The following is a 113,449-nucleotide window of genomic DNA, read 5'->3' as shown; positions in this document are numbered from 1 at the left end:
GTGGCGGCTTTCGCGCCGCGCCTGACGCTGCGGCGCTCACTGCGCGACCTGGTGCGCCTGCACGGGCTGGACTGGAATGAACTGGCGCATCTGCTGGCGCGCATGCGCATCGCCGATACCTTGCTGGATCGCCGTCCGGGCGAGGTCTCGGGTGGCGAGTTGCAACGCATCGCACTGGCGCGCGCGCTGCTGCTCAAGCCGGCCTTGCTGTTTGCCGACGAACCCACGTCACGGCTCGACCCGGTGAGCCAGCAAGAGGTGATGCAATTGATGCTGGAGCAATGCCGCCAGCATCACTGCGCTGTATTGCTGGTCACGCACGACCCGCATCTGGCGGCCCGGGCGACCAGCCGCAGCATCGCGCTGCGCTAGCGGCTCAAGGCGCAACGGACCCGCTGGCGCACTTGCCCTGCTCGACCGATATCGTCAGCGGCACGCCGTTCTTGGCCGCCAGGATCTCGGCCATGACGCTGACCGCAATCTCGGGCGGCGTCTTGCTGCCGATGTACAGGCCGATGGGTCCGTGCAACCGGGCCAGGTCGCTGCCGGTGGCGCCGAAATGCGTCATCAGGCGTTCGCGCCGGGCGGCGCTGTTGCGGCGCGAACCGATGGCGCCGATATAGAAGGCAGGGCTATGCAGGGATTCCAGCAGCGCCAGGTCGTCCAGCTTGGGATCGTGGCTGAGCGCCACGATGCAGGTGCGGCGATCGGGAGCAAAGGCGATCACGGCGTCATCCGGCATGTCGGTGACGATCTGCACGCCGGCCACCGACCAGCCCTGGCGATATTCGCCACGCGGATCACAGACGGTGACCTCGAAGCCGTTGAACAATGCCATCGTCGCCAGGTACTCGGCCAGCGCGCCGGCGCCAATGAGCAGCATGCGCCAGCCCGGCCCCAGCGTGCTGGACAATCGATGGCCATCGAATGATAGGGCGGTCGGCACGGTGGCGCGCGTCAGCGCGACCGAGCCGGTGGCGCAATCGACCTGCCGCGTCACCAGCACGCCACTGTCGAGCATGGCCAGCAGCTCGGCCAGGCGGGCGCCATCCGGATCGAATTCGAGCAGCAGTTCCAGCGTGCCGCCGCAAGGCAGGCCGAAGCGATGCGCTTCATCGGCAGACACGCCATAACGCACCAACTGCGGCGTAGCACCCGCATGCCCGCCCAGCGCATCACGCGCATAGTGATGCAACAGATCGTCTTCGATGCATCCGCCCGAGACCGAGCCGACGATGCGCCCGTCGTCACGCAAGGCCAGCATCGACCCCGGTGGGCGGGGCGACGAACCCCAGGTGCGCACCACCGTCGCCAGCAGAGCGTGGCGGCCTTCGTGGCGCCAGCCGGACAGGGCGCGCAATACGCTCAGGTCGATGCTTTCCATGGTGGCCCTTTCCTATACCGGCGGCAGCTTGTCGAGCAATTTGTCGAGCGTCACCGGATAGTCGCGCACGCGCACCCCGGTGGCGTGATAGACCGCATTGGCGATGGCCGCGCTGACGCCACACAAACCCAGCTCGCCGACGCCCTTGGCCTTCATGGGCGAAGAGATCGGGTCGGTCTCGTCGAGGAAGATCACTTCCTGATGCGGGATGTCGGCATGCACCGGGACCTCGTAGCCGGCCAGGTCATGGTTGACGAAGAAACCAACCTGGCGGTCGACCGCCAGCTCTTCCATCAGGGCCGCGCCGACGCCCATGGTCATCGCGCCGATCACCTGGCTGCGCGCCGACTTGGGATTGAGGATGCGACCGGCGGCGCAGACGGCCAGCATCCGGCGCACGCGGATTTCGCCGGTGGCGGCATCCACCGCGACCTCGACGAAGTGCGCACCGAAGGTCGATTGCTGGTAACGCTTGCCAAGGTCGCCGAACTCGATGCTGTCTTCCACCACCAGTTCACCGGCGCTGGCCGCCTGGCCCAGCGGAAATGTCTTGCCCTGGCCACGCACGGTGCCATCGACGAATTCGGCGCTGGCGGCATCCAGCCCCAGGCGCTGCGCCACCGCTTCACGCAACTTCATGGCGGCGGCATAGACGCCGGCGGTAGAACTGTTGGCGCCCCACTGGCCGCCGGATCCGGCCGACACCGGAAAGCGGGAGTCGCCCAGGCGCACCGTGACACGCTCCAGCGGCAGGCCCAGCATCTCGGCGGCGGTCTGGGCAATGATGGTGTAGCTGCCGGTGCCGATGTCGGTCATGTCGGTCTCGACCGTGACCACGCCGGCCGGCGACAGACGCAGCCGCGCGCCGGACTTCATCGTCAGGTTGTTGCGAAAGGCCGCCGCCACGCCGGTGCCGATCAGCCACTGCCCTTCGCGGGTGCTGGCCGGTCGCGCAGCGCGGTGCTGCCAGCCGAAGCGCTCGGCGCCGGTGCGCAGGCATTCGATCAGGCGGCGCTGCGAGAACGGACGATCCGGGTTCTCGGGATCGACCCGGGTGTCGTTGCGGACTCGAAACAGGATCGGGTCGATATCGAGCTTCTCGGCCATTTCATCGATCGCGATTTCCAGCGCCATCAGCCCCGGGGCTTCACCGGGGGCGCGCATGGCGTTGCCTTCGGGCAGATCCAGCACCGCCAGGCGGGTGCCGGTCAGGCGATGCGGCGCGGCGTATAGCAGGCGGGTCTGCTGGATCGCGTCTTCGGGCCCGCCGCCGGGCAAATCGCCAGACCAGCTTTCGTGGCCGATGGCGGTGATCTTGCCGTCACGCCCGGCGCCGATGCGAATGCGCTGGATGGTGGCCGGACGGTGGGTAGTGTTATTGAAGATGAACGGTCGCGGCAACGCCACCTTGACGGCGCGCCCGGCCGCCCGCGCTGCCAGCGCCGCCAGCAATGCCTCGGACCGCAGGAACAGTTTTCCGCCAAACCCGCCGCCTATGTAGGGCGAGATCAGGCGCACGTTTTCCTTGGGCAGGCCGAGCGTCCTGGACAGGTCGCTGCGACCCCAGTCGATCATCTGGTTGGACGTCCACACGGTCAACTTGCCGCCTTCCCACAGGGCGATGGAGGCATGCGGTTCCATCATCGCGTGCGACTGGTCGGGGGTGCTGTAGGTCGCATCGAGACGAACCGCGGCGGCCGAAAAGGCCTTCTCGAAGTCGCCTACCCGCTTGTCGTCCTTGGCGCCGGTGACGGCATTGCTGGCCTTGGCGTGGGCCAGGTCATAAGCGCCCGGCTGTGCCGAATAACGCACTTGCACCAGTTGCGCGGCGGCCCGTGCCTGCTCGAAGCTCTCGGCGACCACGATGGCGATGGCCTGATGATAGTGCTGGATCTCGGGGCCGCCGAACAACGCCGCCGTATTGCGGCCGGCCTTGGCCAGCTTGCCGGCATCGGCAGCGGTGACCACCGTCAATACGCCCGGCGCGCCACGGGCGGCGGATGTGTCGAGCGATTCGATGCGACCCTTGGCAATGGCCGAACCGACCACATAACCATAGGCCGCATTGGGCACGGCCAGGTGCTGCTCATACGCGTAGGGAGCAGCACCGGTGGTCTTGAGACGGCCATCGATTCGATCAACGGCCTGGCCGATGATCTTTTTCTGGTCGATGGGATTGGTAGTGGCGGGGGTATCGAAGCGCATGACTCAACCTTTCCTGGGTTCGGCCAGCACGGCGGCCAGGGTGCGCCGGGCCAGCGTGATCTTGAAGGCATTCTCGGCCGTCGCCGTGGCATCTGCCAGCAGCCGCTGGCCCACCGCGGCAGCGCCCTGGGGCAGGATCGCCTCGGCCGCTTCAAGACGCCAGGGCTTGTGCGCCACGCCACCCAGCGCCACGCGCCCGGAACCATCGGCCTGCAGCACCGCCGCTACTGACACGAGCGCGAAGGCATACGAACTGCGGTCGCGTACCTTGCGATAGATGTGCGTGCCGCCCAATGGACGCGGCAGCACCACCGCCGTGATCAGCTCGCCCGGCGCCAGCGCATTCTCGATATGCGGAGTGTTGCCGGGCAGGCGATGGAAGTCGGCCATCGGAATCACGCGCGCACTGCCATCGGGGCGCACCGTTTCGACGGCGGCATCGAGCAGGCGCATCGCCACCGCCATGTCGCTGGGGTGGGTGGCGATGCAGTCGGCGCTGGTGCCGATCACCGCATGCTGGCGACTGAAGCCCGAGCGCGCCGCGCAGCCACTGCCGGGCTGGCGCTTGTTGCAGGCTTGATTGGTGTCGTAGAAATAAGGGCAACGGGTACGCTGCAGCAGGTTGCCGGCGGTGGTGGCCTTGTTGCGTAACTGGGCGGAGGCGCCGGCCAGCAGCGCCCGCGACAGCACCGCATAGTCGCGTCGCACGCGCATGTCGGCCGCCAGGTCGGTATTGCGCACCAGGGCGCCGATGCGCAAGCCACCTTCGGGCGTGGCGTCGATCTGGTCCAGCGCCAGGCCGTTGACGTCGACCAGATGCAGCGGCGTTTCGACCTCGAGCTTCATCAGGTCGAGCAGGTTGGTGCCGCCGGCGATGAAGCGCGCGCCCGGCGTGCGCGCCACGGCGGCGGCAGCTTGCGCGGGCGATTGGGCGCGTTCGTAGGTAAAGGCCTTCATGGCTGGCTCCCGGCGACTTCGTTGATGGCGTCGAGGATGTTGGAGTACGCGCCGCAGCGGCAGATGTTGCCACTCATGCGTTCACGGATCTCGGCATCGCTCAGCAGGGGCGCCGTGCTCAGGTCGCCGCTGACGTGACTGGGAATGCCCTCCTTGATTTCGCGCAGCACCGACACCGCCGAACAGATCTGCCCCGGCGTGCAGTAACCGCACTGGAAACCGTCGTGCTTGATGAAGGCTGCCTGCATCGGATGCAGTCGCTCGGCTTGGCCCAGGCCTTCGATGGTGGTGACTTCATTGCCATCGTGCATCACCGCCAGCGACAGGCAGGAATTGATGCGGCGGCCATCGACGATCACCGTACAGGCGCCGCACTGGCCATGGTCGCAGCCCTTCTTGGTGCCGTTCAGGTGCAGGTGCTCGCGCAAGGCGTCGAGCAGCGTGGTGCGGGTATCGAGTTGCAGCGTCTGCTGGCGGCCGTTGACGTGCAGCGTGACGCTGGCGGTGACCGGCGCCGGCGTTTGCGGCGCTGCTGCGGGGGTAGGCGTATCGGCCTGAGTCCGGGCGGCGACCGGGGCGTGGGCGGCCGTGGCCGAGAGGGCGCTGACGATCAGCATGTCGCGGCGGGAAATCCGCACATTGGAGAGCTCATCCATGTTTCGCATCCTGGGGCTGGTTTGGTTCGGCAGTCGCCGGATTGCGCCGGCGACAACGTTTTAACTGGCTAAGTGCGGCCACAGGCATGGAGGAATGCGGCCGGCGAAAATCGGACTGACAACTGAAGAGGCGAGAACCGCTGACAGACAACGTCGCACGGCCCCGCGCCCCGAATTGCGCGTTACTAGGACCGGCACATCGCCCGGCGCGTTCCCTGGTTGATGCAAGGGGTGCGCAAGCAGGCTTGCATCACTGCGTGCCTTCAGTCGAAAGCTCTAGCAGCAGAAAGTGCAAGGCATCCAACGGTAGAGCGAAGTTAAGCGCCCCTCGCGCAGCATTACTTGAGATCAGTCTGGACGACAGCAATCCGGCCAGCAGCGATCTTCCCGTGCGCTCTTCAAGCCCGCCGCCAGGTTGCCGCAAGAATGGCTAAAAACGAAGCGAGGAATCTTATATTTTTACCGGTTTATTTTTCCATTTGATTTTTATCATAACCTTTTGATTTTAAATGGAAAATAAAGCTCTAAAAGGTGAATGAAGAGACTTGCTTTGCCGGTTCATTTTCCGGTCTTGTACCGGTCTCTTCACACCATGCTGACCAAGCCCGCCGACGATGGCCTTCAATCTGCTCGTCCCGACAGTTCCGACAGGTTGAAGCCGGAGAGCACACTCAAGCCACCTTCAATTCCACGCACTCGCGCCGCACGAACGGCAGCACATTTTCCTGCGGCAGCGGACGGCTGTAGAAATAGCCCTGGATCTCGTCGCAGTCCAGACGACGCAGCCATTCGCGCTGGTCGATGGTTTCCACGCCCTCGGCAATCACGTCGATGCCCAGCGTATGGCCCAGGCCGATGATGGCCTGCACGATGGCGGCGTCCTGCGAGTTGGGCTTCAACTGGCGCACGAAGGATTGGTCGATCTTGAGCTTGTCGATCGCAAACCGCTTCAGGTAGGCCAGGCTCGAATAACCGGTGCCGAAATCGTCGATCGACAGTTTCAGGCCCAGCGCACGCAACTGGCGCAGCAGCGCAATGGCGGCCTCGGTGCGTTCCATCACGGCGCCTTCGGTGATCTCGAGTTCGAGACAGGCAGGGTCGATGCCGGTACGTGCCAGCAGCGCCTGGATGTCGCCCAGGAAGTCAGGGTGGCCGAAGTGACGCGGCGAAATGTTGACCGCCACCACAAAGCTGCGACCGGTATGCTGCTGCAACAGCTTGATCTGCTCGCAGGCACGCTCGAGCACCCAGTTGCCGATGGCGATGACCAGCCCCGATTCTTCGGCCACCGGGATGAAATCCGCCGGCGACACCAGCTCGCCGCGACGACGCCAGCGCACCAGCGCCTCGAATCCGATCAGTTCGCCATCGCGCAGGCGCTGCTGCGGCTGGAAATGCAGTTCCAGTTCGTCGCGCTCCAGCGCATGCACCAGTTGCGCTTCGAGATCGACACGACGCGCCGATTGGGCATTGAGTTCTTCCGAATACGCGACCCACTGGTTGCCGCCCAGCGCGCGCGCCGACTGCAGCGCCGCATCGGCATTGCGCAGCAGCGCCACCGGATCGCTGCCGTGACGCGGGTATTGCGCCGCGCCCAGGCTGAGATTGGAGAACACTTCGTGCTTGGGACTGCTGAATGGCTGCGCCATGCTGGCCTGCAACGCTTGCAGGGCACGCGCAAGACCGGGCGAGTCCACCGTGTGGCGATACAGCATCACGAAGTTGGCGCCCTCCAGGCGAAACACTTCACCCTGATGGGCCGCCGCCACCGCCCGCAACCGTGCCGACAGGTCGAGCGTCATCTGGTCGGCGAACTCGTGACCATAGGCGCCCACTACCCGTTCGAAACGATCCACGCTGCCCAGCACCACGACATGATCATCGCCCTTGAGTCGCTGCAGGCGTCGCTGCAAGGAACGACGATGGCCGAGGCCGGTCAGGGGGTCGTGGGCAGCCTGATGCGCCAGCGCGTCCTCGGAACGAAAACGGGCCCAGATGTGATACATCATGAACAGCGCCGTCAGCAGCGCCAGCAGGTTGAACCAGTGCACCAGGCGGGCAATGCGATTGATATTGACATCGACCATGCCGCCCTCGCGCAGCAGCGCGGCGACGTCCTGCATGCCCTGCTGCGACAAGCCCAGGCGCAGCAGCGGTTCAGCCGCGGCGCGGATGTTTTCCAGCGTGTGCTGCATCACCACCGACAAGCCGATGCCGCAGGCCACCACGATGGTCAGCAGCAGATAGATGGGCCAGCGCATGTGGCGTCCCAGCTGCAGCCGGGCGCGCTCGCGCCAGTCGTCGGGAAGCGGGGCGGCAGCGCGTGGGCGCAGGGGATTCTGGATCAGGTTTTCCATGCTCGTCCTTCCTTCAGGGATGCCGGCGTGGCGACGGCAGTCAGTGGCCCAGGGCCTGTTCGATCCGCGCCACCATGTCGTTGCCGTCGAACGGCTTGCCCATGAAACTGGCATTGCCGGCCGCCGTGACGCGCGCCTGCAGCGGCGCCGACGGGTAAGCGGTGACAACGATCACGGGCAGGTTCACTTGCTGGCGCCGGAGCAGCTCCAGCAGCTCGATGCCGCTCATGCCCGGCATCTGTACATCGGTGATCACGCAATCGGCCTGCTCGAAGCCGCGCGCAGCCACGAAATCGTCGGCCGAGGGGTAGGTCAATCCGCTCATCCCTATCGAGCGCACCAGCGCCGACAAGGCGTCCCGCATCGAACCGTCATCGTCCACTATGGCTATCTTGCTTGTCTTTTTCACTGCTCATCCTTGTCTCGGCTGCTCTGGCATGGCGTGCCGGCAGCCTTGGCTATCAGGATTGCAGGTTAATGGGGACCGGCCGCGGCGGGAATCATACATTGGTATGAGAGAAAGACCGGCGCCACCGAAAACGCCGCCAGGCCAGGCTGGGTGCGGCCTGCAAGATGATGTCCGGATGGCAATGACAGCCCCGGCAGGCCGCTGGCGCATCGCATCTCAGGACCGCGATGGCTCCAGCGCCTGGGCCATGCGCACCAGGTCGGCGAAGGTGCGGGCTTGCATCTTCTTCATGGCGTTGCCACGATGAATCTTGACGGTGACCTCGCTGGTGCCCAACTGGCCGGCGATCTGCTTGTTGAGCAAGCCGCTGGCGGCCAGCCACATGACTTCGGTCTCGCGCGGGGTCAGGCTGGCATAACGCGCCTGCAGGCTGGAATTGGCCTGGCGCTGGGCCAGCTGGCGCCGGTCCTTCTCGTGCGCGGCGGCAACCGCGTCGAGCAGGTCCTGGTCGCGGAAGGGCTTGGTCAGGAAGTCGACCGCGCCGGCCTTCATGGCCCGCACGCTCATCGGAATGTCGCCGTGACCGGTCATCAGGATCACCGGCATGGTCACCCCCGAACGCGCCAGTTCGGCCTGGAAATCGAGCCCGCTGATGCCTTGCAGGCGCACATCAAGCAACAGGCAGCTAGGCAGGTCGAGCAATGGCCGCTGCAGGAACTCGGCGGCCGAGGCGAAGCAGCGCACCTGCAACCCGACCGAGCGCAACAGGCTGTCGAGCGCGCCGCGCAGGGATTCGTCGTCGTCGACGATATAGACCATGGTGTCGGCGGTGCTCATGCGGCCTCCGGGGCGCCAGCGGTCGGAATGTGGATGCGCATGACGGCCCCCTGCGGCTTGCCGTTCCAGGCGCGGATGACGCCGCCATGGGCTTCGATGATGGAGCGGCAGATCGGCAGCCCCATCCCCATGCCGTCGGGCTTGGTGGTGAAGAAGGCATCGAACAGGCGCTTGAGATGGTCGGGCGCAAAGCCCGGGCCGCTATCGACCACTTCGATGGCCACCCCGTCGCCCTGACCGTCCTCGCCACGCGCGGCCAGCGAGCGGACCAGGATGTTGCGTTCACGCACGCCGGCGTCGGCCATGGCCTGGGCCGCATTCATGACCAGGTTGATCAATACCTGCTGCAATTGCACCTTGTCGGCCCGCAATATCGGCAAGCCCGGTTGCAGCTCCAGCTGCAACTGCGCGCCATGGCGTTGCAGCTCGCGGCGCAGCAGGTCGCAGCTGTCGCTGATCATCTCGTTGAGATCGAGCGCAACGAATTCGGTATCGGACTTGCGCGCCATGCCGCGAATGCGACGGATCACGTCGCTGGCGCGGCGCGCATCGCGCTGCATCGCCTGCACCGCCGAGCGCGCTTCGCCCAGGTCGGGTTCGGGCCGGTTCATCCAGCGCAGGCAGGCTTCGCCATGGGTTTCGATGGCCGCCAGCGGCTGGTTGACCTCATGCGCGATCGAGGCCGCCATCTCGCCCAGCGTGCTCACACGGCTGGCGTGGGCCAGCTGGCTTTGTGCGGTATGCAACGCCTCTTCGCGCTGGATCAGGGCGAAGGCGGCGGCCTGTCCCTTCAGCGCCAGGAAGGCGGTGATGGCGATGGCGGCCAGGCTCACCAGGCAGCGCGCCAGGGCGCCATCGTTCTGGTCCAAGCCATGCGACATACCGTAGGCCACTAGCGTCAGCACGATGCACAGCGTGGTCATGGCGATGACGCCCCGGCGCGGCCAGGCGGCCACCGACAACAGCACCACGGCGACATAAAGCACTGCGATGGCCACGTCCAGCGGGGTCAGCGCATCGATGGCGAAGATCAGTGCGGCAAGCGCGATGGCGCATACCGGCACCAACGGTGAACGGGCAGAAATGTACATGCGGATCCCAGCGTGGGCGGAGCCTGTTAATAGAATTATTTCGCTTCCAGCGGAACACGAGTATAAATGCCTGACACATGTAAAGACATGCGTATTACACCAAAGTATAAGTATCGGCAGGCAACGCAATTGTTCACATTAGCGAGTCGGCATGCCGAAACAGCAGGCCCGGGCGGCGTTTATCCCGGATTGCGGGAATCGAAATAAACAACAACATGGCGGCCCGCGCTTAGTCGGGCGCCCGCTTCATACTCTCGTATGATTGGCGGGCTTGACGGGTAGACCTACGATGCGATCCAGGAAATGATCCTATAAGACACCCAGCAGGGAGGCACTGTGAAGCTCTACGAACAACTGGCCGACACGATCCGGCAGCAGATCGACGACGGCATCATGCTCCAGGGTGAAAAGATCCCCTCGGTGCGCCGGTCCAGCCAGCAGTACCAGCTGAGCATTTCCACGGTGATCCGTGCCTACCTGTTACTGGAAAGCCGCGGCCTGATCGAAAGCCGGCCGCAATCCGGCTACTTCGTGCGGCCCCGGCAGGACCAGCCGGCACCCACCGCGCTGGCCCCGCAACTGCCGCCGGCCACGCCGCTGCTGCCGATCAACCTGGCCCCGGTCGCGCTGGCGCTGTCGAACATGCGCTCGATCAACTGCGAGCAACGCATTCCGCTGGGCTCGCCCTACCCCGATCCATCGCTGTTTCCATCAGCCCGCATCAGTCAGTTGGCGCATGGCATGTACAAGCGACGCGACCGCCAGGAACTGATGGGCTCATTGCCGCCCGGCAACCAGGAACTGATTCGCCAGATAGCGCGACGCCATCTGGAAACTGGACTGGCCGTCAATGTCGCCGAGATCATCATCACCGAAGGCGCCACCGAAGCCATCAACCTGGCGCTGCAGGCCATCGCCCGCCCGGGCGACGGCATCGCCGTCGAAGCCCCGACCTACTATGCGCTGCTGCATGCGATCGAACGCATGGGCATGCGCGCAGTGCCGATCCCGACCGATCCGCAACGCGGCATCGACCTGCCGGCGCTCAATGCGGTGATCGAAGCGGGCCAGGTGGCGGCCTGCATCGTGATGCCCAATTTCCAGAATCCGCTCGGCTTCGAGATGCCGGAAGAACGCAAGCGCGCGCTGGTCGAACTGATGGCATCGCACCAGTTGCCCATCATCGAGAACGATGTCTATGGCGAACTGCATTACGCCGAGCAACGCCCGCGACCGCTGAAGACCTTTGATCGCCAGGGGCTGGTGCTGTACTGCAGTTCCTTTTCGAAGAGCCTGACCACCGAGCATCGCATCGGCTGGATCCTGCCGGGACGCTATCGCCAGGCGGTCGAGCAACTCAAGTTTCTCAATACCGTCACCACGCCGTCGCACCCGCAGCGGGCGATTGCCGAATACCTGCACAACGAAGGATATGACTTCCACCTGCGGCGCTTGCGCAAGACGCTGTCGCAACACGGGCGCATCATGCGCGCGGCAGTGCTGCGATTTTTTCCGCAAGGCACCGTCGCCTCGGAACCCGAAGGCGGCTACCTGCTGTGGGTTACCCTGCCGCGCGGCGTCAATGCGCTCGAATTGCATGTGCGGGCGCAGGCCGCCGGCATCAGCGTGGCGCCCGGCAACATGTTCTGCATCGGGCCCGGCTTCGACCATTGCATCCGCCTCAACTACAGCTTCGCCTGGAACCGCGAACTCGAACAGGCCGTGCGACTGCTGGGCGACATCGCGCAGGAACTGGCGCAACGCGCCGCCACGCTGCCGGAGCCGGACATCGCCCCGGCTCCGATGCATCCGGCGGCCACGGTGGGCGCTCAACTGCCCGCCAGCGGATTGACCAGGGCCAACTGAGGCGTGCGCATCGGCTGGGGCGCAATACCGCCGGCGGCGAAGCGCTCCATGACTTCATCGAGCGGCGTCGGCTTGCCGAACAGGTAACCCTGGAATGCGCCGCAACCGATCTTGCGCAAGGCCGCCCATTGTTCGGCGCTCTCCACCCCTTCGGCCACCACCTGCAAACCCATCGCCTGGGCCAGGCTGACGATGGTGCGCACGATCGATGAAGCGTGCGGCGTCAGCAACATGTCCTGCACGAAGGAACGGTCGATCTTCAACTGGTCCAGCGGCAGTCGCTTGAGGTAGCTCAGGGACGAATAACCGGTGCCGAAATCGTCCAGCGAGAAGCCGACGCCGATCTCCTTGAGCAGGCCCATCTTGCGGATCAGGTCATCGACATCGGTCAGCAGCATGCTCTCGGTCAACTCAAGCTTGAGCCTGCGTGGATTGGCGCCGGTGCGCTCCAGCGCATGCAATACCCGTTGCGTGAATTCGGGCTGGCGGAACTGGCTGGCGCTGACGTTGACCGAGATCGTCAGGTGCGCCGTGGCGGCATCAATCGACCAGGCCAGCAATTGCTCGCAGGCCTGCTCCAGCGCCCACTCGCCGAACTCCACGATCAGGCCGGTCTTTTCGGCCTGGCCGATGAATGCCCCCGGATAGACCAGGCCGCGCCGCGGATGCTGCCAGCGCATCAGGGCCTCGACCCCGCACAGGCTGCCGTGCTCGTCGACGATGGGCTGGTAGTGCAACAACAACTCGCGACGCACCAGCGCATGGCGCAGATCGTTTTCGAGCATGGCGATCTGGTCCAGCACATCCTGCATGTCGGGACTGAAGAAACGGTAAGTATTGCGCCCGGCGGCCTTGGCCTCGTACATCGCCATGTCAGCCTGGCGCAGCAGGTCGTTGACGCTATGGCGCCCGCTGCCGAACAACGCCACGCCGAGGCTCGGGGTACTGCGCACTTCGTAGCCGTCCATGGCGTAACCGGCATTGAGCGACGTTAGTATCTTGCGGCACACGAACTCGGCATTGGCGGCGGTCTCCTCGGCGTCGGCGCCCAGGTCTTCGAGCAGGATCACGAATTCGTCGCCGCCCAGGCGCGCCACCGTATCGACCTCGCGCGTGACTTGGACCAGTCGCAATGCGACCAGCTTGAGCAGGCGGTCGCCCATGTCATGGCCCATGGTGTCGTTAAGCGACTTGAAGTTATCGAGATCGACGAAGATCACCGCGCCCTGGCTGGCGCCGCGCCCGCTGCGGGCCAGCGCACGGCCCAGGCGGTCGAGCAGCATGCGCCGGTTGGGCAGGTCGGTGAGACCGTCGTAGTAGGCCAGGCGCGCGATTTCTTCTTCGGCCTTCTTGCGCGCGCTGATGTCCATGCGGGTGCCGACCATGCGCAACGGACGTCCCGGCTTGTCGCGCTGGACCACCTTGCCGCGACACTGGATCCAGACCCAGTGACCGTCCTTGTGCCGCAACTGGTATTCGGCCTCGAAGAAGCTGGTGCTGTCGGCCAGGTGCAGGCGCAACGCATGGTCCAGCGACTCCATGTGATCGGGATGCACCAGCGAACGCCATTCGCCCACGCCATCGTGCTGGCAATCGGGGGCATAGCCCAGCATGGCGTTGGCGCGAGCGTCGACGGTGCGACGGTCGCTGGGGATATGCCAATCCCACAACCCCAGGTTGGCGCCGCCCAGGGCCAGCTCCATGCGTTCGACCATTTCGGCATGCTGCACATCGCGCAGCCAGGCCTGTTCTTGCGCCTGGCGTCGACGCCGCTGGATGGCCGCCAATGCCAAGGCGCCGATGGCGGCGAATGCGCACCACATCAGCAGGTAGGAACGGGCCAGATCATGCCAGCCGGCATTGATGCGTTCGACGCTGCGCGAAAGACCGATCACCAGGGTCTTGTCCAGTCCGAGCTCGCCCTGCAGCACGGTGCGCTGCACCACCATGCGTTGCTCACCGTCGGCCCCGGCGCCGGTCATCACGCTGGCCACCGCGCCACCCCGCAGATGACGCTGCAGGAAATCGTCGACGTCGCTTTCGGGGCGACGCATCTCGGTGGCGTTGGCCGGCACGAACAGCAGGCGCCGGCCATCCTCGCTGGTGATGGCGATATTCATGTCGTCGGCGTACATCGCCGAGCGCATCACGGCGTCGAAATACTCGGGGTTGAGGATGGCGCTGACCGCGCCTTCGTTGCGACCATCGGGCCCGGTCAGGGGCATCGACAACTTGATGTTGAATACCCCCGGCGTGTTCTCGTAGGGTTGCGACATGTACATCAGCTTGCGCGAGAGCATGCGCGAAATCTGGGCCAGGAAGTCGCGATCATCGAGCTGACGATCATCCATGTCGTCGGCCGACATGCTGATGCGTCCCTGGGCGTCGAGCAGCACCATGGCGCGCACCCCGGGCATGGCGCGCTTGAGCGACTGCAGCAGCAATTGGCGGCATTCGGGATTGCAGTGGCGATCAGGGGCGGTGGCGCCGCGCGCACTCTCCAGCGCGTTGCGCACGCCCTGGAACTGGTGCCCCATGCTCTCCTCGATGATGCGCGCCTGCAATTGCATGCGAGAGGTCTCGGAAGCCTTGATCAGGCGGCGTTCGGACCAGATGAAGTTGACGATCAGCAGCGCCGTGAAGACCAGCACCGCCAGCAAGGTGCACCATTCGATGACGCTGCGACTAACAGCCCGGGGGTGCGGATGCGACGCATCGTCGCTGTTCATGCGGGAGCGCTTCATGAAAGCCCCAGCGACCGTGGCACGCCCGCGTAGGGGAGCGTGGCAATGCGGATGGCAAGGCGGGCAGGACGGATCATGAATCACCTCTAATCTTTCAAGACAAAGCGTCCCCACCGCGCTTCGATGCGAGCACGGTCCGGTGCGTTTTTTACGTGGGGCCAGTCTACGAGCCAGGCGTCAGGCGCGACGCGCACACTGCACGACATGCACAGGGAACACAGTTCTTCTTGCCATGGTGCAAGCCGATACAGTTCACACCTAGGTATAAGAGGCACAGACCAAGGTGCAATGGCCTCGCCCGCACCGGCTGCGTAAGCTTGCGCACTCAGTCAATTGAGCGTGAGGACATCGTGCATATCGAAGTGATCGGCCAGTACGAAATCGTGCTGGAAGCCCATCGCAATCTGAGCAACACGGCGTGGATGCCATTCGTGACCATCTATCGCGGACACGCGGCGTCCTACCGCAGCACTTGCGTCTTCACGCGACGGGCGGTCGACACCCGGCTGCCCGCGCTCAATCGCGAACAGGCGATCGATGCAGGACGGGATTTTGCGATGCAGAGGATCGCCCGAAGCGAACTTTGAATACAGCTGGCCGATAGACTGATGACGATTGGAGAGCCCTGCTGCAGGCCGAGCAGCCTGAGATTGCCGAAGGACCCGGCGACAGTCGGGACACAGCGCCTGTACTGTCGATATGGTGAAGGAAGGTCTTCAGTCCGGCATGCCGATCTCCCGCAGTCACCAACACATCCCAACCATGTAGGTTACAAAAACGCGCGATGCGAGCAGGCCGTTTCAATCAACGCCTTACTTGCCAGAAGGGAAGCCTTTCTTGGTGGCGGTCGATGCCGTATTGGGACTGTTGAGCGGAGTGGATTCCGCCTCATTCGGCTTCTTATGGTATCTCAACGGATTAACGTCGCCCTTGTTGATAGCGGCAGCGACGAGGGTGAGCGCTTCAGCGGGGGTTTTGTTCAATCTTTGGCGCGTGCCCTCATAGCCAGCAATACTACCCGACGAACCATAGGCCCTACCCACATTGATCGCAGATGATTTCGGCGTAAATGTGGGTCGGACACCTTTGCGGGCAGCAATAGCCAGGGCCCTCTTCTCGCTTACGAGCGGCTGTTCAGTTGAAGCGGATTCAATAAGTTCTGCCTTGCCGGCAATGACGAAAGCGTGCGCGCAATCCGTACAGGGCCGCCGCTGGCCAGCGACTTTTATCAATTCGTATTGCTTGGGCAATTGACCCCGCTGGCGCAGAATATCGTCCGCCTCTAGGAAAAGCGTTTCGGCATGCATATTATCGGCCGCGCCGTTCTTGGGCTTGCCAGGAAAGCTGGCGATGGCATCGGCCGTACTGGCGTCGATAAACTTCACGCGTTTTTCGAGAAGCGCCTTGTACACTTCGTCTTCACGGGAAGAATTGTCCCGCCCCTTCTGGAGCTTCTTTACTAACTTATTAAGCGCATCCCCGATCTGGTCCCGATTCTTGTTGGAGGAAAGGATATAGTGCGGCGGATCCGTAGGCTTGGATAAATTGATGGCGACCGCACACTGGACTTCGATCAGTTTGTCACCGGCAATCTGGAAGAGACTCTTGGCAATGTGTTGCGCCGCCCTTTTTCCAACATCGGGTTCCTCATGCGGGATAGAAAGCCGACGAAATACGCTAAGGGGACCGATTCCCATGATCTGGCTGCGGCCGCCGTACACCGCCTGGGGATTCCCTTTGATTTTGGCGAAGGCAACTTCCAGTGGAACCGATTTTTGCATCAATTCATAGCGCTGTTTGGCATGCGTCTGTTCACTGGCGGCGTGTGGCAGGGCTCCTTGCGTCACGGTCGATACATTGCTGCCTGCTCCGAAGACCTCTACCTGGCGTTTCTTGCGCGGTGGCACGATGGCACCCTCCCTATCTTCTATGCAGACATCGCATGCGATGTGCGGACCGGGCAATTTTCAGCGCTGGCCCACTCGATGTCAGTTTCCGATGGCGACGGCGCGAAGCGAATAGCCGGCACTGGAACCGGACGCCGATACACCGATGACGATCACGTTGAGCCCTGGTTGCAGATAGTCGTGATAATCGATGGTGTCGTAGAAAGTGTTGCGCAGATTGAGCACCAGAAGGTTGTTGTCTCCACTGGCGCCTTCGGTCGTGTTGAGCGTGACCGTCAGATCGGGGGGCAGCGTTTGTTTGGTGAGCGGCGCGCTCGGCGCGCCGGTCGACGTTGCCGTGTAGCCCGGCGGATTGAACCAGATCGAGAGGACGCAGCCTTGCTGCGACGTTTCGGCCCAGTGCTTCAGGTATAAATTGAGATCCCCGTCGAATCCGGACATCTTAAAGCAGACATTGAGCTGCGCCGAGAAGGCGGCATCGGTCAGCGCGGCCGTGAGCACCATGTTGCTGCCCGGGCGTGTTTCGACCGAAGCGGCAAAGCCCTGTGTGAGCACCATCAGGTTATTGGCCGACGATATCGAGCGTGACAGGGCGCCGACACTGACGGGCACCAGGAACTTGCTGGGCAGGAAACCGATTACCGCGCCGTTGGAGCCTGAATTGTCGGTGATCGGGTCGAGCGCCAGCAGCGAAAGGTCTAGTGGCGCCGGGGGTTGGAACGTGACGGTCTGGCCCGGATTGAGCTGCCCGACGATGACGACTTCCCCGGGCTCGGCATTGCTGGCCGTGAAGTGGCTGGCGAAGATTGCATCCACAACGTGCATCGGCGAGAGCTCCGGCGCAACTGACTGCGGATAATCGACGTCGATCTGCCAGGATGAGGTCTGAACGAAATCGGTCCCGAGCACAGCAAGTTCGGTAGGCGGCGCGATCTGGTAGCAGGGCGTGCCGCTGCTGTAGTTGCGCGGAAAAACATCGGCCATTTCAGCGGCAGACAGTTCCAGGTTGTAAGGGAAGGTCGGCGCACTGGCGGTGACGTTGGTGGTGGCATTGTTCGCCATGAAGTTATAGGGAAACTCCTGCGACATGAACCAGGTGCATGAAGGCAGCCCGCCAGCGCCGCCCGCTGCGTTGAGACAGGAATATATGCCCCAATCCTTGATCGTCATTCCCGTGTTATAGGCATTCTGACGGCTGCGTCCCGCCAGCGATGAACGATCACTGCCCTGTGAATTCGACTGCGAATAGTCCTGCGTCTGCGACACGGCCAATCCGGCCGAGGCGGTGGCTCCGTACATGGCTCCGGCCGACAGCGACACGTCGTAGCTCTGGGTGGTGGTGTTGGAAGCGCCGGTGGTCTTCTGCGACATGTTGGAAAAACTGTTGCCCTGGTTCGCCGAAGATGCGTTGCCCGAAGAGCTGGAGACATTGACAGTGCTGTTGAGCGTGCGTGGCTGGTAATTCAACAGCCACGACTGCGACACGACGCCCTGCCTCACCGTCATCGAGACGGAGTTCATGGCCCAGACCGGATAAAAATAATATCCGGTCGTGGCCGCCTGATCGTTTGTCGACACGCCCGACAGGCCAGCATACAGATTGACCACGTTAGGATTGCTGATCATGCCGGGACCGCCTGCCTCCAGGCTTTGTACCAGCGACGTCGCCGGCTTGGTGGGATTATTCAGAATCAACCGCTGGCTGCTGGTGACGACATAGCTTTTGGTGTACGACGAATTGGCCACGTTGCTGACGGCGGTCACGGTGTACTCGCAATACAGCACGCCGATGTTGGCCGCCGCTGGCACGACCGTGTTGGCGCCGACGTAGTCATCGGCGGCGGGCGCATAGTTCAATGCAAACTGGACGACCGTAGCATATGGAGAAAGTTGGTCGTTCATGGCCGGTCAGCCCCTTCGATGTGCGCAGCAGCCGTGCTGGCCTGCGCCGCATTGGTGTTGAGAGTCCAGATGCCAGCGCCGCCGCCGATCGGGAATCCATAGGCATCGGTCTGAGCATTGGAATTCGACGCAATCCCGCTGTGGCTTTCGTCGCACCATTGCGGCACCGTCGTTCCCTCGCCATTGATGGAGAGTTGTCCAAAGCCTTGCAGGAAGATATCCGCACCCGCCGACGAGCCCGGCGAACTCGCGCTGTTGCCGTTGAAGGTCACTCTCTCAAGAGTGAGCGTGGGCGCCAGCGAAGGATTGCCTTGCCATTGGTCCTCCGTGCCGCCCATCACGAAGATGGCACCGCCAAAGCCGGCGCCGACGCCGTTATCGCCCGCCCCACACGCCGCGCCGCCGGCGCCGCCCGGTCGATTGCTGCCGCCGCTCCCGGAGTTACCCCATTGGCCCGGATTGCCGCGGCCGCTGGCGCCGGCGGACCCGCCAAATCCGGGGCTGCCGCCGACACCGAAGGAGCCCTGGGCTCCGCCCTGGCCACCGCCGGATCCGCAGTCCCAAAAACCGTTGGTGCCACCGGCCCCGCCACCACCACCACCACCGCCTGATCCACCGCCACCGCCGCCACTGCCAAAGCCGCCCTGTCCGCCGTTGGCGCCGGCGCCACCTTGCGCCCCGCCGCATCCGGAATTGCCGCAGTCGTCGCCGATGCCATTGGTGCAGGCGCCACAGCCTCCGCCGCCGCCTCCACCGCCACAGCCACCGGTGCCACCGGCGCCACCGAACAGGCCCGGGCCGCCGGACGTCCCGGGCGTGCCCGGTGAATTGGGCAGCAGACCGCCGTTGTAATAACCGCCGACGCCACCTTGTCCACCGTTTCCGGACATGCCTGCCGGGGCGAACTGGCTGCCGTTGATGACCGGCGCCACCGGCGAAGCCTGGTAGGCGTTGACTCCCTGCGAGCCATAGTTAGGACCGAAACCGAAGCTTTCATCACCGCCCCCCTTGCCGCCCGTGCCACTGATGGCCGATATCTCGGTAGGCGCTTCGGCCTTGGCGCGACAACTCTGGATCAGCGACTGATAGAACGATAGGCTGGTCGACTTCGTGACGGCGGAACCGTCGCCATGAGTCCATGGCGGCGCCGATAGCGCGGTGCCATACGGATTGAGAGCTAACACAGCGCCCCCCGCACCCATGTTGCCGTTGATTCCCCGTGCCAGGCAGTTCTGGATGGTGAGGTATTTGAAAGCCACCGTTCCACTGAGCACGATGAAACCGCGCGCAATGTGAGCCCCATCGATCACGGCGTTAGCGGTGTTGGGGCCCTGAATGATAACGTTGGCTGCCGAATTGAGCATCTGGATGACATCCCCCGAGGCCAGGGTAATGGACGCCGCCGTGCCGTTGTCGATCAGGTTGATGATCACCGTCGAGCCGGCCGCCGCCTGATTGGCCTGTTGGATAGCGATGTTGAGTTCGCCTAATGTGGATGCGGAGAAAGTGCTGGTGTTGCTCGTCTGCATGGCGCTACCTATAGAAGAGATGTGATATCGACCAGCCTGCGCTGTGAATCCCCACGCACCAATTGCTGGCCACCCCATGGCCTCCCTGGCGGAAGGCCCCCTGCCACTACGGTTAGTAAATTCTGCAAGACTGCGCGACAGCGGTTCGATACATCGCCACCTCCGTGACGTACTCATGGCGACCGCACCTGCGCGCATCAACCCTGTATCCCCCTGCCAGGCCCGACCAATCTCTTCGACAAGCCGAATCCCTGCCGACCAGGCGGGCTTCGTGAGTTTTTCTATGTTACGGATGAGTTTTGAAATACTTTAGGAGGATGCGAGCTTGCGGCCCGCATTCGGGCGACGTGATAGGTGCTGCGCGCGTTTCCGCAAGGAGGGAACACCCGATGGTTTCCTCTCCGCAGAGATGCCTTAAAGCAACATCATGAATTTCGTACCGGCCCCGCGCCACTGCCGGATCAGGTGGTACGGCGGCGCACGGCGAACTGGCAGGAGGCTGCCGGCTGAAGCGATCAGGCCGGCGTGCCGCTACGGTCGAAACGACGATCTGGCAACAGCCATAACACGGCCAGCGCCACGTAGATGGCCGAGGACCATAACGGCCACCACGGCGCCAGCAGGATCGACAGCGCATAGAGCAGGATCGAGCCGGCATTCTTGCGGCCGTTGCCCAGCACCGCCGCCAGCGCCGGGTGCGCGGCTTCGGTGGCGCGCAGGGCGCGCTTGAGCACCAGGAACGAGATCGAACACATCAGCAGCACCACGCCGTAGCAGGCCACTGGTGCGGTATCGCGATGATGGCCGGCGATCCAGTCGGTGACGAACGGAATCAGCGAGACCCAGAACAGCAGATGCAGGTTGGCCCACAGCACGCGGCGGTCGACCTGGTTGGCCAGTTGCAGGAGGTGATGGTGATTGACCCAGTAAATACCCACGTAGACAAAGCTGAGCACGTAGCTCAGCAGTCGCGGCAGCAGCGGCAGCAGTTCGGACACGCTGGCGCTGCGCGGCGTCTGCAGGCCCAGCACCATGATGGTCAGGGCAATCGACATGACGCCGTCGCTGAAGGCTTCCAGCCGTGACTTGTTCACGCCGCCGCCACGCCCGCCCGCGCACGGGACAGCTCACCCACCACCATCACCGCCAGGATCGCGATCGGCAGCGCCAGCGCCCAGAAACCGAAGGCGTGATAACCGAAGGCGGCGACGATGGCGCCGACACCGAACGACAGCACCGGCCACAGGAACTTCATGCAGCGCTCGCTGGTGGCGCCATCGGCGCCGCCGCGCAACACGTCGACGGTATCGATCACCACCTGGGTCACATTGCCGGTCATCAGCGACGTCGGCGCCAGGTGCGACAACAGCAGGCGGCTGATGGCGCTATGCACGCCCATGCCAACGGTGCCCAGCAGGCCGGCCGCCATGCCCCAGCTGGAACTGGGTGATTGCACCGGGGTGGCGATGATGCCGCACACCATGAAACCCACCAGGAACACCAGTTGCAGCAACAGGGTCCAGGGCAGCGCCGCGCCATTGCGCTTCTGGATGGCGGCGATGAACAGGCGCGCACCGGCGACGCCGATGACGAACGCCGGGAACGCCAGGAACTTCAGCAGGATGGACATCTGCGAACTGTCGGCCAGGGCCGAGCCGATCAGGATGAAGTTGCCCGTGACGTGGGCGGTGAACAGGCCGAACAGGGCAATGAAGCCCAGCGTGTCGACGTAGCCGGCGAGAAAGGCCAGGCTGGCTGCCTGATTGCGATTGTGTTGTGCTGCAGTCATGAACATCTCCAAAGAGCCGTGGAGCGCAAGGTGAAAGGCCCGGCGCGAGTGTGGCGTCAACATAGCACCGGGCTGGCGCGCGCGAAATTATCCATGGGGATAGTCCGAGGGCATTTTTGTTAATTAATTAGCAATTATTGTTATCCGAAGGCGAGCGCGTTTTGTACAAAAAACAGCATCTTCATACAATCAAAAAAAGTCACGGATGCACATCATGTGGGTTGACCGCTGAGCCTGGCCAGGAATGTCTGCGCCCTGCCCTCAAGGAGCATCAGCGGCCCCCCTTCCAAGCACGCATGATGGAGTCCGCTGACATGGAAAACATAGTATTTGTGGTCGATGATGACGACATGGTCCGCCAATCGGTGCTGCGCCTGCTGGAGTCTGCCGGGCGCACCGCGCAGGGTTTCTCATCGGCCGCCCAGTTCCTTGCGCATCCGTTGCCTGATGTGCCGTGCTGCCTGATCCTCGACATGAAGATGCCGGGCTCCGATGGCCTGGAGGTGGTCAGGCAGCTGGAGCGACGCGGCGCGGCCATCCCGGTGATCTTCATCTCGGGCTACGGCACCATCCCCATCACGGTGCAGGCCATGCGCGCCGGCGCCCACGAGTTCCTGACCAAGCCGATCCACGCCGAGACCTTGCTGGCCTCGGTGACCCAGGCCATGCTCATTGCCGGGCGCGAACTGGGGCAACGCACCGAACAAACTGCCAGTACACTACGGCTCGATACCCTCACGCCGCGCGAACGCGAAGTGCTTGAGCTGGCCATCTGCGGCTTGCTCAACAAGCAGATCGCGACGCAGATGGGCATCAGCGAAATCACCGTCAAGGTCCACAAGCGACGCGTGATGGACAAGATGCAGACCCGAACCCTGGCCGACCTGGTGCGCACGGCGGAACGATTGCAGATCGCCGGCGTGCGCCGACAGGATCGCCTCAGCCACGAAAGATAAGAGATGAACGACAACGACAATCGCAGCGCGCTGCGCCAGCTGGCTTCCGAACTGCGCAAGTCGCACAAGCTGTTGCTGGAATGCCAGTCGACCCTGTCCGGCGCGACCGGCACCGCCTTCGACCGGCTGCAGATGGTGACCAATCACCCGGACTTCGCATGGCTACGCATGCTGTCCGAATTCATGGTCGAGATCGATGAAAGACTGGATGAAGAAGCGCCGCTGGAGCCGACCGAACTGGCCGCGCTGCGCGCGACGCTGGAACGCCTGATCGGCCCGGCCGAGCCAAGCTCGGCGCTGTTCCGCGAAAAATACCTGGCCGCCCTGCACAGCTCGCCCGACCTGACCATCCAGCATGGCGCATTGCGCCTGGCGTTGGGCAGGTTGCCGGCCATCGGCTGACCTCCCCATACGATTCAAGACTCAAGACGCTGTGCCCTGACTTGCGTCAGGGCGACGGTGGCTAACTGTTATAGATAACCCGTAGCGCCGGCGCAGGCCGGCGCCCAGCGTCTTTCCACCCGATCAGCCGCCGGTGCGACCCGATTCGAACAGGAACCACGCGCGCTGCTCTGCCTCGTCGATCCAGTTCTCCAGCAGGCTGGCGGTGGCCACATCGCCGTGTTCGCCGCACAACTCATGGGTGGCCAGCATGAAGCCGACCAACCGCAGGTTGTCCTCGCGCAGCTCGGCCAGCATGTCCGACGGCGTGACGAAGTCGCTGTCGTTGTCGGCCAGGCGTTGCAAGCGACCGATATGGCCGGTCGAGCGCAAGGTGGTGCCACCGATCTTGCGCACCCGCTCGGCCACCGCATCGGTGATCGCGATGATCTGCTGCGACTGGTCATCCAGCAGCAGGTGATAGTCGCGAAAGTGCGGCCCCGACATGTGCCAGTGGAAGTTCTTGGTCTTGAGGTACAAGGCAAAGACATCCGCCAGCAAGGTGTTGAGACCACCGCTGATGTCGCGGCTGGCTTCGGCGCTGAGCAGGGTCGGCGTATTGAGCGCCGACATGCGGCGCTGCTGCAGGTCTTGCCGTTTGTTGGCGTCCATGGCGCTCATCCTCAACCCTTGATGAAGGCCAGCAGGTCTTCGTTGAGCAGGTCCTTGTGCGTGAAGCACAGCGCGTGCGGCGCGCCGCCATAGATCTTCAGGCGTGCATCCGGCGCCAGCTGCGCCGACAGCTTGCCGGTGACTTCGAACGGCACCACCTGGTCGTCGTCGCCGTGGATCACCAGGGTCGGCAGGTCGAACTTCTTGAGGTCGTCGCGGAAGTCGGTCTGCGAAAAGGCGATCACGCAATCCAGCGTACCCTTGAGCGAGGCCAGCATGGCGATGTTGAAGGTCTGTGCCAGCACGCCCGGGGTGACCTTGTGGTTGGGACGGTTGGTGCCGAAGAAGACCGTCGCGAAACCGTTCAGGAATTCGGCGCGGTCATTGCGCAAGCCTGCCAGGATGCCATCGAACACCGACTTGTCGACGCCTTGCGGATGGTCCGGCGCCTTGCCGAAGATCGGGGTCACCGCGCCGATCAGGACGGCCTTGGACAAGCGCTTGGTGCCGTGACGACCGATGTAGCGCGCCACATCGCCGCCACCCATCGAGAAGCCGGCCAGCACCACGTCGTTCAGGTCCAGCGTGTCGAGCAGCTGGGCCAGGTCGTCGGCGAAGGTGTCGTAGTCGTAGCCGGTCCATGGCTGGCTGGAACGACCGAAGCCGCGGCGATCATAGGCGATGACGCGGTAGCCGTTCTCGGCCAGGAAGTTCATCTGGTATTCCCACATGTCGCCGTCCAGTGGCCAGCCATGGCTGAACACGACCGGTTGGCCACTGCCCCAGTCCTTGTAATAGATTTCGGTACCGTCGCGGGTGGTGATGGTGCTCATGCTTGCTCCTTGGTGATGACAGATGGTGGGTTGTACTACAGCCGGCCGGCGCGGGTGGCGCCGGCCGGTGGGGTCAGTCCCGGTCGCGGGGCAGGCCCAGGCGCCAGTTGCCCGGACCGCATAGCGCGATCGAGGTGAAGATTACCAGCAAAAGCCAGCCGAACTGGCCTTCGGCAATGCTCCAGTCGGGATGCACCGCCAGCATGGCGATGAGCAGCACGCCAATGATGGGCAGGCAGGCCAGGCGGGTGAAGACGCCGGCGGCGATCAGCAGCGGGCACAGCGCCTCGGCGAAGATCGCGCTCCACAGCGACAGCGTCGGCCCGAAACCGAACGGGTCTTCGATGGCCGTCAGTTCATGCGAGTAATGCAGCAGCTTGGGCAAGCCGTGCACATAGAACAGCATGAAGCTGCCGGCAATGCGCAAGAACAACAGGCCGAGATCGAGCGGCGGCGTCGGCAAGCGTTTGGGGGGCATGTGGAGCATGGCTCAGAACGCGAAGCAGCTGCAACCCAGCGCGCCCCAGAAGCCGGCGAAGTTGGACACCGGCACATCGGACTTGCGGGCCACGTCGTGCGCGTGGGCATGCACGCCGCAGGCGCCGGCGCAGGCATGCGGCAATGCCGCCTTCTTCTGCGCCACCGGACGGTAATGACCCGGCACCTTGGCCACCGGCGACCAGTCGGGCAGCACCGGGATCTCGCCCGGGCCATGCGCCGAGAACTCAGCGGCACCATAGACGATCTTGCCGTCGACCACGGTCATGACCGATTCGATGGCCTTGATGTCGTCTTCATGCACGCTGAAGAAATCGGCCGACAGCACCGCCAGATCGGCCAGTTGGCCGATCTTGATGCGGCCCTTCTTGTCCTGCTCGCTGGAGAACCAGGCGCTGCCGGCGGTCCACAACTCGAGCGCGGTCTCGCGCGGCAGACGGCCCGCCGCGCCGTACAGCTTGGCGCCGCCGACGGTGCGGCCCGACACCAGCCAGTACAGGGCGGTCCAGGGGTTGTAGCTGGCCACGCGGGTGGCGTCGGTGCCGGCGCCGACCGGCACGCCCATCTCGAGCATCTTGGCAATCGGCGGCGTGTGCTCGGCCGCTTCGCTGCCGTAGCGGTCGATGAAGTATTCGCCCTGGAACGCCATGCGATGCTGGATCGCAATGCCGCCGCCGAGCGCGCGCACGCGTTCGATGTTGCGTTCGGTGATGGTCTCGGCGTGGTCGAACATCCAGTGCAGGCCGTCGAACGGGATCTCGCGGTTGACCTTCTCGAACACGTCCAGCATGCGGCTGATCGATTCGTCATAGGTGGCGTGCAGGCGGAACGGCCAGCGATTGGCGACCAGATGGCGGACCACGCGCTCCAGTTCGTCTTCCATGCCTGCGGCCAGGTCGGGACGCGGCTCGAGGAAGTCCTCGAAGTCGGCCGCCGAGAACACCAGCATCTCGCCGGCGCCGTTGTGGCGGAAGAAGTCGCTGCCATCGCCCGGCTTGACCATCTCGGTCCACTTCTGGAAGTCGGCCAGTTCGCCGCCCTTGTTCTGGGTGAACAGGTTGTAGGCGATGCGGATGGTGAGCTGGCCGTCGGCGGCTAGCCGGTTGATGATCTGGTAATCGTCGGGATAGTTCTGGAAACCGCCGCCGGCATCGATGGCGCTGGTCAGGCCCAGGCGGTTCAGCTCGCGCATGAACTGGCGGGTGGAGTTGACCTGGTATTCCAGCGGCAGGCTGGGGCCCTTGGCCAGCGTGGCGTACAGGATCATCGCATTGGGACGGGCAATCAGCATGCCGGTCGGGTTGCCCGAGGCATCGCGCACGATCTCGCCGCCGGGCGGGTTGGGCGTGTCGCGGGTGTAGCCGACGGCCTGCAGCGCGGCGCGGTTGAGCAGCGCACGATCGTACAGGTGCAGCACGAACACCGGGGTGTCGGGCGCGGCAGTATTCAATTCTTCCAGCGTCGGCATGCGCTTTTCGGCGAACTGGAATTCGGTCCAGCCGCCCACCACCCGCACCCATTGCGGATGCGGCGTGCGATCGGCCTGCTGCTTGAGCATGCGCAGCGCATCGGCCAGCGAAGGCACGCCTTCCCAGCGCAGTTCGAGGTTGTAGTTGAGGCCGCCACGGATCAGGTGGATGTGCGAATCGTTCAGGCCCGGCACCACGGTGCGGCCCTTCAGATCGATCACTTGCGTGCCCGGCTGCGCCAGGCGCATCACCGATGCAGCGTCGCCCACTTCAAGGAACTTGCCGCCGCCGATGGCGACGGCATCGGCCACCGGGTTCTGGCGGTCTACGGTATGGAATTTGCCGTTGACCAGGATCAGGTCGGGCGTGTTGCTGGGCGTTGCGAGGCTCATGTCAGGCTCCGTGCAAAAGGAAAGGCGGTGGTCCACGCGCCGACGCCCGATGCGGCCGGACATGTCGTGTGCGGATCGGTGGATGGATGCAGTGTGCAAAATCGCGGCGGCAGCGTCTAGCTATACGAAAAGATAATGGCGGCGCCCCCGGCTGCGGCCTATGCTCCGCTCCGATGGCGTCGCTCACCCTTTCGGCCAGCGAAATACCCCATCCCCACGCTGCCTCCGGATGGCGGCGCGTCCCCTCCCTTACTCCACGGAAAAACCATGACCACCAATACCAAGCTCGACGTACTGACCCCTGACAACTGCCAGTTGATCTTCATCGACCACCAGCCACAAATGGCCTTCGGCGTGCAGTCGATCGACCGCCAGGTGCTCAAGAACAATACCGTGGCCCTGGCCAAGTCGGCCAAGGTCTTCAACATCCCGACCGTGATCACCACGGTCGAGACCGAAGGCTTTTCGGGCTACACCTATCCTGAACTGCTGTCGGTGTTCCCCGAGCACGACATCCTGGAACGGACCTCGATGAACTCGTGGGACGACCAGAAGGTGCGTGATGCGCTGGCCGCCAACGGTCGCAAGAAGATCGTCGTCGCGGGCCTGTGGACCGAAGTCTGCAACAACAGCTTCTCGCTGTGCGCCATGGCCGAAGGCGACTACGAGATCTACATGGTGGCCGACGCCTCGGGCGGCACCTCCAAGGAAGCCCACGACTACGCCATGCAACGCATGATCCAGGCCGGCGTGATCCCGGTGACCTGGCAGCAGGTGCTGCTGGAATGGCAACGTGACTGGGCGCGCAAGGGCACCTACAACGCCGTCATGGACATCGTGCGCGAACACTCGGGCGCCTATGGCATGGGCGTGGACTACGCCTACACCATGGTGCACAAGGCCGAGCAGCGCCCGCACGGCAACCAGAAGACCCTGGCACCTGTGGCGGCCGGCAAGTAATCCATCGCAGCGCATGCGCATGGGCATTGCCTCAGTGGCAATGCCTGTTCGCATTGCTTGGACGACATCTGATTATTCGAGACCATGAATAGCTATCTTCTTTCGCTGGGTGGCGGCGTGCTGATCGGCATTTTCTATGCCCTGTTCAGGGTGCGCTCACCGGCGCCGCCGGGCATTGCCCTGATCGGCTTGCTGGGCATGGTGCTGGGCGAGCGCGCCATTTCCACGCTGACCCGGTTTCTCGGTTGACCCGACAGGACATGCCATGAAGCCATATCTGATTTCACTATTGATGGGCGCCATCGCCGGCGTCCTGTATTACGCCTTGCAGATCCAGTCGCCGGCGCCGCCGATCATCGCGCTGCTGGGCTTATTGGGCATGCTGATCGGCGAACAGGTAGTGCCCGCCGTGCGCCGCAAGATGGCCGGAGAGCCACTGACGGCGGCCTGGTTCCATACCGAATGCGTGCCCAAGATCACCGGCGCGCCACCGGCACCGGAGAAGACGTCCGAGCGCTAGCGCGCCGGACATCCCGATAATAAAAAATGGGGGGGAACAATGATCGCCATCATCGACGACGACCAGGGCGTGCGCAGCGCCTTGTGCAATCTGCTCGATTCGGCCGGCTATCTCAGTTGCGGCTTTGCCTCGGCCGAGGATTTCCTGGCCGATGAAGCCCGCCTGCAACCGACCTGCGCACTGATCGATGTGGAGCTGCCGCAGATGAGCGGCTTCACGCTGGTGGCGCAACTGGCCACGCGCGCGCCGCGCTTGCCGGTGATCCTGATGTCGGCCCATGGCAGCAGCGCCTATCACACGCGTGCGCTGCAACTGGGGGCGCTCGAACTGCTGGTCAAGCCGGTCCTGGCCGATACCTTGCTGGCGTGCATCGCGCGCGCCAGAGCCGCAGCCGGCCTTGCCTGAAAGGACCCGAAATGCGGCACAATGCGGATTCATATTCACCTCTGGAGCCGGCTTTGCCAACCGACCGCGACGACCCGACCCGGGTCGATCCCTTGCAGCAGGCTTTGCAGGCGCTGCACCGCACGCAAGAACTGCTGGCCCAGACCGAGCAGGCGCTGCGCGCCAGCCAGCAACTGCTGGACCAGGGCGAACTGTTCAACAATACCGGCAGCATGCGCTACCTGGTAGACCAGGACCTGATGGTGTGTTCGCAAGAGCTGTGCCGCATCTACGGGCTGGGCCCGGGCCAGAACCTGATCCGCTACGATGACTTTTCTTCGCTGATGCACCCGGACGACCGGCAGATGGTGCTCGATACGGTCGCCGCGGCCATCGCCATCGGCGGCACCATCCGGGTGGAGCATCGCATCTGCCGCCGCGACAATGGCGAGGTGCGCTACATCTCGGGAATCGGCAAGCCGGTGTGGGTCGACGGCAGCTTCAGCGAATACGTGGGCACCGCCACCGATATCACCGCGCAGCGTCGCACCGAATACGCCGTGCGTGCCGCCGAGGCTGACCTGGCCCGGGTGTCGCGCGCGACCACGGTGGGCCAGTTGACCGCTTCCATCGCCCACGAGATCAACCAGCCGCTGATGTCGATCATCGCCAACGCCGGCGCCAGCCTGCGCTGGCTCGACCGCGACCCGCCGCAACTGGCACAGGCCCGCGCCGGATTGCAGGACATCGTGGCCGAAGGCACCCGCGCCGGCGACATGATCTCCGGCCTGCAGGATCTCACCCGCAATACCGAACCGGTGCTGCAGCGCCTGAACATCGACGGCATCATTCGTCACATCCTGACCATTTCCCGCAGCGAGATCGAACGGCGCGAAGTGGCGCTGCAACTGTCGCTGGCCGGGCCCGACGCCTGGGTGTCGGGCGACCCGGTGCAATTGCAGCAGGTGCTGCTCAATCTGGTGGTCAATGCGATCGATGCGATGGCGGCGATGGAGATGACGACCGGTCAGCCGCGCGTGCTGTCGATCAGGACTGCCGTCGAAGACAGTGCCCGCCTGGTAGTAGCGGTGCAGGACAGCGGCATGGGCATTGCGCCCGAGGCGATGGAGCGGGTGTTCGACGCGTTCTACACCACCAAGGACGGTGGCATGGGCATGGGGCTGGCGATCTGCCGCTCCATCGTCGAGGCGCATGGCGGTAAATTGTCGGTGGCCGCTGCTGCCGGCGGCGGCGCCGTTTTCTGCTTTGCGCTGCCGCTGCAATAGAACATCGCCAGCGGCGATATCCTAACGCCCGCTGCGGCGTCGCCAGCTCCCCGGCGAACTCCCTACCAGTTGCGAGAAGACCCGGCTGAAATGGCTCTGGTCATAGAAGTTGCACGCCACCGCAATCTCGGCCAGCGGCAGTTCGGTATTGCTCAGGAACTCGCGCGCCCTTTCGACCCGCTGCGCCATTAGCCATTGATGGGGGGTCTGCCCGGTGGTCTCCTTGAAGGCGCGCAGGAAATAACTGGCCGACATGTTGCATTCGCGCGCAATCTCGGGGATCGAAACGTTACCCTTGACCTTGGACAGCAGCAGCTGCTTGGCACGCTCTTCATGCAGGCGCGACAAGGCAGCCGTGCGCGGCGGTGCCAGTTGGGCGCCGGCATAGCGTTGCAGCAGATGGGTGCCGATGACGATGCCAAGCTGGTCGACGAACAGCGAGCAAGCCTCTTCGGGACGCGCCAGCGCCGGCGCCAGTGCGTGGACCAGATGCTCCAGCACCGGGTCGTGTTGCGCCACTACCGTGGCCAGGCCGGTGACCGGCGCGCCGCGGACCTCTTCGGCGGCGCGCTCGAAGAACGCAGGCGGCAATTCGACCAGGGTGAAATCGAACGAGCCATGGATGTCGGCCCGGTAATCGTCGGCAAAATCGCGAATGTAGATGGCGCCGCGTCCGAAGTCGTGCGCCGCACCCTGGCGGCCGCGAAAGATGCTGCGCCGGTGGCGGGTCGACATCGAGACGCCCAGCAGGAAGCCGCGCCCCGACGCCGGTGTCATCACCTGCGACATGGCGCGGTCGTCGAGACGCTTGCGATAGAACGTCATTGCGCTGCCACGCAGCTCCTGGCTGGTGCTCAGCTTGCTCTGGTGACACCCCAGCGAATCGCTGGCGACGACCGCAGGCGGGCCTTTGGAATTAGTCTGTGCGGACATGAACAGGAACCTCTCTGAACCGAATGCTCGTCAGCCTGCCATCGGCGTCGCCAGCCCGGGTGGGCAGCACACGCATGCAGGAGGAATGTCCGTCGACATCCCGCCGCAAGACAATGATTCTACAGATGCCCGGGATTTTCGTGCAGTGCCGCAAAATGATGCCAATCGAACAACATCCTGTGCATCAAGGACGGCGGTAATCGCCGCTGGCCCAGCGCGTCGCGCTCTCTTCGGTGAGGCGGTAATTGGGCGCTACCTGTGCATGCGCCAGCAGCTCCCCCATGTCGTCCCAGGCCCGCAGGTCGGCATAGGGAAAATCATCGTCGGGCACGATGTCGAGCGTCACCCTGATGCTGCTTTCGGCGACGGTGATCATTACCGTCTTGTGCAACTGCGCGTGCAATTGCTGCTCGCTGCGGCGGCGAAACTCGTTGGCGGTCTTGACCAGGGTATGAAACGCCGGCCGTTCGATCGGCTTCGGATTCTTCTTGTCGCGGCCCATGGTCCAGGGCCCGACCAGCGTCGGCTCGGACTCGCCATCACGCGTCATCTCGACCGCCCAGCCATCGTCGTCGACGTTCTTGATGATGCGGGCCGTCCAGCCATCGTCACGCCACAGGCGCGGATCGTGGATGGCGTCATCGCCGTCGGCATCGGATAGGGTATCGGGATCGGTCATACAGGCCACGGAATCGGTTAAGGCCCGCCATGATAGTGGAAAGCGCGGCATCGGGCGCAGTTGCTGCGCCATCCGCATGCGCATTACCACCCTCAATCCAGCTTTTCGTGGAAATCCGCCGCGCCCGGCTTCCAGTAGGCCGATACCCGCATGGCGCCCTTGGGATGCTGCTTTTCGTCCAGCAACAAGGCGCGCAGGCGAGTCATGGTGGCCGCTTCGCCGCCGGCCCACACAAAGCCGTCACCGCGCGACAGGTCCAGCGCACGTACTGCATCGAGCAGTTCGCCGCCGTTGCTGACCCATTTCACGTCCAGCTCGGCACGCGTATCGAACTGACGCATGTCACCCAGGTGGGCGATCTCGATGACGGCCGAGACGCGCACGCCGGCAGGCAGTTCCTTGAGACGCCGGGTGATGGCCGGCAACGCCGACAGATCGCCCGCCAGCAGGTACCAGTCATAGTTGTCGGGGATGATCATCGAGCCGCGCGGCCCGGCAATGATGGCCGGCATGCCCTCGGTGGCGCGCCGGGCCCAGTCGGTGGCCGCGCCCTCGGCGTGCAGCGCGAATTCCAGCGTGAGCTCGCCGCGTTGTGGGTCATGCTCGGTTGGCGTATAGTCGCGCCGGATCGATTCGCCATTGCCGTCGGGGAAGACGAACTTGACGTGGTCGTCATACGACAGCGAGACGAAATCGCGCAGCGCGTCGCCCTTGAAGGTGATACTCAACATGTTGGTGCCGGTCTGGCGGATGCGGGCGACGGTGACCTCGCGCAACTTCAGTTCGTGACGTACCCGTTGCACTTCACGTGATGGCGATGTGTTTTCCATGATCTCAGTGTTTTAGTTGATAATGTCTACCATTATGAAAAAACAAGTTGATAAAGTCAACCAATCACCTACTGCCGACGCGGTCTTTGAGGCATTGCATTCGGTCATGCACCTCTACCGCTCTGCCCGCACCCAGGCTTTCCGCGATGAAGAGCAGGATGTGACGCACATGGAAACACGGGTGATCGCTTACTTCGACCACCATCCCGGCGCCACGCTGAGCGACCTGGTGCAGCATTCGGGACGCGACAAGGCACAGCTCACGCGCCTGATTCGTGGCCTGCGGGAAAAAGCTTATCTGGAAGCAACTGAAGATGCGCAGGACCGTCGCTCGACCCGGCTGCACCTGACGGCGGCGGGCAAGGCTTTGCAGCGCCAGCTCAAGAAGAGCGCGCACACGGTGCTGGAGCAAGCCGTCAGCGGCATGTCCGAGCAGCAGCGCGGCGAGCTGGTGTCGCTATTGACGCTGCTGCAGGAGAACCTCGAGCAGCAGCGCTAGGCGGCTAGACCTGGACGAACTTGTCGAGCGGATAGTGGTGCTTGATGAAGGGGGATTTGATGACGATGTAGCTGAAGTATTTCTCGATGCGCAGATTCTGCTCGAGCAGCGACTCGATCACGCTCTGGTAATGCACCACGCTGCGCGTCATGAACTTCAGCAGGTAGTCGTAGCCGCCACTGACCAGATGGCATTCGACGATCTCATCGACGTTGCGTACCGTCGACTCGAACTTGGCAAAGTCTTCGCGGCGATGGTCCGACAGCGTCACTTCGGTAAAGACCACCTGCACATCGGCCAGTTTATCGAGTTGGATGTGCGCCCCGTAGCCACTGATATAGCCCGCCTTTTCCAGGCGCTTGACGCGGATCAGGCAAGGGCTGGGCGACAGGCCCACGGCGTCGGCCAGCACCACGTTGGTAATACGGCTGTTCTGTTGCAGATGGCACAGAATGCGTAAGTCGATTCGATCCAGTTTCAACGCGCCACTTGCAATCATCTTGCCCTCGTCTGCCGCAGGTACCGCCGGTCGATTTATTGAAAAAGCTGCCGCACACCGGTTGGTGCGCACTCCCGCAGCATTTTATACCGTCGGCAGTACGCACCCCAAATTGCCGGAAGCCAACCCTTCAGGCAACCGCCTGGCGAACCTCTGGCTGCGCCAGCACTTCATCGAGAATGGCGCGCAGGCGCTGGAACAGAATGGCGAATTCGTCTTCGGTGTAGCAAAGCGCCGGGGCGAAGCCGAGGATGTTGTCGCCGAAGGCACGGAAGATCAAGCCATGGCGGTAGGCGCACTGGGCAATGCGTTCATGCAACTTCAGCTCGGGCGCGAAACGTTGCTTGCTGCCCTTGTCGGCCACCAGTTCCAGCGCGCCCAGCAGGCCGCGGCTGCGGGCGTCGCCTACCAGCGGATGCGACAGCAGGTCGCGCAGGCCGCCGGCAAAGTGCGGTTCCTGGCGCACGCCATTGTCCAGCAGGCCGCCTTCCTGATACAACCGCAGCACTTCCAGCCCGATCGCAGCCGACACCGGATGCGCCGAATAGGTCTGGCCGTGGCCCACCACCACCTGGGCTGCGGCGCCGTCGGCGATGGCGTCATAGACCTTGTCCGACATCATCACCGCGCCCATCGGCGCATAGCCGGCGGTCAGGCCCTTGGCCATGGTCATCAGGTCGGGTTGCACGTCTTCGGCCAGGCAGGCGAACATCGGGCCGGTACGACCGAAGCCGGTGATGACTTCATCCACCACGAACAGGATATCGAGCTCGTTACAGGCCAGTTGCATGGCCTTGAGCCAGCCCTTGGGTGGCACCACCACGCCGCCCGAACCCTGGATCGGTTCGCAGAAGAACGCCGCCACCTGGTCTGCGCCCAGTTCGGCCACCTTGGCCCGCAACGCGGCGACCGAGCCGGCGATGATGGCGTCGTCGCCCTGCAATTCACTACGGTAGGGATAAGGTGAAGCGATGTAGTGCTGGTTGGGCAGCGGCAGGTCGAAGTTGAAATGAAAATTGGGCAGCGCGGTCAGGCCTGCGCCCACCGAGGACGAGCCGTGATAGCCCCGCTGCAGCGAGATGAACTGCTTCTTGGCCGGCTTGCCGATGGAATTGTGATAGTGCGTGATGTAGCGGATGGCGGCATCGACCGCGTCCGAACCACCCAGCGTGAAATAGACGTGGTTGAGCGAGGCCGGCGCCACCTCGACCAGTTTTTGCGCCAGCAGGATGGCGGGTTCGGAACCGAAGTGGAAGTAGCCGGTGGCGTACGGCAGGCGGCTCATCTGTTCAGTGGCGACGCGCACGATGCTGTCCTGGCCGTAGCCGGTGTTGACGCACCACAGCCCTGAAAAGGCATCGAGCAACTCATTTCCCTGGTGGTCGGTCAGCCAGGCGCCACGCCCGGACTTGAGAATCGTGACGCCCACTTCTTCGTGCTCGCGAAAGCTGGCGACGGGGTGGATCAGGTGACGGCGGTCTAGGGTGACCAGATCGGAAGTTTGCATGTGGTTGAGCTCGATGACGTTGACGGGCCTGACGAGCAGGTCCAAGGGGATGCCTATATCGTATGCCGCGCTCGCCGTCGGCAATGCGCAAGATGGGTGCGCCAAAACGCAGGTTCATGTGATTTGCGCAGCGACGCAGCATTTTGTGCTGCGCCCCGGACTTGCGATTTCAGTAGCCGCGTTGCCGGTCTACCAAGCCTTGCAGCGGCTGACCGTCCAGATGGCGCCGCAGATTGGCGATGACCACCTCGCATGCAGTGTCGGGTTGGGTCATGCTGGCGATGTGGGGCGTGAGCGTAATGTCCGGGTGATCCCAGAAAGGATGTCCGGGCGGCGCCGGCTCCTGGTTCAGCACATCCACCACGGCGTGGGCCAGCTGGCCCGAAGCCAGCGCAGCCAGCAGATCGGGTTCGACCAGATGGCCGCCGCGCCCGACGTTGATGAGGGTGGCGCCACGCGGCAAGCGGGCCATCAGGTCGGCATCGAGGATGCCGCTGGTGCTCTCGGTCAGCGGCAACAGGCAGATCAGCATGTCGGTGCGCGCCAGGAAGCGTTGCAGGCCGTCGGCGCCGTGATGACAGGTGACGCCGTCGAGCACCTGCGGCGAACGACTCCAGCCAGCGCAATCGAAACCGAAATCACGCAACTTCTCCAGTACCGCACGCCCCAGCACGCCCATGCCGAGCACCCCGATACGGCGCTGGGCAGCCGGCATCACCGTGTGCTCGATCCATTGCCGCTGCTGTTGCTGACGGCGATAGCGATGCATGTCCCGATGCAGCGACAGCGCTGCGCCGCAGACGTATTGCACCATGCCCGCTTCCAGCCCGGGCTCGATCATTCGTACCACCGGGATGTGGCCGGGAATCGCCGCCAGGTCAAACTGGTCGACCCCGGCGCCCACCGAAAACACCACCTCTACATTGGGAAAGCGGCGGGCGATATCGTCCGGCGGCAACCACGCGGCAAGATAACGGATGCGGGTCGCATCATAGTCATCGGTCCAGTTATGGAATTGCACCTGCGGCGCCAGGCGCGCAAAGACCGCACGCCAGCGTTCACCGCGCGCGATGTCGCCCTTGTAGAGAAAATGCATGATCCGGATACGCTGGCCAGCGTCAGCCCAGCGCTTGATTGATGATGGAAAAAAGTTGCATGCCGTCGCCCTCGGCGACGCCGGTGTCGCCCTCGGCGCCGCCCCGGATCATGCGCGTGACGCTGTCGGCGCGGGTCAGTCCGACTTCACCCAGCCAGGGCACCAGCCCGCTGGACTCGAAGACGTCGATACGCACGAAGGAGTCTGAATAGGTGTTGATCCAATGGGCGATGAGCGCCTTGGCCCGCTGCGCGTCGGGTGCCACCACCGGGCCGATCACCCGGCCGTGGCCGAAACGCCGGATCAGCGCGAAGCCCAGCATATCGCCCTCGTGGTCCAGCGCCACGCCCTCGCATTGCTCCAGCAGCGCCGCCAATACATTGGACCGATCCATGCCGGTGGCTTGCGCGTCCAGCAGCGGTATGCGCGCAGCATCGCTCTTGCCCAGCGGGCGCACGCGCTCGCCCGGCGGCAACGGCACCAGCACCGGTTGCAGGTCCGAGCCCTGGAACTGGTGTAACTGATCGACTACGCGAAAGCCCATTTTTTCGTACAACCGCTGGCCGGCGGCAGTGGCGCTGACGAATTGATGCCGCTGTCCCAAGGTCTGCGCGACCTGTTGCATCAAGCGAGTGCCCAGGCCAAAACGTTGCAACGTGGGATGCACGATCAACATGCCGACCGCCGTGTGGTGTTCGCCATAACGGGTATGAACGACGGTGGCCACGATCGCGGGCGCCTTTCCGGGTTGCCGGTTTTCGACCACGATGCCCTGCCCCAGGCGCAGCAGGAATCGCCAATCATCCAGGCGGTGCGGCCACTTGTATTGCAGGGACAGGCGATGGCAGGCCGGCAGATCCGCCTCGGTCATGCTGCGCAGTGTGAAATTGCTGCCGGGTTCGGCCATCGTACGGGACTCACTATCGATTGACGCTGACATGGCGTTTCCTTCTGGTTACCCGGCGCATGGAAGCCGCCAGCATGGCTCATAATGCCGCCAGGTGCAGCGCGTGCGCGCCTGTTTTGCCGTGTCGCAACGCTAGCGAATTGCGAATTCACGGCAAAAACAGCAGCCTGGCGTGGTCACGCTACAACTGTCCCTGGCACACGTACTTGGTGTGCAGATAATCGTCCAGGCCGTGCACCGAACCTTCGCGACCGTAGCCGGACTCCTTGACCCCGCCAAAAGGCGCCGCTTCGGCTGCCAGCGCACCTTCGTTGACGCCGACGATGCCCGCTTCCAGCGCTTCGGAGACACGCCAGATGCGACGTGCATCGGTCGAGTAGAAATAAGCGGCCAAACCGAACGCCGTATCGTTGGCCGCCGCTACGGCTTCGGCTTCGGTGACAAAGCGCGTCACCGGCGCGACCGGGCCGAAGGTTTCCTCGATGCTGCATTCCATGTCGGCCGTGGCCGCCACCAGCACCGTGGGCGCAAAGTAATTGCCGCTGGCCAGGTCCGCGCCTTGCAGCCGCCTGCCGCCCACCACCACCCGCGCACCACGCGCCACCGCGTCCTGCACATGGCGCTCGATCTTGGACACGGCGCGTTCGTTGATCATCGGCCCGATCTGCGAAGCCGGATCAGTGGCCGGCCCCACCTTGAGGGCCCCGACCCGCGCCGCCAGCTTGTCGACAAAGGCGTCGTGCACGCTGTCCTGTACATAGATCCGGTTGGGACACACGCAAGTCTGGCCACCGTTACGGAACTTGGCCGCCATCACGCCTTCGACGGCGGCATCGAGGTCGGCATCGTCGAACACGATGAAGGGGGCATTGCCGCCCAGCTCCAGCGACAACTTCTTGAGCGTATCGGCCGAGCGCCGCGCCAGATGCTTGCCGACCGGGGTAGAACCGGTGAAGGTGATCTTGCGCACACGGCTGTCGCCGAGCCACACATCGACCACTTCGGGCGTGCGTTCACGCGATGCGGTGACGATGTTGATGACGCCGCCTGGCACGCCCGCTTCCTGCGCCAGGCGCACCAGCGCCAACGAGGTCAGCGGCGTATCTTCGGCAGGCTTGCAGACCACCGTGCATCCGGCGGCCAGGGCCGGAGCGATCTTGCGTGCGATCATCGCCGCCGGAAAATTCCAGGGCGTGATGGCGGCCACCACCCCCACCGGCTCCTTGAGGGCGAACATGCGGCGCCCGGGCACCGGCGCCGGGATCACATCGCCATTGGCGCGAGTGGCCTCCTCGGCGAACCATTCGACGTAGCTGGCGGCGTACAGCACTTCGCCTTTTCCCTCTGCCAGCGGCTTGCCCTGCTCGCGCGAGATCAGGCGGCCCAGGTCTTCCTGGTGCGCCACGATCAGGTCGTTCCAGCGCTTGAGGATGGCCGCGCGCTGCTTGGCCGGCGTGGCCCGCCACGATGCAAAAGCGGCACTGGCGGCATCGACTGCCGCCCGCGCATCGGCGGCGCTGCCGTCGGGTACGCTGGCAAAGACCCGGCCATCGGCCGGGTTGCTCACATCAAGACGGCGGCCGTCACTGGCCTGGCGCCACTGCTCACCGATCAGTTGAGCGCCGGGCAGCAGATCCGCGCGCCCCAATTCCAGGTTGTTCATTGGTGTTCCTTCATGAAAACTGGCAGGACAATCATGCCGCGCCAACGCGCTCGGCAATCGCCGCGCCCAATTCGGTGGTGGATGCAGTGCCACCCAGATCAGGGGTCAGCGGACCCGCCTTCAGGACCTCTTCGATGGCGCTCACGATGGCGTCGTGCGCAGCGCGACCGGCGCCTTCGCTGTGGGTCAGGAAGTCGAGCATCAACGCGCCGGACCAGATCATGGCGATCGGGTTGGCGATGTTCTTGCCATAGATGTCGGGGGCCGATCCGTGCACCGGCTCGAACAGCGACGGGAAGCTGCGCTCCGGATTCAGGTTGGCCGATGGCGCCAGGCCGATCGTGCCGGTGGTGGCAGGACCGAGGTCGGACAGGATGTCACCGAACAGGTTGGAGGCCACCACCACGTCGAAGCGGGTAGGCTGCAACACGAAGCGCGCCGACAGGATGTCGATGTGCTGCTTGTCGACCGTGACCTCCGGATAACCCTGCGCGACCGCATCGGCGCGACCATCCCACCAGGGCATGCTGATGGCGATGCCGTTGGACTTGGTGGCCACCGTGAGGTGCTTGCGGGCGCGGCTGTTGGCCAGCTCGAAGGCATACTTGAGCACGCGATCGGTGCCGTGGCGCGAGAACACCGATTCCTGGATCACGATTTCGCGCTCGGTGCCGGCGTACATGGTGCCGCCCAGGGAGGTGTATTCGCCCTCGGTATTCTCGCGCACCACGTAGTAGTCGATGTCACCTGCCTTGCGGTTGGCCAATGGGCAAGGCACGCCTTCGAACAGGCGCACCGGACGCAGGTTGATGTACTGGTCGAACTCGCGCCGGAACTTCAGCAGCGAACCCCACAGCGACACGTGGTCGGGCACGGTGGCCGGCCAGCCGACCGCACCGAAATAGATGGCATCGCAATCCGACAGCTGGTCCTTCCAGTCATCGGGCATCATCTGGCCGTGGGCCACGTAGTAGTCGCAACTGGCCCAGTCGACGACCTTCAGTTCCAGCCCGATGCCAAAACGCTTGGCCGCCGCCTGCACCACGCGCAAGCCTTCGGGCATGACTTCCTTACCGATGCCGTCACCGGCGATCAATGCGATTTTGTAGCTTGTCTTCATGTTTGTCTCTGGTTGGTTGATCGATGTGGTCGAGGCCGTCAGCCCTCTTATGCCGATGCCCGTTGCGGCTGGTCCATTTCTTCCAGCCAGCCACGGCGCAATTCGGGCACGGAGCGCGCCAGCAGTTCGTAGTATGGATGATGTGGGCCGCGGTCGTAGTCGGCGCGCGCCACCTGGTCGAGCTTGCGGCCGTGCTGCATCACCACGATTTCGTCGCACACCGCGCGCACCGTATGCAGGTCGTGCGAGATGAACAGATAGGACACCTTCAGCTCGCGCCGCAGCTCGGCCATCAGGTCCAGCACTGCGGCCCCCACCACCGTGTCCAGCGCCGATGTCACTTCGTCGCACAGCAACAGTTGCGGTTCGGCCGCCAGCGCCCGCGCCAGGTTCACCCGCTGCTTCTGGCCGCCCGACAATCCGCCCGGCAGGCGCTGCGCCAGCGACGACGGCAGTTGCACCAGATCCAGCAGTTCCCTGATGCGACGCTGCAGCGCCTCACCCTTCAGTTGCCTGTAGAACTGCAACGGCCGGGCCAGGATGCTTTCGATGGTCTGCGCCGGGTTGAGCGCGGTGTCGGCGATCTGGAACACCATCTGGACCTGCCGCAATTCTTCCTTGCTGCGCTGGGCCAGCGCCGGCTTCAACTGCCGCCCGTTGAATAGGATGGTGCCCTGGCACGGCGGCAGCAGCCCGGCGATGGCGCGCGCCAGCGTGCTCTTGCCCGAGCCCGACTCGCCGATCACGCCGATCGCCTGGCCCGGGTACAGCTTGAGATTGATATCGTCCAGCACCAGCTTGGCCGGGCGGCCATCGCGCCCGATCTCGCCATAGCCTGCGGCCAGCTGGTGCAGTTCCAGCAAGGGCCTGGCGCCTTCGGTCACGGGCGTGCCGGCTTCACGCTGGGCCGGGCGGGCCGCCGCCAGCAGGCTGCGGGTGTACTCGTGGCCGGGCGCCGCCAGGATCTGTTCGGTGCGCTCGATCTCTTGCATCCGGCCATGCCGCAACACCAGGATGTGGTCTGCCATCTGCGCCACCACCGCCAGGTCATGGCTGACATAGACTGCGGTGGCCTGGCGCTCGCGCACCACGCGCCGGAATGCCCGCAGCACTTCGATCTGGGTCGTCACATCGAGTGCGGTGGTGGGTTCGTCCAGGATCACCAGATCAGGGTCGGTGATGAGCGCCATGGCCGCCATCAGGCGCTGCAACTGCCCGCCCGAGACCTGGTGCGCATAACGCTGGCCGATGGTTTCCGGCTCGGGCAGGGCCAGCTCGCGAAACAGCGCAATCGCCTTTCGCTCGGCCTCGGCCCGGCTGCAGGTACGGTGGATGCGGGTCGGCTCGATGACCTGGTCGAGAATGGTGCGCGAGGGGTCGAACGAGGCCGCCGCGCTCTGCGCGATGTAGGCCACGGTGCGGCCTCGCAGGGCACGCTGACCAGCCGCATCAAGCGACAGCACGTCGGTGCCGCCCAGATGCACGCTGCCACCCGATATGGCGCAACCGCGCCGGGCGAATCCCATCAGCGCCAGGGCGGTAGTGGTCTTGCCCGAACCGGATTCGCCAATCAGCGCCAGCACCTCGCCGGGCTGGATGGAAAACGACAGCGACTCCACCAGCGTCTGGTCGCCGGCGGTGATGCACAGGTCCTTGACGACCACTGACGTACCCATTATTTGGCTCCTCGTTCGCGTCGGGCACGGCCCGGAAGATTGTCGATGACCAGGTTGACCGCGATGGTCAGGCTGGCAATGGCCAGGGCCGGTGCGATCACGGCCGGGCTGGCGCCGGCCAGGGCGCCGATGTTTTCGCGCACCAGCGAACCCCAGTCGGCCGCCGGCGGCTGTACCCCGAGGCCAAGAAAGGACAAGCCGGCCAGCAGCAGGACGATATAGACGAAACGCAAGCCGAGGTCGGCCAGCATCGGTCCGATGATATTGGGCAGGATCTCGCGCAGCATGATGTAGAGCGTGCCCTCGCCACGCGCCCGCGCCACCGTGACATAGTCGAGCGCATTGATGTTGACCGCCAGCGAGCGCGCAATGCGATAGGCGCCGGGGATGTAGATGACGGTGGCGGTGGCCACCAGCATCGGCACCGACGAGCCGAAGCCGGCCACCATGATCAGGGCAAACATCTTGCTCGGGATCGAGGTCAGGGTATCGAGCGCACGCGAGACCAGGGTATCGGTCCAGCGACCGCTGACGGCCGCCAGCAAGGCCAATACGGTGCCTGTACCACTGGCCAGCAGCGTCGCGATCAGTGCCACGCCCAGGGTGTAGGCGGTGCCATCGATGACCCGTGCCAGCATGTCGCGGCCCAGATAATCGGTACCCAGCCAGTGCGCCTGGCTGATCGGCCCGAAGATCTGGACGTTGCCGGCATCGGCTGCGGCCCGCAGGCCCGACAGTTGCGACCACAGCGCGGCGGCCAGCCAGAACAGCAGGATGAGCAGGCCGATCCAGCCGCTGACGCCGAAGCTGGCCAGCCAGCTCCGCCAGCGGTTGCGGGTGGGCGCCGTAGCGAGTTGGGAAGAAGTTGATTGCATGTTCATGTCAGCCGCCTTTTCAATCAACGATGCCGCAGGCGCGGGTTGGCCAGGATGCCGCAGACGTCGGCCACCGTCACCAGCACCAGGTAGCCGATGCAAAAAATCATGGCGCAGCTCTGCACCAGCGGCATGTCGCGCTGCGAGACGCCATCGACCATCAGCTTGGCGATGCCGGGATAGTTGAAAATGGTTTCGACGATGATCACGCCGCCCAGCAGGTACGACAGCGACAAGGCGATGGCATTGGCGATCGGCCCCACCGCATTGGGCAATGCGTGCCCCAGCACGATGCGCATGGCGGCAGCGCCCTTGAGGCGGACCATTTCAATGTAGGGCGCGTCAAGCTGGTCGATCACGGCCGCGCGCGTCATGCGCAACATCAGGGCGATGATCACGCAGCACAGCGACAATACCGGCATCGCGAAGGCCCGCAACATCTGTCCCAGCGATTCGATGTCGCTGGCATAGGACAGCGCCGGCAGCCAGCGTAACTTGACCGCAAACACCAGCACGGCCAGCGTGGCGACCAGAAATTCAGGCACCGACACCACCGCTACCGCCCCGCCGGACACCAGGCGATCGAACCATGAGCCGCGCCACATGGCCGAGGCGATCCCCAGGGCCAGCGCCAGCGGCACCGAAAACAAGGCGGTCGCCGCCGCCAGCAGCAGCGAATTGGGCAGCCGGCTGCCGATCAGCTCGGTCACCGGCAACTGGGTGGTGGCGGACACGCCCAAGTCGCCATGCACGATACCGCCCAGCCAGCGCAGGTAACGCGTCGGCGCCGGCACATCCAGCCCCATCTGGGCGCGCAGGGCCGACAGTGCTTCAGGGGTGGCGTCCTGGCCCAGTTGCTCTTGCGCGGCATCGCCCGGCAGCACCGCCGTGATGGAAAAGACGATGAGCGACACCGCAAGCAACGAGACCAGTGCCAGCGCCAGACGCTGCGCCAGCAATTTCACAATGACCAGGTTCATGAAATGACTTTCCTAGCGAGGGATCGCATCAGGCGTCGAGCCAGACGTTCTCGGCAAACGAATACCCCATCAGTCCACCCAGCGGGATCGGCGACAGGCCCTTGAGCTTGGTGCTGTGGCCATCGAGGCTGGCCAGGAACATCGGAATACCGATGCCGGCGTCGGCATTGACCATGGTTTGCATGTCGCCATACATCTGTTTGCGCTTGTTGAAGTCGACTTCGGCGCGGGCGCTGGTGAGCAGTTGGTCGAACTGCGCGCTCTTGTAGCGTGATTCGTTCCACGGCGCGCTGGACAGGAAGAACTGCGTGAACAGGACATCGGCGCTGGGGCGTGGATTGACGTTGCCGAACCCGACCGGGCTGTTGAGCCAGTGGTTGGACCAGTAACCTTCGGCCGGCATGCGCTTGATATCCAGCTCCAGGCCGACCCGCTGGGCGGTCTGCTGCATGACGGTGGCGATATCGACGGCATACATCGCCGCCGGCGAAGCCACCACCGGCACCTTGCCCGTCACGCCCGATTTCTGCAGGTGGAACTTGGCGCGGTCGAGATCCATCGTGCGCTGCGGCAGGCCTGCCAGGTAGAAGCGGTTGGTGGGATCGATCGGCTGGTCGTTGCCGATCACGGCATGGCCCAGGGCGATGGTCTTCTTCATCTGTTCACGATCGAGCAGGTACTTCATCGCCAGCACGAAATCGGGGTTGGCGCCGGGGCCGGTGTCCTTGCGCATGATGAGGTCGGTATAGGCGCCCGACTGGGTCTCGAAGACGGCATAGCCGGCAGCGCTCTTGACCCGGTCGATGGAGCGCGGGTTGAGCGTGGCCACCAGGTCCATGCCGCCCGACAGCAATGCATTGACGCGGGCGCTCTCGTCGCCGATGCCGACGAACTCGATCTCGTCGAGATAGGGCTTGCCGGGCTTCCAGTAGGCATCGTTGCGCACCACCAGCGAGCGCACGCCGGGCTTGAATTCCTTGAGCTTGTAAGGACCGGTGCCGATGCCGGCATTGAAGTCGGTGGTGCCGGCCTTGACGATATGGAAGTGGAAGGTGCCGACCACCACCGGCAAGTCGGCATTGGCCGAATTGAGGGTGATGGTGACTTCGTTGGGACCACTCTCCTTGACGCTGTCGATCTGGTCGGCCAGCGACTTGGCCTTGGACGCGGTGGCCGGGTCCTTGTGACGCATGATCGAGAACACCACGTCGGCCGGGGTGAGTGGCTTGCCGTCATGGAAGGTGACATCGCGACGCAGCTTGAACACCCATACCTTGGCGTCTTTGGTGGTGAACGACTCGGCCAGCGCCGGCTGTGGCGTCAGGGTTGCGTCCAGCGCGGTCAGGCCGTTGTAGAGCATGGTGCCACGGCAATAGTCGGTCTTGTTGGACTGCTTGGCCGGGTCCAGGGTGTCGGTCACGGCGGCGGTGTCACCGGCGACGCGGATGCGACCGCCACGGCGCGGCGTCTGCGCATAGGCCGACATGGCGGTACTCGCCAGGCCACCGGCCAGACCGGCCTGCATGCCGCCCGCCAGCAACATCTTGAGAATATCGCGACGCGAAGCGCCGCGCTTCATACAGTCCATCAGGCGCAGACTTTCGCTGGCGCCGACGATGTTGTCCAAGCTCTTCTTGCTGTTGTCGCTCATGCTCTGTTGCTCCTGAAGGGTTGAGGCCGTAGGTTGAAGGTCGTGCTGCAGTTGCACCTGATGTGGTCCAGCCGGCCATCAGGCCAGCTTGTCTTTCATGCGGTAATACAATCCGATCGCCGGCAAGAACCAGGGCGGCCCCACGTGACCGGGAATCGCCGGCCAGGCGCGTTCACGCCACGGGTTGGCGGTGGCATCGCCGGCCATCACGGCCGCCATCTGCTGGCCCATGTACACCGACATCTGGGTGCCATGCCCGCTATAGCCCATCGAGTAATACAAGCCGTCGCGCTGGCCGGCATGCGGCAGGCGATCTTGCGTCATGTCGACCAGCCCGCCCCAGCAATAGTCCAGCCGCACGCCCGCCAGTTGCGGGAAGGTCTCGACCAGGCCGGCGCGCAGGATCTCGCCACTGGCGGCGTCGGACTGCGGGCTGGAAATGGCAAAGCGGGCGCGACCGCCGAACACCAGCCGGTGATCGCTGGTCAGGCGGAAATAATGGTGAATGTTGGCGACCGTGACAAACGTACGGCGCACCGCCAGCAAGGCACGTGCCCGTTCTTCGCCGAGCGGTTCGGTGACCACGATGAAGCTGCCGATCGGCACGATGCGACGACGCAGCCAGCCAAAGCTGCCGTAGCTGCCATGGCGCGACGCGCCGGTGGCCAGCAATACCTGACGCGCGCTGACGTCGCCGCGCGCGGTATGCAGGCGATGCGCCTCGCCCCCGATGCGTTCGATGCGGCGCACTTCGGCGGCCAGGTGAATCTGTGCGCCGGCACGCTCGGCCGCGCCGGCCAGTCCATGGGCGAAGCGTCCCATGTGCATCTGCCCGCTGCGCTTGTAGAGCAAGCCACCGCAAAACCGGTCGCTTTGCACTTCCGCTGCCACCTGCGCAGCGTCGAAGATCTCGACATCGCTGTCGACGCCGTCGGCGACCAGGCGATCGGCCATGCGCTGCAGGCCTGCCATCTGACCGGGCTTGGTGGCCAGCTTGAGCTTGCCCTGGCGCAGGAAGTCGCAATCGATCTGTTCGCGCGCCACCAGTTGCTCGACCGCGTCGACGGCGCTATCGAAGGCGTGATACCAGTTGCGAGCGCGCTCGACGCCGACCTTGGCCGCCATCTCGGCATAGTCTGTCGCCAGTCCGTTGTTGACGTGTCCGCCATTGCGCCCGGATGCCTCGGCGGCCACCATGCCGCCCGCCTCGAACACGGCCACGCTGGCGCCACGACGCGCCATCTCGAGCGCTGCCGACAAGCCGGTAAAACCGCCACCGATGATGGCCACGTCAACCTGCGCGGGCAGGTTGGCGCCTTTTGGCATGAACTGCGGTGCCGAATCGGTCCAGTAGGATTCCAGTTTCATCGTCGTGTCTTGTGGGTAAGGGCAGCGTGATCTGACAGGACGATTACATCACGCCGATTGCCCAACCATGTACCGAATTACAATGCGAGCCATTCACATGCTGCGGTTTGGGGGACTGCCCACAGCATGTCGTGCTGAGCGCACGGGCGATGTGCGAATGCAGCAAGCCGTGCCACAAAACGATGCGTGACGCACGCTTTTGAGTCGTGGCGCGGACGGCCAGCGGGATCGCGATCAACTGACGAAAAAAAAACGCGCCGCATCTGAAAAAATGCCGGCGCGCTCCTGCTGTCTTTTGCTGCAGCGAACAAATGGGTTGCCCGATGTCAGTGCGGTGACGCCATCACGACATAGACCTTGCGGATGGTCTGGATGACATTCCACTGACCGAACGTATTGGCCGGAAAGAACAGGGTATCGCCGGCCTTGATCGACAATGCCTCGCCGCCCTGCGGGGTGAAGGTGCATTCACCGGTGAGGATATGCATCAGTTCGGCATTGGCCAGCTGGCGCTCGAAACTGCCGGGCTGGCACTCCCAGATACCGGTGCGGTTCTCGCCCGCGCCGGCCAGGTCGACCTCGATGCCGGACAGCTTGCAGGGCACCTCGGAGAGCGAGCGGGCCGGCGTGCCCCAGTCTTCCAGGCCACCCACCGTGGCCGATTGCGAGAGGATGGTAATGCTCATGCTGTGCGCCTCACTGACCGGCATCGACGGCATCGGCCAACTGCGCCAGGGTATGGAAATGATAGTCCGGCACGGTATGTTCAGAGGCAATCGTGCCGCCCGAACTGGTCTTGCCGTGGCGACGCTCGATCCAACAGGTGGTGATGCCGAGGCGCTTGGACACGCCGATATCGTGATACTGGCTTTGCGCCACGTGCAGGTTATCGTTGCGGCGCAGGCCCCAGGCGCCCTCGAAGCGGCCCAGCGCATAGGCGAAGTATTGCGGATCCGGCTTTTCGCACAGCGCGTCGTCACAGCTGAGCAGCATGTCGAAGGGCTCGCCGAGCGTGCGTGCGAAGTGTTCCAGCGCCCAGGTCTGGGCATTGGTCATGGTGACCAGCTTGAAATGCTTGCGCAAGCGCTTGAGCGCCTCGACCGAGTCGGGAAAAGCCGGCCAGTCTGCCACCGAGTCGCGCAAGCCGCGCGCCACCGCGTCGTTATCGGGCAAGCCCAGCCCGGGAGCAATCACATGCCAGCAGCGTTCCAGGTCGTCAGGGTACCAACCGGTGTTGCCGTCGCTGCGCGCTGCACGGTAGGCGGCCAGAAAATCCTCGTCGGTGATCTTGCTGTCGGGAACCGCGCGGCGCAGGTAGGCCAGCATGCCGCCTTCAAAGTCGATGAGGGTGCCCACGACATCGAACGTGAGAACCTTGAAGTCTTTCAACGCCATGTTTTTGCTCCAGTATGAAATGTGGATTGACGCCCGCCGACCGTGGATGGCCGATGGGTTGGATTCACTGGCAAGCATAAAGCGTACTGGCGCTATGGATGATGCAAACTGACGCGTATGAACCGCACAGAATATTGTTCTGCGCGGTGCATTCAGCATGCGAGACTTCCCGCAGTCCCGACGTCGCCGCCAATGATTTACAGGCGTCCGGCCGCGATATCGGCATCCAGCGCCTGGCGCGCCAGGACGATGGCGTGCTCTTCGGCTTCCACCTGGGTATTGCCGTGGAAGTCGTCGCACACCACGCGCCGGAACGGCACCGGGTTGTCATTGCGGTGGAATTGATAACTGCCCACCCAGCTGCCGTCGCGTTGCAGGTTGGCGCTGAGCTTGATGAAATAGCCGTGATACGCGACCGCATCGCCATCGAGTTCGGCATCGATCAGCGCGCGTGCAAAGCCGGCGCCGGTCACCTGGGCCGTGGCGGCTGCGCGGAACGGATTGCCGCGAAGGTCGGGATAATCCACGCCGTCGATGGTGACCACGCAGCGCACCAGGTCGCTGCGCGCATCGGTGGTGGTGACGACGGTGATGTTGCGGCCACGATAAGTGACGCCGTATTGCGCCATGGGGATGATTGCCTGTTCTGCTTGTTGATCGAATCAACGCATGCTAGCACAGGGTGTCGACCAAAGACGGCAGGCCAACGGCCTGCCATTCTCCTCGAGCTCATCCTTGGCGTCGCCAGGCGGCTCTGCCTAGCGGTTGACCAGCTTCTTGGGCAGGGTCAATGTCAATGCAGCACCGACGACGGCAATGCAGGCAATGAAGTACACGCCGTTGTCGGTGCTGCCGGTCATGTCCTTGACCAGGCCGACCATATAGGGGCTGACGAAGCCGCCCAGGCCGCCGATACAGTTGATGGCGGCAATCCCTGCGGCCATGCCGACGCCCGACAGGAACAGACCTGGAATGCTGAACAGCATTGCCGTGGTGCTGTAGGCGCCCACTGCCGCCACCGACAGGGCAAACAAGGCCCAAGCCATCGAATCATGTAACCAGATGCTGGAACACAGACCCAGGCAGACACAGGCGAAGGGGCCGACCAGATGCCAGCGACGCTCACGGGTCCGGTCCGAATTGCGGCCGATCAGATACATGCAGATGAAGGCGGCGGTGAAGGGCACTGCGGTATACAGACCGACGTGCATCACGTCGCCCACCTTCAATTGCGCCACCAGGGTCGGCAACCAGAATGACACCCCGTAGGAACAGATGGCCGAACAGAAGCAGATGGCGGTCATCTTCCACACCCGGCGATCTTGCAGCGTGGCGCGCAGCGAGCCGGTGGCGGCATCGCCCTTGGTGCGTTCACGTTCAGCCTGCAGGTCGGCCTCGACCAGCGCCTTTTCGTCCGCCTGGAGCCAGCCGGCGTCGGCCGGCCGGTCATCCAGGTACTTCAGGCACAACAAGCCCAGCAACAACGAAGGCACCGCCTCGATGATGAACATCCATTGCCAGCCCGACAGGCCGTGCAAGCCTTGCGCCATGGTGATGATGGAACCCGACAGCGGCGCCCCCAACATGCCCGAGAGCGGCACCGCACCCACGAAAAGCGCCACCATCTTGGCCCGTCGGGTGGAGGGGAACCAGTAGGTCAGGTACAGGATCACGCCCGGATAGAAGCCGGCTTCCGCCACGCCCAGGAGGAAGCGCAGCACATAGAATTGGGTCGGCGTTTCGACGAAGGCAAACGCGGCCGACACAAAGGCCCACAGGATCATGATGCGCGAGATAGTCTTGCGGGCGCCGATGCGCATCATCAACAAGTTGCTGGGTACCTCGAACAACAGGTAACCGATGAAGAACAGGCCAGCGCCCAGGCCATAGGCGGTTTCGCTGAAGCCCAGGTCATTGAGCATATGCAGCTTGGCGAAGCCGATGTTGATGCGGTCCAGATACGCCGCCACGTAGCACAACATGAGAAACGGCATGATGCGAAATGCGACCTTGCGATAGACCGCCGTCCTGGATGGCGTATCGAAATCGGTGGCCATGGTGAGTGTGCTCATGTTTCCCTTCCGGTTTGCTTTCTGTTTGGTTGATCGTCCGCCGCCATCGAGCGCCGGACACTTGTCATCAGCGTCGTCACGCGATCTCGAACACCGCTTCGATCTCCACTGCCATGTTCGACGGCAACGATGAAGCTCCCGTCGCCATGCGGACATGCAAACCCCGTTCCTGGAATAGCTGATGCATCAGGTCGGAGGCGCCATCGAGCACCTTGGCGTGATCGCTGAAGCCGATGGCCGCATTGACCACGCCGGCCAGGCGCACTACTTGCGTCACCCGCCCCAGGTCGCCCTGGCAGGCACTCCTGAGTTGCGCCACCAGGTTCAGCGCACAGAGGCGCGCCGCGTCGCGGGCCTGTTCGAGGTCGAGATCGATGCCGACCTGGCCGGCATGCAGCAGCCTGCCGTCCAGGCGCGGGCCCTGCCCGGCCACGAACACCAGGGCGCCGCTCCTGACCCAGGGCACATAGCTTCCCCGGGGCACGCTGGGCGTCGGCAATGCCAGCCCAAGTGTGGCCAGGCGCGTCTCGATCTGGGCCGCGGCAACCGACAGGATCGGGGGCACACTCATTTGAGTTGCCTCCAGTCGCCCTGGTCGCCCTTCCAGTTGATCGAATGCCCCATGGCGCGCAGCACGCTACCGCGCAGGCTGCGCACCATCCCCTCCCATTCCCTGACGTGAATGCCATCGTTGGCCGGTTCCGGCGCCATGAACATGCCATCCACCCCACCGTTGAATACACACTGTTCGGTGGCGCGCACCTCGAGTTCAGGCTCGTGGAAGACGTGTGGATTTTCCAGCAGGGCCGAAAGCGCTGCGATGATACCGGTGGCGCCCCAGTTGGAAACGTTGGAAACCACCAGCCAGTCGGCGGCAGTAGCCGCGCCGACGCCACCGCGACCGGGAATGCCGCAGTCCACCGCCTTGGGAGAGAACCCCGGCAGGTCTTCGGCGATCACCCCCATGCCCAATTCGTTGCCGCCGTCCCCGATGCCGATGGTAGGAATGCCTTGCGTCCTGGCCTGGCGAAACAGGTAGTCGAGGTCGCCCACCATGCCATCCAGCGGCCGCCCGCCCAGGCCGTGATACAAGCCGTTGCTGTTGCAACCCGGACGTTCGATCGACAGCAGCAGCGATGGTGCGGTCACACGCAGCAGCTCGTCACCGATGCGGTGACAGCCAACGGCATCCTTGGGCACGCTCTTGATGTACACCGGGCGCAGGAATTCGATGGGCGCCGCCTCGCCCGAGGCCGGCAACGGACGCGGCGACATGCCCGCGCCCATGCAGGTGGAAGTCATCATGTCGACCCAGTCTTCATCGACGACGATCACCGAAATCACACCCAATCCCATGAACAGCGCGCGCGCCAGCAGCGCAGCGCCCACCGGGCCATCGGTCTCGGGCACCCCGCCGCCTTCGGGAAAGCCGGTGGCGATCAGCATCGGCGCATTGGGGTTGGCGCGAGCGGTCTCGACCAGGCGCTCCGCGGCGCCCATGCAGCAATAGCCGGGTTGACGCTTCTGCAGCGCCTGGTAGAGCTTGCCGATGAGGCCCACGCCGGTGTAGTCGAGGCGCATGAAGTCGTCGATGGTGCGTGACACGTTGGTGTAGCGATTGGAGTTCTTGTCGAGCATGGTAGGTTCCGCAATAGATAACAGGAGACTTCAGGGATGAATCACGCCGGCGAACATGTCGGCGTCGACATTGCCGCCGCTCAACACGACTGCGATGGTCTTGCCGGCGAGATCGAACTTGCCGGCCAATACTGCCGCCAGGCCCACCGCGCCACCTGGCTCGACCACCAGCTTCAGGTGCTCGAAGGCGACGCGCATGGCGTGTCGTACCTCGTCATCCGTCACCGACAGGCTGCCTGCGAGCAAGGCGCGATTGACCGGAAAAGTCAGCTTGCCGGGACTGGCGACCTGCAGTGCATCGCAGATCGAGCGGGCATCAGGCGGGTTCTTTTCCGGTTGGCCACTGGCCAGCGAGCGTTGCAGCTCGTTGAACTCGGCCGGTTCCACCGCATACACCCGGGTGGCGGGCGACAGCGCACGCACCGCCGACGCCACGCCGGCGACCAGGCCGCCGCCGCTGCAGGCGGCCAGCACTGCGTCGAGGGTGACGCCGCCGGCGCGCGCGGCCTCGACCGTCTCCAGGCCCACGGTGGCCTGGCCGGTCATGATGAAAGGATCGTCGTAAGGTGGCACGATCACGGCCCCGCTGGCACCGGCGATCTCGGCGCCGATGGCCTCGCGGTCCTCGGTCTTGCGGTCATACAGGCGCACGGTGGCGCCGTTGCGCCGTGCGCCTTCGATCTTGGTGCGCGGCGCATCCGAGGGCATCAGGATGGTGGCGGCGATGTCCAGCATGCGCGCCACGGTCGAAATCGCCAGGGCATGATTGCCCGACGAAAAAGCCACCACGCCCGCCGCTTTCTGCGCTGCGCTCAATTGCAGCAAGCGGTTGCAAGCGCCACGAAACTTGAACGAACCTGCCTGTTGCAGCACCTCGGCCTTGAACAGTACGCGGGCGCCGGTCAGGGCATTGATGGCGGGGCTTTCCAGCAACGGCGTGTTGCTGGCATAAGGCGCGATCCGTTTGGCGGCGGCAGCGATGGCGTCGATGGAAGGCGCGCCGATCTCTTCGAAGTGCTGCGCAGTGAGCGCAACTTGCGGTGGCGATTGCAGCATGGTTCAGTCCTCGTTGATGTGTCCGGGAAGTGGGCGTCCAGATTGGCCGGACACACTGGTAATGCGCGTCGGCACTGGCTTGGCGAGGACTATAGAAAGTGATGGTCGTGGCGTCCATCAAGAAATAAACTACAAGGGTGTTCGATAAAAACGAACACCCAAAATGGTGCTGCGCAGTATTCGCCGCGCGGCCAGCGGCGAGGCTGCGATGCGACCGTGCTTGCGATCCGGCATCATCGACGGCACCTTGGCAGTACCATTTCCGGTGCAGAAAATTCCCGCATTTAGTGCATGCACGAAACCCTATGAACAGCAGATTCCTCGAAACCTTCATCGAACTGGCGCGCACGCCGCAACTCCGACGCGTGGCGGAAAGACTGCACGCCACGCCCAGCACCATCTCGGTCCGGATTCGCAGCCTGGAGGAAGAACTGGGGGTGGAGCTGTTCGAGAAAACGCAAAATGCCCTGACCCTGACCGACGCCGGTCGCCGCTTGCGCCCCTATGCCGAAACGGTGCTCAAGGCGGTCGCGGAATTACGCGAAGCAGCGCAACAATCGGAGGTCATTTCGGGACGGGTCCGGGTGGGCATCATCGAGACCGTGGTGCTGACGCTGCTGCCGGATTTCATGCGGCAGATGCGCGCCCTCTACCCCGGCATCGAGATCGACCTCACCGTGGACCTGACGTCCAACCTGATCCGCCGCCTGGCCGATGGCGAGCTGGACCTGATCATCTGCATCGGGCTCGATCCGATTGGCCCCCACATCGTCAGCGAGAACCTGCTGTCGCTGAAGAACCGTTGGGTATCGCGCAGCGGGCTGCTGGCGCCCGAGGCCGATGTCGCCGAAGTCTTCCGCCACCCGTTGATGACGCAGATGAGCAACTCGGCGCCCTACAACGTCACGGTCAACCTGATCCACAAGATGGCCGCCAGCCATGCCATCGCAGCGGCCGATGTCCGCATCGCCAGCACGCCATCGCTGGCCGCCCTGGTGTCGCTGGTCAAGGAGGGACTCGGCGTGGCGGTGGTGCCGGGACTGCTGGTCAAGGAAGAATTGCGCAGTGGCGAGCTGGTCCAGCTGGGGCTGCCCGAACCGAAGCCGATGGTGATCTCGCAGTGGCACCTGATCGATGCCCGGCCGGTAATCCGCTACACCGCCCAGGTGTTTCGTCGGGCCTGTATCGGCTATCACCGACGCAACATCGGTGACGACTCGGTCATGCTGGAAGTCGAAGGCCACGATGTGGATGAGGCCGACCAGGATCACTGAGCGCGAAGATATCAGGCGCCATGCGCGCCAGCATCGAATGCGAAGGCAATCCGGTGCTGTTCGGGAGACACCTCCAGCACCGCCCCCAGGCGTCGGGCCCTTGCCTGCATGCTGGCCATGCCGCGACCACCGGCGCAGTGCTCGCGCCAGCCATGACCGTTGTCGGTGACGCTGGCCGCCAGGCGCCCGTCGGCGTAGCGCATGACGATGTCGACCTGGTCGGCGCCGCTGTGCTTGAGCACATTGGTCAACGCTTCCTGCAGGATGCGCAGGATGTCGAGTCCGCGCGTGGCGCCCGGTTGCATCTGCTCCAGTCCTTCCAGCTGCCAGCGGCAGGCGATGCCGTTCTGTTCCAGCAGCGTGCCCAGGCGATGGCGCAGCGGCGCCACCAGTTGCGCCATCGTCTGGTCGCGATAGTCGTCGCCGGCGGCGCTGTCGATGATCAGGCGCAGGTCGTCGCGCAGGCTGTGCAGGACTTCCAGCGCGCGGCCAGTCGATGCTTGCGCGGGGCTGCGCTCAAGTACCGCGATGTTGCCCACCAGGGTGCCGCCCAGGCCGTCGTGCAGGTCACGCACCAGCTCCAGGCGTTCGTCGAGCTTGGCGTTGCGCAGCTCCAGCTGGTGCTGCTGACGCAGGTGTTGGGCCAGTTCGTCACGTGCCGTGCGGACATTGTGTTCAAGCTCGCGATTGAAGCCTTCGATGCGGCGCAGGTTGGACACGAAGCGCCACGCCAGCGTCAGCGCCATGTTGATCAACAACAGATAGGACATCAGGAAGGTGACGTAGATCTTGCTGTCGGTCAGTTCGAAATAGACCAGCAGGTCATGCGCGCCGGCGACCACCACGACCAGCAGGAAAAACAGCATCAGCCCTCGATACGGTGTTCTGCGCCGGCGACTGGCAAAAGCGAACACGGGCGCCGTGAGCCACACCAGCAAGGTGCCCGACAGCAGCAGCACGGCGCGCCAGGCAGCCGCCACCGGTATCGGCATGAACACCGAGGCGACGCAGGCCAGTACGAACAACACGCCCAGGCCACGCTCGGTACGCGGCAGGCGGCGTTCGCAGGCGCGCATGAAGAAGACGAAGAAGCTCAGGGCGAACAACAGGAAACACAGGCTGTTGAACGACTGCCAGCCGTCATTGGTGGAAAACGGCCAGGGCGAGGTGACCACGTGGTTCAGGCCGAACAGCATCCAGGCGCTGGTCATCAACGAAAACCAGCCGTAGGCCACTTCCTCACGGCGCAACAGCCACACTGCGAAGAAGAAGATACCGAGGATGGCCGTGGCGGCCAGGCCGACGATGGGCAACGTGCGACGCATCGTCAGCTCGCGATCATAGAGCGCTGCCACGGCATCGGGAGCGCCGCTGGTAATGTGCCCCAGTCCCGGCTGATACGCCGCCATGCCCGCCACCCGTATCAGTAACTCGTTCTGGCCGGGACGCAGCAGCGGTGACGCCAGCAGCCAGTAGCGCGGAATGTTCCAGGCCCGCGTGAGCGGTTCGACCTGGCGCGGGTCCTGGCTGATCACGGTGCCATTCAGATAGACCGAGCCCGCCATGTTGAGGTAAGTCATCATCAGTCCGATCGGGCGGGCGTCATCGGCTTGCCAGCGGATGCGGTACCACACCACGCCGTCGAAGCCAGGCCAGCGCTGGGCCCAGCTGTCCGGCAAGCTGACGCTGGTCCAGCCGGTCTCAGGGGCGGCGACGCTGTCCCAGCCGGCGCGCACCGCTTCGGCCCGGGGCCAGGCGTGCGTCATTGCCTGCGACTGCTGCGGCCAGGCCAGCCACAAGCACCACAGCAGGACGATCAGGACAACAGGCGATGCTGGCGTGCGCGATAGACGGCTTGCGTGCGAGAGCCTACCGATAGCTTGCGATAGATGCTTTTGGTGTGGCATTCGACGGTCTGGGTGGAGAGTTCGACGGATTCGGCAATCTCGCGATTGGTCAGGCCCTGTGCCACCAGCTGCAGTATCTGCAGCTCGCGCTTGCTGAGGGGATGCTTGATGGGCGGCGGCGCGTCCGGCACCGGGACGGCGGGCCGATTCACCAGCGCCAGGATATCGCGCGCGACAAACGGGTCGATCGGTGCGCCGCCGGCACGAATGGAGGCCAGCAGCAGCATCAGCTCGGCGTCGCTGCGCTCTTTCATCAGGTAGCCGATGGCGCCGGCCCGCAGCGCAGAGAACACCACGTCACGCGCGCCGAAACTTGAGATGACGACCGCTTGCACCGCCGGATGGCGTTCGCGCATCTGGTCGATCAGATCGATACCGCTGCCATCGGGCAAACCGACATCGATCAGTGCGCAACTGAAGCTGCGTTGCGCCAGCAGCGCGCCGGCTGCCTGCACGGTGGCGGCGCAGAAGATGTCTTGCGGCGAGCAGCCGAGCGCGCAAAGGATATCGCTTAGTCGCTGTTGCGAAGCCGGGTCGTCCTCCACCAGCAGCACCGGCGCCAATGACACCGGTTCCACCGCCTCGTCAGATTCAGACTGCTCCATTTCGCCCCTTGTGCATTTTCTAACACGCCCCGTCACAGTTTCCGTGCGGAATCATGTCGCCGCATCAGTGGCGTTCATTATACGAAGCTTGTTGCAGTGCGTGAGAAGGGCCCCGGTTTCGGCTTCAGTGCTGCGCCAGGATGGCGGCAAGCAAACCCGGGAAGCGACCATCCAACTCGGAACGTCGCAGCGTATTCATGTGGCTGGTGCCGGTACTTTCGGTAAACACCAGCCCCGCTTCGCGCAGCACCTTGAAGTGGTGGGAAACGGTCGACTTGGGGCGACCGCCATCGAGTTCGCCGCAGGTGGCGCATTCGACGCGCGCCAGGTGACGCACGATATCGAGGCGAATGGAATCGCTCAGCGCATACAGCACGCGCTCAAGCACCAGTTCGCCGGCCGCAGGATGTTTATAGGGACGCATGACGACATGATACACCGTTGGCTTGTGCGAATTCCATAGTTCGTATATATTCGAACTAACGAATATTTATGAATACTGATGCCGTCTGTCCCGTCACGAGACAGCGTCATGCCCATTGTCATTTTGCAAAAGGATCGTCATGGCCGCCCTGTTTGAACCGTTCACCCTCAAGGATGTCACCCTGCGCAACCGCATCGCGGTGCCGCCGATGTGCCAATACATGGCCGTCGATGGCGTGCCCAACGAGTGGCATCTGTCGCACTACGCCAGCATGGCCCGCGGCGGCGCCGGCCTGGTCATCGTCGAAGCCACCGGCGTGGCGCCGGAAGGCCGTATCACCCCGGGTTGCACGGGCCTGTGGAATGATCAGCAGGCACAGGCTTTCGTGCCGGTGGTGCAGGCCATCAAGGCCGCCGGCGCCGTGCCGGGAATCCAGATCGGCCACGCCGGACGCAAGGCCAGCGCCAACAAACCCTGGGAAGGCGACGATCACATTGCCGCCGACGACGCCCGCGCCTGGGAAACCATTGGACCGTCGGCGATTGCCTTCGGTCGCGGCCTGCCGCGCACGCCCCGCGCGATGAACACCGACGACATCGCCCGCGTGCGCCAGAACTTCGTGGATGCCACGGTGCGCGCCCGCGACGCCGGTTTCGAATGGCTGGAACTGCACTTTGCGCACGGTTACCTGGCGCAGAGCTTCTTCTCGGCGCACAGCAACCAGCGCGATGACATCTATGGCGGCAGCGTCGAGAACCGTGGCCGTTTCCTGCTCGAGACCTTGCGTGCGGTGCGTGAAGTGTGGCCCGAGAACCTGCCGCTGACGGTGCGTTTCGGCGTGATCGAATATGACGGCCGCGACGAAGAGACGCTGGCCGAATCGATCGGCCTGGTGCGCCAGTTCAAGGCGGCCGGCATGGACATGCTCAGCGTGAGCGTCAATTTCGTGATCCCCGACACCCATATTCCCTGGGGTCCGGCCTTCCTCGGCCCGATCGCCCAGCGGGTGCGCCGCGAAGCCGATGTGCCAGTGTCGTCGGCCTGGGGTTTCGGTACGCCCGAGATCGCCGAGCGGGTGGTCAAGGAGCAGCAACTCGACCTGGTGATGGTGGGCCGCGCCCACCTGGCCAATCCGCATTGGGCGTACTTCGCGGCCAAGGAAATCGGCATCGATCGCGCTTCGTGGACCTTGCCGGCGCCTTATGCGCATTGGCTGGAACGTTATTGATCCCAGCGTTATAAAAAGACACTGAAGAAGACACCGAAGAAGACACTGGGTACCGGCCTGCGCCGGTACGACGGGTTATCTGACACTCGCCCCCCCGTCGCCCTGACGAACGTCAGGGCCCAGTGTCTTGTTCAGCCCACGAGATAAATATTCAGACTGAAGGTGAAAGTAAATCACCTGATCATCCTCCTGATGCGGCCAGCATAAAATACGCAACCGCCCCGGCCCTCATCAAGGAGTCACCTGCATGTCCCCTGCTTCATCGCGTAGTGCCGGCCTGGTGGCCGAACTCGCTGCCATTGTCGGCCAGCCCCATGTGCTCACCGACGCCGCCCAGACCCGTCACTATCGCACCGGCTTTCGCTTTGGCAGCGGCCAGGCGCTGGCGGTGGTGCGCCCCGCTTCACTGGTCGAACAATGGCGGGTGCTCAAGGCCTGTATCGCCGCCGATGTGATCGTCATCGCCCAGGCCTCCAATACCGGCCTCACCGGTGGTTCCACCCCGGACGGCGATGACTACGACCGCGATATCGTCATCATCAGCACCACCCGCATGAACACCATCCACTTGATCGAAGATGCGCGCCAGGTGGTGTGCCTGCCGGGCGCCACGCTGGACCAGCTGGAACGCGCGCTGGCGCCGCTGGGCCGCGAGCCGCATTCGGTGATCGGCTCTTCCTGCATCGGCGCCTCGGTGTTCGGCGGCGTCTGCAACAACTCCGGCGGGGCGCTGGTACGCCGCGGTCCGGCCTATACCGAGATGTCGGTGTTTGCCCGCGTCGACGAGAGCGGGCAGCTGCATCTGGTCAATCACCTGGGCATCACCCTTGCGGGCGACGAGGAAGCCATCCTGGAGCAACTGCAACGCGGCCAGTTCGCCCCCGACGCGGTGGTGTCCGACTTCGCCGCCGGGCACGACCACGGTTATGTCGAGCATGTGCGCGAGATCGACGCCGCGACCCCGGCGCGCTTCAATGCCGATGCCTCGCGCCTGTTCGAGTCGTCCGGTTCGGCCGGCAAGGTGATGGTGTTCGCGGTGCGCCTGGATACCTTCCCCGCCGAGAAAGGTGCGGTGGTGTTCTACATCGGCAGCAACACCGCCGACGACCTGACCGAACTGCGGCGCGAGATGCTGGGCAACTTCGAACACCTGCCGATCTCGGGCGAATACCTGCACCGCGACGCCTTCACGGTGGCCGCCGACTATGGCAAGGACACCTTCCTGATGATCCATCACCTGGGCACCGCGCGGCTGCCCGGGCTGTTCGCGTTCAAGGCGCGCTGCGATGCCTTCTTCGAGCGCATCCCGCTGCTGCCCAGGAACCTGGCCGATCGGCTGTTGCAGGCAGGCAGCCGTCTTTTCCCCGACCATCTGCCGGCGCGGCTGCGCGACTACCAGCGTCGCTTCGAACACCATCTCATGCTCAAGGTCAGCGCCGCCGGCGCGGCCGAGGCGCGCAGTTTGCTGGCGCGCCATTTCGGCCAGGGCGGCGGTGGCGAATTCTTCGAATGCACGCCGGACGAAGGCAAGAAGGCCTTCCTGCATCGTTTTGCCGCAGCGGGCGCGGCCAACCGCTATCGGGCAGTCCATCATCGCGAGGTCGAGGACATCCTGGCGCTCGACATCGCCCTGCGCCGCAACGACCGCGACTGGATCGAGACCCTGCCGCCCGAGATCGAGGCGCCGCTCATCATGAAGCTCTACTATGGTCACTTCCTGTGCCACGTGTTCCATCAGGACTACATCGTCCGCAAGGGTCATGACTGCATGGCGCTGGAACACAAGATGTGGACCCTGCTCGACCAGCGCGGCGCCGAATACCCGGCCGAACACAATGTGGGCCATCTCTACTACGCCAAGCCGGCGCTGCGCGCGCACTACGAGGCGCTGGACCCTTGCAATTGTTTCAACCCCGGCATCGGTCACACCTCCAAACAGGCGTTTCATGGCAAGACGACAAGACAATGATGCAACGCCTCAGGTTTTACCTGAGGCGAATGAGGTGGGTTCTCAGGAAATGTACTAATGCCAGCCGCGGAGGCGACAACTAAGATGAACACATCGAAAACATCTCAGCGCCCCCAGGAGAAGATCATGCTCAGCACCTACTTGTTAGCAACCTTCGGCTGCACCTCTGTTGTCGTGATGGTCTTTTTGGGCATCGCCCACCGCGTGGCCGAGTCGCGCTGGAACCGCCATCCACTGGCCCGCGTGTCGCAAGAACGCGCCGCCAGCTTCGCCTCACAATTCTGAGCCTGGCGCCACGCGCTGCTCCCGTACCGAATTTCGCCGTTGATCTGATCGTTGTCGCGAAACCGTCGTCTCCTCTGAATCCTGTGGATTTGGATTTATTCCCCCGGCCCGCAAGGTCCGGGGGATTTTTTTTCAGCGCGCGGCGGGGTCGGACGAGGACCTGGCATCGGCTGCCGCCAGCATGGCCTGCCCCACCGCATCGGCGCCGCTTGCGCCACCGCGCGCCACCACCGCCTGGCCGGCGCCGCGCAGATCGCGTTCGTCCTTGTTCTGGCTGAGCTTGCGCTTGCCCTGCAGCCGGGTGATCTCGATCTCGATGCCGACGATGGCGCGCAACAAGGTGTCGACGAACTCGGCCGGCGCGTCCGACATCTTCCAGGGCGCCGGCAGCGTGGCCTCGTGGGTGCGCGTGAGGCGGGCCACCATGCCGCGTACATAACGCTCGTCGTCGCGGATGCGCACCCGGCCATGCGCATGCGCCACCATGTAGTTCCAGGTCGGCACCTGGCGGTGCAGCTCGGCCTTGCTGGGATACCAGCTGGGCGAGATGTAGGCGTCGCCGGCCCTGAAGATCACCAGCACCTCGTCGCCGTCCTTGAGTTCCTGCCACAGCGGGTTGGCACGCGCCACATGGACGTGCAAGGTGCCCAGCGCGCCTTGCGCCGGATCCAGGTGGAACGGCAGATGATTGGCGTCAAGCCCGGCGGCACTGTTCGACACCAGCGTGCCGAAGGGATGTTCGGTCATCAGCTGATGCAACACGTCGGGACGCGACTCGTCGAAATGGGCGGGGATGTACATGGCGTATGGCGGGCAAGGGATGAATGATGACAAGTATTGTGCGACGAAACCGGATTAATATTCAGGTCCAGTTTCACACTATTTCAATAGACCACTATGGCACGCAAAGCCCGCCTTCCCGAATTGCCCGTGCTCGGTGCGCTGGACCGCAATGCCGGGGGCCTGGCCATGCAATTGACGCAGGCGTTGCGGGTGGCAATCCGCCGTGGCGACCTGCGACCGGGCGAAACCCTGCCCTCTACCCGCATGCTGGCGCAGGCCTTGCAACTGGCGCGCGGTACCGTGGTGGAAGCGTTCGAGCAATTGGTGGCCGAAGGTTTTCTTGAGACGCGCGCCGGCGCCGGCACCCGCGTGGCGCCCATGCCCGAGACGCCGCCGGCGGCGCCCCCGGCCGCATCGCCCGCGCCGCAATTGCCGGCGGCAGCAGCAGCCCTGGCCCGGATTGCCGCTGATTTCCGTCCGCTGCCGCATGTGCCCTTCGCGATCTCGGTGCCACTGGGCGCCACCGCGCCGGACGACGCCTGGCGCCGCCTGGGCAATCGCTTGCGGGCACGCGGCGCGGCCGCGCCGGCCGGTTACGGCGATCCGCAAGGCGCGCTCGAATTGCGCCAGGCCATTGCCGAACATGTGCGCAAGTCGCGCTCGGTGCGCTGCGACGCGTCGCAGGTGATCGTCACCGGTGGCACCCAGCAGGGACTGTACCTGGCCTGCCAGGTCTTGCTCGACCGGGGCCAGCGCGCATGGGTCGAGAATCCGGCCTATGGCGGCATCACCTCCATCCTCGAACAGAGCGGTCATGGCGCCATTGCGGTGCGGGTGCCGGTCGATGAAGAAGGCATCGTGGTGACGGCGGGCGAGCAATTGGCGCCCGGTGCCAGCGCGGCCTTTGTCACGCCTTCGCATCAATATCCGCTCGGCATGCCGCTCAGCATGACCCGGCGCGAGGCGCTGCTGGCCTGGGCGCGCGCGGCCGGCGCTTGGATCGTCGAGGACGACTATGACAGCGAGTTGCGCTACAGCGGCCACCCTTTCCCGGCCATGCAGGGCCTGGACCCGGAGCGGGTGGTGTACCTGGGCACCTTCAGCAAGGTGCTCTACCCGTCGCTGCGTTTAGGCTACCTGATCGCGCCGCCGGCATTGGTGCCGGCCTTCTGCGGCGCTCGGGTCCTGATGGATCGCAGCCCGCCCGGCGCCGACCAGCATGTGCTGGCCGCCTTCATCGGCGAAGGTCATCTGGAGCGCCACATCCGGCGCGTGCGCGGCATCTATGCCGAGCAGCGCGCGCAACTGATCGCATTGCTGGCGCAATTGCTGAGCCCGCAACTGGCCTGGCTGCAGCCCAGCGACCAGGGCATGCACGTGTTGCTGTGGCTGCACCCGGCGCTGGACGACCGCGCCGTGGCGCACCGGGCCGCCCTCGCAGGTGTGGCGGTGCGGCCGGTCTCGCCGATGTTTGCGGCGGACACGGCACGACCGGGACTGGTACTGGGATTCGGAGGATTCAGCGCGCACCGCCTGGAACAGGCGGCGCGGCTGCTGGCGGCGGTGATCACCGACAGCGCCCGCGATCAGGCGATCGCGGCGGCGTAGCGACGCGCCACTTCGGGCCAGTTCACGACGTTGTAGAAAGCGCCGATATATTCAGGACGGCGGTTCTGGTAACGCAGGTAATAGGCATGTTCCCAGACGTCCAGTCCGAGGATCGGCGTATTGCCGTTCATCAGCGGACTGTCCTGGTTGCCGCTGCTCTCGACCACCAGTTTCTTCTGCGGCGTCACCGACAGCCACGCCCAGCCACTGCCGAAACGCGAGATCGCAGCCTTGGTAAAGGCCTCCTTGAAGGCGTCGAAACCGCCCAGTTCGGACTCGATGGCTGCGCCCAGGTTACCGTCGGGCTTGCCGCCGCCGGTCGGGCTCATCACGTCCCAGAACAACGAATGGTTGGCATGACCGCCGCCCTGGTTGATGACCGCCGCGCGCAGGTTGTCGGGGACTTCCTTGACGCGCGCCACCAGTTGCTCGACCGGCAGTTTTTCCCATTCGGTGCCGGCCACGGCGGCATTGAGGTTGTTGATGTAGGTCTGATGGTGCTTGCTGTAGTGAATTTCCATGGTCTGCGCATCGATGTGCGGTTCGAGCGCATCGTAGGCGTATGGAAGGGCTGGCAGGGAATATGGCATGGCATTGCTCCGATGATGGAATGGATCGCCCTTCTTGACGAAGAGCACGGAGGCTGCCGGATGGGTGGCGGGCGGACAATTGCTGTCCTTGTCATTCGAGAAGAATCTCAAATCACGAAAAGATTCAATTCTAGAAGGAAAAGCGATGACCTTATCCCTGTTGTCGACAGGGATAAAGCGACAAAAAAAAACGGCGCACTTCATTGAAGTGCGCCGCAACCCCCTCCGGGTGTTCCCCGATATAGAACCTGCCAGGCCTCGCTGCTCGCGGCAGCGTCAGCCCGTGAATCTGAATCAGTAAGTCAGTGTGACGGTAACGGTATCCGAGTAGGTGCCAGCCAGCGGAGTCTGTGCGGCAGCCACTTGGCCATACACAGTCAGCGACTGGATCAAACCGCTGCCGGTGCCGGTCAAGGTGTCGGTGCCGATGGTCGAACCCCAGTTGTTGGTGCGGCCCGAATCGCGATACAGCGCGTAGTTCAGGGTGCCGCCGCCGCTGCCGGTCATCTTGCGGGCAGCAGTGGTGGCGCCGGCGCCAGTACCTGCGTCGAGACCGACGTTGTAGGCGGTGCCGTTGGTGCACAGCACGGTGATGCCACCGGTCTGGTTCACCACAGCTTGTGTGTAGGCGCCGAAGGCGATGGCCGAACCGACCACGGTGCAGGCTGCAACGACGTTGGCGCTGATGGTCAGCGAGCCGGTTGCGGTAGCGGCGAAGGATTGCGGAGCGCTGGTGGCCAGGACGATGGCGGCGATGGAAGCGGCGACGATGCGGTTGTTCTTGGCAAACATGTGATTCTCCCTGTGTTGTGTCCCGGCGTTGTCCTCACACCCTGCGAAGACTTCTGTGTGCAGCGGGTATGGATGTACTTTAATTTCGGGAGCGGACCGGCGACATCGGGCGAAACCCGAGAGCACAACCATAAGCATCAGGAAAAACCCTGCTTTGGCAAAAAAGCCATATTTACAACGAATTGGACTCAGGGAAAACCTGAAGAGAGGCGCCAGAAAAGGCTTTCCGGGAGGCTCGGCCAGCCAGGCCGATCAAGCGCGAGGCCCGAGACGCGTCATGTGCGCGCTTCCCCCTCCATTCCACCTGCGCTTTTGCCATCCCGGAAAAAAAACGTGCCGACGCGTCGCCAGCACTGTGCAAACCATGGGCCAGGCCCTGATTGTTATATGGTCGCCCCCGCGCGAACTGGCTGCAGGGCACTCCCAACTTGTCGACCCGATAATAGGGGCTGCCCGGGGGAGCGTCCATCACCGAAACCGGGTAGTCCCGCCAGCCGCATTGCCTCAATGCTCGGGGATCGGCATGGCCGAGCTGGGCAGGCCGAACAGGCGATCGAACAACAGGTTGAACAGATACGTGTAGACCATGAAAAAGACGATCAGGCCCAGGTCGAGCACGAAGGCGTTCCACAGGCTGATGTCGAGCCACCAGGCAAACAACGGCACCAGCATCATCACCAGCCCGCCCTCGAAACCGATGGCATGCACCATGCGCCGCTTGAAGTTGCGCCCGCGCGTCGGCTGCCGGGCTTCCCAGCGCTCGAAGGCGCCGTTGAAGATGAAATTCCATACGAATGCCACCGTCGACGAGGCCACTGCGGCCGCCGTCGAATGGGCGCTGTCATGGCCGCCGATGACCGACAGGCCGAAGGTGGTGAACAGGATCGCCAATGCCTCGAACAGGCAGGCGTAGACAAATTTGCGCTTGAAACCTTGCATGGAAAAACTCCGGTAACGATGTAGCTGGCAGGCCTCGAATCGACCGCCCTTGGGAACGAAACGCATTTTATGGTTTAATTTTTGAAAGAAGAAGTTAGCTTCTTTCAATTTAATTGATAACCAGAATGACAACATGAGCTTCTCAAGCGATAGCGTAAGAGTGTTCCTGGCCGTGCTCGACTGCGGTTCGTTCTCGGCCGCAGCACGCATGCTGGGGCGGGTGCCGTCATCAGTGAGCATGACCATCGGGCAGTTGGAGGCCGAACTCGATCTGGTACTGTTCGATCGCACCGCACGCGATGCCCGGCCCACCGACATGGCGCGTGCGCTGGAACCAGACGCGCGCCTGCTGGCCAGTCAACTGCGTCAGCTCGACGCCCATGCCCTGTCGCTGCACCAGGGCCTGGAGCGCAAATTGACGCTGGCCGTCGCGCCCGAATTGCTGTCGGTGCCCTGGGCCAAGCCACTGGCAGTGCTGGCGACCGAGTTCCCGTCACTGGAAGTGGAGGTGCTGTCGTCGCCCCAGGCAGACGCCATGCGCATGCTGCACGATGACACGGCGCAGCTGGCGGTGGTGTTCGAACGCCACGCCGGCAACGAGCGCGAAGCGTTTCAGGAGTTGACCAGCGAGATGATGGTGGCGGTCATCGCCCCCGGGCATCCGGCATTGGCCGGCTCGTCCGCCAAGTTGCGCTACGAAGACCTGTACGACATCCGCCAGATTGCGGTGGCCAGCCGCGACGCCAGCATCTCGGACCCGCGCTTCTTTCTGGCGCGTCGCATCTGGCGCAGCGATAACCACCTGGCGACGATGTCGATGGTGCGAGAAGGCCTGGGCTGGGCCTACCTGCCGCAGAGCCTGGTGCAACCGCAGATAGCGGCCGGTCAGCTGACGGCCATCGATTTCGATAACATCAGCAACCAGCTGCCGCTGTGGGTGGACGTGGTATGGAAGAAAGACCAGCCGCTGGGGCTGGGCGCGCAACGCTATATTGCGTTGATGCGCGAGATGGCGCCCGGCCGGCGCACCGAGTGAAGCGAGCGGGCCGCAGCGCAACAGCGACGCTGCGGCAAGCACACGCTATCGTCAGGGAATGACCCGCGCGCGCGCCTTGGCCGTGATCAACTCCACCAGCAACTGGTCGCGTTGCGCGCCCAGCTCGGCCGAGGTCCTGCCTTCCATCTGGGTCGCCACGCCGGCGGCGATCTGCTGCCGTAGCGCATCGCTGATGGTGGGCGTACCGAGGTCTGCCCACCAGCTCTCGATGGGCGGCCCCAGGTGTTCCAGCATGTGATCGATGCCGCCGGCGCCACCCGACAGGTGCAGGTTGAGGAACGGCCCCATCAGCGCCCAGCGCAGGCCGGGGCCATAGGCGATGGCGGTATCGATGTCTTCGGTGGTGGCCACGCCCTGCTCGACCAGGTGAAATGCCTCGCGCCACAACGCCGCCTGCAAGCGGTTGGCGATGTGCCCCTTGACCTCCTTGCGCGGATGAATCGGCTTCTTGCCGATGGCGGTGTAGAAATCCATGGCGCGCTGCACCGTCTCCGGCGAGGTCTGCTGGCCACCGATCACTTCCACCAGCGGGATCATGTGCGGCGGGTTGAACGGGTGCCCCAGCACCACCCGTTGCGGATGACGACATGCCTGCTGCACCCGGCTCATCAACAGCCCCGACGAACTCGAGGCGATGATCACGTGTTCGGGCAGCGCCGCATCGATGCGGCGGAACAGCTCGATCTTGAGGTCTTCCCGCTCGGGACCGTTTTCCTGGACGAAGTCGGCGCCCTCCAGAGCGTCTTCGAGCTGGTCGAAAAAGGTCAGCCGGGAGGGCGATGCCCCCGGTGCCAGACCCAATGCCTCCAGCCCTGGCCAGTGGCGTGCGACGGCCTCCGTCAGCCGCTCACGAGCGCCCGCACCAGGGTCGGTGGCGGCTACATCCAGGCCCTGCGCCAGGAAACCGGCGACCCAACTGGCGCCAATGACGCCGGTGCCAATGACGGCCACGCGTCGGATCTGTGGCGCCGATGCGCTGCTGCTGTGCTGCATGTATGTCTCCTTCAAGTCGTGGGTGATTGTTATAAAAGTTATGAATGTTATCGATCTGGCATCAGTGCTTGGCAGACTGGCAAGCACTGTCGCATGACGGAAAGCTTATCATCTGCGCCGCACCGCTTTGCGCTATCATCGCGCAAAACCAAAATGTGCTGCCGGAGCACCCGAGAGGCCTTCCCATGTTCATGTATCTCCCCTTCCTGCTGGCGATGCTGGCAATGCTGGGCATCATCGCGGGCTGGTCACGCTTCGGTTACGTCATGTGGCTGGGCACACTGGGCGTCACCCTGTACTGGTTCGCGCAGAGTGCGGCCACGCCGCTGACTCTGTCGCTCTGAAGCGCGCCGTGCGGGACGCCATCCTCTCCACCGGACGTGACCGCGACAGCTCGGCCGGCAATGTCCTCAACGTTGCAGCGCTGCTGGTCATTTCAGCCCTCCTTGGCTTGATGTTCTACCATCAGCTGGCGCTGCGTGAACTCCCGTCCCCGCTGGGCCTGCTGCAGCGTGCCGGCCTGATCCTCACCGGCATGGGCTTGCTGATGAACGTGCGCTTTGGCGTCAAGGGAGCGCATTACGGCGTGACGCTGGCCGGTGCGATCACCACCGGCGTCATCGCTTCGTGGCAGGCGCTGTCATATATCGCCCCGGGCAACCCCGGCGTCGGCCCGACGCTGCTGGGCCTGCATATTTATACGCTGACGGCATTGACGGCGCTGGCCGCCAGCGTCGCCGTGGTCATCCTGCTTCTGGTGCAGCAATGGGAGGCGCCGGCGCGGCGCGGGTCCTGGCATTCGTTGGGCGGCAAGCTGGTCGCGCTCTTGTTCGTGCTGCTGGTGGCCGGCAACCTGGTCTCGACCGTGCTCCAGTGCGGCAGCGGCGCCTGTCTCGACAACCAGCACAGTTATCGGTTGCTGGGCCAATAAGCGGATGCAACCAGAGGCGCGACGACAGATGAGGTTGCCAAGGGTAAAGTTTCGGGCCCGCGCCGCCGTTAAAGGTGGTTGCGCAACCAGGAGAACAACATGAAGCAGCTCAAGCTCAACCTGAAGGACGATGTGTACGAAATGCTGCAGCGCGAATTCAAGAATTTCGTGCGGCTGTCGACCAAGGTCGATTCGGGCTTCGTGGCGCCTTCGTTCGATGCGTTCCTGATGGCCCGCTTGTCGGACAATACCAACTTCCTCACCGAGGAAGCGGTCCAGCACCTGATGATGTCGGGCCAGTACGCCTGGGCCCGGCGCGCCATGGGCAAGGATTTCCCGGATGTGGTGGAGATCCTGATCGCCGAAGCGGCCAACTACGGCTTTCACATCGCGGTGCGCCACGACTGGAGCACCGAGGACCTCACCGAGGCGGCCCGCGCCTGGGCCCTGGCCATCATCAAGCAATCCCAGGGCGACGAAACCCAGGTCGACGTGCTGGCGGCCCAGATCAAGTCGGCCGCCGTGAGCATCACGGTGGTGCAGGAAAAGCTGAAGACCCCCGCCACCCGCCTGGCCCATGCGCTGGGCCAGCAGATGAACGACACCCAGGTCGCGCTGGAGCATGCCCATGGCGTGCTGGCGCGCGAACAGCTGGGCGCGTTTCGTACCCTGCTCAAATTGGGCGTGGCCTACGGTTCGATCAAGGAACAGGCCGAAAAGGACGCGCTGGCCAAATTGCAGGCAAAGCGTCCCTATCTGTTCCACCAGCCCAGCGACGGCGTCTTTGCCAAGCTGGCTGCCTGGTGGCGCCTGCTGTAAATCGCACACCCGGCAGGCCAGCCTGTCGCCGCAGTGGGTTCACGCGTTAAACTGGAGCCTTTTGCGTCGGGCGGGTCACGCCCGCTTCTGCCTTCATCATGAAAATCAAGAAACTCTGGCTCTTCATCGGCGCCGCCCTGCTCTGCCTGTTGCTCTCCAGCGTACCGCTGCTGGCGCTATGGCTCACGCCGGAATAATGCGCGCCTGACAGCGGCCAGCAATTTGCACGCCGCTGTAATACGATGTGCGCCTTTGCACACGGGAGCATTCCAGATGACTGAAAAAGTAGCGTTGATCACCGCCGCCGGCAGCGGCATGGGCGCGGCAGCCGCAAGAAAGCTGGCCGCCGATGGTTTCAAGGTAGGCATTCTTTCGTCCTCCGGACGGGGCGAAGCATTGGCCCTGGAATTGGGCGGCATCGGCGTCACCGGCTCCAACCAGTCACCCGACGACCTCAAGTCGCTGGTCGACCAGGCGGTGGCGCGCTGGGGCCGTGTCGATGTGCTGGTCAACAGCGCCGGCCACGGTCCACGCGCCCCGATCCTCGACATCAGCGACGACGACTGGCATCGCGGCATGGAGACCTACCTGCTCAACGTGATCCGTCCCACGCGCCTGGTCACACCACTGATGCAGCAACAGGGCGGCGGCACCATCATCAACATTTCCACCGCATGGGCGTTCGAGCCGAGCGACATGTTTCCCACCTCGGCGGTATTTCGTTCCGGCCTGGCCGCCTTCACCAAGATCTTCACCGACACCTACGCGCGCGACAACGTGCGCATGAACAATGTGCTGCCGGGTTGGATCGACAGCCTGCCGAAGCGCGAAGAACGTCGCGCCAGCGTGCCGATGCAGCGCTATGGCACCAGCGAAGAGATCGCCGCCACCATCGCCTTCCTGGCCTCGGAAGGCGCAGCCTACATCACCGGCCAGAACCTGCGGGTCGATGGCGGCCTGAGCCGCTCGGTCTAGACCGACGCACGCGCAATCTGCACCGCAAAAAAAACGGCGTTACCCTCGCAGGTAACGCCGTATCAAATACTGCTCCTCTCAAGACTATTCAGGCATCACGCTCAGAACTTGTGACGCAGGCCCACGCGCAACACGTTCATGTTGGCGTCGTCGAACGGCGAGGCCGAATAGGCGCCGTTGGTCACGCCAGGGTTGCGCACGTTGTTGGCGCTCTGGTGGCTGTACATCGCATACACGTCGGTGCGCTTGGACAGGTAGTAGTCCACGCCCAGGTTGATCTGGGTGGTCTTGACCTTGGTCGCGCCGGTGGTGGTGCGGCTGATGTCGGCGCGATCATGGATCACGCTGGCCAGCAGGTGCAGGTTGGTGTTAAGCGTGTAGTCGACGCCGATATCGAAGATGTTGGCCTTGGTAGCCACCGTGATCTGTTGCAACGCGGTGCCGACCGAACCTTGCAGCGGACGCTTGGTCTGCGACCATGCGCCGTACAGCTTGGCCGGGCCGAACTGGTAGCTGGTGCCCAGGGTGAAGGTCTTCAGGTCGGTGTCGCCTGCACGCGCCGGCAGCGCATCGGCGGCCAGCTTGCTGCGGTAGTAACCGATACCGATGCCGAACGGACCGTTGGCGTAGTTGGCGCCCAAGCCCAGTGCCTGACCAGCCGAGTTGTTACCTGCCACTTCGCCGAAACCGTACAGCAGGTTGCCGGTGAAGCCGCCGTAGTTGGCGGAGTCGAAGCGGATCGAGTTGTTGGCGCGCGAACCGGCGATGCGGTCCAGGTTGTTGAAGTGACCGCCCTTGACGCCGTTGCCGCCGAAGGTCTGCACCGAGGTGTACTTGGAACCGATGTCATCGAGGTAATCGACCTGACGACCGATGGTGACGGTACCGAAACCACCCGACAGGCCCACCACCGACTTGCGGTCGAACAGGGTGCCGGCGGTTGCCATGCTGCCGTCATCGGCATTGAAACCGTTTTCGAGCTGGAAGATCGCCTTCAGGCCGCCACCGAGATCTTCGGTGCCGCGAAAACCGATGCGGGAAGTCGACACATCGCCCGAATCGACCGAGAAGCGGCTGCCGTTGGAGCCTGGCGTGGTGCCACGGCTGACGTTGCTGGAATAGGTCAGGCCCAGGTCGATGATACCGTAGACGGTGACGCTGCTTTGCGCTTGCGCGGACGAGGCGATCAGCCCCAGAGCGGCCAATGCAAATGCTGTTTTCTTCATGAATACCCCTGAAAGTTTATAAATTCGGGCCGAGCCGGCCCCCGGACTCATGGTTGTGAATCCGACTTCACCTGGCCTTTACCGCGGAAACTCACATCCCTGCGATTGCTCCGCATACGGTCAGGCCAAATATCGATGGCGATGGAGGCGCGCGGTCCCATTCGCGTGCGCCACGTGTATTCCGGACTCTGTGGTCCATTGATCGGCCGCGTGGGCTAAAGCGTAGCGGCCGGTTTCTGACAACCTGTCAGGAACGGAGCGAACTATACGGGGCGATTTTTACTTGCGTGTTACAAGCGTTAGTTTTTATTAACCGGACATTGTCCTGTACCGACCGGGCCGGCTTCATGCCTGCGGTCGGAGCGCCGCCAGCTCGGCCAACGCAGGCGTTCTCCCGCCATCATGGCCGCCGCGCCAGTGAAGATCGCCATGGCGCCCAGTACCTGCAGCCACTGCATCCGATGGCCGAAAGCCCAGGCGTCAACGATGAAGGCGACCGCCGGATAGATGAAGGACAGGCCGCCCGTGAGGTAGGTCGGCAGGCGCTGGATCGCGCTATAGAGCAACAGGTACATGATCCCGGTATTGACCACGCCGATGGCCACCAGAACCGGCCAGGCGGTGGGCGAGACCGTGCCGGGGTCGGGCGCCATCGGCATCAGCAGCACGGCGCCGATCAGTGTCTGGCTCAAGGCAATCAGGTGCGGCGACACCCCCTTGAGCTGCTTGGTGATGAACGCCGCCACGGCATACAGCAAGGCCGCCGCCAGCGCCATCAGCACGCCGACCAGATAGTCGCCGCCGTCCTGCGACAGCGGCCGCCCCTGCACGATCAGCAGTACGCCCGAAAAGGACAACAGCAGGCAACCGACACGGATCGGCGTCAGTCTTTCCCGCAGCAGCAGCGCGCCCATGCCCACCAGCATGAACGGCTGCGTGTTATAGACGGCGGTGGCAATCGAGATCGAGGTGCGCGAATAGGAAGCAAACAGCAATAGCCAGTTCGCCACCAGCGCCAGGCCGACCAGCAACACCAATCCGAACTGGCGCCAGGTCATCGACACCCGCTGCAACTGTCCCAGGGCCAGGCAGATCGGCAACAAGGCAACCGCGCCGAACACGCATCGCCAGAACACCACCTCGGCAACCGGTCGGCCCGACAACACCACCAGCCAGCCGATGGTGCCTGAAATCACCATGGACACGCTCATCTCCAGCGTGCCTCTGAGGTTGTCGTTCATGATGTATTCCCTTATAAAGATGGGAATAAATATAACCGTCTCAACCAGAATGAATCTCTGCTATAAAAAGAGAAGATCAAACAAATCCCTTTTTAAAAAAGATAATTCAAAGGAAAAACCATGTCACTCGACGACACGGACCGACAGCTCCTGGGCCTGCTACAGGTCGATGCGCGCATGCCGATCAAGACCCTGGCCGAACACATCGGCCTGTCCGCGCCCGGCACCGCCGACCGCCTGCGACGACTGGAAGAACGCGGCATCATCCGCGCCTATACGATTGAAGTGGACCCGCACGCGCTGGGCTATTCGCTGCAGGCCATCGTGCGCATCAAGCCGCTGCCCGGCAAGCTGTCGGCGGTCATGAAGGTGCTGGAGACGATTCCCGAACTCAGCGAATGCGACAAGGTGACAGGCGACGACTGCTTCATCGCGCGGCTTCACCTGCGCTCGATCGAACACCTGGATTTCATCCTGGCGCGGATCGTGGATAAAGCCGAGACCAATTCGGCCATCGTGAAGTCACAGCCGGTGACGCGCAGGTTGCCTGCGTTCTGAATGCAATGGCACACTTTTCAATAAAGGAACGCGCATGACGCACATCCCCAACCATCGGATACCCCCGCCATCCGCGATCATTGGCCTGCTGCTGGCGGCGGGCCGCGGGTCGCGTTTTGACAATGCCGAAAGCAAGCTGATCCAGCCCTGCGGGCAACACGACGCAACGGTGGCCGAGCTGGCTGCACAAGCGCTGTTGCCTGCGATACCGGTGGTGGCGATCGTCGCCGCCGCAGGCGCGCTGGCCGATTCGCTGCGACGCCTCGGTTGCGAGGTCATCCTGACCGATCCGTCAGGTCCGCGCGAAATGAGCGCCACACTGCGCCAGGGTGTCTTGCACACACGCGATGCGCCTGGCTGGCTGGTGGCGCTGGCCGACATGCCGTTGGTGCAACCCGCCACCATCGCCGCCATCTGCGCCGCAATGGAGGCCGGCGCCGATATCGCGGTGCCGGTCTCTGGATCGCGCCGGGGGCATCCGGTCGGCTTTTCGGCGCGCCATCGCGATGCCCTGCTGGCGCTCACCGGTGACCAGGGGGCGCGCTCGATCCTGGCCGCGCATGCGGTGACCGAAGTCGCGGTGGACGATCCCGGCATCTTCGCCGACATCGATACGCCTGCCGACCTGCAGGTAATCGGGCGGTTCAAATAAGTTCAGACATCGCGCTGATATGTGCGTCAAGAATGTTCATGGCAGTGGGTCGGCACAAGAATTCGTGCTCCGGTCAGAATGATCGATACGCGGTCATCGCCGGGGCAATCGACTGAAAGGACACACATGAACCAGACGACCCAACCGAGCGACAACGACGCAGCAGATAACGCAGGCACCGCCAGGCGGCAATTCATATTGGGGACCGAGAGCGACGATCGACTTGCCGGTGGACTGGGTCCGGATGTGATTGCCGGGCGCGGCGGCAATGATTCCATCATCGATACCGTCGGCGAGAACCTCCTCTATGGCAACGAGGGCGACGACCGGCTCATCGGGCATGGCAGCTTCACGGGCGGGCCCGGCAACGACCTGATCCGCGGCGATGGCAAGTTCCGCTTTTATCTCGGCGATGGCCACGATACGATCGGCTCGCTCGGCCGGCAGGAATTTCTCACCGACAGTGGCAGCTACTTCAAGGATCACAGCCTGAACGACAGCGTCCTGTCTTTCGGCCCGGGCATCGCCCCATCTGCGATACGACTGGAACGCCGCGGCGGCGATCTGCTCTTCACGCTGGATGACAACAATTCGGTCACCATCGAAAACTGGTTTGCCGACAGGAATTGCCGGCTGGGACAGGTCGTTTTCGCCACCGGAGAAAGCTGGAACCGCACCACCATCGCCGGGATGCCGGTCCAGATCACCGGCACAACCGGCAATGACACGCTCGAAGGCACCGTCAAGAACGATGTCATCGTCGGCCTGGCCGGCCACGATTTCATCTTCGCTCCCGTGGGCGAGAATCTGATCTTCGGGGGAGCGGGCAACGATGTCATCATGGGACAAGGCGCCATCCACGGCGGCGCCGGAGATGACAACATCGTCGCCAGGGGCGATTCTCGACAGAATATCTACTATTACGGGCGCGGAGATGGCCACGATACGCTGCACATTACCGGCGCTGCGGACACCTCCGCACGCAGCGGGACCATCGCGTTCCTCGACCCGTTGCAAGAAAGCGACCTCTGGTTCCGCCGCCAGGAAGACGACCTGGCCGTCACGGTGGTCGGTTCGACTGCCGGCATCACCATCAGCAACTGGTTTCTCGGCACCGGCCACCAGGTGAAGAATTTCGAACTGGGCAATCAAAAGACGATGCCGGCAGACCGGGTTGACGCCCTGGTTCAGGCAATGGCGCAGTGTGCTGCACCGTTGGCCGCAGACACCGCCTTGCCGGACAGCATGCGCCAGACCCTGGCGCCGATACTGGCCAGCAGCTGGACCAGCACAGCAACGACTTAAGCCGGGCATGCCGCCGGGAGCGCATCAGGTGGCGCTGCCGGCGCATCCCGCACGTCGTCACACCCGCTCGATCACCATCGCAATACCCTGCCCCACGCCCACGCACATGGTGCACAGCGCGTAGCGCCCACCCGAGCGCTGCAACTGATACATCGCCGTCGTCACCAGCCGGGCCCCGCTCATGCCCAGAGGATGTCCCAGGGCAATGGCGCCACCGTTGGCATTGACCCTTGCGTCGTCATCGGCCACGCCGAGTTCGCGCAACACCGCCAGGCCCTGCGAGGCAAAGGCTTCATTGAGCTCGATCACATCCATCTGCCCGATGTCCAGGCCCAAGCGCTTGAGCAGCTTGCTCACCGCCGGCGCCGGGCCGATTCCCATCACGCGCGGCGCCACGCCGGCGCTGGCCATGCCCAGCACGCGGGCACGCGGCGTTAGTCCGTATTGCTCCACCGCTTCGGCGCTGGCCAGCAGCAAGGCGCAAGCGCCGTCGTTGACGCCCGACGCATTACCGGCCGTCACGGTGCCGTCCGGCCGCACCACGCCCTTGAGCCGGGCCAGCGATTCGAGGGTGGTGGCGCGCGGATGTTCGTCCTGCGTAACCACGATCGGATCGCCCTTCTTCTGGGCGATGGTCACCGCCACGATCTCTTGCGCCAGTACGCCGTTGGCTTGCGCCCGCGCCGCCTTGGCCTGGCTGTTGAGCGCGAAGAGGTCCTGGTCGGCACGGCTGATGCGGTAGTCGGTCGCCACGTTCTCGCCGGTCTCGGGCATGGAGTCGACGCCGTACTGCGCCTTCATCAATGGATTGACGAAACGCCAGCCGATGGTGGTATCGAAGAGACTGGCATTGCGTGAAAAAGCCGATTCGGCCTTGCCCATGACGAACGGCGCGCGGGTCATGCTCTCGACGCCGCCGGCAATCATCAGCTGCGCTTCACCGGCCTTGATGGCGCGCGCCGCGAAGCCCACCGCGTCCATGCCGGAGCCGCACAGGCGATTGATGGTGGTGCCCGGTATTTCCTGCGGCAAGCCGGCCAGCAATGCCGACATGCGCGCCACGTTGCGGTTGTCTTCGCCGGCCTGGTTGGCGCAGCCGTAGACGACATCGTCCACCGCCTTCCAGTCGACCTGCCGGTTGCGTTCGACCAATGCACGCAGCGGCACCGCGCCCAGATCGTCGGCGCGCACATCCTTGAAGGCGCCGCCGAAGCGCCCGATCGGGGTGCGGATGGCATCGCAGATGAATACGTCTTTCATGTGTTTCTCCGTTCAGGCGGCCAGCCGCAATGGCGCGCCGGTCAATTCTTGCAACGTCGCCAGCGACAGGCCGTCGACCATCTCAAGCACTTCGAGGCCGGTGGGCGTGATGTCGATCACGGCCAGGTCGGTATAGATGCGACTGACGCAGGCAATGCCGGTCAGGGGATAGCCGCAGCGTTCGACGATCTTGCTCTCACCGTTCTTGGTCTGGTGCTCCATCATCACGAATACTTGCTTGGCGCCGATGGCCAGGTCCATTGCGCCACCGACGGCGGGAATGGCATCGGGCGCGCCGGTGTGCCAGTTGGCCAGGTCGCCGTTCTGCGCCACCTGGAAAGCGCCCAGCACGCAGATATCGAGATGCCCGCCGCGCATCATGGCAAACGAATCGGCGTGGTGAAAGAAGGCGCCGCCTGTCAGCAAGGTCACCGGCTGCTTGCCGGCGTTGATCAGGTCTTCGTCTTCCTCGCCGCTGGCCGGCGCCGGGCCCATGCCCAGCAGGCCGTTCTCGCTGTGGAGAAAGATTTCCTTGTCGGCGGGCAGGTAGTTGGCGACCTTGGTCGGCAGGCCAATGCCCAGGTTCACATAGGCGCCCTCGGGAATGTCGCGCGCCACGCGTGCGGCCATCTGGTCACGGGTATAGCGGTTCATCACTTGCTCTCCTTGGGTGCCTGCACCACCCGCTGCACGAAAATGCCGGGGGTCACGATATGTTCGGGGTCCAGTTGACCCAGTTCGACGATCTCATCGACCTGGGCCACCGCGCACTTGGCGGCCATGGCCATGATGGGGCCGAAATTGCGCGCCGTCTTGCGGTACACCAGGTTGCCCCAGCGGTCGCCGCGGTGCGCCTTGATCAGCGCGAAGTCGGCGTGGATGGGCGACTCCAGCACGTAGTGGCGACCATCGATCAAGCGTGTTTCCTTGCCCTCGGCCAGCATGGTGCCGTAGCCGGTCGGGCTGAAGAAGCCGCCAATGCCGGCCCCGGCGGCGCGGATGCGCTCGGCCAGGTTGCCTTGCGGCGTCAGTTCCAGTTCCAGGTCGCCGGCGCGATACAGGGCGTCGAACACCTGCGAGTCGGCCTGGCGCGGGAAGGAACAGATGATCTTGCGCACGCGCCGGGCCTTCAACAGCGCCGCCAGGCCGGTCTCGCCATTGCCGGCATTGTTGTTGACGATGGTCAGTTCACGCGCGCCCTGGTCGATCAGGGCGTCGATCAGCGCCGACGGCATGCCGGCATTGCCGAAGCCGCCGATCATGATGGTGGCGCCGTCCTGGATACCGGCGACGGCCTGCTCCAGCGATGCGATGGTCTTGTCTATCACGGTTGTGCCTTGCTGCAAGGTTGATGGAGATATGTGCGATTACCGCACACATCATCTTTATTCGCACAAAAAGTGTAGCGATCACGCCAACCGGGCGTCAATGCACGCGATCAATTTGTGTTCGGTTGCCGAACACTTGGTTAAAATTCGCACACATTCCCTTTAAGAGATCGCCATGACAGCAGTCACCACCCGCAAGCGTCGGCCCATAGCAGAGGCAGAAACAGATGGCGGCCCCGAGCTGCAGGCCGCGCCCAGCGTGGCCGAGCAGATCGACGCCATGGCCGATCCCGATTTCATGACGTCACTGGCGCGCGGGCTGGCGGTGATCCGGGCCTTCAGCGACATGCGAAAGGCCATGACGATTGCCCAGCTCAGCCAGCGCACCGGGATTTCGCGCGCAGCCGTGCGACGCTGCCTGCATACGCTGCTGGCGCTGGGTTATGTGGATGCGGATGGTCATTATTTTTCGCTGGGGCCGAAGACCCTGACGCTGGGTTATTCCTACCTGTCTTCCACGCCCCTGACGGTGTCGGCCCAACCCTGCCTCAACAGCGTCACCCGCGAACTGGGCGAGTCATCGTCGCTGGCGGTGCTCAACGAAGATGAAGTGCTTTATGTGGCGCGTTCGGCGACCTCACGCGTGATGTCGGTGGCCCTCAATACCGGCAGCCGGCTGCCGGCCTATTGCACCTCGCTGGGGCGGGTGATGCTGGCGGCGATGCCGGCCGACGAGCTCGATACCTACTTCGCCCGCGTCAAGCTGCGCGCCTTCACGGACAACACCGTGGTGTCGCAACGACGCCTGCGCGACATCCTGGCGGGCATCCGCCGCGATGGCTATGCGATCAACGACCAGGAACTCGAGATCGGCCTGCGCTCGATCGCGGTGCCGGTGCGCGGCGCCTCCGGCGCGGTGGTGGCGGCGCTCAATGTGGGCGCGCAGGCGGCGCGGGTGTCGCGCCAGCAGATGGAAGGCGAATTCCTGCCGGTGCTGTTGCGTGGCGCGCAGGACCTGTCGATCCTGCTGCCCTGAACCGGCACCGGCTCAGGCGGCGACCGCCACCGGCGGCGCGGCGATCCGATGGAACTGCCGTTCGAAATAGGCCAGGCCGTCTTCGGCGACGTCCGCCAGGCGAATATGGCGCAGCTCGACGAACAACACGCAATGCGATCCGGCCCGCTGCTCGTGGACGATATCGCCTTCCAGCGCGGCCAGCGCATCCGGCAAGGTGGGCTGGCCATGCTCGCCGGTGCGCCATTGCACCTGCGCCATGCGCTCGGCGGGGGTGAGCCCGGTCATGCCGGCGATCTGGCGCGCCAGCTGTTCGTGGCGGGCGGCCAGGATGTTGACGCACAGGCGGCCATTGCCGATGAACACCGGCTGCGCCGCGCTCTTGAGATTGATGCAGACCAGCAGCGTGGCCGGGCTGTCCGACACCGAGGTCACGGCGCTGACCGTCATGGCGGCGCGTCCCAAAGGGCCATCGGTGGTGACGATATTGACGGCGGCCGACAGCCGCGCCATGGCGTTGCGAAATTCCGTTTGCATGATGTGACCCATAAAAAAATTCAAGTGACAGTGCGCGCACCGCAGCGTTATGCTCGGCGCTTCTGCTGACCCAGGCCCCGGCTCAGCCAGGCGCCCGGGAAGACAGGCCGCATAAGAGCGGCTTATCCGACGCAGATGAAAATCAAATACAAGGTGGCCCGCTCGCCGACCGCGCTGGCGGCACACCTGGAGACATCAGGCACAACGATTGCTTCAATCGCTTCAGCAACACCCCTCGCGCACCGTCATGAACAACGATAGTGCCTCTGCAATTTCGCCGTCAAATGATTGTCGGGAATGTTCTTCATGAAACAAATGAATATCGCCACGGTCGACCTGAATCTGCTCAAGACCTTCATCGCGATCTGGGAAGAACGCAGCCTCACCACCGCCGCCGAACGTTTGCACCTGACGCAGCCGGCCGTGAGCCACGCACTGCGCCGCCTGCGCGAGATGTTCGACGATCCGCTGTTCGTGCGCACGCCCACGGCCATGGTGCCGACGGACGCGGCCGTGCGCCTGCATACGCCCATCGCCAATGCGCTCACGATCATCCACGATGCGTTGCAGAACCATGCGCATTTCGATCCGGCAACCGCCAGCCGCACCTTTCGCATGGTGATGTCCGATATGTCTTCTGCACATGTCCTGCCGCTGTTGATGGAACGGCTGGCGCAATCCGCGCCGCGCGTGTCGTTCGAGGTGGAGCAGATGCCGATCGAGGCACTCAGCGCGGCCATGCGCAATGGCGACATCGACCTCGCCTTCGGCTACCTGCCGGGCCTGTCGGACGATTGCGTAAGCCAGACGGTGCTGTACGACGAATACATCTGCATGCTGCGCCGCGCCCATCCGCTGGCGGGCGCGCCCCTGACCATGGACACCTTGACCCGCCTGCGCTATGTCTACACGGCCACCAACACCACCGGTCACAAGCTGGCCGAGGATGTATTTCGCAAGGCTGGCATCCGGCGCGACATCGCCCTGCGCATCCCGCACTTCACGGTGGCGCCGCAGATCGTGCTCAAGACCGACCTGGCATTGATCCTGCCGCGCAGCATTGCCGAACAGGTCAACCTGGCGCGCGATTGCGTCCTGCTCGACCTGCCGTTGCCGATGCCGCGCATTCCGGTCCGGCTGCATACCCACACGCGCTTCGCCGCCGATCCCGGCATCGCCTGGCTGCGCGATACGCTGGCCGAGATGTTCGGCCGCGAAGAGCCGGAGAACCCGGCAGACTGAGTCCACTATACCCACAAGGTATGGACCCGGTCGCAAATGGTCTTGGACAGGCCGCGATTGTCGTCACTAAGATCGGTCATCGTTACCAAAGACTGCCATGACCCAATCTGCCATTGCCATCGAACACGTCGAGGTCATCCTGCTGGATGTGCCCACCATTCGCCCCCACAAGCTCTCCATGGCGACCATGTACCGCCAGACGCTGGTGCTGGTGCGCATCACCGGGGCCGACGGCGTCACCGGCCTGGGTGAAGCCACCACCATCGGCGGCCTGGCCTATGGCGAAGAAAGTCCGGAAAGCATCAAGGTCAACATCGACACCTACCTGACGCCGCTGCTCAAGGGCCAGGATGCAACCCAGGTGGCGGCGCGCATGCAACTGATCGGCCGCCACGTGCAAGGCAACCGCTTTGCCAAGTGCGCCATCGAGACTGCGCTCTACGATGCCCAGGCCCGACGCCTGGGGGTGCCGCTGTCGACGCTCTTCGGTGGTCGCGTGCGGGACGCGCTGCCGATCGCCTGGACCCTGGCCTCGGGCGACACCGCCCGCGACATCGAGGAAGCCGAGAAGATGCTGGCGGCGCGGCGCCACAATATCTTCAAGCTCAAGATCGGCTCGCGCACGGTGCGCGAAGACGCCGCCCATGTGGCCGCCATCAAGCGCGCCGTGGGCGAGCGCGCCAGCGTGCGGGTCGACGTCAACATGGCATGGAGCGAAACCGACGCGATGCTCGGCATGGCGCTGCTGGAAGACGCCGGCTGCGACCTGGTGGAGCAACCGATTGCGGCAGCCAACATCGAAGGCATGGCGCGCCTGCGCAGCAAGAACCGGGTGGCGCTGATGGCCGACGAAGTGCTGCATGGCCCGCTGGATGCGTTCTGTGTGGCCCACCATGCCGCCGCCGATGTGTTTGCCGTCAAGATCAACCAGTCCGGCGGCCTGGCCGGTGCGCAGGCGGTCGCCGCCATTGCCGGCGCGGCCCAGGTCGACCTGTACGGCGGCACCATGCTCGAAGGCGCGATCGGCACCATGGCGTCGGCCCAGCTGTTCGCCGGCTTTTCCAACCTGGCGTGGGGCACCGAGCTGTTTGGTCCTTTGCTGCTGACCGAAGAAATCCTCACCGAGCCGCTGGCCTACCACGACTTTGCCCTGACCCTGCCGAGCGGGCCGGGCCTGGGCATCACGCTGGACGAAGATCGCATCAATCATCTGCGGCGCGACCGCCGCTAAGGAGACCCCCATGCTGTTCAAAGTAACGATGGATGTGCAACTGCCGCACACCATGCCCAAGGAAAGCGCCGACGCCCTCAAGAGCGCCGAACGCGAACTGGCGCAACGCCTGCAGCACGAAGGCAAGTGGCGCCACCTGTGGCGGGTCGCGGGCCGCTACGCCAACATCAGCATCTTCGATGTGTCGGGCGCCACCGAACTGCACGACCTGCTGACCAGCCTGCCGCTGTTCCCGTACATGAAGATCGAAGTGGAGGCGCTGTGCCGCCACCCTTCGTCGATCCATGAGGACGACCGTTAAGCAGGATCCCGCCGGGTGACGCATCGTCACGAGAAACATCCATACCAAAAGAGAGAGAGAGACCAACATGGACAAGCAAGCTATCGACGCAGTACTGCGCAAGATCCAGGGCGCCGATTCGGGCCAGCCAGCCAACCGCGTGCAACAGATCGTCAACCGCATCGTGCACGACCTGTTCCACACCATCGAAGACTTCGACGTACAGCCGGAAGAGTTCTGGTCGGCCATGGCCTACCTGACCGATGCCGGGCGCAATGGCGAATACGGCCTGATCGCTGCCGGCCTCGGCCTGGAACACTTCCTCGATCTGCGCAGCGACGAGGCCGAAGCACGCGCCGGCGTCACCGGCGGCACCCCGCGCACCATCGAAGGCCCGCTCTACGTGGCCGGCGCGCCGGAAGAGAAGGGTTTTGCGCGTCTCGACCAGGACCCGCAACCGGGTGAAGTCCTGTTCATGCAGGGCCAGGTGCGCGACATGGACGGCCAGCCGGTGGCGCATGCGCTGGTGGAGGTCTGGCATGCCAATCACCTGGGGGGTTATTCATTCTTCGATCCGAGCCAGTCGCCGTTCAACCTGCGCCGCAGCATCCGCACCGATGCCGAGGGTCGCTATCGCTTCCGTTCGCGGGTGCCGGTCGGCTACAGCGTGCCACCGGGCGGCTCGACCGACCAGTTGATGAAACTGCTGGGCCGCCACGGCACTCGCCCGGCGCATATCCACTTCTTCATCTCGGCGCCGGGCCGACGCAAGCTGACCACGCAGATCAACATCGAAGGCGACCCGTTCCTGTGGGATGACTTCGCCTTCGCCACCCGCGATGGCCTGGTGCCGGCCCTGACCCACATCACCGATGCCGCCGCCATCCGCAAGAACGAACTCGATGCGCCGTTCTATTCGATCGACTTCGATTTCACGATGCACCGCGAACAGTCCGACCTGCCCAAGGCAGAAGTCGACCGCGTGCACTTTGCGCCATGACCGCAGCTTTGCCGAGCAGGCTGCATTACACGCTGGAGGGGCCGGCCGGGGCGCCGGTGCTGGTGCTGTCCAATTCGCTGGGCACCAGCCTGTCGATGTGGCAGGGCCAGGCCGAGGCGCTGCGCACGCAGTGGCGCGTATTGCGCTATGACACACGCGGCCACGGCCGCAGCACCATCGCCGGACTCGCGGCCGATGCGGCATTCACGCTGGAACAACTGGGTCGCGATGTCATCGGCCTGATGGACAGCCTGGAGATCGAACGTGCGCATTTCTGCGGCATTTCGATGGGTGGCATCACCGGCCTGTGGCTGGGGGTGCACGCCCCCGAGCGCCTGCTGAGCCTGACGGTGGCCAATAGCGCCGCCCGCATCGGCAATGCCGACGCCTGGAATACGCGGGCGCAACAGGTGGTGGAAAAAGGCATGACAGAACTGGCCGCGGGGGCGCCGGGGCGCTGGTTCACCAACGGCTTCACGGCGCGCTCGCCAGCGCTGGTCAACGCCATGACCGATGAACTGGCGACCTCTTCCGCGACCGGCTACGCTGCCTGTTGTCGGGCGCTGGCCAGCGCCGACCTGCGTGACGAGATCGCCGGCATCAAGCTGCCCACACTGGTCATCGCCGGCCGTGACGATCCGGTGACGACAGTGGCCGACGCGCAGTTCATGTGCGAACGCATCGATGCAGCGCGCTATGTCGAAGTGCCGGCGTCGCACCTTTCCAATATCGAGGCGCCGTCCGAATTCACGCACGCGCTTTCGGACTTCCTGGACTGATATTGCGTCGCTGCTGCAAGAAGCCGGCCACCCCCAGCGGGGCGTGGCCGGCTTCTTTTTTTGCGGTTATCCGTATCTCGCATTTCTACCAAGTTCGTCCCGCAGTGGAGCGATACAACGCGGTATGAAGACGTGCCTGGCCAAGATCGCCCTTCCCGTGCCGGGACCTGGTGCGGGGCCGAGCTATCCCATGACTTCAACTGCGAGGAACGACATGAACACATCCAACGTTGCCAACGACATTGCCACACCTGCGCCAGGCGCGCCCATCCTGATCCGGGGCACCAATAGCGAAGATCTCCTTCAGGGTGGTGCCGGCGACCACATCATCGACGCCGGCGCCGGCGATGACTATCTGCATGACGAACAAGGCAACAACCAGCTGCTCGGCGGCACCGGCAACGACACCATCGTCGGGTCCGGCGTCATCAATGGCGGCCCCGGCGACGATGTGATCAGCGCCGCCGGCGACGGCCGTGGCAACGTCTACCAATACGCCATCGGCGATGGATTCGACACCATTTCAGTCGTGGGCGATCACCCGGATCCCTCCGGACAGGGTATCCTGCAACTGGGTCAGGGCATTGCACCCGCCTCGATCGATCTGGTGCGGGACGACAACCACCTTAGCCTTTACATGGGCGCGAACAGCCAGGTCACGTTGCTGGACTGGTTCAAGGGAGCGGCGCATCAACTCAGGCAGATTGTGTTCGCCGACGGGACGGTCTGGGGCCAGCCGGATATCGCCGGGATGGATATCACCGTGCTCGGCACCGAGCAAGACGACGTCATTCCCGGCTTCTGCGGCAACAACCTGATCCATGCCGGCGCGGGCGACGATTACGTCAGTGACGGCCTGGGCAACAACATCATCTACGGCGGCCTGGGCAGCGACATCCTGATGGGCCGCGGGGTGCTCGATGGCGGCCTCGGCGACGATACGCTGGTGGCAATGGGCGACGCCGAGCACAACGTCTACTTCTTCGATGCCGGCGACGGCCGTGACACCTTGCAAGCCCATGGCGACGGCAACCCAGGCCGCCCGCAAGGCACCGTCGCGTTCGGAGAAACGCTGGACACCCATCGCCTGTGGTTTCGCCGCCAGGACAACGATCTCGCCGTCAACGTGGTGGGCTCGCGCGAGGGCATGACCATCAAGGATTGGTATCGGGACATTCCCAACCAGGTGGCGCGCTTCATGTCAGGCGACGACAAGATACTGAGCCACGACAAGGTGGATGCGCTGGTAGCGGCGATGTCGGTTTTCCCTGCACCGCTGGACGGCGGCGCCCCGCTGGATGCTGCGCTCAGCCAGGCATTGACGCCGGCGCTGGCTGCCAGTTGGTCTGATGTGGGCACGACCGGACCTGCGTAGATGTCACCGTGAGCGTGTCAGCGCGATAACTGCAGCACGATCTCACCGGCCAGCGAGCGCAATTCGTCCAGCAACGGCGAGCGGTCGCTGGCACGCACATTCATGATCACCGGCGAGCAGATTCCTTTACCGGACAGCGGCCGGTACACCACGTCGGTACGATGCAGCCCCTTCACCGACGCCGGCACCAGCGCCACCCCGACACCGGCGGCCACCAGGCCGATGGCGGTCTGCATTTCGTTGGCTTCCTTGACGATATTGGGATGCAGGCCGCGCTGGGCGAAGATGTCCAGCACCTGGTCGGCATAGCTGGGCCGCGGGCGGGCCGGATACAGGATGAATCGCTCACCGGCCAGTTGCGCCAGGCTGACGCTGGATTTCTTCAGCAACGCATGTCCCAGCGGGAAGACCGCCATCAATGGTTCTTCGATCAGGGTCACGCACGCAATATCGGGATCGCTGATCGGCAAGCGTCCGAAGCCGACATCGATACGCCCCGACTTGAGCGCCTCGACCTGCTCCATGGTGACCAACTCCGAAAAACCGATCTCGATGTCGGGCCGGTCCAGCCGGAAACGCTTGATCAGTTCAGGCAACATGCCATACATCGCGGAGGGCACGAAGCCCACATTGAACCACTGGTTGGCGCCGGCGGCGATGCGCCGCGTACCGTCTTCGATCTGGTCCAGCCGGGCCAGCAATTGCACCGTCTGCTCGTAGAAGAAGCGCCCCGCCATGGTCAGGGCGATCGGGCGGGATTCGCGGTCGATCAGCACCGCGCCGACCATCTCTTCGAGCTGGCGGATCTGGCGCGACAGCGGCGGCTGCGCGATGTGCAGCATCTCTGCCGCACGACTGAAGCTGAGTGTGCTGGCGACGGCGTTGAAGTAACGCAGGTGTCTGAGTTCCAAGCGGGGCTCCCCGAGAGCAAACCATAAAACACCAATGGTAGCGCTTGCCGCGATTACCAGCCATCGATGTTCATCCTGTCGGGCCAGGCTGGTTCACGCGGCGCATCGTGACCAGCTTATGAAACGAGTTCTAGCATTCCAGCGATATCGTAACCACGCCGGCGGCGTGAAAATCTCGCCTTTCCCAAGGCCGCGACATCTGGTCGCCGATACGCAATGACCCAGACCGACCCCGACGTTGTAGATACCGCCCTGAGTTGCCTGGTGATGATCGCGCGCCTGCATGGCATTACCGCCGATGCGCCGCAGCTGGCGCACGAATTCGTCACCAGCGGCAGCGTCATGGATGCCGAAGGCATGCTACTGGCTGCGCAGCGACTGGGACTGCAGGCACGACGCGTGAAAATCGACATCGCCCGCCTGGGCCGCACGCCGCTGCCGGCAGTGGCGCTGGGCATGGCTGAAGACGGCGCTGCCGCGCCGCACGCGGATTTCTTCGTCATCGCGCGCGCCAATGATGACCAGGTGCTGATCCAGTCGCCGCGCATGAACCGTCCGCAAATGCTGGGCATGGATGAACTCCGGCAGCGCTGGTCGGGCGAGCTGATCCTGTTTACCTCACGCGCCTCGATCATCGGCGAGCTGGCCCGCTTCGACTTCAGCTGGTTCATCCCGGCCATCGTCAAGTATCGGCGCCTGCTGCTGGAGGTGCTGGCGGTCAGCCTGGTGCTGCAGTTCTTCGCCGTGATCACGCCCTTGTTCTTCCAGGTCGTGATGGACAAGGTGCTGACCCATCGCGTCTTGAGCACGCTGGACGTGATCGCCATCGGCCTGGCGGTCGTCACCGTGTTCGAGGTGGTGCTCACGGGGTTGCGCAGTTATGTCTTTGCCCACACCACCAGTCGCATCGACGTCGAACTGGGCGCGCGGCTGTTCCGCCATCTCCTGGCGTTGCCGATCGCCTATTTCCAGGCGCGCCGGGTGGGTGATTCGGTCGCCCGCGTGCGCGAGCTCGAAAACATCCGCTCCTTCCTGACCGGCAATGCGCTGACGGTGGTGCTGGACCTGTTGTTCTCGGTGGTCTTCCTGGCCGTCATGTTGCAATACAGCTTCTGGCTGACGGTGGTGGTGGCGGGGTCGTTGCCGCTGTACATCCTGGTGTCGGCATCGTTGACCCCCGTGCTGCGCCACCGACTCAACGAAAAATTCAATCGTGGCGCCGAGAACCAGGCCTTCCTGGTGGAAAGCATCAACGGCATCGACACCGTCAAGTCGATGGCGGTGGAACCTCACTGGACCCGCAACTGGGACCGCCAGTTGGCCGCCTATGTGGCAGCCGGGTTCCGCACCACCACCATCAGCACGCTGGCTTCAAGTGGCGTGACGCTGATCTCGAAGCTGGTGACGGTGGCCACGCTCTACCTGGGCGCACGGCTGGTGATCGACGGCCAACTATCACTGGGCCAGTTGATCGCCTTCAACATGCTGGCCGGCCAGGTGGCGCAGCCGGTGATGCGGCTAGCGCAATTGTGGACCGACTTCCAGCAGACCGGGCTATCGGTGCAACGGCTGGGCGACATCCTCAATGCCCGCACCGAACTGGCCGGTGGCAAGAGCACCTTGCCGACCATCGTCGGACGCATCACGCTGGAGCAGGTGGTGTTTCGCTACCGACCCGACATGCCGGAGGTGCTGCGCCAGGTCAGCCTCGACATCCGCGCCGGCGAGGTGGTCGGCATCGTGGGCCGCTCGGGCTCCGGCAAGAGCACGCTGGCCAGGCTGGTGCAACGCCTGTACGTACCCGAGCGCGGACGGGTGCTGGTCGATGGCATCGACCTGGCGCTGGTCGATGCCAGTTCGCTACGGCGCCAGATCGGCGTGGTGCTGCAAGAGAACGTCCTGTTTTCACGCAGCATTCGCGACAACATCGCCCTGGCCGAACCCGGCGCCTCGCTCGAGCAGGTCATGCGGGCGGCACGCCTGGCCGGCGCCGACCAGTTCATCCTGGATCTGCCCGAGGGCTACGACACGATGGTAGGCGAACATGGATCGAGCCTGTCGGGCGGACAACGCCAGCGCATCGCCATTGCCCGCGCCCTGATGAGCAATCCGCGCGTGCTGGTGTTCGACGAAGCCACCAGTGCGCTCGACTACGAAAGCGAACGCGTCATCCAGGACAACATGCAGGCGATCTGCCGCGACCGCACCGTGATCATCATTGCGCACCGACTGTCGGCGGTACGCGACGCCGACCGCATCATCGTGATGGAACAGGGCCAGATCGCCGAATCCGGCCCCCATGCCGAACTTCTGCGCCGGTCCGACGGACTGTACGCGCGACTGTATCGCTTGCAACGGGGATGACGCGATGAAACTTCTACTGCTTGAAACTGTTCGAGAATTCGTCCGTGGCCAGGGCGAGGTATGGCGTCATGCCTGGCAACAACGGCAACGGATGACGCCACCAAGACGGCTGCCGCACGAAGTGCAGTTCCTGCCGGCAGCACTGGCGCTGCAGGAGACGCCGGTGTCACCCGCCCCGCGAGTGGCCATGTGGCTGCTGATCTGTTTCATGGTGATCGCGCTGCTGTGGGCCATATTCGGGCGCATCGACATCGTCGCCACGGCCCAGGGCCAGATCGTCTCGGACGGACGCAGCAAGAGCATCCAGTCGCTACAGACGGCAACCGTCAAGCGCATCCATGTCAGCGACGGCCAGGCGGTCCGGGCCGGCGATCTCCTGATCGAGCTCGATCCCACCAATGCGCAGGCCGACGCCCGGCGCTTGCGTGGCGAACTGGACGCCGCCCGCCTGGCGGCCATCCGTTCGCGCGCCATGCTGGCCATCCTCGACCAGCAACCCGGCGCGCGGACCGAACGGCCGGCTGACATTGCCGCGTCGGCATGGCAGGAATCACAATTGCTATTGGACAGCCAGCTGGACGAGTTTCGCGCCCGGGTAGCCCGCATCGATGCCGAGATGGCGCGACGCGAGGCCAGCCTGACGGCCACCCGCGCACTGGTGGGCAAGCTCGAACAGACGTTGCCCATCGCGCGACAGCGGGCGCAGGACCTGAAGCACCTGGTCGAGCGCCATTTCGTCTCGCGCCATGGCTACCTCGACCGCGAACAGATACGCATCGAACAAGAGGGCGACCTGGCCAACCTGAAGGGGCGGCTGCGCGAGATCGAAGCCGGCCTGCGCGAAGTGCTCAGCCAGAAAACCGAAATCGCCGCGCAGTTGCGACGTACCACCTTCGATACCCTGACCCGTGCGCTGCAACAGCAGGCGGGGCTGGAACAGGAACTGGCCAAGGCCGACCTGCAAGGTCGACTGACGCTGTTGCGCGCGCCCGTCACGGGCACGGTGCAACAGTTGGCGATACACACCGAGTCCGGCGTGGTGACGCCGGCGCAGGTGCTGATGATGATCGTGCCCGTCGAGCAGTCACTTGAAGTCGAGGCATTTCTGGAGAACAAGGATATCGGCTTTGTCAGGCCCGGCCAGGATGCCGAGGTCAAGATCGAGACCTTCCCCTATACCAAGTTCGGCACCATCGCCGCCAGCGTGATGTCGGTCTCGCACGACGCCATCAGCGACGAACGGCGTGGCCTGGTCTATTCCACCCGGGTACGGCTGCAACGCCATGCAGTGCAGGTCAACGGTACTTCGGTGGCACTCGGCCCGGGGATGGCGGTGGCGGTCGAGATCAAGACCGGCAGGCGGCGCGTGATCGAGTACTTCCTCTCGCCGCTGATCGCCTACGCCAGCGAAAGCATGCGCGAGCGTTGACGTGGGCAACAGTCGGCAATCGCCGGGAGGGGGTGATGGAAGCGCAGCGAAAGTCGCTGGGTCCTGACTTGCGTCAGGACGACGGATGATAAATTGATGGAGACCCCGTCGTACCGGCGAAGGCCGGTACCCAGCGACTTCATTGACGCCAACGGAGCGCTCCCGACTTACCAGCCGTACTTGATACAGGCCTTGCGATAAGCCAGCCCCGCCAGGGCCACATCTTCCAGGCCGATACCGATCCCCTTGTAGATCACGATGTCGTCCGCCTGGCGCTGGTACGGTGCGCTGCCATCAACCGCCTGCGCCAGCTCCATTACGTTGGCCCAGTCGAACGTACCGGGCGCGCATTGCACGAGATCACCGGCTTCCTGCTGCGCCTGCGGCTTCCACTCGACGAACAGCGCCGCCGCACGCTTGATGGCGACATCGTCCAGTTCACGCACGGTGGCCTTGGAGGCGCCCACTGCCGCCACGAAACTGCCCGGACGCAGCAGCGCGCCATCGAACAGGGGCGTGGCCGAGCGGGTCACCGTGACCAGCACATCGGCGCGGCTGGCGGCTTCGTCGATGTCGACGGCGCGCGCCGGCACGCCCAGGGTGCGCGTGAATTCGGCCGCCAGCTCTTGCTGGCCGGATTTACCTGCCACCAGGATTTCCTTGAACTTGCGCACCTGCAGCAGCGCCGGCACGTGCGAGCGCGCCTGCACGCCGGTGCCGATCACCGACAGCACCTCGACATCGGGACGCGCCAGCGCGTCGCAGGCCACCGCCGTCGCGGCAGCAGTGCGCAGCCCCGTCATGGTGTCGCCTTCGATGGTCGCCAGCGGCGCACCGGTCTCGCTGGAAAACAGCACGATGACGAACTTGAACTGGCCCTTGATGGTGGTGTAGATCTTGGCGCCGGCAATGCCGGCACCAGGGATCACCGCCCCCATCATCGACAGCATCACGCCGTTCGATGCCGAGGTGCGCACACGGCCCTGGTGCGCGCCTTCGCCGGCGGCGGCAAACGCCTCGCGCATGGCGCCGATGGCGTCTTCGGTAGTGATCAGTTCGCTGATCTGCTGGTTGCTGATGAATTGCATGGTGACTCCTTCGAATAATTGGAAAATGTCGCCGGCCGACCGGGCCGGGCGCTAGCCGGGCGCGTGTTCGCTCTTCAGGTAGGCCCAGATGCGGTCGATCTCGGGCGAACTGCCATCGAGCCGGCGGTAGAGGCGGATATCCATCTCGTCGCACCACAAGCCGGCCGCCAGCGCTTCGCCATCGTTGGCGGCAATCGCCAGCACCAGCTTGCCTTCGGCCACTTCACGCGCCACCGCGCTGGCCGGCAGCCAGGCCACGCCATGACCTTCGACGGCCATGCTCTTGAGGCCCTCGGCCAGGTCGGTCTCGAAACGCCGGAACAAATGCACCCGGCGCGGGCTGGTGTGCAAGGCTTTCTCGACGATGCGCGACAGCGACGAATAGGGGGAATAACTGAGAAACGGCAGCGGCTCAGCAGGCGTACCCGGCAGCACATACTTGGGCTGGCCGTTGGGCAGCGCCTTGACGTAGGGGCGCAACGGCTCCTTGCCCAGCGACAGCATGGCGTAACGCTCGTTGTCGAGGGCGATGCCCTGCTGGCGATGGTCGTAGCAGATCAGCAGGTCGCAGTTGCGTTCGACCAGCGCCATCACGGCGTCATGCACATTGCCGGCCATGACGGTGGTCGAGATGGCGCCCACCTTGCGTTCGATTTCCGACAGCAGGCGCGGATAAAGGGTCAACAGCAAGGTGTGCGGCATGGCAAAGCGCACCGCCGCCTGGGAACCGGCCAGTTGTCCCCGCAGCACCAGGCGGGCCTGCATCGACTGGTTCAGCATCTCACGCGCGATGGGGACGAACGATTCGCCCGCCGGCGTCAGCGTGCAAGGATAGGAGGAGCGATCGAACAGCTCTGCCCCCAGCCAGGTCTCAAGCGAACGGATGCGGCGGCCAAAGGCGGGTTGCGTGACGTTGCGCAACTTGGCCGAGCGGCTGAAATTGAGGGTCTCCACGACCGACAGGAAGTCCTCGACCCATTTGATTTCCATATCCCTGCCCCTTTGACCTGCGAGTTCGCCCATGCAAACCCGCCCGCCACTATACAAAACGGCATGGCTTGCCGTCCCATGCCATTTTGGCATGAGAACGGGGAAGCGGCTGCAACCCGGTTTTCAGGACAGCAAGGGAAAATTATCCATGCCGCAAAAGCACGACGGCCCGAGGCGAATCAAGTCGCATCGGGCCGCAATCGGCCTCAGGGGCCAGGTCTGCAAAAGAGGGATCAGGCGCAGCAGTTGCCACTGGGGCAATCGACGCTCGCATGGCGCGCCACCTCACGGCGGCGACGTACGCGTTGCGAGACGCGATAGACAGCGCGCTGGGTCAGCATCATGCTCAGGGTGCCCATGCTGAACTCGGCGGCGATCAGCAAACCCACCAAGGCCGCCATCTGCATGTACAGACGGGGGTAGATGGAGGTTCCGCGCGAAATCAGTTGGGCCAGCATGATCATTCCTCTTTTCTTTTTCTAAGTACGATAAAAACCGACGGGCAATCAGGCGCCCGAGTAGGTTGCCGAGACGTTACCGGCCGATTGCAGGCCATTGTTGGCAGGCGCCGAAGTCACCACCGGATAGACCGAGTCAACCTGGTTGGCCACGCCTTGTTGCTGGGCACGGGCCAGTTCAGCCTTCACGGCAGCGCGGGTGGTGGTCGACACGAAAGGCTTGTCGACCGGATATTGCGCTTCGGCGAAAGCCAGCGAGGAAGCGGACAGGGCCAGGGCGGCGGCGACGATATACTTTGCATTCATGATTTTTCTCCTTCGGGTTGGTTGAATTCAACGCGGCGTGCCGTTATGTGAGATGGCACGGGGCGCTGCTCGGAAAACCGCATCGTTTCTTGCGTTGCGATGTCGTTCATCGATGACTGCAGTGTAGAGATCGAAGGGCCCGAGAAAAACCCGTAAAAGAAGAATTGAGTGTTCTGGAAAGTGGAACAATCGCTTGTCGCTATCACGCCCATAGCAACAACCAAAGACGGCAGATTGCCTGCCGTCGCCCCATCAACGTTCAGCCATCGCCGTCACGTCGCCGTTGCTGGGTCAGCACCGAGCGCACCTTGTGCGCCAGCGCCTCGCGGGTGTAGGGCTTGCTCAGCAGCTCCACGCCAGGTTCCAGGCGACCGCCATGGACGATGGCGTTATCGGTATAGCCCGAGGTGAACAGCACGGCCAGGCCCGGGATGCGCTCGCGTGCCTTGCGCGCCATCTCGGGACTTTTCAGCTTGCCCGGCATCACCACGTCGGTAAACAGCAGGTCGATTGCGATCCCGCTTTCGATGATGCTCAACGCGGCCTCGGCGTCACGCGCCTTGAGCACCCGGTATCCCAGTTCCGAGAGCAGTTCGACCACGGTGGCGCTGACCTCGTCGTCGTCCTCGGCCACCAGGACGGTTTCATTGCCGCCTTCGGCCGGCTGTACCGGGCTGTCGTTGGCGACATCCTCGGCCTGCTCGTTGCGCGGCAGGTACAGCTTCACCGTGGTGCCCTGGCCCGGCTCGCTGTAGATGGCCACGTGGCCGCCGGATTGCTTGGCAAAGCCGTACACCATCGACAGCCCCAGGCCGGTGCCCTGCCCTTCCGGCTTGGTGGTGAAGAACGGTTCGAATACATGTTCCAGCACCTCGGGCGGGATGCCGCTGCCGGTGTCGCTGACCGCCAGCATCACGTACTGGCCGGGGCGCAGCTCGGCATGCGCTCCGGCATAGACGTCGTCGAGCCATGCGTTGCGCAATTCGATGGTCAGGCGACCACCTTGCGTCATCGCGTCGCGGCCGTTGATGGCCAGGTTGAGCAAGGCGTTCTCGACCTGGGCCGGATCGGCGAAGGTATTCCACAGGCCGCCGGCGGTCACGGTCTCGATCTCGATTGCCTCACCCAGCGCGCGACGCAGCATGTCATCGATGCCCATCACCAGTCGTGACAGATTCAGCACCTTGGGCTCCAATGGCTGGCGCCGGCCGAATGCCAGCAACTGGCTGGCCAGCCGCGCGCCGCGGGCCACTCCCGCCAGGGCATTGGCGATGCGCCGCCCGGCACGCGCATCGCCACCCAGCTCGCGCGCCAGCAATTGCAGGTTGCCCGAGATCACCTGCAACAGGTTGTTGAAGTCGTGCGCCACGCCGCCGGTGAGCTTGCCCAGGGCCTCCATCTTCTGGCTGTGGCGCAGCGTCTCCTGCATGGCCAGCAATTCACCGGTGCGTTCTTCGACCCGTTGCTCGAGCGTCGTGGCCAGCTGCGACAACGCCGCCTCGGCCACCTTCTGCTCTTCGATGTCGGTATTGCTGCCGATCCAGCGTTCGATCTCGCCGGCCTCATTACACATCGGCACGGCGCGTCCGATATGCCAGCGATAGGCGCCATCGTGACGCAACAGCCGGTATTCGATCTCGAAGCCGTCGCCGCCTTCGATCGCCTGTTGCCAGGCCTGCGCATGCCGGGCGCGATCGTCGGCATGCAACAGGCGCAACCAGCCGGCCCCTTCCAGCGCTGCGCTGGCCACGCCGGCGTAGTCGTGGATGCGTTCATTGAACCAGTCGAGCTCTCCGGCCGGGGTGGCGGTCCAGACGTGATTGGGCATGGACTGGGCGAACGAGCGAAAACGCAATTCGCTTTCGATGATCAACTGCTCGGCGGTCTTGCGCCCCGAGATATCGATGAACAACGCCGCAAAGCTGTCTTCGTCGATACGTTGCGCGCGCACCTCGAACCAGCGGTTCTCCAGCTCCGGCACCTGGATCTCGAACTGGCCGCGACGACTGCCATCGAGCACGGCGCTGTAGATGACCACCAGCTCGTCGCGAATGCTGGGCGTGATCTCGCTCATCATGCGGCCGTCGGCCCATGCGGTGTCGATGCCGGTCTGCTGCTGGAATGCCGGATTGAGCATGTTCATGCGGAAATCGGCGATGGCGCCATCCCCGCCGCGCACCGCCTGGCCGATGAAGAAGCCTTCGCGCATCTGCTCGAACAGGTTGCGCCAGCGCTGCTCGCTGTCGCGCAGCGCCTGTTCGGTCTGACGCCGCTCGGTAATGTCGGCGATCACTCCCACATAGCGGCGCCGGCCACTTTCCGGGCTCGATACCACTTCACCCCGGCGCGCCAGCCAGCGCGTTTCGCCAGTATCGGGATCGACGCGACGAAACTCGCCATACGCCAGTGGATTACCCTGCTCATCGAGCCGCTTCAGCCCGGCGACGCCAACATCGTCCGGATGCAGCAAGCTCATCAGCAGCGCATCGGTGACCTCGGTGCCGGGCGCCAGGCCCCACAGTTTCAGGTACTGCTCGGAGACCTCCAGCCGGCCGCTGTCGGGAAACCACTCGAAGGTGCCGACACCGCCCGCGGCCTGGGCAATCGACAGGCGCTGCTCGACGTGTACCCGGGCCGTGGTTTCTTCCAGGATCACCAATACGCCACGCGGCACGCCCTCTTCATCGCGCACGGCGCTGTAGTCGAGGCACAGCCAGCTGTCTTCCAGACCCACGTCCCGTTGCAGCATCATGCGCTGGTCCCGGTAGCCCAGCGTGCCGCCGGCCAGCACCACATCGAGCACGTTGTCGTTGAAGTCCGCCACTTCGGGCCAGGCTTCGCGCACCGGCACCCCCAGTTCGCGCCGCCGCAACTGGCCGGCAAAATCGGCGTAGGCATCGTTGAAGATCAGGATCCCGGTCGGCCCCCACATCATCACCATGGCCCGGTCCGACGCCAGCATGATCGAGGTTGCCGTGCGCAGGTAGGCAGGCCATTGCGCGAGCGCGCCAAGCGGCGTGCTGCCCCAGTCGAATGCGGCGATAGCGGCGCCCATGTGGCCGCCATGGGCCAGGAACCGGGTGTGAGGGGAAGAGTCGAGCGCTGTCATCAGATTCGGACGATGGCAAATTGGCAAACCGGCGCAGCTGAAGTGCTGTCGCAGCGCAACATCGCGGTGTGGCGAGCATAGCACGAGCCACCATTCTTACAGGGCGGGACAACAATGCCGCCAGCGACGGCGCGCGACCCGCCAGTGGCATGGAAAATGCTTCTGCGGGAACAGGCCCCGGCTGTGAATCGCGCCGCACCGGCACCACCGCTGCCTGTCACCCGCCCCCGGAGAATCGCATGTCCGCTGTTCCATCCACTGCCGCTGCAATGCCTCCCGATGCCCTCGCCGCCGAGCGCGACGCCACCTTTCGCCGGGTGATCTGGCGCATCGTTCCCTGTGTCACCCTGATCTGGTTCCTGGCCTGGATCGATCGCGTCAATGTCGGCTTCGCCAAGCTGACGATGATGAATGACCTGCAATGGTCGGATGCCATCTACGGCGCCGGCGCCGGTATTTTCTTCATCGGCTATTTCCTGTTCGAGGTGCCGAGCAACCTGTTGCTGCAAAAGATCGGGGCGCGCAAGACCATCATGCGCATCACCATCGGCTGGGGCGTGATCTGCGTCGCCATGGCCTGGGTCCAGACGCCGGGCCAGTTCTATTTTCTGCGCTTCATGATGGGCGCCTTCGAGGCCGGACTGCAGCCGGGCGTGATCCTCTACCTGACCTACTGGCTGCCTGCCCATCGGCGCGGCAAGGCCTTGTCGGTATTCGTCTCGGCCTCGGCCATCTCGCTGGTAGTGGGCAGCCCGCTGGCGGCCTACATCATGGAGTTGTCGCAGGGCGCATTCGGCCTCAAGGGCTGGCAATGGCTGTTCATCGTCGAGGGCATTCCTTCGGTGCTGATCGGACTGCTGGCGTTTTTCATCCTGACCGACCTGCCGTCCCGCGCCAAGTGGCTCTCGCCAACCCAGAAGGAGCACATCGCCAGCGAACTGGCCGATGAAGATCGCCGGCTGGGCCCGCGTGAACACAGTTTCATGGCGTCGCTGCGCAACAGCCATATCTGGCTGCTGATCGCCGTGTTCTTCTGCATCATTGCCGGCAACGCCACGCTGGTGTTCTACGGGCCAAGCCTGGTGCGCGAAGTCGGCTTTACCGACATCAAGACCCTGGGTTGGGTCATGGGCGGGATCTACGCCTGTGGCTGGGCCGGCATGCTGGTCAACGGCTGGCTGTCGGACCGGGCGCAGGAGACCCGGGTGCACACCGCCGTGGCGGCTGCCATCGGCGCCATCGGCCTGCTCGCCGCAGCCTGGTTCGTGGGCGACAAGAATCCGGCCGGCGTGGTGGCGGCGCTGGCGCTGTCCTCGGCCGGCACCATGGGGGCGATTCCGATCTTCTGGCAGTTGCCTGGCCAGTATCTGTCCGGCAGCGCCATCGCCATCGGGTTGGCGGTGATCAATTCGGTCGCCAACCTGGCAGGCTATTTCTCGCCGCAACTGCTGGGATACCTCAAGAGCACCACCGGCAGCTATACCCGTGGCCTGACTGGCATCGCGCTGGTCGAATTGCTGGCGACGGTGCTGATCCTGGCGTTCATCGGCCGCCGCGCCAATCCGCAGTGAGCTTGCAGCGCAGCGCTGCCGGCGGCTCATGTCGGCCGTTTGAGATCCTGCTGGTCCAGCAGCTGTTCGGCATCGCTGCCGCCGCCGGGGCGCAGGACGGTGCGTCCACGCCCCTGATGGCTGGCCAGCGGGTCGGGATGCACCGGTGGCTCCGGGGTATGGCGGTCGTCGGGATGGTCGCCCAGGGCGCTATCGGCATGGGGCTTGATCGGGGTCTGGCTTTTCATGGTCGTCTCCTGGCTGGCTGCACATCATCAGGTCCACTGCTGCTGTCCACGCAGGCGGCGTGAACCTTCGTCGAACTGCTTCTGGCGGCGTGATGTACGCGCCGCCATCGGCACGGCTTCATGCAACGCCGGCCGGCCCTGCTGGTCCTGTTGCCCCTGGCTGCGCGCCCGGCCCAGCGTGCGACGCAGGCGCTGACGCACCGGGTCGTCGGGATGCTCGCCCATGCGCGCGAATTCCAGTTTGAGGCGTGACAGCGCTTCGTCACTGAGGTCGTCGACCTCCAACATGCTGTTGCGGGCGCCCTTCTGCGCGCGGATCAGTTCGTCCAGCTTGAGCCGGGTCGCTTGTGCGTCGCGGGTCTGCGCGTTCTGGATCAGGAACACCATCAGTAAGGTGACGATGGTGGTGCCGGTGTTGATCAGCAACTGCCAGGATTCGGAGTAATCGAACAGCGGGCCGGTAACGGCCCACGCCACGATCACGGCAAGCGCCACGGTGAGGGCCCACGGCGAACCCACCGCCTGGGCGCGGCCGATCGGGAATTGATGGAACAAGTCTGAAGTCTTCATGCGCGAGGGTCTCCGGCGTGGCGCCGGTCCTGCCAGGTCGGCAGGCCATGCGCCTATCATGCGCAGAAGTATCGCTCGATGACCGCACCCGGGCGAAGCGGACAATGCCGCAGCCGGTTGTAGGAAAACAGCTCAACAGAAAGAAAAAGGGACGCAGCGTTGCTGTTATTGCTGCAGAAAAACGTCAGGCGACGTTCTTGTAGGGCTGGGGCCGGCCGGTTTCCTCGGCCACGATCTGCATTTCTTCCACGCGCAGGCGCAGTTCCTGCCATTGCAGCGGCGACATCGAGTCGTCACGTACCGGTTCCTTGTAGCGGGCGCCGGCCATCACCGCCTGGGCGTCCTGCTCGATGTGCCGTTGCCAGCGCCGCTCGAACAGGAAATGCACCGCCAGCGATGCCGCCAGGCAAGCCACGCACAAACCGAGTCCCACATAAATCGTGTATTGCATCACTGCCTCCATCCACGCCAACCCTCTCCATTGCACATCGATCTTGTCATCCAGTCAGCATGGTAGCGTCGGCCATGGATGAGCAATATCAGGAAATGTCTGAGTAGACGAACACACAAGGCCTCAGGAAATCCCATCCCAGACGTCGGCGGTCAACGACCGCGGCGGCATCACCACCACCTTTTCATGCACGCCCTGTCCCAACGGCGCCAGCAAGGCATCGAGCTCTTCCGTGCCGAACTTGATGGTGGCCGTGTCGTCGTGCCCCAGGATGCCCTCGGCCAGCGTCGACTTGCGCGCCTGCAACTCGAGCAGCCGTTCTTCGATGCTGCCTTCGATCACCAGCTTGTAGACGAATACCTGCTGGGTCTGCCCCAGCCTGTGGGCGCGTGCGATGGCTTGCTCCTCGACCGCCGGGTTCCACCACGGGTCGGCCAGGATCACGGTATCGGCCGCAGTCAGGTTGAGGCCGACGCCACCGGCCTTGAGGCTCACCAGCAGCAACGGCGCCTCCAGGTTCTGGAAGCGCGCGATCAATTCGCCCCGTTGCGCCGGATCGGTCTGCCCGGTCAGCATCAGGTAGGGCAAACCCAATGCATCGACCGCTTCTTCGACCAGCCCCAGCATTTCGGTGAATTGCGAAAACAGCAGGATCCGGCGGCCCTCGGCGATCAGTCCCGGCAGCATGTCGCGCAACCACTCGAGCTTGGCGCGTTCGATGCCGCGTGGGGTGTCACTGCCCTTGAGCAGATGGGGATCGCAACAGACCTGGCGCAGCTTGAGCAACGCATCCATCACGGTGACCTGCGAGGCGCCCAGGCCACGCCGTACCAGGGCGCGACGGACCTGCTTGTCGGCGGCGATGCGCACGCTTTCATACAGCGCGCGCTGGCTCCCCTGCAACTGCAGCCGCTCGACGATCTCGATGCGCGGCGGCAGCTCTTGCAGCACATCCTGCTTGCGCCGGCGCAGGATGAACGGACGCACCCGTTGCGCCAACAGCCGCGCGCGCACCGTCTGGCCCTGTTCTTCGATGGGCTTGCGCCACAGCCGTGAAAAACTGCGGGCGTCGCCCAGAAAGCCCGGCATCAGGAAATGAAATTGCGTCCACAGCTCGCCCAGGTGATTCTCGAGCGGCGTGCCGGTCATGCAGATGCGATGCCGTGCACGCAACTTGCGGGCCGCCGTGGCGCTGCGGCCGCTGGCATTCTTGACGGTCTGGGCCTCGTCCAGTATCAGCAAGTGCCACGACGGCGTCGCCAGCGCGCCCAGGTCGCGCCACAGCAGCGGATAAGTCGTCAAGACCAGGTCGGCCTGGTCGATCTGCCCGAAGCGCCCGGCGCGATCCTCGCCGTGCAGCACCAGCACGCGCAACTGCGGCGCGATGCGCTGCGCTTCCTGCTGCCAGTTGAACAGCAACGAGGTCGGCACCACCACCAGCGCCGGCCGGTCCAGCCGGCCGCCTTGATGTTCCAGCAGGATATGCGCCAGGATCTGGGCCGTCTTGCCCAGCCCCATGTCGTCGGCCAGGATGCCGCACAAGCCTTGCTGGCGCAGGTATTGCAGCCAGGCCAGGCCTTGCAGCTGGTAGGGTCGCAGATCAATGCCCAGGCCCGGCGGCGCAGCCACCTCGCGCACCGCGCCGGCCTGACGCAAGCGGCGCGCCAGTTGCAGCACCTCGCCTTCGCCCTGCATGTGCCAGGGCGCGCCGGTGTCCAGCGCCAGCAATGCCGAATGCATGGCGTCGAGGCGATGGGCGTCGAGCGCGGTCATCGCCAGCGGTCCGTTCTTGCGACGGGGATCGGCCAGCAGGTCGAGCAGCGCCAGCACCACCGCCTTGAGCGGCCCCGCCATGGCGTCGATGCGCCGCCCGCGCGGGGCCCGCAGTGAAATCACCGCGTGGTCGTCGATCCGTTCCAGGGCTGTGGCGTCGCCCCAGCGCGGATCGCGCCGCAACAGGTCGGCCACCATCGGCGCCACATCCATGACTTCACCATCGACTTCGATCCCCATCGACAGCAGCCAGTGCCCGGTGGTCTCGCTGCGATCGAAGGCGTCGGCGGGTATCGCCCGGGTCGGCAGCGGGCCGGCCACTTCCTTGCCGAGCACCTCGCCGCTGGCAGCGTCGATCACGAAACGCCAGGCCTGCACCGGCACGCTCTCATGCGCGAAACCGGGCCGCACCACCAGTTGCCAGCCCTGCTGTTGCAGGCGCGGCCCGTCATCGGCCCAGAAGTCGCCGAATGACTCTTCCTGCACCAGCGTCCACAACGGTCCGGCATCGTGCAGCGGATTGGTGGCGCGCCACTGCAGCGCGTCGTCGCGCAGCGGCAGCAGGCCCATGTCGCGGATCAGCTCCAGCGCCGTCGTCTCGGCGGCGATATCGCGTCGCACATGGGCCGGGGTATAGCCGGCGTCGTGCTCCTGGTCCGGATACTGGGGCGCGGGCATGCTCCAGCGCGCCGCGCCGCTGCCATAGACCCAGTCGATCTGCGCCACCGTCAGGGTGCTGCCGCGTGGGCCGAACAGGCCATGCGCACGCATGCCCAGCAAGCCGTCGCCACGGGTCAGCGTGCGCAGCGTCAGGCGAGGTTGAAAGACGGGTGAACTGGAAGAAGAAACAGACATGCTGGAAAGCGCCGGCGCCACCAATGACAAAGCGGCCATTGTAGGCCGCTTTGTCGTTGCTGCTGCACCACGCCCCTGCTATTTGCCGGGGGCGGGCGTGAAGCAGATATCGAACAGCGAAAACGGAATGCGCGCCTCGCCGGTGGCCCACAGATAGACCGCCCAGCACAACGCGCCGCACACCGCCAGCAACGCCAGTGCGATATGCAAGCCGGTAGCGCGGCGCAGGAAGCTCTCGAAGCGGTCGTAGATATAAGTCATGGCACGCGGGCAGGGATAAAGAGGCGAGCGGCTATTGTAACGAATGCCCGGAGTAGCCGGAATGGGACAAATTGCCGCAGCCGCGCCGATCCGACAGCGACCGCATTTGCATCTGCGAAATTGTTCGTTCCCGCCGTGCCGGGCGGCCACTACCCTGAGTCTTTTCAATCCGACAACGGGGGAGCCCATGCGTGACGAAAACCAACAAAAACGCCGACTGCTGCTGCAAGGCCTGGCCGCCGGCGCGCTAGCCGGCGGCGCACCGCTGGTGCGGGCCGCGCAGGACAAGGTATTACGCATCGGTTATCAAAAATTCAACACCCTCAATATCCTGAAGGGCACCGGCCGCCTGGAGCAGGCCCTGGCGCCTCAGGGCTGGCAGGTGAAATGGTTCGAGTTCGCGGCCGGCCCGCAACTGACCGAGGCGCTCAATGCCAACGCGATCGACTTCGGCCATGCCGCCGATACGCCCTCGGTCTTTGCCAACGCCTCGGGCGTGAACGCGGTCTACCTGGGCGCGGAACAACCGTATCCCAAGGGCATCGCCATCTTCGTGGCGCAGGATTCGCCGATCCGCAGCGTAAAGGAACTCAAGGGCAGGAAGGTCGCCACCGGCCGCGGCTGGAACGTCCAGTTCCTGCTGCTGAAGGCGCTCGAAGAAGTCGGCTTGAGCTACAACGACATCGAACCGGTCTACGTGACCAATGCGGCCGACGTGCGCGCCGCCTTCCAGTCGGGCAATGTCGACGCCGCCACGCTGTGGGACCCATTCCTGGCCGGGCAGGAAGTCAGCACCCGGCCCCGCGTGCTGCGCGACGGCACCGGCCTGTCGAACAATCGCACCTTCCACCTGGCGGTGCCCAGGTTCGTCGACCAGAACCGCGATGTGGTGCGCACGCTCTTCGCCGAACTCAAGCAGGCCAACACCTGGACCCAGGCCCACCCGCAGGAAACCGCCGACCTGCTGGCGCCGCAACTGGGCGTCGATCCCAAGGTGCTGCGACTGGCCACGGAGCGACGCAACTACACCACGGTGGCGGTCGATGCCGGCATCGTCGCCGAGCAGCAGCAGATCGCCGACGCCTTCCTGAAACTGGGCCTGATCAAGAATGCGGTCCGGGTGCAGGACAAGGTCTATCGCGACGTGCTGGTCTGAGGCGCGCGATGCATCTCGCCGCCTTCCTGATCGCCGGCAATGCCGCCCACAGCCAGGGCCTGTGGCGCCATCCGGCCAGCACCCCGGGCGGCTTCCTGCAACTCGACTATTACCGCCATGTGGCGCAGACGCTGGAACGCGGCCGCTTCGACCTGCTGTTCTTCGCCGACCGCCTGGCGGTATCGACCCGCTATGGCGAGCATCACGCCCATGGCATTGCCGTGGGCGACCAGGACGCCACCCGGCTCGATCCGCTGCCGCTGCTGGGCGCGCTGGCGGCGGTGACCCGTCATATCGGGCTGGGCGCCACGCGCTCGACCACTTATTCGCAGCCATATAGCCTGGCGCGCGAATTCGCCACGCTGGACCATCTGTCGGGCGGGCGCGCCGCCTGGAACGTGGTGACCTCGGTGAACCAGGGCGAGGCCGACAACTTCGGCCTGGCCCAGACCTTGCCGCACGACGTGCGCTACGACCGTGCCGATGAATTTCTCGACGTCACGCACAAGCTGTGGCGCAGCTGGCAGGCCGACGCCCTGCTGCTGGCGCCCGACGGTCGCTATGCCGATGCCACGCGGGTGGCTGCAATCGATCATGCGGGGACGCACTTCAAGGTGCGCGGCCCGCTCAATATCCCGTCCACGCCGCAGCGCAGCCCGGTGATCATCCAGGCCGGCTCGTCCGATCGCGGCCAGGATTTCGCCGCGCGCTGGGCCGAGGTGGTGTTCAACATCCAGCCCGACCTGGCGCGCATGCAACGCTTCTACAACGACCTCAAAGGTCGCGCCGCCCAGTTCGGGCGACAGCCGCACGACATCAAGGTGCTGTCGGCGGTGATGCCGTTCGTGGCCAGCTCGCGCGCGCACGCCGAAGCGTTGCGCGCGCAATCGAATGCGCTGGCCGATCCGCTGGTGGGATTGTCGACGCTGTCGAGCCACATGAACGTCGACTTCTCCGGCTACGCGCTGGACGCGCCGCTGGCCGACATCCAGGTGAGCGGCATCCAGGGACTGTTCAAGCTGCTGAAGGAAATCTCTTCCGAGCGCCAGTTGACCCTGGCCGACGCCGGCCGCCTGTATGCGCAGGGGGTGCTGGTGCCGCAGGTGGCCGGCACCGCCAGCGACATCGCCGACTGGCTCGAACACATCGTCGCCGAGCGCGGCGCCGATGGCTTCGTGATCACGCCGGCGCACCTGCCGCATGGCTTCGATGACTTTGTCGAGCAGGTAGTACCCGAGTTGCAGCGGCGCGGCAGCTTGCGGCGTGAATACAGAGGACAGCATCTGCGGCAGCACCTGGCGCAGACAGAGGGGTGAGTTCCGGTAAGATGGGCCGACCATCGACAACAAGAACCAGGACCCTTGCCTCATGCCCACCGCACTGATCATCATCGACGTCCAGCAAGCGCTCTGCACCGGCCCGGCGGCCGTGGCGGAACCGGCCCGCACCATCGGCAACATCAATGACCTGGCGCGACGCGCCCGTGCCGCCGGTGCGCCGGTGATCGTGGTGCAGCATGAAGATGGCGGCGAACTGGCGCATGGCAGCGCCGGCTGGCAACTGGCGACGGGACTGGTGACCGGCGAAGGCGATAGCCGGTTGCGCAAGCGCGGCTCGGACGCGTTTCACCAGACCGAGCTGCACTCGATGCTCATGACCCGCCACGTATCGCAACTGGTGATTTGCGGCATGTAGACCGAGTTCTGCGTGGAGTCGACGGTGCGTCGCGCACTGGCGCTGGGCTACCCTGTGACGCTGGCCGCCGATGGCCACACCACCACCGACAATCCGATACTCCCGGCGGCGCAGATCGTGGCCCACCACAATGCCACGCTGGCCAACCTGGGCGCCTATGGCGTGCGCGCCAGCATCCAGGATTGTGCCGCGATTCAGTTCTAGAAGCGCTGCGGGCTGAACGGCGCCAGGTCGATCTCGGGCGTGCGCCCGGCCAGCAGTTGCGCCACGATGCGCCCGGTGCGCGCCGAGCAACCCAGGCCGATGTGACCATGGCCGTAGGCATGCACGATGTCGCCGCTGGCGCTGGCATGACCGATGCAGGGCATGCCGTCCGGGGTGCTGGGACGACGCCCCAGCCAGAACCTGACCTGCGACGCCGGCAGGTCGCGTGGCAGCCCGGGAAACAGCTTCAACGCGATATCACGCATGATCCCGGCACGACGCCAGTCGGGGGCCGCCTCGAACGACGCAAACTCGACCTGGCCGGCGATGCGCAGGCCGGTTTCCATCTGCGTCGCAATGACCTTGAATTCGGACACCATCATCGGCATGCGCGCGGTGCTGGCCAACGTCTCGCCGGCGATGCTGGCGTGGTAGCCCCGTTCGCTCTCCAGCCGCACCCGGTCGCCGGCGGCAGCGGCCAGTTCCTTGGAACGGGCGCCGGCGGCGATCACGGCAGCATCGCAGGCGATCTCGCCGTGCCCGGTCAAGACCGCCTTGAGTCGCCCGTCCTGCACCCGGAAACCGGTGGCGCGGCCCTGCACGCGCTGCGCCCCACGGGCCAGCGCGAAGCGTTCCAGCGCCTGCATGTAGGCGCCCGGATTGCGACAGTGCCCGGCCTCGTCCACATGCACGGCGAAGCCGAAGGCTGGATCGAGGTCGGGTTCGCGCTGACGCAGGTCGGCGCCTTCCAGTTCGGTCCAGCCTATGCCCAGTTCGCGCCTCACCCCCCAGCCGAAGGCGTCGCCCTCGAACTGCTGGCGCGAACGGTACACGTGCAGCACGCCCGAGGTGTCGATCAGATGCGCCACGCCCGCCCGTCGCGCCACGTCCAGATGCAACAGGCGGGCGTCGACCACCAGCGTGCGCAACGCGGCGGCGGTGGTACGAATACGGGTGCGACGGGCGCTGGCCAGGTTACGCAGCAGCCATGGCGCCAACCGCGGCAGGTGACGCCAGCGGATCGACAGCGGACCGAGCGGATCGGCCAGGTAGCCGGGCACCTTCTTCCACATGCCCGGCTCCACCGGCGGGATCACCGAATGCGACGACAACCAGCCGGCATTGCCGTAGCTGGATGCCTCTTCGCTGCCTGCTTCGTTGAAATCGAGCAGGGTCACCTGCAAGCCCTGGTCGAGCGCATGGATGGCGCTCATCAGGCCGACGGCGCCGGCGCCGATGACGACCACGTGACGGGGAAAGGTGACTTCGGCGGGCGCGGCGGGTGACATGGCGTGATCAGTGGGCGAATCGGAGAAGGCCTGATGATATGCCAAAGACAGACAGCGGGTAACAACTTGCCGTCCGCCATAAAAAAAGCCGGTTGAGCAATCAACCGGCAATTGGATGGAAAGAACGGAATGATCTGTCCCGGGCAGCTTCCCTCCGCCCGGACATTGAAAAACTTATTGCACGTTCTGCACGCTGGCCGGCAGGTCGCGGCCGTGGTACTTCTTGTAGATGGTGTTGAGGCTGCCGCTCTTCATGTTGGTCTTGACCCAGGTGTCGACCCATTCCTTGACGCGCGGCTGGTTCTTGTTCAAGGCGATGCCGAGGTCGAAATCCTTCTGCGCGAATTTCAGCTCGATGTTCTTGCCGGCGGCCCGCTTCTGCATTTCCTGTAGGTTGGACGGGGTGCTCGAGAACAGTTCGATCTGGCCGGTCACCATCGATGTGATCAGGGTGGCGTCGTCTTCATAACGAACGATGTCGGCGCCCTTGGCCTGCGCCGTGGTCAGCGTGTCATTGACGGTGGCGCGGGTCAGGCCGATGCGCTTGCCGTCCAGGTCCTTGTAGTCCTTGACGGCGATGTTCTTGAGACCGCCGACGATGATCGTGATAACTGCATAGGGGACCGAGAAATCGATCACCTTCTGGCGCTCCGGCGTGATCGAAAGATCGGCGATCACCAGGTCGGCGCGGTTGGCCTGCAGCGTCGGCACCCGTGCCGCATTGGTGACCGAGACGATCTCCAGTTGCACGCCCAGGTCCTTGGCCAGCTGGCGCGCGGTGTCGACGTCGGAACCGGTCGGCTGCATCTTGTCGTCGGCGTAGCTGAACAGCGGCGTACCCATGGCGATGGCCACACGCACCTTTCCGGCTTTCTTGATGTCGTCCAGCTGGTCGGCCATGGCGCTGTGGGCAAAGGCGCCGAACATCAGTGCGGCGATGCAGCTACGGGTGAGGATTTTTTTCACTTGCATGGTAGGTCTCCGTTGTCGTTGGGTGATTCTTGTTTTATCGATGCTGCGTTATGGCCTGGGTGATGCGTAAAGGATTACAGATCGGCCGCCAGGAAGGCCTTCAGTTCGGGCGTCTGCGGGTTGTCCAGCATCTCGCCGGGGCCGACTTCCCACACCCGCCCCTGATGCATGTAGATGATGCGATCGGCCACCCGCTTGGCGAAGTTCATCTCGTGCGTGACCAGGATCATGGTCATGCCGCCGGCGGCCAGGTCTTCCATCACGCGCAGCACTTCACCGGTCAATTGCGGGTCGAGCGCCGAGGTCACTTCGTCGAACAGCATGACCTTGGGCGCCATCGCCAGCGAACGGGCAATCGCCACGCGTTGCTGCTGGCCACCCGACAACTGTTCGGGATAGGCGCCGGCCTTCTCGTCCAGGCCGACCTGAGCCAGCGCCGCCAGCGCCACCTTCTGCGCTTCTGCCTTGCTCTGGTTCTTGACGTGGCGCAGCGCCAGCATCACGTTCTCCAGCACGTTGAGGTGCGGAAACAGGTTGTAGCTCTGGAACACGATGCCCACTTCGCGGCGCAGCAGGTGCAGGTCCACAGCCGGATCGTCGACCTGGATGCCGGCCACCTGGATCGCGCCCGAATCGATGGTCTCGAGGCGGTCGATGCAGCGCAGCGCGGTGCTCTTGCCCGAACCCGAGGCGCCGATGATGGCGATCATCTCGCCACGCGCGACCTCGAACGAGACACCCTTCAACACCTGGTTGGAACCGAAGCTCTTGGTGATCTGGTCGACCTTGACGATCGGCGCGGCCGTGGCAGGCGCCACCGACGCCGGTGCGCTGACGGGATTAGCGATTGCTGACATTGAGCTTTCTCTCCATGGATGCACTCCAGCGCGACAGCGGGTAGCACAGTAAGAAATAGAAGGTCCCGACCACGGTAAATACCAGGAAGGGCTGGAAGATCGAGTTATTGATGATCTGGCCGGCGCGGGTCAACTCGACGAAACCGATGACCGATGCCAGCGAGGTCATCTTGATCAACTGCACCAGGAAACCGATGGTCGGCGGCAACGACAAACGCGTGGCCTGCGGAATGATCACCAGTCGCAGCGTCTGCCAGCGGGTCAGCGACAGGCATTCGGAAGCCTCCCACTGCGGCTTGGGCATGGCCTCGACGCAACCGCGCCAGATGTCGCCCAGATAGGCGCTGGTATAGACCATCATGGCAATGCCGGCGGCCACCAGCGCCGGCAGCGCAAAGCCATAGACCGACAGTCCGAAGTAGACGATGAACAACAGGATCAGCAGCGGAATGCCCTGTATGCATTCGATGTACAGCAAGGCGATGTTGCGCAGCCAGGCGCGCGGCGAGATACGCGCCAGCATCACGCCAAAGCCGCCGATGCTGCCCAGCACGAAGGCCAGCAATGACAGCACCACGGTCCACCAGATCGAGTCGACCAGGTACCAGAGGTGCGTCCACGAGAATGATCCGATCACGATGCGCTCCCTTCGACGACGTCACGCGGCTTGGACACGCCATGGATGAACGGCGCATGCGACACCGGCGTGAGCGCGCCGGCAGCGCTGGCCATGGGCAGGTGCGGCAGCATCGACTTCGGACTGCGGCGCGCCAGCAACGCGGCGCGGCGGATGGTACGGCGACGCTTGAAGATGTATTCGCCGAAGCCGTAGGCCAGCAACTTCACCAGCACCGACAGCACCAGGTACAGCGCGGCCACCACGATATAGGTTTCCAGCGAGCGGAAGGTGTCCGACTGCACCGTGTTGGCAATCGCGGTCAATTCTTCGGCCGAGATCTGCGAGGCCATGGCCGAGGCTTGCATCATCAGCAGGAACTGGCTGGTCAGGGCCGGATAGACGCGCTCGATGGCCGGCTGCAGCATCACATGCCAGCGAATGCGCCAGGTCGACAGGCCCAGGCATTCGGCGGCCTCGATCTGGCCGCGCGGCACCGAGTCGATACCGGCGCGGATGATCTCCGCGGCATAGGCGGCGATGTTGATGATCATCGCCAGCACGGCGGCGGCGAAGGTCGGCATGTGCACGCCGAGGCTGGCCAGGCCGAAGTAGAGCAGGAAGATCTGCACCAGGAACGGCGTATTGCGCACCGCCTCGATGTAGGCGCCGCAGGCACGCGCCACCAAAACGTTCTTGCTGCTCTTGGCGAAGGCGATGATGACACCGATGGAAACGCCCACGATCACTGCTACCGTGGTCATCTTCAAGGTCAGCCACGCGCCACGCAGGAACACGGGCCAGTACGGCGCGAGACTGCTGAAGTCGAGTGAGAAGTTCATGGAATCCGTTGGTTGAATCAAACCGGTTCAAAGCCGCGACGGCATTCACAACAGACGGCCAGCACCCCTCATGATGTATGACAACATACGATTCATCTGAAGAACACCGGTCCGCCGCAGCGCGTGGCGGGACGAGCTGACTACGCTTTTTGCAGGGGGTCGAAGGGGCCGACGGTGGTGAAGGCGCCGCCTTGCAGCACCGCCACCGGATCGTCCGGCGCCGGCTTCGGCTGGGCCTCGACCTTGGCGCGGAAGATCTCCGAGCTGTCCTTGGGCGCATAACCCAGGTGTGCCGCGTAGCGGTTGTCCCACCAGGTATGGGCATTGTCGGACATGCCATACACCACGGTGTGGCCCACGCCGGGCGCAAACAGCGCGCGCCGCAGCAGTTGCATGAAGTCGTCCACGCTCATCCAGCTGGCCAGCATGCGGCGATCCTTCGCCTCGGGAAAGATCGAGCCGATGCGGATGCTGACGGTTTCCACGCCATAACGATCGAAATAGAACTGCGCCATGTCTTCGCCATAGGACTTGGACAGGCCGTAGTAGCCATCCGGACGACGCAGCGCGCGGGTATCGATCTTCTGGTCCTGGCGGTAGTAGCCGGTGACGTGGTTCGAGCTGGCGAAGATGACGCGCTTGACCCGATGGCGGCGGGCCGCTTCATAGATGTGGAACACGCCCTTGATGTTGCCCTCGAGGATTTCCTCGAACGGCCGCTCAACCGACACCCCGCCCAGATGCACGATGGCGTCGCAGCCGGCGACCAGCGCATCGACGGCAGCGCGGTCGGCCAGGTCGCAGGCGACCAGCTCTTCAGCCTCGCCTGCGGCGCCCAGGGCGCCGCCGTCGATGGCGCGCGCCAAGTCCGACAGGCGCACCTGGTCTGCCAGCGAACGCAGATGGGGTCGTATGGTCTGGCCCACGCCGCCGGCAGCGCCGGTCAGCAGCAGACGGGGATAACGCGCGCTTGCAAGCGCACTTTCCCATGCTGGATCGGGTGCGGCAGATGCAGCCGCGCCCGGGATTTTTTCTCCGCTCATATGAGCCGTCTCCTGAAGGATCTAATTCTTTTTGTTCTGTGATGATGCTGATTATTGGTCGTCGCTGTTATCAAAGCATCAAGCCTGATTGATGAGCGATCTTGTACGTTGTCATATCACTGTGAGTGGATTATTATCGGCGCATCAGAGCTTGTCAATAGCATTCGGGAAGTCGCTTCTACGAACCAGGGCCAACACAACAATCGGCCCCAACCTGATCACGACAATGATAAACATCCATGCTGCGCCGGCTGAGCAGCAAGACAGGATGGGCGCCGCGGAGACCAACGGCGACCTGTCCTTCACAGCCCGACCTGCGCTGCCCACGGCGCAGGCCGGTCGCCGCAACCTGTCGCGCGAACTGGTCGATAGCCTGGCGCACCTGATCGCCACGCAACACTGGCGCCCGGGCGACAAGTTGCCGACCGAAGCGCAGATCGTGCGACAGTTCCAGGTCAGCCGCACGGTGGTGCGCGAGGCCTTGTCCCGGCTGCAGGCAGCAGGACTGGTGGCCACCCGCCACGGCATCGGCACCTTCGTGCTGGAACCACGGCCGGCGACCATGTTCCGGCTCGATCCCGCCGAACTGGAAACCTCGTTCGAGGTACTGGCCGTGCTCGAATTGCGCATCAGCCTCGAGACCGAGACCGCCGGGCTGGCGGCGGCGCGGCGCAGCGATGCGCACCTGCTCGCCATGCGCGCGGCGCTGGATGCCTTTGACGATAACGTGGTCCGCGCCGAGAGTACGGTCGATCCCGATTTCCGCTTTCATCAGGAGATCGCCGAGGCCACCGGCAACCGTTACTTTGCCGAGATCATCAATTATCTGGGCACCACCATCCTGCCGCGCACGCGCCTGCCTTCCTCGCGGCTACCGGCCGATCAGTTGCGGCAATACCTGCAACGCGTCAACCGCGAGCACGAACAGATCTTCGACGCCATCGCCCGTCGCGATACCGATTTTGCCCGTGCCGCGATGCGCATCCATCTCACCAATAGCCGTGAACGCCTGCGCCGGGCGCAAGAAGTCAGCTAGCGGCGAAAAGTTATTTTTCTAATTTTTTCTAATTGTTCAAGGGAGAGCGCAACCACTTTTCATCCACTGATCTTCATCGACGCCAATCAAATACCTATTTCAAATTTCAGTTTGCGTGATGCGCAGACAAGGAGACTGACGATGTTCAAGAATTTCACACTGATGTGTGGCGCACTGGCGTGCACCATGATGCTGTCGCAAGGCGCCTCTGCAGCGGGCAACGATACGCAGGCAGTCGAAGCGGCCGTCGAGAAATTGCGGGTCGTGATGGTCGACCCCGACCTCAAGCAACTCGATGCGCTCACCTCCAAGGACCTGAGCTACGGACACTCCAGCGGCAAGGTGCAAACCCAGGCCGAATTCATCGACGACCTCAAGACCGGTGCCTCCGACTTCGTCAACATCAAGCTGCTGGACCAGACCGTGAAGGTGATCGGCGACGTCGCGGTGGTGCGCCATACGCTGGATGCCGACACTAACGATTCGGGCAAGCCGGGTCACGTCACCATCAAGATCCTGCAGGTCTGGACCAAGCACCATGGCCATTGGCAATTGCTGGCCCGCCAAGCGGTGCGCGCGCCGACCTGAGCGCGTCGTCTCGGCGCTGCAAGCGGTCCACGCTTGCAGCGCGTATGCGCTAACACCCATGCAATCTCGCAATTCCTCACAACAACGATTCCATTAAGACATCAAGCTGGCCTGCCTCAGGCAATTCCGGTCCCGCTACCTGCGAATCTCAGGAAAATCCTCATATCCAATACAGATAACTTGCCTACAATCCATCCTATCCGGAGCTGCAAGCTATTAGTTTGATGAGATCCGGTCGGATACAGGGCAATGGAGACGCCTGGACGCACCTGGCAAACATCTCGCGCTGCCTGCCTTTCATCAACAAATCAAAATCGGCGGAACGGCAATGAATTACTTGAGAACGCTCAAAATCGGCACGCAGCTAAGGCTGGGATTTGGCATCCTGATTGTCCTGATGCTGGTGCTCATCAGCTTTGCAATGATGCGCATGAATTCGATCTCGACTGCGGTCAAGAACCAGGACCACCTGCGCTCGGTCAAGCTCGAACCGCTGTATGTGACGCGTGAAGCGCTGGACCAGACCGGTCTTGCCGCGCGCAATGCGTTCATCTTCCAGGACCCGGTCGATGCCACCAAGGAATTGGCGATCCTCGACCAGCAGAAGGCGCTGTACCTGGCCACGCTGAAGGCGATGGAGCCGCATTTCGCGGGCAACGCGCAGTTCGACAAGGTCAAGAGCGGCCTGCTGGAAATGGCCAACGAACTGAATCGTCCGCGCAAGTATCGTGAAGCCAACCAGATGGAAGCGTATGGCAACTTCCTGGTCAAGGAATGCAGTCCCCTGCGCCGCCGGATCGTGGAAGACATCGACGTCCTGCTCAAGTCCGAGCAACAGCTGGGCGTAGAGGCGACCGAACATGCCGAGGCCTTGTTCGACAACTCGCTGCGCCTGATCATGATCTGGTCGGCGGTGATCCTGGCGGTATCGGTGCTGACTGCGTGGCTGATCCGCCGCGCCCTGCTCAGCCAGCTGGGTGGCGAGCCGCGCTATGCGGTGGAGATCGCCGGACGTATCGCCCACGGCGAGCTGTCGACGTCGGTCGATACCAGCCACGATGACGATTCGAGCCTGCTGTTCGAGATCCGCATCATGCGCGACAAGCTGGCTTCGCTGGTGCAGCAGGTCCGCATCGGCACCCACACCATCGCCGGCGCATCGGCCGAGATCGCCTCGGGCAACATGAATCTTTCGGAGCGCACCGAGCAGCAAGCCGACACGCTGGAAAAAACCGTGGCAGCGATGGAAGACCTGATCCGCACCGTCCGCCAGAACGCCGAGAATGCGCATCAAGCCAATCAACTGGCCAGCTCGGCGTCGGATGTTGCGACCCGGGGCGGTGAAGTGGTCGGCCAGGTGGTCAGCACCATGGGCGTGATCGACGATGCCTCGCGCAAGATCGTCGATATCATCAGCGTCATCGACGGCATCGCTTTCCAGACCAACATCCTGGCGCTGAACGCGGCGGTGGAAGCGGCCCGGGCCGGCGAGCAGGGTCGCGGCTTTGCGGTGGTGGCGTCCGAAGTGCGCAGCCTGGCCCAGCGTTCGGCATCGGCGGCCAAGGAAATCAAGGAACTGATCGACCACTCGGTGACCAGCGTGGCCGATGGCAGCCGCCTGGTGCAGCAAGCCGGCGGCACCATGGGCGAAGTGGTGGCCAGCGTCAAGCGGGTGAGCGATATCGTGGCCGAGATCAGCAAGTCCAGCCATGCCCAGACTACCGGCATCACTGCGGTGAACGAAGCGATTTCACTGCTCGACCAGAACACGCAGCAGAATGCAGCGCTGGTCGAACAGGCGGCAGCCGCTTCGCAATCGATGAGCCAGCAGGCCGAGCACCTGACCGAGCTGGTCGGCACCTTCAAGCTCAGCGAACAGCAGATGGATGGCACCGTGCTGGACAATAACGTTGCCCGTGCACCGCTGATGATCAACTGATCCGGCTGCCTGAAATGAACACGGCCCGCGGAGCGATCCGCGGGCCGTTTTTATTTGTGCGACAGCTGGAATATCGTTAGTCGACTCTCGTCGTTCCTGCGAAGGCAGGAACCCAGTGGCGTTGGTGATGCCTCATGCGCCGTCTTAACGACGCTGGGTCCCGACTTTCGTCAGGACGACGGAGGTTGGGGTACGGTTAATCGACAAAAACAC

Annotated in this window: 111 protein-coding genes (1 of these 111 cut by a window edge); 41 read left to right on the top strand and 70 right to left on the bottom strand. The window is 64.1% G+C overall.

Going from position 1 to position 113,449, the window contains the following annotated elements; all coding sequences use genetic code 11:
- Positions 1-372, top strand: partial view of an ABC transporter ATP-binding protein gene (locus LBW87_RS21905; RefSeq protein ID WP_225203594.1) — the final stretch only. It extends 1,056 nt beyond the left edge of the window; 372 of the gene's 1,428 nt are visible here — the last part of the coding sequence; the start codon falls outside the window, past its left edge; its stop codon occupies positions 370-372.
- 4 nt (positions 373-376) lie between these two features.
- Here LBW87_RS21905 and LBW87_RS21900 read toward each other — a convergent pair whose 3' ends face one another.
- From LBW87_RS21900 to LBW87_RS21865, 8 genes are all read right to left on the bottom strand, one after another.
- Positions 377-1,384: an XdhC family protein gene (locus LBW87_RS21900; RefSeq protein ID WP_225203593.1), complete on the bottom strand. Its 1,008-nt coding sequence runs from the start codon at positions 1,382-1,384 to the stop codon at positions 377-379.
- A 12-nt stretch (positions 1,385-1,396) separates the two neighbouring features.
- On the bottom strand, positions 1,397-3,589 hold the full coding sequence (paoC, locus tag LBW87_RS21895) for an aldehyde oxidoreductase molybdenum-binding subunit PaoC (RefSeq protein ID WP_225203592.1): 2,193 nt from the start codon (positions 3,587-3,589) through the stop codon (positions 1,397-1,399).
- A 3-nt stretch (positions 3,590-3,592) separates the two neighbouring features.
- Positions 3,593-4,546 (bottom strand): FAD binding domain-containing protein, encoded by a 954-nt coding sequence (locus tag LBW87_RS21890; protein ID WP_225203591.1) that lies wholly within the window; start codon positions 4,544-4,546, stop codon positions 3,593-3,595.
- On the bottom strand, positions 4,543-5,202 hold the full coding sequence (gene paoA, locus LBW87_RS21885; protein ID WP_225203590.1) for an aldehyde dehydrogenase iron-sulfur subunit PaoA: 660 nt from the start codon (positions 5,200-5,202) through the stop codon (positions 4,543-4,545). Before paoA ends, LBW87_RS21890 begins: the two co-directional genes overlap by 4 nt.
- 671 nt (positions 5,203-5,873) lie before the next feature.
- Positions 5,874-7,559 (bottom strand): putative bifunctional diguanylate cyclase/phosphodiesterase, encoded by a 1,686-nt coding sequence (locus LBW87_RS21880; RefSeq protein WP_225203589.1) that lies wholly within the window; start codon positions 7,557-7,559, stop codon positions 5,874-5,876.
- 40 nt (positions 7,560-7,599) lie between these two features.
- Positions 7,600-7,968, bottom strand: coding sequence for a response regulator (locus LBW87_RS21875; RefSeq protein WP_225203588.1), 369 nt, complete (start codon positions 7,966-7,968; stop codon positions 7,600-7,602).
- A 216-nt stretch (positions 7,969-8,184) separates the two neighbouring features.
- Entirely contained in the window at positions 8,185-8,805 is a 621-nt protein-coding gene (locus tag LBW87_RS21870) for a response regulator transcription factor (RefSeq protein ID WP_225203587.1), read from the bottom strand.
- Entirely contained in the window at positions 8,802-9,896 is a 1,095-nt protein-coding gene (locus LBW87_RS21865; RefSeq protein WP_225203586.1) for a sensor histidine kinase, read from the bottom strand. The genes LBW87_RS21870 and LBW87_RS21865 overlap by 4 nt, the downstream gene beginning before the upstream one ends.
- Positions 9,897-10,232: 336 nt before the next feature.
- Between LBW87_RS21865 and LBW87_RS21860 the strand changes: the two genes are divergently transcribed.
- Entirely contained in the window at positions 10,233-11,762 is a 1,530-nt protein-coding gene (locus LBW87_RS21860; RefSeq protein WP_225203585.1) for a PLP-dependent aminotransferase family protein, read from the top strand.
- Here the strand turns inward: LBW87_RS21860 and LBW87_RS21855 are convergent.
- Entirely contained in the window at positions 11,726-14,506 is a 2,781-nt protein-coding gene (locus LBW87_RS21855; RefSeq protein ID WP_225203584.1) for an EAL domain-containing protein, read from the bottom strand. The genes LBW87_RS21860 and LBW87_RS21855 overlap by 37 nt on opposite strands.
- Before the next feature lie 350 nt (positions 14,507-14,856).
- Between LBW87_RS21855 and LBW87_RS21850 the strand changes: the two genes are divergently transcribed.
- Positions 14,857-15,093 (top strand): hypothetical protein, encoded by a 237-nt coding sequence (locus LBW87_RS21850; protein ID WP_225203583.1) that lies wholly within the window; start codon positions 14,857-14,859, stop codon positions 15,091-15,093.
- Positions 15,094-15,318: 225 nt separating this feature from the next.
- On the opposite strand, the gene LBW87_RS21845 is transcribed toward LBW87_RS21850, so the two are convergent.
- The 5 genes from LBW87_RS21845 to LBW87_RS21825 form a co-directional block, all read right to left on the bottom strand.
- The gene (locus LBW87_RS21845; RefSeq protein WP_225203582.1) at positions 15,319-16,413 is read right to left on the bottom strand and encodes a hypothetical protein; all 1,095 of its coding nucleotides are present in this window, start codon (positions 16,411-16,413) and stop codon (positions 15,319-15,321) included.
- Positions 16,414-16,494: 81 nt separating this feature from the next.
- On the bottom strand, positions 16,495-18,315 hold the full coding sequence (locus tag LBW87_RS21840) for a hypothetical protein (RefSeq protein ID WP_225203581.1): 1,821 nt from the start codon (positions 18,313-18,315) through the stop codon (positions 16,495-16,497).
- Complete coding sequence (locus LBW87_RS23945; RefSeq protein ID WP_265113031.1) at positions 18,312-19,844, bottom strand: hypothetical protein; 1,533 nt, start codon at positions 19,842-19,844, stop codon at positions 18,312-18,314. Before LBW87_RS23945 ends, LBW87_RS21840 begins: the two co-directional genes overlap by 4 nt.
- A 515-nt stretch (positions 19,845-20,359) precedes the next feature.
- The gene (locus LBW87_RS21830; RefSeq protein WP_225203580.1) at positions 20,360-20,938 is read right to left on the bottom strand and encodes a TMEM175 family protein; all 579 of its coding nucleotides are present in this window, start codon (positions 20,936-20,938) and stop codon (positions 20,360-20,362) included.
- Positions 20,935-21,633, bottom strand: coding sequence for a YoaK family protein (locus LBW87_RS21825; protein ID WP_225203579.1), 699 nt, complete (start codon positions 21,631-21,633; stop codon positions 20,935-20,937). Before LBW87_RS21825 ends, LBW87_RS21830 begins: the two co-directional genes overlap by 4 nt.
- A 314-nt stretch (positions 21,634-21,947) precedes the next feature.
- On the opposite strand from LBW87_RS21825, the gene LBW87_RS21820 reads away from it, so the two are divergent.
- A complete protein-coding gene (locus tag LBW87_RS21820) occupies positions 21,948-22,589 on the top strand; it encodes a response regulator transcription factor (protein WP_225203578.1) in 642 nt (213 codons plus the stop codon).
- Positions 22,590-22,592: 3 nt separating this feature from the next.
- Positions 22,593-22,991: a hypothetical protein gene (locus LBW87_RS21815; protein ID WP_225203577.1), complete on the top strand. Its 399-nt coding sequence runs from the start codon at positions 22,593-22,595 to the stop codon at positions 22,989-22,991.
- 123 nt (positions 22,992-23,114) lie between these two features.
- Here LBW87_RS21815 and LBW87_RS21810 read toward each other — a convergent pair whose 3' ends face one another.
- From LBW87_RS21810 to LBW87_RS21795, 4 genes are all read right to left on the bottom strand, one after another.
- A complete protein-coding gene (locus LBW87_RS21810) occupies positions 23,115-23,642 on the bottom strand; it encodes a Dps family protein (RefSeq protein ID WP_225203576.1) in 528 nt (175 codons plus the stop codon).
- An 11-nt stretch (positions 23,643-23,653) separates the two neighbouring features.
- Entirely contained in the window at positions 23,654-24,475 is an 822-nt protein-coding gene (locus tag LBW87_RS21805) for an alpha/beta fold hydrolase (RefSeq protein ID WP_225203575.1), read from the bottom strand.
- A 73-nt stretch (positions 24,476-24,548) separates the two neighbouring features.
- Positions 24,549-24,962 carry a DoxX family protein gene (locus LBW87_RS21800; RefSeq protein ID WP_225203574.1) on the bottom strand — a complete coding sequence of 138 codons (414 nt, stop codon included), beginning with the start codon at positions 24,960-24,962 and terminating at the stop codon, positions 24,549-24,551.
- Between the two features lie 3 nt (positions 24,963-24,965).
- Positions 24,966-26,834, bottom strand: a complete 1,869-nt coding sequence (locus LBW87_RS21795) for an amidohydrolase (RefSeq protein WP_225203573.1) — start codon at positions 26,832-26,834, stop codon at positions 24,966-24,968.
- Positions 26,835-27,101: 267 nt separating this feature from the next.
- Between LBW87_RS21795 and LBW87_RS21790 the strand changes: the two genes are divergently transcribed.
- The 5 genes from LBW87_RS21790 to LBW87_RS21770 all read left to right on the top strand — a co-directional run bounded on the left by LBW87_RS21790 (position 27,102) and on the right by LBW87_RS21770 (position 29,984).
- Positions 27,102-27,794: a hydrolase gene (locus LBW87_RS21790; RefSeq protein WP_225203572.1), complete on the top strand. Its 693-nt coding sequence runs from the start codon at positions 27,102-27,104 to the stop codon at positions 27,792-27,794.
- An 84-nt stretch (positions 27,795-27,878) separates the two neighbouring features.
- Positions 27,879-28,043 (top strand): DUF1427 family protein, encoded by a 165-nt coding sequence (locus LBW87_RS21785; RefSeq protein WP_225203571.1) that lies wholly within the window; start codon positions 27,879-27,881, stop codon positions 28,041-28,043.
- 16 nt (positions 28,044-28,059) lie between these two features.
- Complete coding sequence (locus LBW87_RS21780) at positions 28,060-28,314, top strand: DUF1427 family protein (RefSeq protein ID WP_225203570.1); 255 nt, start codon at positions 28,060-28,062, stop codon at positions 28,312-28,314.
- Positions 28,315-28,353: 39 nt separating this feature from the next.
- Positions 28,354-28,719, top strand: coding sequence for a response regulator transcription factor (locus tag LBW87_RS21775; protein ID WP_225203569.1), 366 nt, complete (start codon positions 28,354-28,356; stop codon positions 28,717-28,719).
- Between the two features lie 53 nt (positions 28,720-28,772).
- A complete protein-coding gene (locus LBW87_RS21770) occupies positions 28,773-29,984 on the top strand; it encodes a sensor histidine kinase (protein ID WP_225203568.1) in 1,212 nt (403 codons plus the stop codon).
- Between the two features lie 21 nt (positions 29,985-30,005).
- Here LBW87_RS21770 and LBW87_RS21765 read toward each other — a convergent pair whose 3' ends face one another.
- The 3 genes from LBW87_RS21765 to LBW87_RS21755 all read right to left on the bottom strand — a co-directional run bounded on the left by LBW87_RS21765 (position 30,006) and on the right by LBW87_RS21755 (position 32,426).
- Positions 30,006-30,917, bottom strand: a complete 912-nt coding sequence (locus LBW87_RS21765) for a helix-turn-helix domain-containing protein (RefSeq protein ID WP_225203567.1) — start codon at positions 30,915-30,917, stop codon at positions 30,006-30,008.
- A 184-nt stretch (positions 30,918-31,101) separates the two neighbouring features.
- On the bottom strand, positions 31,102-31,596 hold the full coding sequence (locus LBW87_RS21760) for a hypothetical protein (protein WP_225203566.1): 495 nt from the start codon (positions 31,594-31,596) through the stop codon (positions 31,102-31,104).
- Positions 31,597-31,688: 92 nt separating this feature from the next.
- Complete coding sequence (locus LBW87_RS21755) at positions 31,689-32,426, bottom strand: siderophore-interacting protein (RefSeq protein ID WP_225203565.1); 738 nt, start codon at positions 32,424-32,426, stop codon at positions 31,689-31,691.
- Positions 32,427-32,532: 106 nt separating this feature from the next.
- On the opposite strand from LBW87_RS21755, the gene LBW87_RS21750 reads away from it, so the two are divergent.
- Positions 32,533-32,925: a MarR family winged helix-turn-helix transcriptional regulator gene (locus tag LBW87_RS21750; RefSeq protein ID WP_225203564.1), complete on the top strand. Its 393-nt coding sequence runs from the start codon at positions 32,533-32,535 to the stop codon at positions 32,923-32,925.
- A 4-nt stretch (positions 32,926-32,929) separates the two neighbouring features.
- Here LBW87_RS21750 and LBW87_RS21745 read toward each other — a convergent pair whose 3' ends face one another.
- The 18 genes from LBW87_RS21745 to LBW87_RS21660 all read right to left on the bottom strand — a co-directional run bounded on the left by LBW87_RS21745 (position 32,930) and on the right by LBW87_RS21660 (position 52,428).
- Positions 32,930-33,424, bottom strand: a complete 495-nt coding sequence (locus LBW87_RS21745) for an Lrp/AsnC family transcriptional regulator (protein ID WP_225203563.1) — start codon at positions 33,422-33,424, stop codon at positions 32,930-32,932.
- A 130-nt stretch (positions 33,425-33,554) separates the two neighbouring features.
- Complete coding sequence (locus tag LBW87_RS21740; RefSeq protein ID WP_225203562.1) at positions 33,555-34,931, bottom strand: aspartate aminotransferase family protein; 1,377 nt, start codon at positions 34,929-34,931, stop codon at positions 33,555-33,557.
- 169 nt (positions 34,932-35,100) lie between these two features.
- Positions 35,101-36,027 (bottom strand): 2-hydroxyacid dehydrogenase, encoded by a 927-nt coding sequence (locus LBW87_RS21735; protein WP_225203561.1) that lies wholly within the window; start codon positions 36,025-36,027, stop codon positions 35,101-35,103.
- Positions 36,028-36,049: 22 nt separating this feature from the next.
- Positions 36,050-36,967, bottom strand: a complete 918-nt coding sequence (locus tag LBW87_RS21730) for a GNAT family N-acetyltransferase (RefSeq protein WP_225203560.1) — start codon at positions 36,965-36,967, stop codon at positions 36,050-36,052.
- Between the two features lie 148 nt (positions 36,968-37,115).
- Entirely contained in the window at positions 37,116-38,597 is a 1,482-nt protein-coding gene (locus LBW87_RS21725) for an NAD-dependent succinate-semialdehyde dehydrogenase (protein WP_225203559.1), read from the bottom strand.
- Positions 38,598-38,628: 31 nt separating this feature from the next.
- On the bottom strand, positions 38,629-39,717 hold the full coding sequence (locus LBW87_RS21720; RefSeq protein WP_225203558.1) for a tartrate dehydrogenase: 1,089 nt from the start codon (positions 39,715-39,717) through the stop codon (positions 38,629-38,631).
- A 47-nt stretch (positions 39,718-39,764) separates the two neighbouring features.
- Positions 39,765-41,393, bottom strand: coding sequence for an ABC transporter ATP-binding protein (locus tag LBW87_RS21715; RefSeq protein WP_225203557.1), 1,629 nt, complete (start codon positions 41,391-41,393; stop codon positions 39,765-39,767).
- Positions 41,393-42,268, bottom strand: a complete 876-nt coding sequence (locus LBW87_RS21710; RefSeq protein WP_225203616.1) for an ABC transporter permease — start codon at positions 42,266-42,268, stop codon at positions 41,393-41,395. Before LBW87_RS21710 ends, LBW87_RS21715 begins: the two co-directional genes overlap by 1 nt.
- A 23-nt stretch (positions 42,269-42,291) precedes the next feature.
- Positions 42,292-43,248: an ABC transporter permease gene (locus LBW87_RS21705; RefSeq protein WP_225203556.1), complete on the bottom strand. Its 957-nt coding sequence runs from the start codon at positions 43,246-43,248 to the stop codon at positions 42,292-42,294.
- A gap of 28 nt (positions 43,249-43,276) precedes the next feature.
- Positions 43,277-44,899, bottom strand: coding sequence for an ABC transporter substrate-binding protein (locus tag LBW87_RS21700; RefSeq protein ID WP_225203555.1), 1,623 nt, complete (start codon positions 44,897-44,899; stop codon positions 43,277-43,279).
- 78 nt (positions 44,900-44,977) lie between these two features.
- Positions 44,978-46,267 (bottom strand): NAD(P)/FAD-dependent oxidoreductase, encoded by a 1,290-nt coding sequence (locus LBW87_RS21695; RefSeq protein WP_225203554.1) that lies wholly within the window; start codon positions 46,265-46,267, stop codon positions 44,978-44,980.
- A gap of 326 nt (positions 46,268-46,593) precedes the next feature.
- The gene (locus tag LBW87_RS21690; RefSeq protein ID WP_225203553.1) at positions 46,594-46,953 is read right to left on the bottom strand and encodes a cupin domain-containing protein; all 360 of its coding nucleotides are present in this window, start codon (positions 46,951-46,953) and stop codon (positions 46,594-46,596) included.
- Between the two features lie 10 nt (positions 46,954-46,963).
- Complete coding sequence (locus LBW87_RS21685; protein WP_225203552.1) at positions 46,964-47,662, bottom strand: HAD-IA family hydrolase; 699 nt, start codon at positions 47,660-47,662, stop codon at positions 46,964-46,966.
- 197 nt (positions 47,663-47,859) lie between these two features.
- Positions 47,860-48,291, bottom strand: coding sequence for a hypothetical protein (locus tag LBW87_RS21680; protein ID WP_225203551.1), 432 nt, complete (start codon positions 48,289-48,291; stop codon positions 47,860-47,862).
- Between the two features lie 129 nt (positions 48,292-48,420).
- Positions 48,421-49,734 carry an MFS transporter gene (locus LBW87_RS21675; protein WP_225203550.1) on the bottom strand — a complete coding sequence of 438 codons (1,314 nt, stop codon included), beginning with the start codon at positions 49,732-49,734 and terminating at the stop codon, positions 48,421-48,423.
- A 76-nt stretch (positions 49,735-49,810) separates the two neighbouring features.
- Positions 49,811-50,305: a RidA family protein gene (locus LBW87_RS21670; RefSeq protein WP_225203549.1), complete on the bottom strand. Its 495-nt coding sequence runs from the start codon at positions 50,303-50,305 to the stop codon at positions 49,811-49,813.
- Positions 50,302-51,372, bottom strand: a complete 1,071-nt coding sequence (locus LBW87_RS21665) for a DUF4392 domain-containing protein (RefSeq protein WP_225203548.1) — start codon at positions 51,370-51,372, stop codon at positions 50,302-50,304. The genes LBW87_RS21670 and LBW87_RS21665 overlap by 4 nt, the downstream gene beginning before the upstream one ends.
- A 30-nt stretch (positions 51,373-51,402) precedes the next feature.
- Positions 51,403-52,428 (bottom strand): threonine/serine dehydratase, encoded by a 1,026-nt coding sequence (locus LBW87_RS21660; RefSeq protein WP_225203547.1) that lies wholly within the window; start codon positions 52,426-52,428, stop codon positions 51,403-51,405.
- Positions 52,429-52,733: 305 nt separating this feature from the next.
- Here LBW87_RS21660 and LBW87_RS21655 point away from each other — a divergent pair, with 305 nt between their 5' ends.
- Positions 52,734-53,702 carry a LysR family transcriptional regulator gene (locus LBW87_RS21655; protein ID WP_225203546.1) on the top strand — a complete coding sequence of 323 codons (969 nt, stop codon included), beginning with the start codon at positions 52,734-52,736 and terminating at the stop codon, positions 53,700-53,702.
- Positions 53,703-53,713: 11 nt separating this feature from the next.
- On the opposite strand, the gene LBW87_RS21650 is transcribed toward LBW87_RS21655, so the two are convergent.
- The 3 genes from LBW87_RS21650 to LBW87_RS21640 all read right to left on the bottom strand — a co-directional run bounded on the left by LBW87_RS21650 (position 53,714) and on the right by LBW87_RS21640 (position 56,638).
- A complete protein-coding gene (locus tag LBW87_RS21650) occupies positions 53,714-55,468 on the bottom strand; it encodes a 7TM diverse intracellular signaling domain-containing protein (protein WP_225203545.1) in 1,755 nt (584 codons plus the stop codon).
- A 50-nt stretch (positions 55,469-55,518) separates the two neighbouring features.
- The gene (locus LBW87_RS21645; RefSeq protein WP_225203544.1) at positions 55,519-56,214 is read right to left on the bottom strand and encodes a response regulator transcription factor; all 696 of its coding nucleotides are present in this window, start codon (positions 56,212-56,214) and stop codon (positions 55,519-55,521) included.
- 124 nt (positions 56,215-56,338) lie between these two features.
- Positions 56,339-56,638 (bottom strand): ArsR/SmtB family transcription factor, encoded by a 300-nt coding sequence (locus tag LBW87_RS21640; protein ID WP_225203543.1) that lies wholly within the window; start codon positions 56,636-56,638, stop codon positions 56,339-56,341.
- A 139-nt stretch (positions 56,639-56,777) separates the two neighbouring features.
- Here LBW87_RS21640 and LBW87_RS21635 point away from each other — a divergent pair, with 139 nt between their 5' ends.
- From LBW87_RS21635 to LBW87_RS21625, 3 genes are all read left to right on the top strand, one after another.
- A complete protein-coding gene (locus LBW87_RS21635; RefSeq protein ID WP_225203542.1) occupies positions 56,778-57,866 on the top strand; it encodes an NADH:flavin oxidoreductase/NADH oxidase in 1,089 nt (362 codons plus the stop codon).
- Between the two features lie 247 nt (positions 57,867-58,113).
- Entirely contained in the window at positions 58,114-59,835 is a 1,722-nt protein-coding gene (gene dld / locus LBW87_RS21630; protein ID WP_225203541.1) for a D-lactate dehydrogenase, read from the top strand.
- A 126-nt stretch (positions 59,836-59,961) separates the two neighbouring features.
- Entirely contained in the window at positions 59,962-60,120 is a 159-nt protein-coding gene (locus LBW87_RS21625) for a hypothetical protein (RefSeq protein ID WP_225203540.1), read from the top strand.
- Positions 60,121-60,252: 132 nt separating this feature from the next.
- Here LBW87_RS21625 and LBW87_RS21620 read toward each other — a convergent pair whose 3' ends face one another.
- Positions 60,253-60,921, bottom strand: a complete 669-nt coding sequence (locus tag LBW87_RS21620; protein WP_225203539.1) for an FMN-binding negative transcriptional regulator — start codon at positions 60,919-60,921, stop codon at positions 60,253-60,255.
- Between the two features lie 96 nt (positions 60,922-61,017).
- Between LBW87_RS21620 and LBW87_RS21615 the strand changes: the two genes are divergently transcribed.
- Positions 61,018-62,511, top strand: a complete 1,494-nt coding sequence (locus LBW87_RS21615) for a PLP-dependent aminotransferase family protein (protein ID WP_225203538.1) — start codon at positions 61,018-61,020, stop codon at positions 62,509-62,511.
- On the opposite strand, the gene LBW87_RS21610 is transcribed toward LBW87_RS21615, so the two are convergent.
- From LBW87_RS21610 to LBW87_RS21600, 3 genes are all read right to left on the bottom strand, one after another.
- On the bottom strand, positions 62,490-63,101 hold the full coding sequence (locus tag LBW87_RS21610; protein WP_225203537.1) for a superoxide dismutase: 612 nt from the start codon (positions 63,099-63,101) through the stop codon (positions 62,490-62,492). The two genes, LBW87_RS21615 and LBW87_RS21610, sit on opposite strands and share 22 nt — an antisense overlap.
- A gap of 294 nt (positions 63,102-63,395) precedes the next feature.
- The gene (locus tag LBW87_RS21605) at positions 63,396-63,893 is read right to left on the bottom strand and encodes a spore coat U domain-containing protein (RefSeq protein ID WP_225200858.1); all 498 of its coding nucleotides are present in this window, start codon (positions 63,891-63,893) and stop codon (positions 63,396-63,398) included.
- A gap of 504 nt (positions 63,894-64,397) precedes the next feature.
- Positions 64,398-64,832: a PACE efflux transporter gene (locus LBW87_RS21600; protein WP_225203536.1), complete on the bottom strand. Its 435-nt coding sequence runs from the start codon at positions 64,830-64,832 to the stop codon at positions 64,398-64,400.
- 133 nt (positions 64,833-64,965) lie between these two features.
- Here LBW87_RS21600 and LBW87_RS21595 point away from each other — a divergent pair, with 133 nt between their 5' ends.
- A complete protein-coding gene (locus tag LBW87_RS21595; RefSeq protein WP_225203535.1) occupies positions 64,966-65,868 on the top strand; it encodes a LysR family transcriptional regulator in 903 nt (300 codons plus the stop codon).
- Positions 65,869-65,919: 51 nt separating this feature from the next.
- Here LBW87_RS21595 and LBW87_RS21590 read toward each other — a convergent pair whose 3' ends face one another.
- Positions 65,920-66,882, bottom strand: coding sequence for a 3-hydroxyacyl-CoA dehydrogenase NAD-binding domain-containing protein (locus tag LBW87_RS21590; RefSeq protein ID WP_225203534.1), 963 nt, complete (start codon positions 66,880-66,882; stop codon positions 65,920-65,922).
- Positions 66,883-67,067: 185 nt separating this feature from the next.
- Between LBW87_RS21590 and LBW87_RS21585 the strand changes: the two genes are divergently transcribed.
- The 4 genes from LBW87_RS21585 (at position 67,068) to LBW87_RS21570 (ending at position 69,607) form a co-directional block, all read left to right on the top strand.
- The gene (locus tag LBW87_RS21585) at positions 67,068-67,226 is read left to right on the top strand and encodes a DUF5993 family protein (RefSeq protein ID WP_225203533.1); all 159 of its coding nucleotides are present in this window, start codon (positions 67,068-67,070) and stop codon (positions 67,224-67,226) included.
- Positions 67,227-67,234: 8 nt separating this feature from the next.
- On the top strand, positions 67,235-67,813 hold the full coding sequence (locus tag LBW87_RS21580; protein ID WP_225203532.1) for a disulfide bond formation protein B: 579 nt from the start codon (positions 67,235-67,237) through the stop codon (positions 67,811-67,813).
- Between the two features lie 99 nt (positions 67,814-67,912).
- Entirely contained in the window at positions 67,913-68,632 is a 720-nt protein-coding gene (locus LBW87_RS21575) for a DUF4088 family protein (protein ID WP_225203531.1), read from the top strand.
- Positions 68,633-68,905: 273 nt separating this feature from the next.
- Positions 68,906-69,607: an SDR family oxidoreductase gene (locus tag LBW87_RS21570; protein ID WP_225203530.1), complete on the top strand. Its 702-nt coding sequence runs from the start codon at positions 68,906-68,908 to the stop codon at positions 69,605-69,607.
- Between the two features lie 101 nt (positions 69,608-69,708).
- Here LBW87_RS21570 and LBW87_RS21565 read toward each other — a convergent pair whose 3' ends face one another.
- Positions 69,709-70,833, bottom strand: coding sequence for a porin (locus tag LBW87_RS21565; RefSeq protein ID WP_225203529.1), 1,125 nt, complete (start codon positions 70,831-70,833; stop codon positions 69,709-69,711).
- 299 nt (positions 70,834-71,132) lie between these two features.
- Positions 71,133-72,074, bottom strand: a complete 942-nt coding sequence (locus LBW87_RS21560) for a DMT family transporter (RefSeq protein WP_225203528.1) — start codon at positions 72,072-72,074, stop codon at positions 71,133-71,135.
- 120 nt (positions 72,075-72,194) lie between these two features.
- On the opposite strand from LBW87_RS21560, the gene LBW87_RS21555 reads away from it, so the two are divergent.
- The 3 genes from LBW87_RS21555 (at position 72,195) to LBW87_RS21545 (ending at position 74,589) form a co-directional block, all read left to right on the top strand.
- Positions 72,195-72,632, top strand: coding sequence for an Lrp/AsnC family transcriptional regulator (locus LBW87_RS21555; RefSeq protein ID WP_225203527.1), 438 nt, complete (start codon positions 72,195-72,197; stop codon positions 72,630-72,632).
- 34 nt (positions 72,633-72,666) lie between these two features.
- Positions 72,667-73,284 (top strand): NTP transferase domain-containing protein, encoded by a 618-nt coding sequence (locus LBW87_RS21550; protein WP_225203526.1) that lies wholly within the window; start codon positions 72,667-72,669, stop codon positions 73,282-73,284.
- Positions 73,285-73,410: 126 nt separating this feature from the next.
- On the top strand, positions 73,411-74,589 hold the full coding sequence (locus LBW87_RS21545) for a calcium-binding protein (RefSeq protein ID WP_225203525.1): 1,179 nt from the start codon (positions 73,411-73,413) through the stop codon (positions 74,587-74,589).
- Between the two features lie 57 nt (positions 74,590-74,646).
- Here LBW87_RS21545 and pcaF read toward each other — a convergent pair whose 3' ends face one another.
- The 3 genes from pcaF to LBW87_RS21530 are packed head-to-tail and all read right to left on the bottom strand — an operon-like array spanning position 74,647 to position 77,177.
- Entirely contained in the window at positions 74,647-75,849 is a 1,203-nt protein-coding gene (pcaF, locus tag LBW87_RS21540) for a 3-oxoadipyl-CoA thiolase (protein ID WP_225203524.1), read from the bottom strand.
- Between the two features lie 12 nt (positions 75,850-75,861).
- Positions 75,862-76,503 (bottom strand): 3-oxoacid CoA-transferase subunit B, encoded by a 642-nt coding sequence (locus tag LBW87_RS21535; protein ID WP_225203523.1) that lies wholly within the window; start codon positions 76,501-76,503, stop codon positions 75,862-75,864.
- Positions 76,503-77,177 (bottom strand): 3-oxoacid CoA-transferase subunit A, encoded by a 675-nt coding sequence (locus LBW87_RS21530; RefSeq protein ID WP_225203522.1) that lies wholly within the window; start codon positions 77,175-77,177, stop codon positions 76,503-76,505. The genes LBW87_RS21535 and LBW87_RS21530 overlap by 1 nt, the downstream gene beginning before the upstream one ends.
- Positions 77,178-77,352: 175 nt before the next feature.
- On the opposite strand from LBW87_RS21530, the gene LBW87_RS21525 reads away from it, so the two are divergent.
- The gene (locus LBW87_RS21525; RefSeq protein WP_225203521.1) at positions 77,353-78,213 is read left to right on the top strand and encodes an IclR family transcriptional regulator C-terminal domain-containing protein; all 861 of its coding nucleotides are present in this window, start codon (positions 77,353-77,355) and stop codon (positions 78,211-78,213) included.
- Between the two features lie 12 nt (positions 78,214-78,225).
- Here the strand turns inward: LBW87_RS21525 and LBW87_RS21520 are convergent, their stop codons facing one another.
- On the bottom strand, positions 78,226-78,729 hold the full coding sequence (locus LBW87_RS21520; RefSeq protein ID WP_225203520.1) for a flavin reductase: 504 nt from the start codon (positions 78,727-78,729) through the stop codon (positions 78,226-78,228).
- Positions 78,730-79,035: 306 nt separating this feature from the next.
- Here LBW87_RS21520 and LBW87_RS21515 point away from each other — a divergent pair, with 306 nt between their 5' ends.
- From LBW87_RS21515 to LBW87_RS21490, 6 genes are all read left to right on the top strand, one after another.
- Positions 79,036-79,971, top strand: a complete 936-nt coding sequence (locus tag LBW87_RS21515) for a LysR family transcriptional regulator (RefSeq protein WP_225203519.1) — start codon at positions 79,036-79,038, stop codon at positions 79,969-79,971.
- 97 nt (positions 79,972-80,068) lie between these two features.
- Positions 80,069-81,202 (top strand): muconate/chloromuconate family cycloisomerase, encoded by a 1,134-nt coding sequence (locus LBW87_RS21510; RefSeq protein ID WP_225203518.1) that lies wholly within the window; start codon positions 80,069-80,071, stop codon positions 81,200-81,202.
- A 10-nt stretch (positions 81,203-81,212) separates the two neighbouring features.
- Positions 81,213-81,503 (top strand): muconolactone Delta-isomerase, encoded by a 291-nt coding sequence (gene catC, locus LBW87_RS21505; protein ID WP_225203517.1) that lies wholly within the window; start codon positions 81,213-81,215, stop codon positions 81,501-81,503.
- Between the two features lie 67 nt (positions 81,504-81,570).
- Positions 81,571-82,482, top strand: a complete 912-nt coding sequence (gene catA, locus LBW87_RS21500) for a catechol 1,2-dioxygenase (RefSeq protein ID WP_225203516.1) — start codon at positions 81,571-81,573, stop codon at positions 82,480-82,482.
- Entirely contained in the window at positions 82,479-83,261 is a 783-nt protein-coding gene (gene pcaD, locus LBW87_RS21495; RefSeq protein WP_225203515.1) for a 3-oxoadipate enol-lactonase, read from the top strand. Before catA ends, pcaD begins: the two co-directional genes overlap by 4 nt.
- A gap of 214 nt (positions 83,262-83,475) precedes the next feature.
- Entirely contained in the window at positions 83,476-84,636 is a 1,161-nt protein-coding gene (locus LBW87_RS21490) for a calcium-binding protein (protein ID WP_225203514.1), read from the top strand.
- Between the two features lie 17 nt (positions 84,637-84,653).
- On the opposite strand, the gene LBW87_RS21485 is transcribed toward LBW87_RS21490, so the two are convergent.
- Complete coding sequence (locus LBW87_RS21485; protein WP_225203513.1) at positions 84,654-85,547, bottom strand: LysR family transcriptional regulator; 894 nt, start codon at positions 85,545-85,547, stop codon at positions 84,654-84,656.
- Positions 85,548-85,763: 216 nt separating this feature from the next.
- Between LBW87_RS21485 and LBW87_RS21480 the strand changes: the two genes are divergently transcribed.
- Together LBW87_RS21480 and LBW87_RS21475 are read left to right on the top strand one after the other, a co-directional pair.
- Positions 85,764-87,911 (top strand): type I secretion system permease/ATPase, encoded by a 2,148-nt coding sequence (locus tag LBW87_RS21480; RefSeq protein ID WP_225203512.1) that lies wholly within the window; start codon positions 85,764-85,766, stop codon positions 87,909-87,911.
- Positions 87,912-87,915: 4 nt separating this feature from the next.
- Complete coding sequence (locus LBW87_RS21475; protein WP_225203511.1) at positions 87,916-89,340, top strand: HlyD family type I secretion periplasmic adaptor subunit; 1,425 nt, start codon at positions 87,916-87,918, stop codon at positions 89,338-89,340.
- A gap of 167 nt (positions 89,341-89,507) precedes the next feature.
- Here the strand turns inward: LBW87_RS21475 and LBW87_RS21470 are convergent, their stop codons facing one another.
- The 5 genes from LBW87_RS21470 to LBW87_RS21450 form a co-directional block, all read right to left on the bottom strand.
- Entirely contained in the window at positions 89,508-90,428 is a 921-nt protein-coding gene (locus LBW87_RS21470) for an ornithine cyclodeaminase family protein (RefSeq protein WP_225203510.1), read from the bottom strand.
- Positions 90,429-90,479: 51 nt separating this feature from the next.
- The gene (locus LBW87_RS21465) at positions 90,480-91,418 is read right to left on the bottom strand and encodes a LysR family transcriptional regulator (RefSeq protein WP_225203509.1); all 939 of its coding nucleotides are present in this window, start codon (positions 91,416-91,418) and stop codon (positions 90,480-90,482) included.
- A 233-nt stretch (positions 91,419-91,651) separates the two neighbouring features.
- Complete coding sequence (locus LBW87_RS21460) at positions 91,652-91,876, bottom strand: hypothetical protein (RefSeq protein WP_225203508.1); 225 nt, start codon at positions 91,874-91,876, stop codon at positions 91,652-91,654.
- 48 nt (positions 91,877-91,924) lie between these two features.
- Complete coding sequence (locus LBW87_RS21455) at positions 91,925-92,182, bottom strand: DUF4148 domain-containing protein (RefSeq protein ID WP_225203507.1); 258 nt, start codon at positions 92,180-92,182, stop codon at positions 91,925-91,927.
- Positions 92,183-92,441: 259 nt separating this feature from the next.
- Positions 92,442-95,291, bottom strand: a complete 2,850-nt coding sequence (locus LBW87_RS21450; RefSeq protein ID WP_225203506.1) for a PAS domain S-box protein — start codon at positions 95,289-95,291, stop codon at positions 92,442-92,444.
- A gap of 239 nt (positions 95,292-95,530) precedes the next feature.
- Here LBW87_RS21450 and LBW87_RS21445 point away from each other — a divergent pair, with 239 nt between their 5' ends.
- Entirely contained in the window at positions 95,531-96,862 is a 1,332-nt protein-coding gene (locus LBW87_RS21445) for an MFS transporter (RefSeq protein WP_225203505.1), read from the top strand.
- A 26-nt stretch (positions 96,863-96,888) separates the two neighbouring features.
- Here the strand turns inward: LBW87_RS21445 and LBW87_RS21440 are convergent, their stop codons facing one another.
- The 5 genes from LBW87_RS21440 to LBW87_RS21420 all read right to left on the bottom strand — a co-directional run bounded on the left by LBW87_RS21440 (position 96,889) and on the right by LBW87_RS21420 (position 100,999).
- Positions 96,889-97,089: a hypothetical protein gene (locus tag LBW87_RS21440; protein ID WP_225203504.1), complete on the bottom strand. Its 201-nt coding sequence runs from the start codon at positions 97,087-97,089 to the stop codon at positions 96,889-96,891.
- Between the two features lie 27 nt (positions 97,090-97,116).
- Positions 97,117-97,659: a low affinity iron permease family protein gene (locus tag LBW87_RS21435; protein WP_225203503.1), complete on the bottom strand. Its 543-nt coding sequence runs from the start codon at positions 97,657-97,659 to the stop codon at positions 97,117-97,119.
- Between the two features lie 184 nt (positions 97,660-97,843).
- On the bottom strand, positions 97,844-98,110 hold the full coding sequence (locus tag LBW87_RS21430; protein ID WP_225203502.1) for a hypothetical protein: 267 nt from the start codon (positions 98,108-98,110) through the stop codon (positions 97,844-97,846).
- Between the two features lie 123 nt (positions 98,111-98,233).
- Complete coding sequence (locus LBW87_RS21425; RefSeq protein ID WP_413927673.1) at positions 98,234-100,777, bottom strand: DEAD/DEAH box helicase; 2,544 nt, start codon at positions 100,775-100,777, stop codon at positions 98,234-98,236.
- 39 nt (positions 100,778-100,816) lie between these two features.
- Positions 100,817-100,999 carry a metallothio multi-domain protein gene (locus tag LBW87_RS21420; protein ID WP_225203501.1) on the bottom strand — a complete coding sequence of 61 codons (183 nt, stop codon included), beginning with the start codon at positions 100,997-100,999 and terminating at the stop codon, positions 100,817-100,819.
- Between the two features lie 187 nt (positions 101,000-101,186).
- Here LBW87_RS21420 and LBW87_RS21415 point away from each other — a divergent pair, with 187 nt between their 5' ends.
- From LBW87_RS21415 to LBW87_RS24090, 4 genes are read left to right on the top strand one after another with little or no spacing between them, the layout of a single operon-like run.
- Complete coding sequence (locus LBW87_RS21415; RefSeq protein ID WP_225203500.1) at positions 101,187-102,155, top strand: aliphatic sulfonate ABC transporter substrate-binding protein; 969 nt, start codon at positions 101,187-101,189, stop codon at positions 102,153-102,155.
- An 8-nt stretch (positions 102,156-102,163) separates the two neighbouring features.
- Positions 102,164-103,471, top strand: coding sequence for an LLM class flavin-dependent oxidoreductase (locus LBW87_RS21410; protein WP_225203499.1), 1,308 nt, complete (start codon positions 102,164-102,166; stop codon positions 103,469-103,471).
- 52 nt (positions 103,472-103,523) lie between these two features.
- Positions 103,524-103,850: an isochorismatase family protein gene (locus LBW87_RS24095; protein WP_413927672.1), complete on the top strand. Its 327-nt coding sequence runs from the start codon at positions 103,524-103,526 to the stop codon at positions 103,848-103,850.
- Between the two features lie 12 nt (positions 103,851-103,862).
- Positions 103,863-104,054, top strand: a complete 192-nt coding sequence (locus tag LBW87_RS24090; protein ID WP_413927671.1) for a hypothetical protein — start codon at positions 103,863-103,865, stop codon at positions 104,052-104,054.
- On the opposite strand, the gene LBW87_RS21400 is transcribed toward LBW87_RS24090, so the two are convergent.
- The 6 genes from LBW87_RS21400 to LBW87_RS21375 all read right to left on the bottom strand — a co-directional run bounded on the left by LBW87_RS21400 (position 104,051) and on the right by LBW87_RS21375 (position 109,673).
- Entirely contained in the window at positions 104,051-105,343 is a 1,293-nt protein-coding gene (locus LBW87_RS21400; protein ID WP_225203498.1) for an NAD(P)/FAD-dependent oxidoreductase, read from the bottom strand. The genes LBW87_RS24090 and LBW87_RS21400 overlap by 4 nt on opposite strands.
- A gap of 174 nt (positions 105,344-105,517) precedes the next feature.
- A complete protein-coding gene (locus tag LBW87_RS21395; protein ID WP_225203497.1) occupies positions 105,518-106,315 on the bottom strand; it encodes a transporter substrate-binding domain-containing protein in 798 nt (265 codons plus the stop codon).
- A gap of 74 nt (positions 106,316-106,389) precedes the next feature.
- Entirely contained in the window at positions 106,390-107,172 is a 783-nt protein-coding gene (locus LBW87_RS21390) for an amino acid ABC transporter ATP-binding protein (RefSeq protein WP_265113029.1), read from the bottom strand.
- A complete protein-coding gene (locus LBW87_RS21385) occupies positions 107,156-107,809 on the bottom strand; it encodes an amino acid ABC transporter permease (protein ID WP_225203496.1) in 654 nt (217 codons plus the stop codon). The genes LBW87_RS21390 and LBW87_RS21385 overlap by 17 nt, the downstream gene beginning before the upstream one ends.
- Positions 107,806-108,630 (bottom strand): amino acid ABC transporter permease, encoded by an 825-nt coding sequence (locus LBW87_RS21380; RefSeq protein WP_225203495.1) that lies wholly within the window; start codon positions 108,628-108,630, stop codon positions 107,806-107,808. Before LBW87_RS21380 ends, LBW87_RS21385 begins: the two co-directional genes overlap by 4 nt.
- A 140-nt stretch (positions 108,631-108,770) precedes the next feature.
- Complete coding sequence (locus LBW87_RS21375) at positions 108,771-109,673, bottom strand: NAD-dependent epimerase/dehydratase family protein (RefSeq protein ID WP_225203494.1); 903 nt, start codon at positions 109,671-109,673, stop codon at positions 108,771-108,773.
- 268 nt (positions 109,674-109,941) lie between these two features.
- Between LBW87_RS21375 and LBW87_RS21370 the strand changes: the two genes are divergently transcribed.
- The 3 genes from LBW87_RS21370 (at position 109,942) to LBW87_RS21360 (ending at position 113,236) form a co-directional block, all read left to right on the top strand.
- Entirely contained in the window at positions 109,942-110,709 is a 768-nt protein-coding gene (locus tag LBW87_RS21370) for a FadR/GntR family transcriptional regulator (protein WP_225203493.1), read from the top strand.
- A gap of 141 nt (positions 110,710-110,850) precedes the next feature.
- A complete protein-coding gene (locus tag LBW87_RS21365) occupies positions 110,851-111,297 on the top strand; it encodes a nuclear transport factor 2 family protein (protein ID WP_225203492.1) in 447 nt (148 codons plus the stop codon).
- A 328-nt stretch (positions 111,298-111,625) separates the two neighbouring features.
- Entirely contained in the window at positions 111,626-113,236 is a 1,611-nt protein-coding gene (locus LBW87_RS21360) for a methyl-accepting chemotaxis protein (protein WP_225203491.1), read from the top strand.
- Positions 113,237-113,449 lie beyond the last annotated feature (213 nt).

Source organism: Herbaspirillum sp. alder98 (assembly GCF_020179755.1).
Classification (GTDB): domain Bacteria; phylum Pseudomonadota; class Gammaproteobacteria; order Burkholderiales; family Burkholderiaceae_D; genus Herbaspirillum.
Note: the sequence above shows the minus strand (reverse complement) of the source record. Positions and strands in the feature narration are given on the sequence as shown.

Bases quoted from the DNA above. Each gene is read 5' to 3' on its own strand.
- LBW87_RS21900 (WP_225203593.1), bottom strand. From the start codon at position 1,384: ATGGAAAGCATCGACCTGAGCGTATTGCGCGCCCTGTCCGGCTGGCGC.
- paoC (WP_225203592.1), bottom strand. From the start codon at position 3,589: ATGCGCTTCGATACCCCCGCCACTACCAATCCCATCGACCAGAAAAAG.
- LBW87_RS21890 (WP_225203591.1), bottom strand. From the start codon at position 4,546: ATGAAGGCCTTTACCTACGAACGCGCCCAATCGCCCGCGCAAGCTGCC.
- paoA (WP_225203590.1), bottom strand. From the start codon at position 5,202: ATGGATGAGCTCTCCAATGTGCGGATTTCCCGCCGCGACATGCTGATC.
- LBW87_RS21880 (WP_225203589.1), bottom strand. From the start codon at position 7,559: ATGGAAAACCTGATCCAGAATCCCCTGCGCCCACGCGCTGCCGCCCCG.
- LBW87_RS21870 (WP_225203587.1), bottom strand. From the start codon at position 8,805: ATGAGCACCGCCGACACCATGGTCTATATCGTCGACGACGACGAATCC.
- LBW87_RS21865 (WP_225203586.1), bottom strand. From the start codon at position 9,896: ATGTACATTTCTGCCCGTTCACCGTTGGTGCCGGTATGCGCCATCGCG.
- LBW87_RS21855 (WP_225203584.1), bottom strand. From the start codon at position 14,506: ATGAAGCGCTCCCGCATGAACAGCGACGATGCGTCGCATCCGCACCCC.
- LBW87_RS21840 (WP_225203581.1), bottom strand. From the start codon at position 18,315: ATGAACGACCAACTTTCTCCATATGCTACGGTCGTCCAGTTTGCATTG.
- LBW87_RS23945 (WP_265113031.1), bottom strand. From the start codon at position 19,844: ATGCAGACGAGCAACACCAGCACTTTCTCCGCATCCACATTAGGCGAA.
- LBW87_RS21825 (WP_225203579.1), bottom strand. From the start codon at position 21,633: ATGACTGCAGCACAACACAATCGCAATCAGGCAGCCAGCCTGGCCTTT.
- LBW87_RS21820 (WP_225203578.1), top strand. From the start codon at position 21,948: ATGGAAAACATAGTATTTGTGGTCGATGATGACGACATGGTCCGCCAA.
- LBW87_RS21815 (WP_225203577.1), top strand. From the start codon at position 22,593: ATGAACGACAACGACAATCGCAGCGCGCTGCGCCAGCTGGCTTCCGAA.
- LBW87_RS21810 (WP_225203576.1), bottom strand. From the start codon at position 23,642: ATGGACGCCAACAAACGGCAAGACCTGCAGCAGCGCCGCATGTCGGCG.
- LBW87_RS21805 (WP_225203575.1), bottom strand. From the start codon at position 24,475: ATGAGCACCATCACCACCCGCGACGGTACCGAAATCTATTACAAGGAC.
- LBW87_RS21800 (WP_225203574.1), bottom strand. From the start codon at position 24,962: ATGCTCCACATGCCCCCCAAACGCTTGCCGACGCCGCCGCTCGATCTC.
- LBW87_RS21795 (WP_225203573.1), bottom strand. From the start codon at position 26,834: ATGAGCCTCGCAACGCCCAGCAACACGCCCGACCTGATCCTGGTCAAC.
- LBW87_RS21790 (WP_225203572.1), top strand. From the start codon at position 27,102: ATGACCACCAATACCAAGCTCGACGTACTGACCCCTGACAACTGCCAG.
- LBW87_RS21785 (WP_225203571.1), top strand. From the start codon at position 27,879: ATGAATAGCTATCTTCTTTCGCTGGGTGGCGGCGTGCTGATCGGCATT.
- LBW87_RS21780 (WP_225203570.1), top strand. From the start codon at position 28,060: ATGAAGCCATATCTGATTTCACTATTGATGGGCGCCATCGCCGGCGTC.
- LBW87_RS21775 (WP_225203569.1), top strand. From the start codon at position 28,354: ATGATCGCCATCATCGACGACGACCAGGGCGTGCGCAGCGCCTTGTGC.
- LBW87_RS21765 (WP_225203567.1), bottom strand. From the start codon at position 30,917: ATGTCCGCACAGACTAATTCCAAAGGCCCGCCTGCGGTCGTCGCCAGC.
- LBW87_RS21760 (WP_225203566.1), bottom strand. From the start codon at position 31,596: ATGACCGATCCCGATACCCTATCCGATGCCGACGGCGATGACGCCATC.
- LBW87_RS21755 (WP_225203565.1), bottom strand. From the start codon at position 32,426: ATGGAAAACACATCGCCATCACGTGAAGTGCAACGGGTACGTCACGAA.
- LBW87_RS21750 (WP_225203564.1), top strand. From the start codon at position 32,533: ATGCACCTCTACCGCTCTGCCCGCACCCAGGCTTTCCGCGATGAAGAG.
- LBW87_RS21745 (WP_225203563.1), bottom strand. From the start codon at position 33,424: ATGATTGCAAGTGGCGCGTTGAAACTGGATCGAATCGACTTACGCATT.
- LBW87_RS21740 (WP_225203562.1), bottom strand. From the start codon at position 34,931: ATGCAAACTTCCGATCTGGTCACCCTAGACCGCCGTCACCTGATCCAC.
- LBW87_RS21735 (WP_225203561.1), bottom strand. From the start codon at position 36,027: ATGCATTTTCTCTACAAGGGCGACATCGCGCGCGGTGAACGCTGGCGT.
- LBW87_RS21730 (WP_225203560.1), bottom strand. From the start codon at position 36,967: ATGTCAGCGTCAATCGATAGTGAGTCCCGTACGATGGCCGAACCCGGC.
- LBW87_RS21725 (WP_225203559.1), bottom strand. From the start codon at position 38,597: ATGAACAACCTGGAATTGGGGCGCGCGGATCTGCTGCCCGGCGCTCAA.
- LBW87_RS21720 (WP_225203558.1), bottom strand. From the start codon at position 39,717: ATGAAGACAAGCTACAAAATCGCATTGATCGCCGGTGACGGCATCGGT.
- LBW87_RS21715 (WP_225203557.1), bottom strand. From the start codon at position 41,393: ATGGGTACGTCAGTGGTCGTCAAGGACCTGTGCATCACCGCCGGCGAC.
- LBW87_RS21710 (WP_225203616.1), bottom strand. From the start codon at position 42,268: ATGCAATCAACTTCTTCCCAACTCGCTACGGCGCCCACCCGCAACCGC.
- LBW87_RS21705 (WP_225203556.1), bottom strand. From the start codon at position 43,248: ATGAACCTGGTCATTGTGAAATTGCTGGCGCAGCGTCTGGCGCTGGCA.
- LBW87_RS21700 (WP_225203555.1), bottom strand. From the start codon at position 44,899: ATGAGCGACAACAGCAAGAAGAGCTTGGACAACATCGTCGGCGCCAGC.
- LBW87_RS21695 (WP_225203554.1), bottom strand. From the start codon at position 46,267: ATGAAACTGGAATCCTACTGGACCGATTCGGCACCGCAGTTCATGCCA.
- LBW87_RS21690 (WP_225203553.1), bottom strand. From the start codon at position 46,953: ATGAGCATTACCATCCTCTCGCAATCGGCCACGGTGGGTGGCCTGGAA.
- LBW87_RS21685 (WP_225203552.1), bottom strand. From the start codon at position 47,662: ATGGCGTTGAAAGACTTCAAGGTTCTCACGTTCGATGTCGTGGGCACC.
- LBW87_RS21680 (WP_225203551.1), bottom strand. From the start codon at position 48,291: ATGGCGCAATACGGCGTCACTTATCGTGGCCGCAACATCACCGTCGTC.
- LBW87_RS21675 (WP_225203550.1), bottom strand. From the start codon at position 49,734: ATGAGCACACTCACCATGGCCACCGATTTCGATACGCCATCCAGGACG.
- LBW87_RS21670 (WP_225203549.1), bottom strand. From the start codon at position 50,305: ATGAGTGTGCCCCCGATCCTGTCGGTTGCCGCGGCCCAGATCGAGACG.
- LBW87_RS21665 (WP_225203548.1), bottom strand. From the start codon at position 51,372: ATGCTCGACAAGAACTCCAATCGCTACACCAACGTGTCACGCACCATC.
- LBW87_RS21660 (WP_225203547.1), bottom strand. From the start codon at position 52,428: ATGCTGCAATCGCCACCGCAAGTTGCGCTCACTGCGCAGCACTTCGAA.
- LBW87_RS21655 (WP_225203546.1), top strand. From the start codon at position 52,734: ATGAACAGCAGATTCCTCGAAACCTTCATCGAACTGGCGCGCACGCCG.
- LBW87_RS21650 (WP_225203545.1), bottom strand. From the start codon at position 55,468: ATGACGCACGCCTGGCCCCGGGCCGAAGCGGTGCGCGCCGGCTGGGAC.
- LBW87_RS21645 (WP_225203544.1), bottom strand. From the start codon at position 56,214: ATGGAGCAGTCTGAATCTGACGAGGCGGTGGAACCGGTGTCATTGGCG.
- LBW87_RS21640 (WP_225203543.1), bottom strand. From the start codon at position 56,638: ATGCGTCCCTATAAACATCCTGCGGCCGGCGAACTGGTGCTTGAGCGC.
- LBW87_RS21635 (WP_225203542.1), top strand. From the start codon at position 56,778: ATGGCCGCCCTGTTTGAACCGTTCACCCTCAAGGATGTCACCCTGCGC.
- dld (WP_225203541.1), top strand. From the start codon at position 58,114: ATGTCCCCTGCTTCATCGCGTAGTGCCGGCCTGGTGGCCGAACTCGCT.
- LBW87_RS21625 (WP_225203540.1), top strand. From the start codon at position 59,962: ATGCTCAGCACCTACTTGTTAGCAACCTTCGGCTGCACCTCTGTTGTC.
- LBW87_RS21620 (WP_225203539.1), bottom strand. From the start codon at position 60,921: ATGTACATCCCCGCCCATTTCGACGAGTCGCGTCCCGACGTGTTGCAT.
- LBW87_RS21615 (WP_225203538.1), top strand. From the start codon at position 61,018: ATGGCACGCAAAGCCCGCCTTCCCGAATTGCCCGTGCTCGGTGCGCTG.
- LBW87_RS21610 (WP_225203537.1), bottom strand. From the start codon at position 63,101: ATGCCATATTCCCTGCCAGCCCTTCCATACGCCTACGATGCGCTCGAA.
- LBW87_RS21605 (WP_225200858.1), bottom strand. From the start codon at position 63,893: ATGTTTGCCAAGAACAACCGCATCGTCGCCGCTTCCATCGCCGCCATC.
- LBW87_RS21600 (WP_225203536.1), bottom strand. From the start codon at position 64,832: ATGCAAGGTTTCAAGCGCAAATTTGTCTACGCCTGCCTGTTCGAGGCA.
- LBW87_RS21595 (WP_225203535.1), top strand. From the start codon at position 64,966: ATGAGCTTCTCAAGCGATAGCGTAAGAGTGTTCCTGGCCGTGCTCGAC.
- LBW87_RS21590 (WP_225203534.1), bottom strand. From the start codon at position 66,882: ATGCAGCACAGCAGCAGCGCATCGGCGCCACAGATCCGACGCGTGGCC.
- LBW87_RS21585 (WP_225203533.1), top strand. From the start codon at position 67,068: ATGTTCATGTATCTCCCCTTCCTGCTGGCGATGCTGGCAATGCTGGGC.
- LBW87_RS21575 (WP_225203531.1), top strand. From the start codon at position 67,913: ATGAAGCAGCTCAAGCTCAACCTGAAGGACGATGTGTACGAAATGCTG.
- LBW87_RS21570 (WP_225203530.1), top strand. From the start codon at position 68,906: ATGACTGAAAAAGTAGCGTTGATCACCGCCGCCGGCAGCGGCATGGGC.
- LBW87_RS21565 (WP_225203529.1), bottom strand. From the start codon at position 70,833: ATGAAGAAAACAGCATTTGCATTGGCCGCTCTGGGGCTGATCGCCTCG.
- LBW87_RS21560 (WP_225203528.1), bottom strand. From the start codon at position 72,074: ATGAACGACAACCTCAGAGGCACGCTGGAGATGAGCGTGTCCATGGTG.
- LBW87_RS21555 (WP_225203527.1), top strand. From the start codon at position 72,195: ATGTCACTCGACGACACGGACCGACAGCTCCTGGGCCTGCTACAGGTC.
- LBW87_RS21550 (WP_225203526.1), top strand. From the start codon at position 72,667: ATGACGCACATCCCCAACCATCGGATACCCCCGCCATCCGCGATCATT.
- LBW87_RS21545 (WP_225203525.1), top strand. From the start codon at position 73,411: ATGAACCAGACGACCCAACCGAGCGACAACGACGCAGCAGATAACGCA.
- pcaF (WP_225203524.1), bottom strand. From the start codon at position 75,849: ATGAAAGACGTATTCATCTGCGATGCCATCCGCACCCCGATCGGGCGC.
- LBW87_RS21535 (WP_225203523.1), bottom strand. From the start codon at position 76,503: ATGAACCGCTATACCCGTGACCAGATGGCCGCACGCGTGGCGCGCGAC.
- LBW87_RS21525 (WP_225203521.1), top strand. From the start codon at position 77,353: ATGACAGCAGTCACCACCCGCAAGCGTCGGCCCATAGCAGAGGCAGAA.
- LBW87_RS21520 (WP_225203520.1), bottom strand. From the start codon at position 78,729: ATGCAAACGGAATTTCGCAACGCCATGGCGCGGCTGTCGGCCGCCGTC.
- LBW87_RS21515 (WP_225203519.1), top strand. From the start codon at position 79,036: ATGAAACAAATGAATATCGCCACGGTCGACCTGAATCTGCTCAAGACC.
- LBW87_RS21510 (WP_225203518.1), top strand. From the start codon at position 80,069: ATGACCCAATCTGCCATTGCCATCGAACACGTCGAGGTCATCCTGCTG.
- catC (WP_225203517.1), top strand. From the start codon at position 81,213: ATGCTGTTCAAAGTAACGATGGATGTGCAACTGCCGCACACCATGCCC.
- catA (WP_225203516.1), top strand. From the start codon at position 81,571: ATGGACAAGCAAGCTATCGACGCAGTACTGCGCAAGATCCAGGGCGCC.
- pcaD (WP_225203515.1), top strand. From the start codon at position 82,479: ATGACCGCAGCTTTGCCGAGCAGGCTGCATTACACGCTGGAGGGGCCG.
- LBW87_RS21490 (WP_225203514.1), top strand. From the start codon at position 83,476: ATGAACACATCCAACGTTGCCAACGACATTGCCACACCTGCGCCAGGC.
- LBW87_RS21480 (WP_225203512.1), top strand. From the start codon at position 85,764: ATGACCCAGACCGACCCCGACGTTGTAGATACCGCCCTGAGTTGCCTG.
- LBW87_RS21475 (WP_225203511.1), top strand. From the start codon at position 87,916: ATGAAACTTCTACTGCTTGAAACTGTTCGAGAATTCGTCCGTGGCCAG.
- LBW87_RS21470 (WP_225203510.1), bottom strand. From the start codon at position 90,428: ATGCAATTCATCAGCAACCAGCAGATCAGCGAACTGATCACTACCGAA.
- LBW87_RS21465 (WP_225203509.1), bottom strand. From the start codon at position 91,418: ATGGAAATCAAATGGGTCGAGGACTTCCTGTCGGTCGTGGAGACCCTC.
- LBW87_RS21460 (WP_225203508.1), bottom strand. From the start codon at position 91,876: ATGCTGGCCCAACTGATTTCGCGCGGAACCTCCATCTACCCCCGTCTG.
- LBW87_RS21455 (WP_225203507.1), bottom strand. From the start codon at position 92,182: ATGAATGCAAAGTATATCGTCGCCGCCGCCCTGGCCCTGTCCGCTTCC.
- LBW87_RS21450 (WP_225203506.1), bottom strand. From the start codon at position 95,291: ATGACAGCGCTCGACTCTTCCCCTCACACCCGGTTCCTGGCCCATGGC.
- LBW87_RS21445 (WP_225203505.1), top strand. From the start codon at position 95,531: ATGTCCGCTGTTCCATCCACTGCCGCTGCAATGCCTCCCGATGCCCTC.
- LBW87_RS21440 (WP_225203504.1), bottom strand. From the start codon at position 97,089: ATGAAAAGCCAGACCCCGATCAAGCCCCATGCCGATAGCGCCCTGGGC.
- LBW87_RS21435 (WP_225203503.1), bottom strand. From the start codon at position 97,659: ATGAAGACTTCAGACTTGTTCCATCAATTCCCGATCGGCCGCGCCCAG.
- LBW87_RS21430 (WP_225203502.1), bottom strand. From the start codon at position 98,110: ATGCAATACACGATTTATGTGGGACTCGGTTTGTGCGTGGCTTGCCTG.
- LBW87_RS21425 (WP_413927673.1), bottom strand. From the start codon at position 100,777: ATGGCCGCTTTGTCATTGGTGGCGCCGGCGCTTTCCAGCATGTCTGTT.
- LBW87_RS21420 (WP_225203501.1), bottom strand. From the start codon at position 100,999: ATGACTTATATCTACGACCGCTTCGAGAGCTTCCTGCGCCGCGCTACC.
- LBW87_RS21415 (WP_225203500.1), top strand. From the start codon at position 101,187: ATGCGTGACGAAAACCAACAAAAACGCCGACTGCTGCTGCAAGGCCTG.
- LBW87_RS21410 (WP_225203499.1), top strand. From the start codon at position 102,164: ATGCATCTCGCCGCCTTCCTGATCGCCGGCAATGCCGCCCACAGCCAG.
- LBW87_RS24095 (WP_413927672.1), top strand. From the start codon at position 103,524: ATGCCCACCGCACTGATCATCATCGACGTCCAGCAAGCGCTCTGCACC.
- LBW87_RS21400 (WP_225203498.1), bottom strand. From the start codon at position 105,343: ATGTCACCCGCCGCGCCCGCCGAAGTCACCTTTCCCCGTCACGTGGTC.
- LBW87_RS21395 (WP_225203497.1), bottom strand. From the start codon at position 106,315: ATGCAAGTGAAAAAAATCCTCACCCGTAGCTGCATCGCCGCACTGATG.
- LBW87_RS21390 (WP_265113029.1), bottom strand. From the start codon at position 107,172: ATGTCAGCAATCGCTAATCCCGTCAGCGCACCGGCGTCGGTGGCGCCT.
- LBW87_RS21380 (WP_225203495.1), bottom strand. From the start codon at position 108,630: ATGAACTTCTCACTCGACTTCAGCAGTCTCGCGCCGTACTGGCCCGTG.
- LBW87_RS21375 (WP_225203494.1), bottom strand. From the start codon at position 109,673: ATGAGCGGAGAAAAAATCCCGGGCGCGGCTGCATCTGCCGCACCCGAT.
- LBW87_RS21370 (WP_225203493.1), top strand. From the start codon at position 109,942: ATGGGCGCCGCGGAGACCAACGGCGACCTGTCCTTCACAGCCCGACCT.
- LBW87_RS21365 (WP_225203492.1), top strand. From the start codon at position 110,851: ATGTTCAAGAATTTCACACTGATGTGTGGCGCACTGGCGTGCACCATG.
- LBW87_RS21360 (WP_225203491.1), top strand. From the start codon at position 111,626: ATGAATTACTTGAGAACGCTCAAAATCGGCACGCAGCTAAGGCTGGGA.